Source organism: Dyadobacter beijingensis DSM 21582 (assembly GCF_000382205.1).
Classification (GTDB): domain Bacteria; phylum Bacteroidota; class Bacteroidia; order Cytophagales; family Spirosomataceae; genus Dyadobacter; species Dyadobacter beijingensis.
This window is the reverse complement of sequence record NZ_KB907786.1, coordinates 749,731-865,073: the sequence shown is the minus strand read 5'-3', so window position 1 is coordinate 865,073 and position 115,343 is coordinate 749,731. Positions and strand designations below refer to the sequence as shown.

Here is a 115,343-nt window from a genome sequence, read left to right as displayed (position 1 = left end):
TTCGGGCAGGAGCAGCAGCATATGCACTGCCACCATTCTGCCCCACCGGATGATCACCGGTACCGGCAGCGATCGGCCCCAGAGCCACACCTCGGCTTCCCACCGGTACAATTCGTAAGACAGGCCCACATTCAGCAGATAGGCCAGCGACATGCCCACGGCGGGCATCCGGATGTCGTATTCACCCGTGCTATAATAAAGCATCGTCCCGGCAGCGGCGAGCATGGTACCCAGTTTTCCCACCAGCAATGTAATGCCCCGCTCGCGGAGCAGCCATTCCACCGACCAGAAAAGCCACGAATGCGGTCGCCTGAATGGCCAGCGGACGACGCTGTTTCCCTTGACGGGCACATACAAAACCGGCGTTCGGATGCGCCATTCGGCCATTGCGGTCAATAGAAAAATTAGTATCAGGTAAAAAGGAATGACCGGCCACAACCTGCCCAACAGCTTATCCTGGATGGCTACAATGAGCAGGTAAGCGCCATAATAAAGTATCGGCTGTAAAAACCCGGTCGCCTGGCCTGCAAAGCGCCTCAGGCGCGTACCCGTGCCCCAGGTGCGTGCATGAAAGATGAAGGTGTATTCCGGCAGTTTCCAGGTATTGATCAGAAACTGGACGCATACCACGGTATAAATGAGCCAGAGGCCGAACAGCGTAAGCATTCCGTAGGTGCCCGTCAGGAAAAAGACGGCGAATGCATGGTGCTCATTGGCGCTCAGAAACCCAAAAAGCAGTCCGAGCAAAACGAGAAATGTACCGGCACGTTGCCGGAAAAATGCCGAAACGGTGGAAATCAGCAGCATTTTCATAGTGCATCGGCGGCAATGAGGGTCTTATCCTTCAAGCGGAAACTTTGCGAAACGTGCAGCCCTTCCTGTTCGAAAAGCTGGTGTGACGACAACAGAAACGTGACGCCCTTCCGGTGATAATCTTTGATTAGTCCAAAAAGCACCTCACGCGCCCCGCGGTCGATGGTAATGAGCGGCTCGTCAAGGATAATGAGCGAAGGGTTTCCCAAAAACGCCAGCAGCAGCGATACTTTCTTCACCATCCCGCTCGAACAGCTGCCGAACGGGTTTTCCAAATAGTTAATGCCGAACGCCTGGATCAGCATTTCGGCTTGCGCCGCGGGTGCTTGCTGCGCTTCCGCTACGAAGGCGATCAGGTCGGCCGGTGTCAGGAAGGAAGGATAGAGCGGTTCCGCTTCGCCCAGGTTCAGGCGCAGCCGGTACTCGACGGGGTGTTTTTTCAGATCATATTGGCCGTCGAGCAGCACCGTTCCTTCAAAAGGCAGCATGCCTGCCAATGTGCGGAAAAGCGTCGACTTACCGGCCCCGTTTTCACCCTGGACCCAGTAAATGCCTTTCTCAATGGCGAAAGAGGGGATCGACAGGATCTCGCGGTCGCCGTAACGCTGACTGAGCTGACTGATTTCCAGCACCATATGACAGGCAATATCAGGGTTGAACGCCGAACTCGTCTTTCAGCTGCTGCAAGGCAACCGACTCTTCATACCGGTATAAATCCTTGTTGAACAATGCATTATGCCCCGCATTCTGCAAGCTGATCCAGCTGTGGATCGCATAAGGATCGTAATCGAAATGCTTGAAGGTATGGCCCATGTTGTTCATATCGGCAAACCATTTTACGCCCACATCGAGCCGGTCGTACGAACCGAACGCCGTGCCTTTGCCCACCGGCGTGGTGTCATTGCGGGTCTTTTCGAGGTCGATCATGGCCACATATTCATTCAAACGGCATTCCGGCAACGGCCAGGGCGCCGCCGGATCGACGACGAGCTTGTACTCGCCCGTACGCGCCTGCGGGTAGGTGGCCGCGAGCTGCATCACCTCTTCGTAGCCCGGCTTGTATTCGGTATATTTCTCGGGGCCGCACAGGCCGGCTGTCATCGCGGGGCATACCCAGCATTGCCCGATCCGCCCGATGCCCGACGCCGACCCGATGCCATTGACATACTCTCCCACGAGGTCGCCTTTGAAATACACATCGTTATGGATCACGAGCAGGTAGCGCTGGTCGGACTTCTCCCACGCATATTGATAGCGCACCGCGTGGCGGTACCGCTTGAAATTCAGCAGGAAATCGAACTTGACATTTTTAGTCCACAACCACACATTGGGCTTGTAGTATACGATCTTGTCCCCGAAATGGTCGAAAATAAACTGGAAATTGGGCGGCTCCGGCTGTTTGGCCTCTTCTACGAAATAGATCTTGTTGATCCATTGGTGCGAATGCTTCATGAGCGTCAGCAGCGTCATGGCCGTCTGGTACGGCTTGCCATAAGCATTGATCGCCACATCCACACAAGCCTTGGGAGGTATCGTCATGGTGTATGTTCTTCGTTTTTCTGAAACAAGTAGCCAAAGGTTGCCATTTAATCAGAAACGACGCGTTATCAGAATGAAAAAATTAGTAAGTGTCACAAAGGTAAATGCGCCCCGCTATTGCCCTTATCTTTTTACAAATATTTCAAAACTAGGCACTTCACCGAACACATCGTACGAAATTTCATATTTTCATTGATCACAAATTCCGAGGAATGTATATTTGAAAAAATTTTAAATAACCCACGGAGATATTTTCAAAATTTTACAAAAGATCTATTCCTTTCGCCCACCACTCACCCGGACACCATGAACACCAACCGCCGTTCCTTCCTGCGCCTGTCGGCCTTCGCCCTCCCATTCACGCGCGTCAACCAGCTATTCGCCAAGCCGAAAGTCGCCCAGGGCCCCATCGTGATTTCGACCTGGGATAGTGGGCAGATTTCCAATGCGGCAGCATGGCCGGTGCTGGAAAAAGGCGGCAGGGCGCTCGACGCCGTTGAGCAGGCGGCGATTGCCATTGAAAACGACATCAACTGCTGCGTAGGCCTGGGCGGCAATCCCGACCGCGACGGCCATGTCACGCTCGATGCCTGCATTATGGATGAAAAGTCCAATTGCGGCGCCGTGGCGTTTCTCGAAAGGATCAAACACCCGGTGTCGGTAGCCCGGAAAATCATGGAAGAAACCCCGCACGTATTCCTGGCAGGCGCCGGTGCACAGCAGTTTGCATTAGCGAACGGCTTCAAACTGGAATCAGAAAAACTGTCGCCCGATGCGGAGAAAGAATATAAAAAATGGCTGAAAAAGGCCGAATACAAGCCTGTTATCAACATAGAACATAAGCAATCCAAAGGCCACGGGCCATTCGCCCCTGCCCGCCTCGACGACGGCTCGTTCAACCACGACACGATGGGGACCCTCGCACTGGACGCCAAAGGCGACCTTTCGGGCATGTGCACCACGAGCGGAATGGGGTTCAAAATGCGCGGCCGCGTCGGCGACTCGCCCATTATCGGGGCCGGGTTGTTCGTCGACAATGAGGTCGGGGCAGCCACATCTTCGGGCCAGGGCGAAGAGGTGATCCGCGTGAACGGAACGCACCTCGTTGTCGAATTCATGCGGAATGGCGCCACGCCGGAAGAAGCCTGTAAAAAGGCCGTCGAGCGCATTGTGAAGCGTGATCCCGAACGTGCCAGGACGTTTCAGGTCGGCTTCCTGGCCATCAACAAGCAGGGCGAGGTAGGCGCTTATTCGGTGCAGCCCGGCTTTATGTACACCATTACTTCCAAAGACGGTAAAGGCAAGGTGATCGATTCCAAAAGCCATTTTGCATAACCCGTTTCGAAACAGTATTTAATTAACCACTTAACCTATCCAATGAATCTCAGATCGACAGCTATGCTGCTCGCCGGGCTGCTCTTTGCATCCGGGGCATATGCGCAGCAGCATTCGGAGCAAAACCATTCCAAATATGTAGCACCCACCGACCCGCTGGTGCAGCAAAAGCTGGCCAAGTGGCAGGATATCAAATTCGGGTTACTGATGCACTGGGGCACGTACAGCCAATGGGGAATCGTGGAATCATGGTCGCTCTGCCCGGAAGACGAGGGCTGGTGCGAACGCCGCGGCCCGCATTCGCACGACTGGTACGAGTACAAAAAGGCGTACGAGGATATTGCGAAGGAATTTAATCCTGTCAAATTCAACCCCGAGCGCTGGGCAGCGGCGGCGAAAGGTGCGGGTATGAAATATGTCGTTTTCACGACGAAGCACCACGATGGGTTCTCGATGTTCGACTCGAAATACACTGATTACAAGATCACCAACACGCCATTCAAAAGCAATCCGAAGGCGAACGTGACCAAGGAAGTGCTGGCCGCATTCCGCAACCAGGGCTTCATGACCGGCACCTATTTCTCGAAACCCGACTGGCATACGGAATCCTACTGGTGGCCGTACTTCCCGCCGAAGGACCGCAACGTGTCGTATGACCCCAAAAAGCGCCCGGAGCTTTGGAACAAATTTAAAGACTTCACTTACAACCAGATCGAGGAACTGATGTCGGACTATGGCTCGGTGGACATTCTCTGGCTCGACGGCGGCTGGGTACGCCCCGCCAGCACGATCGATACGACGATCAGCTGGCAGAAAACAATACCGTACGACCAGGATATCGACATGGCGCGCATTGCCAAAATGGCCCGCTCGCACCAGCCGGGCCTGCTCGTGGTGGACCGCACCGTTACCGGCGAGTTTGAGAACTACGTAACGCCGGAGCAATCGATCCCGGATCATTATATGTCGATCCCCTGGGAATCCTGCATGACGATGGGCGACTCGTGGTCGTATATCCCGAAAGAGAACTTCAAATCGACCCAGAAACTGGTGCATACTTTGGTGGATATCGTTGCCAAAGGCGGTAACCTGCTCCTGAACGTAGCTCCCGGCCCCGACGGCGAATGGCACGAAGAGGCCTACACGCGGCTGGAAGAAATGGGTAAGTGGATGAATGTCAATGGCATCGGCATTTACGATACCAAACCGCAGGCGCCCTACCGCGCAGGCAAATGGGCTTACACCAAAAAGGGCAATACCACCTATGCCTTCTACCTCGCAGAAAACGGCGAAAAGCTGCCCGCAAGTTTAAAACCGGAAGGCCTTGACCTGGCTCCGAAAGCCAAAATTACATTCGCAGGCAATAAAAAGGCATTGAAAGTGAAGAACGGCGCCATCGAGCTCCCGGCCAAAACAGTAGCAGAAACAGGCACGCAGCCGGCTTATTTGTTTGTGATTAATTAAGCTTTCGGCACTAGTACATTCAACCGATTCAATGGTGACACGTGAGGAACATCGCCAAAAAATTTGTGAACTCTGTTAAAAGAACGATCTTCACTTTTCATTTGCTCACTACCGCGATAACCCCTGACTGTATCATCAGAAACACCTTTTCAAAATGATCAAACAAATAACCGGTCTCCTCTGCCTGACGGCGTCGATCGCTTTTGCACAAACACCTCCCAAACCATACGGAGCCCTGCCCGCACCCCGCCAGATCGCCTGGCATGAAACCGAAGTTTACGGTATCATGCACTTCACCCCGACCACCTTCGAAAACAAGGAATGGGGCTACGGAGACGCCGATCCGAAGACTTTCAACCCGTCCGATTTCAATGCCGACCAGATCGTGCAGGCCGCCAAAGCCGGCGGATTACGCGGTATCGTACTCGTAGCGAAGCACCACGACGGCTTTTGCCTCTGGCCGACCAAAACCACCGACTATAACATCACCAAAAGCCCCTTCCGGGAAGGAAAAGGCGATCTCGTACGCGAGGTGGCGGACGCCGCGCGCAAGCATGGACTCAAATTCGGGGTGTATTGCTCGCCCTGGGACCGCAACAATGCGAAATACGGCACGCCTGAATACATTAAGATCTATCGTGAACAGCTGCGGGAGTTGTATACCAATTACGGCGACCTGTTCATGTCGTGGCACGATGGCGCGAATGGCGGCGACGGCTACTACGGCGGCGCCCGCGAAAAACGCTCGATCGACAACACGACCTATTACCAATGGGATTCGACCTGGACCAACTACACCCGCAAACTGCAACCGAATGCTAACATTTTCAGCGACATCGGCTGGGATGTGCGCTGGGCAGGCAACGAAGACGGCAGCGTAAACCCGACATCATGGGCCACGCTCACGCCGAAACCTTCGGAGGGACAGAATGTAGCAGTGCCGGGCCAGGCCAATGCGACCGAGAACCCGGGCGGTACCCGCGGCGGGAAGTTCTGGATTCCGGCCGAATGCGACGTTCCGTTGCGCAAAGGCTGGTTTTACCATGCCAACGAGAAGCCCAAAACGCCTGAAAAGCTGTTTGACCTTTACCTCAAAAGCGTAGGACGCGGCGCAGCCCTCGACCTTGGCCTGGCGCCCGACACACGCGGACAGCTCCATAGCGACGACGTGGCGGCCCTCAAAACATTCGGCGACCACGTCAGGAACACCTTCGCGACCAACCTCATTGCCCGCGCCTCGTCGAAGGCCGTGAACGTGCGTGGTTATAACTCCATTTACAGCGCCAAAAACCTGCTCGACGGCAAGCCAGACACCTACTGGGCCACCGACGACGATTTCAAAACGCCGGAAGTGGTGATCGAGATGAACCAGCCGGTTATTTTCGATGTGATCAGCTTGCAGGAGTACATCAAGCTCGGACAGCGCATCGAAGAATTCGCGGTAGACGCCTGGATCGGCAACGAATGGAAGGAAATCTACAAAGGCACCAGCGTAGGTGCAAAACGTCTCGCGAAGCTGGATGTACCCATTACCTCGCAAAAAGTCCGCCTCCGCATCACCAAGTCGCCTGTAAGCATTGCCATCAGCGAATTTGGGGTTTATAAGGATACGGAATAGGAAAGTATAGATCATCAAAAAGCACCGGCTGAATTATCAGTCGGTGCTTTTGCATTATAATAGCATTTATATCACTACTTCGCCCCAAGCCTTTCCAGCCGGGCGTACATTTCCAGCATGGCACCCTGGTCTATCAGGGTTTTGACGGGTTTGCGGCCGAGGAGGCCCTTTTCGTCGCGTTCATCCTTCCATATGCGCTCGGCGTCGGCGATGAAAATGCGGAAATCGCCGGCTTGGGGATCGATTTTGTGAAGTTCTTCAAAGCCGCGAAGCAGCACCACGTTGAACCAGTAGTTGTCGGGCAGCCTGTTGTTGCGGTAAAAATACCTTTTGGAACCCTCGGCCAGTGCTTTGGCTTCATCGAGGTACTCCTTCTTGCCGGTAGCGTTATGCAGCAGCACAGCCGATTGCAACATCGTGCCGGTGTTATAGCTGTATTTGGCCGAATCGATTTTCAGGGACGGTATCTTGATGGCGTCATAGTAGGTACCATCGGCCGAGCGCAGGTTCTTTTTCGTCCAGTCGTACAAGCTGACGGCCGTTTTCAGGTATTCAGGATCTTTCTTGATCTGGTACAATTGCAATGCGACGAGGATACCGGGGCCGTTCGAGCAGGTATTTTTCGTGTTCTTTTCGTCTTCTTTCCAATATAGCCCGCCGCCGGCCTTGTCGTCGTAGCCGGTCATCATGAACTTGTAAATTTCTTCGGCCACCACCAGGTAATCCTTCTCGCCCGTACGGTTGTAGGCATCCAGGCACGCGATGGCGATCCATTGGTTGTCGTCGTAAAAACGTGAATCCTTTTGCTCATTCGTTACGTACGCCTGATAACCCGGAGCAGGAGCGCTGGTATTGTAGTATTGACGGATCGCGCCGAGGACGGGCTTCATGTATTGCTTGCCGGGGCTCACCGCTTCCGATTCCGTGGCGGCTTGGAGCAATGCGCACAGCGGCCAGAGGTAAGAATGCGGCTTCTCGTTCTTGCCGTTCGTTTCGATAAACAGGCCGGTGGACGATTCATAAAACACGCCTTCGATGTTGTGCAGGATCTGTCCCCGGCGCGATTTATAGTCGGGCGGAGATTGGGCTACGGCCGTATGCAGGCCCGAAATGCCGAGCAGGAGCAGCGCCGTTGTGTACATTCTTTTCATAAAATAGTTTCGATTTTTTTGAGTAGAAGCGCGGTCCGGCAGATTCTCTACTTGCAGGATCCTCTTCAAAATTGCCGCTTCCAAATCCGAAACAACGGCTTTCTGGTAAAATAGAGTAATAAAATTTGGTTATTCCAATAATATACAATAGAGTATTTTATATCCAAATCGCATTGCCTATTTTTGATTAATCCCCCCGTTAACCTGACTAACCTTCTTGACTGCATTTGGCCAACATACCGACGATGCCGTGCTTTGGAATGCGTTCCGTGGTGGGGACGAGCACGCATACACCGAACTCGCCCGGCGGCACTACCGGACGCTCTTTCAATACGGCCAAAGGTTCACCCAGAACGTACAGCTGACCGAAGATGTGATCCAGGACCTGCTCGTACACCTCTGGCTGCACCGCGCGACGATCAACGACACCGCGTCCGTCAAATTTTACCTCATCAAAGCATTCCGGCACCGGATGCTCAAAGCGATCAGGCCGCTTGCGGACGAAACGGAACTGACCGGCGAATGCGACGACCTGTATGCCGATTTCCCGCGGGAAGAGAGCTGGATCAGCCAGGAAAACGATCTGATGCTCAAACAGCAGGTCAGGACGGCCCTCGCGCGGCTTTCGGAGCGGCAGCAGGAGGTGATTTATCTTCGTTTTTTCCAGAATCTCATGCCCGAAGAGATCGGTAACCTGCTCTCGATCAATGCGCAGTCGGTAAGCAATATTATCCAGCGGGCATTGGCTAACCTGCGCGGGCTGTGGCAAACGCCACCTTCCATTTCTATTATGCTGTACTCCTTTTGCCAAATCTTCTCTTAGATTTCAATAAAAACAAAAAATTTTCAGGCAACACTGAGTATTCCGGCCGAATAAAGGGATAATGTATAAAAAACACATTCATTCCGCATGTTGCCCGAAAGATCCGATCATTTACTGCAATCGCTGCTGGAAAACCCTGCTTTCAGAAGCTGGGCGCAGGGACAATGTCCGGCGGATGATGCGGTATGGAAACAGTGGGCACTAGCGCACGAAAATGGCAGCGAAATCCTCCGGGAGGCAGCCGGGATTGCCCGTGCGGTACCGGTACGCGACGCCCATTTGACGGACGAATACATCAACCAACGCATCAGCGACGCATTGCAAATCGCCCGGCGGCAGGAACAGCGGCACGAAAACCGGAAGCGGGACGCATTCTTCCCCATGTTTCTTTCCCGCTGGAATGTGGCGGCCAGTCTGCTCATCGTCGCCGGCCTGTGCTTTGCCATTTTTCGCATTTACCACCATACCAAACCCCTCGCCACGGCACCGGGCATGGAAAACTCCCGTTCGCCATTCATCGAAGTTTCCAATATGGAACGGGCGTTCAAATATGTGCAGCTGCCCGACGGCAGCTCAGTGGTGCTGCACCGGAGCGGCACATTGAAATACCCGCAGGCCTTCAACGGCACCAAACGCGAGGTATACCTGACCGGCGAAGCATTTTTTGAAGTGACCAAGAATCCGGATCAGCCGTTCTTTGTGTACGCGGGTGAGGTCACGGCAAAAGTGCATGGTACCAGTTTCAGTATCAAGGCCATTGCCGACGAAAAAGAGATTACCGTCGCCGTCAAAACCGGGAAAGTCTCCGTTTTTACCGAAAAAGCCTCCCCTGCCCTCCTGCTTACCTGCAATCAGCAGGCCACCTTCGAGCGCGCACACGCGAAGCTTGTACGCTCGGCGCTCAAAAGCCCTGTATTGCTGAATATCCCTATTGAAAATCAAGAATTCACTTATTCCGAAACCCCGGCTGCGGAAGTTTTCGAGGCGCTGGGAAAGGCGTATGGCGTCAATATCGCGTTCGACCGGCCCAGCCTGGCGCATTGCAGCATTACCGCCACGCTGGGCGACGAGCCGCTCGAAAACAAGTTGAAATGGCTTTGTACCATCCTGGAAGCCAGGTATACCATCGCACAGGACAGCATTACCATTACCGGAAACCCATGTAACTGATTATCCACCCTAAAACCTGACCATTTGAGTAAAAACAACAAAAGGTGAACGATGCTACCAACATCATTCACCCAATTGAAATCCCCTCTTTCTGTGCTGGCGCTAAGAAGGTCCACCGACGAGAAGTCTGCGGGACACGGGAATTATTTTGCCGATTTTTTTTAAACCTACAAAACAGACAAAAGTATGAAAAAAACCTTTTACCGGCAGAGTTACCTGCTCAAAATTATGAGAATCAGCCTCATACAATTGTTCATCATCATACAGTTCTCCGGGCTCGCCGTCGCGTTTGACGGCTTCGGGCAGGAGGTGCTCAACCGCCGGTTGACGATCAATATCCGTGAGCAGAAAATCGGCGCGGCGTTGGAACAGATCGGCAAAATCTCCGGCGTGCATTTCATGTACAGTCCCGAGCTCATCCGCTCGCAACGCAAGGTTACTTTCAGCGCCAAGGAAGAAAAGCTGGAAGCGATCCTCGACAACTTCCTGACACCCCTGCAAGTGTCGTACGAAGTTTCCGGTAAACAGATATTACTGAAAAGAGCCGCTTCCAAACCGGCATTGCCGGAGGGTACCGGAACGTCCATCAAAACAATCCAGTCCATTGATTTTCAGATCAAAGGAAAAGTAAAAGATGCAACCGGCGGTGCCATTCCGGGCGCGACGATCGTCCTCAAAGGCAGCTCTTCCATCGGTACCACCACGGATGCCGACGGCGGCTTCTCCCTGAACGTGCCCGACGGCAGCGCCACGCTCGTGGTATCCACAATCGGCTTTCTGACGCAGGAAGTGGATATTGCCAACAAAACGATGGTGGAAGTGACGCTGCAATCGGACATTAAATCGCTGACCGAGGTGGTGGTAACGGGCTATTCGTCCCAATCAAAGCGCGACATTACCGGCGCGGTGTCGACCGTTGACGCTGCCGAATTGACCAAAGTGGCCGCTCCCAATGTGGCGCAGCAGTTGCAGGGACGCGTAGCGGGTGTGACGGTGACGTCCAACAACACCCCCGGCGGTGAAGCCACCGTCCGTATCCGCGGCTTCGGCACGATCAACAACAACGATCCGCTCTACATTATCGACGGCGTGCCTACCAAGGGCGGCTTGAACAGCATTAACCCGAACAACATCGAGTCGATGCAGGTACTGAAAGATGCCTCCTCGGCTTCCATTTACGGTTCACGCGCGGCGAACGGGGTAATCATCATTACGACTAAAAAAGGAAAAGTGGGCGCTCCGAGATTTACATTCAACTCGCGCGCAGGTTTGCAAACGGGTAAAGTCGACCTGGGTCTGATCAAAGACCCGCAGCAATTCGGCGACCTGCTCTGGACGCAGCGAAAGAATGCGGGCGTGCTCACGAACGGTAACCCGTCGCACCAGCAATATGGCAATGGCGCCAACGCCGTCGTGCCCGACTACATTCTGGCGGGATCCAGCTATGGCCTTTTTGAAGGCGATCCAAAGACAAATCCTTCGCTGTATAACTACAACCGCACCGGCTTCTATCAGATCGTAAAGGCCAACAAGGCCGGTACCGACTGGCACCAGGAGATCCTTCGCCCGGCTGCCATTCAGGAGTATAATATCGGCGCAAACGGCGGGACTGAAAACGGCCGCTATGCCATTGCATTAAACTATTTCAAACAGGACGGGGTATTGATCCATACTTCATTCGACCGCTATTCCATCCGTTCGAATACGGAATTCTCGTTCAAAAAACGCATTCGTCTCGGCGAGAACCTCGAAGTGAGTTACACCGAAAACAAGGGGTACTACAATGCCAACGGAACCGCCAGCAGCACCAACAACCAGGACGGCAACCCGATCGGTAACGGGTACCGCATCCCGTCGATCATCCCGGTCTACGACATCGCGGGCAACTTCGCGGCCACCCGCGCGGCGGGCCTCGGCCCTGCTACCAACCCTGTGGCGCAGCTCTGGCGCTCACGCAACAACCAGACCAACACGCTCCGCGCATTCGGTAACGCGTACCTGGAAGTGGATATTCTGAAAGACCTCACGGCAAAATCGAGCATCGGTATCGACTTCACCAATGCCAACCGGGTAGGTTACACCCTGCTCGACCTCGAAGAAGCGGAGATCGAAGCGGCCAACGCCATGACCAACGGCAATGCCTACGACGTGAACTGGACGTGGTCTAACACGCTGAACTACACCAAAAACTTCGGTACAGCCCACAAATTGAGCGTACTCGCCGGTACAGAGGCCATTAAAGGCACCGGCCGCGATTTCTCGGCGACCCGGACCACGTTCTTCTCGGAAGATCCTTTATATATGTACCTCAACTCCGGTACGGCAGGTATCGCCAACACCGGCGCGGGTTACGAATGGGCATTGTTCTCCGTATTTGGAAAAATCAACTACGCATTGAAGGACCGCTACCTGCTCGAAGCGACCGTACGCCGCGATGGCTCGTCGCGCTTCGGCCAGAACAACCGCTACGGTACATTCCCGGCGTTCAGTGCGGGGTGGCGCCTGTCGGAAGAAAGCTTCATGAAAAGCATTCCCTGGCTGGACGATATGAAACTGCGTGTAGGCTGGGGACAAACGGGCAACCAGGAAATCGGTAACTACAACGGTTTCAGCACCTACCGGTCGAGCCTGAGCCAGTCTTCTTACGCGATCGACGGTTCGAACAACGCCGTGCAGCCGGGCTTCGACACCGAGGCATTCGGTAACCAGAACGCGAAATGGGAAACGACGACGCAGACCAACGTCGGTATCGACGCGACATTCCTGAAAGGGATGTTCGGCCTCAACCTCGATTTGTACAACCGTACCACGTCCGACATGCTTTACCAGGTGGCATTGCCTGCTACCCAGGGTGTGGCTACGATCCCATTTGTGAATGTGGGCGAAATGAACAACAAGGGTATCGACCTCGGCATCGACTTCAATAACAAAGCATTGAACGGCGACCTTACCTACTCCGTGGGCGTGAATTTCTCTACCTACAAAAACGAGGTAAAAAAGCTGAACAGCAGCCCTACCGCCGTACTCCTCGGCCCGGCGATCCGCAGCTATACCTGGACGCGCTCGGTGGCCGGCATGCCACTCTACTCATTCTACGGCTTGCAGATCGACGGTATTTACCAAAACCAGGGTGAAGTGGATAACGGCCCGAAATACCCCGGCTATGCCGCGGTTGGTAAATACAAATACCACGATACCGACGGCGACGGCACCATTACCGACAACGACCGCAAGTTTATCGGCAACCCCCACCCGGATTTCACATACGGTATCAACCTGAATGTAGGTTACAAGAATTTCGACCTCTCGGCATTCTTCCAGGGCGTGCAGGGCAACCAGATCCTGAACATGGTGAAACGCTGGATCGACTTCAACAACCAGGCGGGTAACCGCAGCCTCCGCATGCTCAACGACTCGTGGACGCCGCAAAACCCCGACGCCGTACTCCCGATCCTCGACGCGAACGACAGCCGCAGCCAGCAGCCGTCCAGCTATTTCATCGAAGACGGTTCGTATTTCCGCATGAAAAACCTGACCCTCGGCTACACACTGCCATCCGGCATCCTGTCGAAAATCGGTTTCGAGAGCGCACGCGTGTATTTGCAGGCGCAAAACCTGTTCACCATCACCAAATACAGCGGTATCGATCCCGAGGTAACTTCGGTGGGTTCGACGCCGGGCAGCACCGTGTTCGGTGTGGATCAGGGTAATTATCCCAATTCGAAGATGTACCAGATCGGTATCAACTTCGGGTTCTGATTGATTTAACTAACATCTTAAACACGGTATCATAGCATTATCGATATGAAAAAGAGCGTATTAGCATTAACAGCAATGGTCTGCGTGGGTGTGCTCACCTCCTGCGGGGACAGTTTTCTCGAAACGACACCGCTCGGCGTGGGTAACGAAGCCATGCTTGCCAACAAAACCGGGATCAATGCCGTACTCATCGGCGCATACAGCTTGCTCGACGGCGTGGGGTCCGGGCCGGTGAACACCTCGTCGGTCAGTAACTGGATCTACGGTTCCGTCGCTTCCGACGATGCCTACAAAGGCAGCGACGTGGGCGACCAGGCGCAGATCACGACCATCGAACGGTATATTCCGCAGGCGGATATCGGTGCTTACAATGATAAATGGGTGGCCGTTTACGACGGTGTTTCGCGCTCCAACAACGTGATCAACCTCATTGCCAAAGCCACCGACATGACCGAGGCCGAAAAGGCGCAGGCATTGGGCGAAGCACGTTTCCTCCGCGCCTGGTACCATTTCGAGGCGAAAAAACTCTGGAATATGGTGCCTTACGTGGACGAAAAGGTGACCGATTTCATTAACCTGCCCAACGATAAGGATATCTGGCCGAACATCGAAGCCGATATCCAGTTCGCGATCGACAACATTTCCGCGACCAAGGCGCAGGTGGGCCGCGCCAGCAAATGGACAGCGAAAGCATTCCTCGCCAAAGTGCATATGTACCAGCAGGATTACCAGGCCGCCAAGCCGCTCCTCGACGACGTGATCAACAACGGCCCGTTCTCGCTCGTGAACAGCTTTCACGACAACTTCCGCATCACGACCGAAAACAATGCGGAATCGGTTTTTGAAGTGCAAATGTCGGTAGCCGATGGTGGTGCCGGACAGAACGGCAGCTGGGGAGATAACTATAACTTCCCTTACGGCTCGGCACCGGGCGGATGCTGCGGTTTTTACCAGCCGACCCAAAACCTCGTGAACGCATTCAAAACCGACGCGAACGGCCTGCCGCTGCTCGATACGTTCAATGATGTGGATGTGAAAAATGATGAAGGCCTTTCTTCGTCGGATGCATTTACCCCTTATGAGGGCACGCTCGATCCCCGTCTCGACTGGACAGTAGGACGCCGCGGACTACCGTTCCTGAACTGGGGCATTCACCCGGGTAAAAACTGGATCCGCGACCAGAGCTTCGGAGGCCCGTATACCTTCAAAAAATTCTTCGCATACAGCGGTGAAAATGCCGGAGCCGAATCGCCCCGCGCCAATGCAAACAACTACCGCGCCATCCGCTTCGCCGACGTGCTCCTGATGCGCGCCGAAGTGGCCGCCGAAGACAACGACCTTGCCACCGCATTGAAGCTCGTGAACCAGGTGCGTACCCGCGCGGGCAATGTAGTAGTGATGGATGCCGCCGGAAAACCGGCCGCCAACTACCTCGTGAAAACGTATCCTGCATTCGCCAGCCAGGAATATGCACGCAAAGCGGTCCGCTTCGAACGCCGCCTGGAACTCGCCATGGAGGGCCACCGCCATTTCGACCTCGTGCGCTGGGGCAATGCCGACGTGATCCTGAATGCCTACCTTTCCAAGGAAAGCAAAAAGCGTACATACCTTGCCGGGGCAACCTTTGTGAAGGGCAAAAGCGAGTACTTCCCGATCCCACAGGCGCAGATCGATATCATGGGCGCTGCCGTTTTGAAACAAAATCCATAAAAGTGACAAATTTTTAATATTATTATCCAAAATTTCACGCAATGGTACCTCACGAACAGGATCATACTTCACGGCGCGACTGGCTGAAAACCATCGCACTCGGCGGGGCGGCCGCCATGACCAGCCACGTAGCACAGGCAGCGCCTACGGCTCCGGCACCAGCGGCCCGCAGGATTCCCATCGCCGTTTCGACCTATTCCTACTGGCATTTCCAGGAGAAGAAATACCCGATCGAGAATGTGATCGAAGACGCAGCCCGGCTCGGCTTCGACGGCGTAGAAATTTTGCACCGCCAAATGGACAATGAGACTGTCCCCTACATGAACAAGCTGAAAAGGCTTGCATTCGACAACGGGCTGTCGCTTCCGCTACTCTCTATTCATCAGAGCTTTGTGCAGCCCAAGCCGGAAGATCGCAAAAAGGACATTGAACATACCCTAAAATGTATTAACCTTGCGACCCAAATGGGCATTCCGGCGATCCGTATGAACACCGGGAGCTGGCGTACGGTGAAGCGCGACGCCAACTATTACAAGGATGGCAAAGAGCCGCCGATCCAGGGCTTCACCGACCAGGACGCCATTAAATGGTGTATCGAATCGATGCAGGAATGTCTGGCGGCAGCCGAAAAGGCGGGCGTTGTGCTGGCGATCGAAAACCATTGGGGGCTGTCGTCGAACATCGATTACCTGCTTGAAATCTACAAACCGCTGGCCTCGTCGCCCGCTATGGGCATGAATGTGGATACAGGTAATTTCGTGGGCGACCCCTACCCGCAGTTCGAACGTCTGGCACCCTACGCGACCATCGTGCAGGCCAAGACTTATTACGGCGGCGGTCACTATTACGACCTCGATCTCGACTACAAACGGATCGCGGGCATTTTAAGAAAAGCGAATTTCAAAGGCTACGTCTCGCTGGAAATGGAAGGCAAAGAAGACCCGGCCACAGCGGTGCCGAAAAGCCTGAAAGTATTGAGGGAAGCACTGAGCTAACCCCTCATAAGAGTTTCATAATTATATTCTGTAGTTAATAAAGTGCAGCTTCTTTGGGGCCGCACTTTTTGTTTTTATTAGCCACGAATACACGAATAAGCACGAATAAATTCTTCGTGATAATTCGTGGCTTCGTGGCTTTAAAATTTCAATAATGGTATTTACATTGAGCGATGATAATGCAGCCATCGGCAACTTTGTAAACCAACCGATGTTCCTCGGTGATCCTCCGAGACCAGAAGCCTGAATAATTCGAGCGTAGCAATTCCGGCTTTCCCTTTCCTTCGAACGGGGTCCGCAAACATTCCCTGATCAATTCGTTGATTCGTTTTGCAATGTTCCGGTCGACCCGCTGCCATTCGACGTAATCCTCCCACGCATCAGGATGCCATGAGAGCATCACAGATCAGTAAGGTCGCGGGGAAAAATGTTGGTTCCGGATTCGATGTCCTGCATTGCTTTCAGCAAACGTGCTCTGTTTGCCGGGCTTTTCATCAGATATGCAGTCGTATCCATTTCCTGATCCGCATTCGAAGCATGATGGCGGTTCAGGAATTTGAAGATATTTAGAATGGATTGCCGCTTTTTCAATGGGAGAGCAAGTTTCATTACTTTTTTGTTTAGGTGTGTATGGGTAAAACTTCGTTTAAAATTAAGCCTTAAATACCTGTTATCCAAACCTACCTACACCGCCGAGACGACCCGCGCACGACCAACTCCGTACTCAAAACCTGCTTCTCGTTCACGATAATCTCCTCCGCATCCACAAGCTGCAATACCCACTCGGCCGTAGTACGCCCGATCTGGTTGGTGGGCTGGCGGACGGTCGTGAGGCCGGGGCCGATGTAGGCTGATTCGGCATTATCGCTGAAACCGACCACGCCGAGTTCGTCGGGGACCGAGATGCCCTTTTCACGCGCCATGAGCATGATTTCGATCGCCGACGAGTCGTTAACGGCAAAAATGGCGTCGGGGCGATTGGCGAGGTCGAGCAGGTACTGGCCGTAAATACGGGCCTTTTGCTGAGTGAGCATGCCCTGGATGATCATATGGTCGTCGATGGACTTGCCGTACTTCTCCATCGCTGCCTTGTACCCCCGCAAGCGCTCCTGGCTTACCTGCAACGTGAGCGGGCCCCCGAGGTGGGCAATGCGTTCGTAACCATTCAATATCAGATGTTCCACGGCCTGGAACGAGGCTTCGAAGTCGTTCACGACCACTTTCGGCACGTCGATCTGGTCGCAGACGCGGTTGAACTGGATGAGCGGAATGCCACGCTTGGCAAACAGGCTCAGGTGGTCGAAGTTATTCGTTTCCTGCGTGAGAGAAATAAGCAGGCCGTCGATGCGGTTGGCCAGCATGGCCTTCGTATTCGATATTTCTACCTGGTACGACTCGTTGCTTTGCATGATCGTGAGGTTGTAGCCGGCCTCGGTAAGTACCTCGTGCGCGCCGATGATCACGCTCGGGAAAAACTGGTTCTGGAATTCCGGAACGATCATTCCAATTGTGTTGGTCCTGCTTTTGACGAGACTGTAAGCAAGCTGATTTGGCTGGTAATCGAGCTGAGCGGCCTTATCGAGCACAGCCTGGCGCGTTTCGGGACTGATGTCCGCGTGCCCATGCAGTGCGCGCGAGACGGTAGAGTTGGACACGCCGAGCGATTTGGCGATGTCGATGATCGTCGTCTGGTGCCGCTTGCGCTTCACGAGCGATTCGACGGTATCATCGCGTTCGGCGTGCGTGAAATAGTAGTTGCACCATTTGCACAGGTACCGCTGCTTGTTCCGCACATAGCCGGCCTTCATGATACCATCCACCTGCGCGCATTTCACACATTGAATCATAATCCTTGTACTTTTTAAATATATAGCATTCCAAACCGCAATTCCTCCTAGGCAAACATCCCCACTCACAAAAATATAGAAATTTCCAATTAATCATCAGCAAAACCATATATCGGTAACGTCTCCGCAAACGTTACCGATACTTTTTGTTCGATTTCCGGAAATTTCTGGCTTAAAACTACATTGATGCCGCCTCTAAACGCAGCTATATTTAGGTTAATACCGCATTTCGCGACGGCTGGCCGGTTAGTCAGACAGCCCCGACATGTACCATTTCAACAAATTAAAATTGTACTATTTCAATTTTACCCTTTTTGATCAAACCCTAATATTTTACCCGCATGAAGAAAAAAATACGTGACTTGTTCCTGCTCGGCTTCCTGTGCCTGGGCATCACGCAGTCGCTACTCGCACAAAATGTGACTGTGAAAGGCAAAGTGACCGACGATAAAAATGAGGCGATCCCGGGTGTCAGCATTACCGTGCAGGGCACCCAAACCGGCACCCTCACCGACGCGGAAGGCCTGTATTCCATCGAAGCGGCCGGCAACGCCACACTCGTGTTTTCGTTTTTGGGTTACCTGAAAGAAGAGGTGGCGATCGGCAACCGGTCAAGCATTAATGTTTCCCTGAAAACGGACACCAAGGCGCTCGAAGAAGTAGTAGTGGTAGGTTACGGAACGCAGCGCAAGATCGAAACCACCGGCTCCATCGCCTCCGTGAAGGCGGCCGACCTCGTGCAAACACCCGTCGCGAACGTGGCGCAGGGCCTGCAATCGCGCATTGCGGGGGTGCAGATCAACCAGAATACCGGTTCGCCGGGGGGTAACGTGAGCGTCCGGATCAGGGGTACCAACTCGATCAACGGCTCGTCGGAACCGCTTTATGTCGTGGACGGCATCCAGATTTCGAATGGCGGCGGCATCAACGACGTGAGCCCGCTTTCGACCATCAATCCGAATGACATTGAGTCGGTGGAAGTACTGAAAGATGCGTCCGCATCGGCCATTTACGGTGCGCGCGCCGCGAACGGGGTAGTGCTCATCACGACCAAACGCGGTAAAAGCGGCGCTACCCGCGTGACGTACGATGGCTACTACGGTTCCCAGAAAGTGAATAGAATGCTGCCCGTGCTGAATGCCGCCGAATTTGCGCAGGTGGAGAACGAGGTTTTTAAAAATAACTACTACCCCGATCCTGCCTCGCTCGGCGAGGGCGTGAACTGGCAGAAGGTGATCTTCCGCAAAGCGCCGATCCAGAACCACCAGCTTTCGATCAATGGGGGGAATGAAAAGACGCAGCTGGCGCTTTCGCTCAACTATTTTGACCAGGATGGTACGCTGCGGGGCTCGGCATTTACCAGGTATTCTTTCCGCCTCAACCTCGACCATCAGATCAGCAAGCGTATCAAAGTGGGCACGAGCATCCTGAGCAGCTATTCAGTGGCCGACGGTATTCAAACGGGCAGCACCGATATCGGCAACGCCGGCGTGGTAACGGCCACAGTCCTCGGCGCGGCCATAGGCGCCCCGCCTACCCTGCAACCCTACCGCCCGGACGGTACCATTTTCCCCTTTGGCGAGCAGGCCGGCGGCCAGTACCGCGAGGTCGTGAACCCGCTTAATTTCATCGATATACTTAACAAAAGAGCCATCAAGCGGACGCTGGCCAACGTCTACGGCGATTTCAGTTTGTTCAAAGGGCTTACTTACCGGGCATCTTTCAATATTGACCAGAAAGGCGAGCTGTACGATTTCTATTCGCCGCGCTCGATCGTCAACAAAAGCGACCTGACCGACGCCTCCGGCAGCGGTACCAAGCAGAATGTCAACGGCCTCGCATTGCTGCACGAAAGCATCCTGACCTACGCAACCAATTTTGGTAAAAACCATTCATTCAAAGCCACAGCGGTATTCGGTACCCAGCTCGATCAGTACAACGATAATACATTGAGCGCTGCGGGCTTCCCGAACGACGCTACCCGCAACGAAGCGATGCAGCTTGCATTGACGCGCAATGTGAGCAGCTTCCGCAGCAGTCAGCGCCTCGACTCCTACCTGGCGCGTGTCAATTACGGTTTCAAGGATAAATTCTTCCTCGACCTGACGGCCCGCGTGGACGGATCGAGCAAATTCGGGGCGAACCACAAATATGGCGTGTTCCCCGCGGTGTCGGCGGCTTACCGCCTCATCGAGGAACCATTCATGAAGGACATCACCTGGCTTTCCGACCTGAAACTGCGCGGAAGCTACGGGATTACGGGTAATGCAGGCGGTATCGATCCGTATCAATCGCTGGCCGTCGTGGCCGCCAATGGCAGCAACTACATGCTCAACCACGGCTACGTGACGGGCATAGACCCGACGCGCATCGCGAACCCCGACCTGCGCTGGGAGCGTTCGCAGCAGACCAACTTCGGGATCGATCTGAGCCTGCTCAACAACCGGATCAGCGTCATCGCCGATGTGTACCACAAGAAAACCAACGACCTGCTGTACGTAAAAACATTGCCGCTCAGCTCGGGGTATAGCACCATCACGGGCAACTACGCCGGGTTGCAGAACAAAGGGCTCGAACTCGCCGTGAATGCACGCATTCTCGACGGCACGTTTAAATGGGATGTCTCGGCTAATACCACCATCAACCGCAATAAGGTCCTCGGCCTGGACGGCGGCGTGACGCAGGAACGTTTTATCACGACCTACACCGTCCTGAAAGTGGGCGAGCCGCTCGGAATATTCAAATCCTATGTTTTCGACGGCATTAACCAGACGGGCGAAACGATCTTGCCCGGCTACGACGGACGTGTGGGCGGCCACAAGGTGAAGGACGTCAACGGCGACGGCCAGATCACCTCCGCCGACCAGGTGATCACGGGCAACCCCAATCCGAAATTCATTTACGGGTTCTCTACCAACCTGTCGTACAAGGGATTTGACCTGGCGGCATTCCTCTCGGGCTCCCAGGGCAACGACATTTACAATGCCAGCCGCCTCTCTTTTGAAAACCCCCTCGGCCAGCGTAACCTGCTGAAAGGCGTCGTAGACCGCTGGTCGCCGACCAACCCCAGCAACCAGTATGTGAGCGGGTTCCAGGGCGGCCGCCTGCCCATTACCGATTACGTCGTGGAAGATGGCTCCTACCTGCGCTGCAAGAACATCACGCTCGGCTACACGGTCCCCCGCTTCAAAGGCGTGCAGGGCATCCGCGTGTACGTAAGCGCGAACAATCTGTTCACAATCACGAATTACAGCGGTTTTGATCCCGAAGTGAATACCTATGCAGGTTCCAACACGGCCATCGGTATCGACAACTTCGTGTATCCGCAAGCCAAGTCGTTCCTGGGCGGAATCCAGGTTACCTTCTAATTTTCCCTGAATCCTCTTATGAAAAAACTACTGAAAATCACGACATACCTGGGCATGGCCGGCACGGCGCTGATCGCACCTTCCTGCCAGCTCGACGAGACGATCTATTCGTCTATTTATACAGAAGATTTTTACAAAACCGCGGCAGACGCGGAAAAAGGGCTTATTTCTGTCTACGGCGCGCTGGGCGGCCTGGGCGGCGGGCCCGCATTGACGCTCATCGCCGATTTCAGCGACGACCAGACCTACCCGCGCGGCGTGGTGGGCCGGAACACGCTCACGCAGTTTACCTATGACGTCAACTACACGACGCAGAAAAGCAACTCGCGGCTTAACGAATCGCCGCAGCAGATCTGGCAGTCGTGCTACGCCGGCATCGAGAAGGCCAACTGGGTGATTGCCAAAGTACCGGGAGCGAATATGGACGAAACGCGCCGTAAGCAGATCCTCGGCGAAGCATACTTCCTGCGGGCATTCTATCACTGGTTTTTGAGTAAAAATTTTGGGGATATTCCCGTAAAAATCTCGCCGAGCTATTCGGAAGAAGATGCGGTAACGGCCAAAAGCCCGAAAGCAGACGTTTACAAGCAAATCTACGCCGACCTCGACCAGGCGCTGGCCTCCGGGCTGGTTTCCTACCCGGCCGTGGAAAAAGGACGGGTGGCGAAAGAGGTGGTGAATGCGTTGTATGCCAAAGCCGCATTGTACAACGAAGATTGGGCCAAAGCGCTCGAACAAGCCAAAGTCGTGATCGCTTCGGGCAAATACGCGCTCATGGAAGACGTCCGCGATGTGTACAAATATGACAAGGAAGACGCTGCGCGCATCGAAAATATGTGGGCATTCGAGGTAGACCCGGTATCTCCGGGACTTGGGCACCAGCTCACCGGCCTCTGCGGCCCTCCGGGAAGCGCGGGACCTGAATATGCCCGCACTTCTTACGGTTCGATGTTCGCCTACCAGGCGTTTTTCAGTTCATTCGACCCGACCGACAAGCGCCGCCTGCTGCTCGATACGACTTATATAGACAAAAGCGGCAAAACCGTCCCGCAACGGAGCATTACGCCCATTACCACGAAAGGCGTGCTGATCAAAAAGTACCAGGACCCGGTTTCGACGGTAGGTATGATCCCCAACATCCCGATTTTCCGCCTGCCCGACGTCTACCTGATCGCCGCCGAAGCGGAAGCGCGGTTGAATGGTGCCTCGGCCGCTGCCTATGACTTCGTAAACCCGGTGCGGAAACGGGCGGGACTCGCCAACCTGAAAACCGGCCTTACGAAGGATGCATTCATTGAAGCCGTTTTGCAGGAACGCGCATGGGAATTTTTCGCGGAAGGCGACCGCTGGTACGACCTCACCCGCACGGGCAAGTTCCTGACCGTGATCCCGAAAGCGGTGAACGAAGTGTACCCTACCCGCAACGTCACGGCCAAAAACAAGTATTTCCCGATCCCGCTCGACGAGATCAACGCGAATACGAAACTGGAACAGAACCCGGATTGGAAATAAAAGGGGCAACAGGAGGCTCCTCCGGAGCCGAAATGTGATTGAAACCAATGCTTTGCCAGAAACAGGAAGTCCCTCCGGGACGATCGCAGCGTGCAATGTCCCGGCGACCTTTCAATTTTCGCCCCGCCCCGGAGAGGCCACCTGTTTCCAGCAATCGCAGCATTCAGACGCAACGAGCCCCGGAGGGCTTCCATAATGACCGCTGAAAAAATTATACAATGATCCAATTACTGCTTTTGTACTCGCTATGCTGCACCCCTTACACCACGAGGGAGCGCGTCCGCGAGTTCAAAATCACCGAAAACGACACATTGACCTACACCCTGAAACTCGCGCTGGACGACAAAGGCCGGCCGCAGTATTTTTTCAGGAACATATTCACGCCGGTTTGCTATACCAATGAATGCAAACCGGTGTATGTCAATTTTTACTGGGATCTGCTGGGCAACTACGAGCGCTACGACCTGCCCGAAGGCAAAGTCCTCACCAAAGTCGATCACGACGAGTTCAAGGAAGCCGACTACCAGAAGTTGCAGGACATCCTCATTCAGCCCAATTCCATTTTTGCAGACCTCAAAATGGAAGACCTCATTACCAAAGGCACCGATAAGCTCACCGATTCCGTGGACGCGAAGGCCGGCGCGACTTTGAAAACCATTAAAAACCAGGTCATCGACGGCGCCGTGTACACCTGCTACACGCTGTGGCACATCGCATATGGAAAGGCCGTGCCCGAAATGCAGAAGATTATCGAAGCCTACTCGAACGATGGGTTGCTGCACACCTTTCTCGAAAGCAAAAACCACCATTACCAGTACTGGGCGATGGCCAGGGTGATGGATGCGGGCGGCACGGTTAAAAAGCCATTCGAGAAAGACATCGAGGCCATTATCGGGGGGAAAAACCTCTTCATTGCCAAATATGCCTTACAGCATACGGGTAATGATTTTTTCAAAACACAGGAAAGGCAAAGCTGGCTCTGGGAAACTTATCTGAAAACAGGCTATGCGATGCAAGTCGCGATTTTGAAAAAACTGAACGGCATCCCCCTTTTAAAATCCCTGACAGCCAACCTGCAAGCAAGCCTGCCCCATGCCAATGAAGAACAGACATTATTAATTCAAAAAATCCTGCAAAAACAATGAACATTCCCCAAATCCCCGGACTTCATTCCGGGGCAATAAGCGCTCAGATGCCTCTGGCAACTAAGCATGACAAAAAATCCCCTTGCCCCGGACCTAATTCAGGGGACTATCAGAAGTTGTTGGGGATTGTTGTTTTGATGATTTTGATGTTTCCTGTTCTGGGCCAGAATCATGTTTTGGTGGAGACAGAATCATTTGAAGACAAAGGCGGCTGGGTGATCGATCAGCAGTCTTTTGTGGTCATGAACTCGGCTTATATCATGGCACATGGAATGGGGCGGCCGGTGAAGAATGCCGCCACTTCGGTACAATTCCCGAAAACCGGCAAGTACCATTTGTGGGTGCGTACCAAAGACTGGGCGCCGTTCCCGAAAGGGCCTGGCAAGTTCCAGGTGATCATCGATGGCAAGTCTACCGGCCAGACATTCGGCGAAAGCGGGGCCGATGGATGGAAATGGTACGATGGCGGGGTGGTCGACATTAAAAATGCCACCACCAAACTGGCCCTGAAAGACCTCACCGGCTTCAACGGCCGCTGCGATGCCTTACTTTTCACCGACGACCTGAAATTCACCCCCCCGAACGAGCTGGAAGCACTGACGGCATTCCGCAGGAAACTGCTCAACCTCACCGACAAGCCGCAGGATGCCGGCCGCTACGACCTCGTGGTGGTAGGCGGAGGCATTGCGGGCACCTGCGCAGCCATTTCCGCGGCACGCATGGGCCTCACCGTCGCGCTCATCCAGGACCGGCCAGTGCTGGGCGGCAACAATAGCTCCGAAGTACGCGTGCATTTGATGGGCGACGTGGACAAAAACCACTATCCGAAACTCGGCCGCATTGTCCGCGAAATGGACAACGGCGACCCCGGCAATGGTAACCCCGACGCCAAAGAGTACGGCGATGCACGCAAAATCTCCATCGTGAAAGCCGAGAAAAACCTTTCGCTCTTCCTCAATACCCACGTTTTTAAGGTAGAAAAAGAGAACGACATTATCACTGCCGTGGTCGGCCGCGACATTGCTACCAACCAGGAACGGCGCTTTTCGGGCTCGTTCTTCTCGGATTGTACGGGCGATGGTACCGTTGGCTTCCTGGCCGGCGCGGAGTTCCGGATGGGCCGGGAAAGCAAAGCCGAAACCGGTGAATCGCTGGCGGCGGAAAAGAGCGACGATTTTACATTGGGTACTTCCAATTTGTGGGCTTCGGTGGACCGGGATACCGTTTCGTCGTTCCCCGAAACGCCCTGGGCCATGCAGTTTTCGGACGAGTACCATATCGACGAGCCGAAGTCCGACTGGCAATGGGAAACCGGGTTCGGGAATTTCAACACCATTACCCAGGCCGAGCAGATCCGCGACCATAACCTGCGGGCGATTTATGGCAACTGGTCCTATCTCAAAAAGAACAAAGCCGCTAAATACGGCAAAAAGGAGCTGGCGTGGGTGGCCTACATTGGCGGTAAACGCGAGTCGCGCCGGCTCATCGGCGATTATGTGCTGAACCAGATGGATATCCAGGAAGGCAAATTTTACCCCGACGGCTCTGTCACCGCCACATGGACGATCGACCTGCATTTCCCCGATGCCAAAAACAGCCAGTATTTTGAAGGACAGGAGTTTTTTGCCGGCACGAAGCACATCAAGGTAGCGCCCTACACAATCCCCTACCGCTGCCTGTATTCCAAAAACATCCGTAACCTGTTTATGGCCGGCCGGAATATCAGCACTACGCACGTCGCGTTCGGAAGCACGCGGGTGATGCGTACCTGCGGGATGATGGGCGAGGTCGTCGGCTTCGCGTCGTACCTCGCGGCCAAATACAAAACGAGCCCGCGCGGGGTGTACCAAGACCATTTACCGGAGCTGACAGGCATTCTGAAAGGCGAAACGCTCGCGCCACAACCCTGACTTACAATAACATACCATATGATAAGCATTGCCGGAGTAATATCCCCCCTCTTCCTGATCGTGCTGCCGTTGGCGACAATGGCGGCGCACGGGGAGGCCGTTGTCCCGGCGGATACGGCCCTGGTTTCCATCGACGGCGAGGCGCAGGGCACCACTTATCATATCCGCTATTTCGATGTGCAAAATCGCCATTTGAAGCATGAAATCGACTCCATCCTGACCGACTTCGACCGATGCCTTTCGCTTTACCGCCCCGATTCCGAGCTGACGGTATTCAATGCAACCGGGCGCCATACCTTCCGTTCGCCGTGGTTTTACGAGGTTTTAGGTAAATCAAAGGAAATATATGCGGCTACCGGCGGCGCGTTCGACCCGACCATTATGCCGCTTTCGGAGGCCTATGGTTTTGGGAATAAAAAGAACATCGACCCGGAACGCGTGAACGCGGATTCACTGCTGCAATTCATTGGTTTTAATCAGGTTGAATATAATCCCGAACAAATCACGGCCAGGCCCGGCGTCCGGCTCGACTTCAACGGCATCGCGCAAGGTTACTCGGTAGATATCATCGGTGCGTTTTTGAAAACGCAGAACATCGACCGGTTTATGGTGGAGATCGGCGGGGAAGTACTTTGCGCGGGCAGGAAAAACGGCGGTAGCGACTGGATAACGGGCATTGAAAATCCACTAAAACCGAATGCACTCGCAGCCACCGTGCGCCTTACCGGCCGCGCCATGACCACCGCGGGAAATTACCATAACCGCATTGTCCGCAACGGCATTACCTATAACCACATTATCGACCCGCGCACGGGGGCGATGGAACAGACGCCATTGCTCAGCGTTACCGTGTTCGCGAAGGACGCCATCACGGCCGACGGATACGACACCGCATTCTTTGTAATGGGTCCCGAAGCGACCAAAACCTTTTTGAAAAACCGGAAAGATATCGACGTGTACCTGCTTTACACCAATGAGGAGGGCGGACTCGCCTCCTTCATGACCGACGGTATCAAAGACCTAATCCAGGAAAAATGAAGCGAATAACCCTGTTACTACCTATTTTACTCAGCGTTCTCATCGTTGCGCAGGCCACTGCCCAGCGGACCGTTGTAAAATCATTAGCCAACAATGCCATCCGCGTCCAATGGCGCGAAAAGGATGGTGCATTGAAACTCGAAGAGGTTTCCGTGAACAGAAAAGGCCAATGGGCCAAAATGGCGGCTCCCTCCGGCGAATACACATTGCTCTATTCCGAAACCAAACCTTCAACGGAAGCGGCCGAACAGTTCGAAAAGATAACCGGCGGCAAATTCCCCGAAGACGCCTACCATTACCAGCAAACCCAATGGAAGGAAAGTACTACTGGCGTGGCGCTGAACACGGCGGGACAGGCATTTTATTTCTTCCCGAAAACCGGCACCGCGAAGGATAACGGGCTGGAATTCCAGTCGGAAACGGACGTAGCCACGGTGACCGCGCATTGGAAAATGGACCCGCGCTTCCCGAACGATATCCTCGTCACGATGACCCTGAATGCGAAAAAGAAGGGCTTTTTCTCCCTCGCTTCGCCTACCCTGGCCGCATTGCCGGTGGAGCAGATGAGCTGGGTGTCGGTGCCGGGCTATTTTCAGGGAAATTTTATGCAAAAAAATTTCGCGCTCGCCTACGCGTACGGGCACGGCGTCCCCACCCGCCCGGTGGTGTACCGCGAGCGGTGCGCATCCACGCTGAGCCCGCTGGTGAGCAACAAGGATGGCTTCACCCTGTCTGTTGTGCCTGAGCCCGGCCTTGCGCGCGACCCGTGGGCGAAGGACCAGATCACGCAGATCGACTGGCACCTGGGCCTGTCGCATATGAACCGTAAGGCACAGCTTTCGCCTACCTTATATTACCCGGTTTTGGGGGAAGATAAATCTGAAATGGAGGCCGGGCAGTCGGTTTCCTGGTCGTTCCGGTACAGCATAATCGACGGCGATTGGTTCCAGGCCACCAAACACGCGGCCGTAGACATCTACAAATTCCGCGAAACACTCGCATTGCGTCAGAGCAAGCAGGCATTGACCGATCGCATTGAAAAAATGCACCATTACCTCACCGATCCGAAGACTTCGTTGTGGAATATCGAGGAGTTCAAGGGCAAGCAGATCGGGGCACAGTCGTACCTCGGCGGCGTGGTGGGCTCGGATAAGGATGCGATGAAAAACTCGGATTACGGCGCAATGTGGATGCTCGCCAATGCCACGCAGGACCCCGAGCTGACCCGAAAAGTGCTGCCTCCGGCCGAAAACTTCAAGCTCGTGCAGCAGCAAACGGAGCCCGGTTTCTTTAAAGGTGCCGTGGAAGGCCAGTATTATTTAGCCAAGAAGAAAAAGTTCGTGGAAGAATGGGGCGAGGTGGTGGAACCGATCGCATTGACCTACTATGTAATGCTCGACGTGGGCAATATGCTGCTTTTCGAGCCGGATAATGCGGAATTGAAAGAACGGCTGCAACTGGGCGCCGAACGGCTGCTCAGCTGGCAGCGCGAAGACGGCAGCTTCGCCGTGGCTTACGACCGTAAAACAGAGCAGGAGACATTCAAGGACATTCAGGACGTACGGCCGACATTCTACGGATTGATCGTCGCGCACCGCATGCTGAAAGACGATAAATATTTGAAAGCTGCCGAAAAAGGCGCTGAATGGTTTATCCAAAACGCCGTGCAAACCGGTGCCTTCCTCGGCGTGTGCGGAGACGCGCGTTACGCCCCCGACTTCGCTACGGGCCAGTCGGCACAGGCATTGCTGGATTTGTTTGATTTAACCCAAAACAAAAAATACCAGGAGGCCGCCGTCACCTGCGCGAAAATTTACACCTCTTCCATTTACACCCACCCTATTGCCGATCACCGTTCTAAAACCGTGAATGGCGTAGCGAGAGAGGATTGGGAGATCAGCCAAACCGGCCTCAGCTTCGAGCATGGCGGTATTTTCGGGTCAGCCACCCGGCATGGGCCTATTCAGCTGGCGAGCCATGCGGGGCTGTTTATCCGCATTTACCAGCTGACGGGCGAACAGCTTTTCGCCGATATGGCACGGGCGGCGGCGATCGGCCGGGATGCGTTTGTAGACAGCAAAACGAGCGTGGCATCCTACTACTGGAATGCGATGAACCGCGGCGCCGGCCCCTACCCGCACCACGCCTGGTGGCAGATCGGCTGGATCACCGACTACCTGCTTTCCGAAGCGGCATTGCGCTCGAACGGCAAAGTGGTGTTCCCGCGCGGGTTTGTGACGCCCAAAGTAGGCCCGCACCAGACTTACGGCTTCGCGCCGGGCGACGTGTTCGGGGATAAGGCAAAACTGGTCATCACCGAAGGCTTCATAGCAGCCGACAGCCCGTCCATCGACCCTATTATTTCCAAATCTGAAACCAAAAACATTTACTACGTCACGCTGCTGAACAACAGCGCGCAGCCGACGGCATTCAACCTCAAAATCGACGGCAGCAAAGTGTCGCAAGCCACCGCCGCGGCGATGACATGGGCCGAAACGGGCCAGAAAGCAGCCATCAACAATATCAAACTGCCCGCATTCGGAAGCAGGACGTTGGTTATAAGCTATAAGCCGTAGGCAGTAAGCTTTAAGCAACCAAACAACAACCAAGCATACAGCTTACAGCTTACAGCATATAGCATCTGGCATTTTATGAACAACACCACCGACACCATTGTCATTCTCGTATTCTCCGCGTTCGTGATGGGCATTGGGATGCTTTTTGCCCGGACGGGGCGCAATTTGAAGTCATTTTTTGCCGGGGGCGAGGCAGTGCCGTGGTTTATCGGAGGGCTGTCGCTTTTTATGAGCTTTTTCTCGGCCGGCACCTTCGTGGCCTGGGGCTCGATCGCCTACAAACACGGCTGGGTGGCTGTTACCATTCAATGGACGATGTGCATCGGGGCGTTGGTGACGGCCCTCTATCTGGCACCGCGCTGGAAACGCACGGGCGCGCTCACCGCCGCCGAATTCATCCGCGAACGTCTCGGACTGCCTGTGCAAAAGACCTACATATTCATTTTCACGCTCGTTTCGGTGTTCATCAAAGGCTCCGTGCTGTACCCGGTGGCGAAACTGGTAAGCGCTTCGCTGGACCTGCCGCTCGTGCCGTGTACGATCGGTCTCGGACTTTTCATGATCGCCTACACGGCCGTAGGGGGGTTGTGGGCCGTGATGGTGACGGATATTTTGCAATTCGTCGTCCTATCCGCCGCCGTGTTCATCCTGCTGCCGCTATCGTTTGATAAAGTGGGCGGCTGGGAAGGGTTTACGAGCAACATCCCCGACGATTTTTTCAACCTGCTTAATGGCGAATATACGCTCGGCTTCGTGGCGGCATTTGTGATTTACCACATTTGCTACATCGGCGGCAACTGGACGATGGTACAGCGCTACACGAGCGTCGATAGCGAGAAATCCGCCAAAAAAGTGGCATTCCTCTTTGCCGGATTGTACCTGATCAGCCCGGTGATCTGGATGTTTCCGCCGATGATCTACAAGGCCATTAACCCGGCGTTGACGGGCCTGGACACCGAGAATGCCTACCTGATGATCTGTAAGCTGGTGCTCCCGCCCGGGCTGCTCGGCCTGATGCTCACGGGCATGTATTTCTCCACCTCCGCCAGCGCGAATACGGCATTGAACGTCGTGTCGGCGGTTTTCACCAACGACATTTACAAAGGCATGATCAACCCGGCAGCGTCCGACCGGCAGCTGATCCGCGTCGCGCGGGGCTCGTCGTGGTTTTTCGGGTTGGGGATGATCGGCATCGCATTGCTGGTACCTGCCGCGGGGGGGATTGTGGAGGTGGTGCTGAGCATTTCGGCCATTTCCGGTGGCCCGCTGCTGGCGCCGCCGCTCTGGGCATTGTTTTCCAAAAGATTGAATGGCCGCGCTACGCTGTGGATTACCTGTATCGGACTGGTTGTCAATTTGTTTTTCAAAACGCTCGCCCCATTGCTGCTGGATTTCAAACTCTCACGCGGAATGGAAACGATCGTGGGCGTGGGCCTGCCGCTGTTACTACTGCTCGCCTACGAGCTATGGGCACGGTCGAAGAGCCTCGTAGCGGATGAGTATACCATTTATATGCTTTCCAAAGACCAGCGCAGGCAGGAAGCGACAAAAATGGACGCGCAGGAGGCATTTGAAATTAAAAAACAAAACCGGTTCGGATTACAGGTAATCGCGGGGGCGTTGCTGTTTACGGCTGTGATGCTGTTCATCCTAAGCTTTTTAACAACCGACGGGACGCTGGTAACGGCCGGCGTGGCGGTAGTGGTTTTGATTTCGGCGGCGATACCGTTTTCGGCGGCGCGGAAGGTGGTACTGGTGCAGGAAGATGAAACGCGGGTCGTCGCGTAGGTTTGCGCTGGCGACGGGATTTTACTGGGAAAGTTCGATATGCCCACGGATCACATGACAGCAGCCAGTCCCGTTAGGGGCACAACAAAAATCAACCGCAAACAAAAACAAAGCACAACTGAAAGACATCACATAATGAAACGATTAAGCCTGTTAACCTTCTCGATTTTAGTTTCTTTAACCACCGCATGGGTAGCGGCCCAACCGAACGCGGCCCGTTACCATATCCGGCAGCCTGACGCGATCCCGCTGCATGGCGAGTGGTGGTTCCTGCTCGATCCGGCCGGGTTGGGCATAGCCAACCAGTGGTACCGCGATGGTATTGCGCAGGAAAGCCGCCAGGACAAGGTGACCGTCCCGCATTGCTTCTCGACCGATCCGCGCTATGAATTTTATACGGGCACAGCCTGGTACCGCAAGACTTTCGCCTGGAAACGCACGACCGGCAAGCGCGTCATCCTGCATTTCGATGCGGCCTATTACAAAACCAACGTGTGGCTGAACGGACAGGCTGTCGGCGAACATGAAGGGGGTTATACGCCGTTCAGCTTCGACGTGACCGACCAGCTGAAAGATGGGAACAACCTCTTGGTAGTGGCCGTCAATAACGATACCTGGAAAACGAATACGATCCCCGGCATTAAGGACGGCGGCAATGTGAACGACGGTTTTGTGGGTTGGGTCAACTATGGCGGTCTTATCCGGCCGGTTTACCTGACGATCGAGCCGGAGGTTTACACGGAAAATGTTAAAATCGAAACAATACCGGACCTGGCGAAGGGCTCGGCGGTAGTGAGAGCCAAAGTACGGGTGCGGAATGCTTCTGCTAATGCGATGTCGCCGAAACTGGATTTCGCCGTTGTGCAGGACAAAAAACCATTGGTATTAAAATGGAAAACCAAAACGGCCAGTATCCCGGCCGGGACAACGGCGATCCTGGAAACCGAAGCGGCTTTGACGCCCGCGCAGGTGAAACTTTGGGACCTGGACCAGCCGAATTTGTATGAAATGAAAACGATTGTCGGGGCAGATACGCTCGTATCGAATTTCGGGATCAGGAAAATCGAGGTCGGTAATGCGCAGCTGCTTTTGAATGGCAAACCGGTGAAGGTCGGCGGCGGCAACCGCGTGATCGACTACCCCGGCCTGGGCTCTGTGGAACCCGACTGGCTGATCGAACAGGATTTCAGGTTGATGAAAGAAGCGGGCATGGAATTCCAGCGTCTGACGCATTACACGCCTTCCGAATACTTCTACGACCTCGCCGACCGCTACGGCATGCTCATCATCACCGAAGCCGGTAACTGGCAGCTCACGCCGAAGCAAATGGACAACGACTCGATGCGCACGAAATTCCGCGCACAGTTCCGCGAAATGGCCGAACGCGACTGGAACCACCCGAGCGTGATCGCGTACAGCGTCGGCAACGAATACGGGTCGACGACACCCGGCGGCCAGCGTTGGACCAAGGACATGATCGCTTACGCCCGCGAGCTCGATCCCACGCGCCTGTACACATTCGCGAGCATGCTCCTGAACCAGTTACCCGCCAAACCGGAGGACGAGGCCAGCCAGTACGTCGATTTTGTTTCGACCAATACCTACGGCGGCCACGCGAAATCGCTGGACCACATTCATAAGCTGTACCCCGACAAGCCGGTGTTCATCAGCGAATGGGGGACCCGGTCGGATGGCAAGGGCGGCGAGGCCGGGCAAGCGCAGCATTTGAGCGATGTAATGGCTGAAATCCGCAAGCGGCCATTTGTGGCGGGCGCTTCGTGGTGGACTTACAACGACTACCGCAGCAAGCTGTTCGGCACGAATGTGAATGGCTTCCGCCCGTGGGGCATTGTGGGGCCGGACCGGTCGCCGCGGCTCGCCTACCCCGTGCATCAAAACGAACTTTCGCCCGTAACGATCGAAAAAGGCACCTATACGACCGGCGAACAGGGCATTCACCAGCTGGTGCTGAAAGTGACGGCCCGCGGCGATTTTCCGGCCCGGCCTTTGAAAGGGTATGTACTGAAAGCGGGTGACACCAGCATCGCATTGCCCGAGATCAACCCCGGCGAAACGAAGGATATTACCATTCCTGTGCGTGGTTTTGACAAACAAATCCACATTACCATTCTCAAACCGACCGGTTTTACCACCATCCAAGCCGACATCGACCTAAAATAATGCTGCGCCAGCGTGCCGGCAACCATGACATATTAAGACCTGACAAAAATGATAATCGGAGAATCGACACACAAAAGAGAACCAAAAACCATAGCGCTGCCGGCGGACCTGGTGATTGTAGGCGGCGGATTGACGGGTACCTGCGCGGCGATTACGGCGGCGCGGGCCGGCCTGAAAGTGATATTGGTACAAGACCGCCCGGTGCTGGGCGGCAACTGTTCGAGCGAGGTGCGGCTGTGGATACTGGGCGCGACCTCGCATATGGGCAACAACAACCGCTGGGCCCGCGAGGGCGGCGTGATCGACGAGATCATGCTTGAAAACGCCTATCGCAATCCCGATGGCAACCCGTTGATTTTTGATACCGTGCTGCTGGAAAAAGTGACGCAGGAAGGGAACATTACTTTGCTGCTCAACACGGCCGTGTATGATCTCGACAAGGCGCAAAATGGGGAGAAAATTGAAGCTGTACACGCATTTTGCAGCCAGAATAGTACCAGATATACCCTATCCGCACCACTGTTTTGCGATGCTTCCGGGGACGGCATCGTGGGCTTTCTGGCCGGGGCGGCATTCAGGATGGGGGCGGAATCGATGGAGGAATTCGGTGAAAAATTCGCGCCGGACAAGGCTTACGGTGAGCTTTTGGGACATTCTATGTATTTCTATTCCAAAGACATCGGTCGGCCGGTAAAGTTTGTACCGCCGTCGTTCGCATTGCAGGATATTACCGATATTCCGCGTTATAAAACATTCAATCCCAAGGATTTCGGGTGCCGGCTGTGGTGGCTTGAATATGGCGGCCGGATGGATACCGTGCATGACACGGAAAAGATCAAATGGGAGCTTTGGAAGGTCGTGTACGGGGCCTGGAATTATATTAAAAACTCCGGCGAGTTCCCCGAAGCGGAAAACATGACGCTCGAATGGGTGGGTGCTATCCCCGGCAAGCGCGAAAGCCGCCGTTTTGAAGGCGACTACCTGCTCCGGCAGCAGGATGTGGTGGAACAAAAAACCTTCCCCGACACCGTTGCATTCGGCGGCTGGAGCCTCGACCTGCATCCGGCCGACGGCGTTTATTCCGACCAGGCGGGCTGCAACCAGTGGCATAGCAAAGGCGTTTACAGCATTCCCTACCGCTGCTTTTACAGCAAAAACATTGAAAACCTCTTCATTGCGGGCCGCATTATCAGCGCTACGCACGTCGCATTCGCATCCACGCGTGTGATGGCCACGAGCGCAACGGGCGGGCAGGCTGTCGCGATAGCGGCGGCGGTGGCCAAAAGGCATCATTGCTCTCCAAGAGAAGTGGGCGAAAAGCACCTGGAAGAATTGCAGCTGGAACTGTGGCGTTCGGGCCAATATTTACCGCACACCGCCATTTCCGACCCGGAAAATCGGGTAAACGATGCGCAGATCACGGCTTCTTCAACGCTGGAACTGAAAGAATTGGCAGGCTCCGATCAATGGAACACGATCGGGCATTCCGTAGCGCAAATGCTGCCGGTTAACGGCGAAATGCCTTCGGTAACTGTTTGGGTGGAAGCTGCGCGGGACACCGAACTGTTTGTTGAACTCCGGAAAAGCAGCAAGGCGTTCAACCACACGCCGGACGTCACTTTGGAAAACAAAAGCTACCGTTTGATAGCCGGTAAGCATGCGTTAACGCTCGATTGGGACAGTTATTTCCCGGAGGAATGCTATGCATTTGTGTGCTTCCTGAAAAATGAGTCGGTCAAAATCCGGTACAGCGAGCAGCGCGTAACCGGATTGGTCACCGTTTTCAATGCGACCAACCCCGCCGTTTCGAACTATGGCAAACAGGAACCGACGGAAGACCTCGGCGTGGATACCTTCGAATTCTGGTGCCCGCAGCGCCGCCCGGCCGGTTTGAATCTGGCATTTACATTGAGCGAACCGATCCGTCTATTTGGCACGGAAAATCTGCGGAACGGGCTCCACCGCCCCATTGCCGGGCCCAATGCCTGGGTAGCCGCACCCGAAGACCGCACCCCCGAAATCGGCATTCGATGGAGTGAAAATCAATCCGTTTCCCAAATCGATTTCGTATTCGACACGGATTTCGACCACCCGATGGAGAACGTGATTTACGTGCATCCCGAGACGGTAATGCCTTTCTGCGCACAGGATATCGAAGTACTGGACGACGCGGGCACTGTCATCGGGACAATCAATGACAACCACCTGACCAAACGATCATTGGTTTTCAGCAAACCTGTGAACACGCAGTCGCTGAAAATCAGGCTGCAAAACAGCCATTCGCACGTGCCGGTATCGCTGATGGAAGTCCGTGTTTATTAACGCGGCTTCCGTTTTTATTCTTTGAAAACTAATAAATTGATCGTAAATTTGCCGTCCTGAAATAGCAAACGTTTGTTTGCTATTTTCTTGAAAGTTTACTCTATAATTATAGTATACTACATAGACTTTGAAGGAAGCGGCGGATTTAACACCCTCAACTGAAAGCAGCGAAAAGAATTGGGAATCCCTACAAGTGGCTTATATCGCAAGTGGTGATCCTGAGGAAGATCGGCGTTTGGCTGCGCTCGCCCGCGAGCAGGGGAAAGCCGTTTTTCTCCGCGATCTGCCCGAAGAGTCTGATGCGATCTTTCAGTCGGGTCCCGCAACGTCCGGAAACGCCGGACCGGAACAGCCGGTTTCCAGAAATAGTACAAAAACGCCGCTCACCTGGGAGACTATCCAGCAAAAGCTCTGGGCCGCAACCGTCCGCAAGCGTAGCCGCACCGAAGTGGCCGTTAACATCTTCTCCGCGATCGCTTTAATGGTTGTCGGACATTTGATTTTCACCTTTTTCACCTACGATCGCCTTACGCTGCTCTGGAATGAGCTGGAAGTGAGCGAAGGGTTTTTCTACTATGTGCTCGGCGGGTTCGTAGCCCAGATGATCGACGGCGCATTGGGTATGGCATACGGCGTCACCGCGTCGACATTCCTGCTTACGGTAGGCGTGCCGCCATCGGCTGTGAGCGCGAGCGTGCACACCTCGGAGATTTTCACGAGCGGGGTTTCGGGGTATATGCACCTGAAATTCGGTAATGTGAACAGCAAGTTGTTCAAAAAGATCCTTTTCCCCGGCGTACTCGGCGCGATTGTAGGCGCATACGCCCTGTCTTCCCTCGAAAAATACATTTACATTATCAAGCCGCTGGTGGCAATATATACGCTCATCCTGGGAATCCTTATTATCCAGAAAGCGTTAAAGAAACGAGTTGAAAAGAGGCCGATCAAGAAGATCGGCTGGCTGGCGATGGCAGGCGGAACCCTGGATTCCATCGGTGGAGGCGGCTGGGGGCCGATCGTTACATCCACGCTCATTGCGCGGGGAAGGCATCCCAAGTACACCATCGGTTCCGTAAACCTGGCGGAGTTTTTCGTGTCGCTGGCAAGCTCGGTTACATTCATCAGCATTATCGGATTTTCACACTGGCAAGTGGTGCTCGGCCTGATCCTCGGTGGTATGGTTTCCGCACCCATCGCCGCCACACTATCCCGGCGCCTGCCGATCAAAACCATGATGATCATGGTCGGCACGATCGTCATCATCGTCAGCCTGCGGATTATCTATATGGTTTTGAGTTCGCTTTAAGCAACAGGCTTTGAGCTATAAGCAGCAGGCCGTATGCGAAGGCCATCGAAAATTTGATAACAAAAAAATTGATTTACAATACATTACATCAAATACATATAGCTTAAAGCATATAGCCTAAAGCTTATAGAAGTTGACTTACAATTCATTATATAAAAGGCTTAAAGCCTAACGCTTACAGCCTAAAGCATATAGCTTCACATGAAAAAACAGACCAAAGCGATACGTACGCAAACCGCCAAAACCAAGTATCGCGAGCATTCGACTCCCCTCTTCCTGACGAGCAGCTTCACATTCGAGAGCGCCGAGCAGGGAAAAGCGCTTTTTGAGGAAACCGAAGAAGGCAACATTTACAGCCGTTTCTCGAACCCCAGCGTACAGGAGTTTGTGGATAAAGTATGTATTCTCGAAGGCCTGGAAGACGGCGTGGCCACCGCTACCGGTATGGCGGCCGTATTCGCTAGCATGGCGGCATTGCTGAAAACCGGCGACCACATTCTGGCTTGCCGCGCGTTGTTCGGCTCGGCACACCAGGTCATTACGCAGATTTTGAGCAAATGGGGCATTACCCACACTTACCTGGACGCTGACGCGAGCGAAGCGGATTGGGAAGCTGCCGTGCAGCCCAACACCCGGATGATCTACCTCGAAACGCCGTCCAACCCAGGCCTCGACCTGGTAGACCTCGCGATGATCGGCCGCATAGCCAGGAAACACAAGATCATTTTCAACGTAGATAACTGCTTTGCCTCGCCTGCATTGCAAACCCCGGCCGACTTCGGCGCCGACCTCGTCCTGCATTCCGCGACGAAGTTTATGGACGGACAAGGCCGCGTCCTCGGTGGTGTGGTTGTGGGTAAAAAGGAATACATCAAGGAGTTGCGCTTTTTCTGCCGCCAGACGGGACCGTCGATGTCGCCCTTCAATGCGTGGGTTTTGAGCAAAAGTCTTGAAACGCTGAACCTGAGAATGGAGAAGCATTCATCCAACGCATTGGCGCTGGCGAATGCTTTGGACAAGCACCCGGATGTCAAATCGGTGAAATACCCGTTCCTGGAATCGCATCCGCAGTACCATTTGGCCAAACAGCAAATGAAAGCCGGCGGCGCCATCGTGACGATTGAGCTCGAAGGCGGTTTCGAACGCGTAGCGGCATTTATGGATGCATTGGAGATTGCATCGCTGTCATCCAACCTGGGAGACACCCGCACGATCGTCACCAACCCGAACACGACGACCCACGCGAAATTGAAGCCGGAAGAAAAGGCCGCACTCGGCATTACCGAAGGTTTGATCCGCATTTCCGTCGGTTTGGAAGACATTGAAGACCTCATCGAGGATTTCACCCACGCGGTGGAAGTGTCGGTGAAAAGTGATATATTGGAATAGTAGAATAAGTACAAACTAATTTCGATATGAAAGCGCTGACCATCAATTTGCCGGAATCACTGGATTCAGAAGAATTCGAAATTAAAATGCTTCTGGCCGGTCAGCTTTATGAGCGTGGCAAGGTAAGTATTGGTCAGGCGGCTGAGATTGTCGGTATTAGTAAGCGGTCTTTTATCGAGATTATGGGAAGGTTCGGATTTTCCCTTTTTGGTGATTCAGTCGAAGATTTGAAAAACGATCTTGCCAATGCGTGATGCGCTTGTTATCGCAGATTCCAGTTGCCTCATTTTGTTAGCAAAAATCGAAGAACTGGAAATCCTGAGAAGTGTTTACAAGCGAATTTTTATCACAAAAGAAATTGCAGGAGAATTCGGCGGCGAACTTCCTGAGTGGATCGAAGTCAAAGAAATTGAAAACAAGACCCTGCAATCGCTATTTGAAGAAATACTGGATTGGGGAGAAGCATCGGCATTGAGCCTTGCATTTGAAATGCAGGACTGCACTGTAATCCTCGACGATCTGAAAGCCCGGAAAACAGCGGCTAAATTGAATATTAAAGTAACCGGTACGATCGGGGTGATTGTGAAAGCCAAAACGGAAAACAAGATACCATCGGCCACTGCGGTTTTTGAAAAAATACTGGAAACTGATTTTCGGATCAGCGACCGCATATTAAATGAGGCTATAAAACTAGCCGGAGAACAACCATGAACGAAACATTAGCATCTTTAAACGCTGCCATCGAGGGCAAAAGTGAAATCGAATCACTCTCGATTCTGGCGGACCTTTTCCCTGGTGAAGTCGTGTTTTCGACGAGCCTTGGGTATGAGGACCAGGTGATCAGCGACCTCATTTTAAAGAACAATATCAATATAGGCATCTTCACGCTCGATACCGGAAGGCTTTTCGCAGAGACCTATATGACCCTGCAAAAAACCAACAACCGCTACGACACCAAGATAAAGGTGTATTATCCCCAAACGGAAGCCGTAGAGAACATGGTGAGCACGAAAGGGCCGCTCAGTTTCTACGAATCCATTGAAAACCGCAAGGAATGCTGCTTTATCCGCAAGGTGGAGCCGCTGAACCGCGCATTGAAAGGTGCGAAAATATGGGTGACGGGTATCCGGGCAGAACAGTCGGGGAACCGTCATGATATGCCGAGGCTGGAATGGGACGAGGCGCACCAGCTTTTCAAGTTCCACCCCATCCTGGACTGGACTTTTGAAGAGGTAAAACAATATGTCAAATCGAACGGCATTCCCTATAACCCGTTGCACGACAAAGGCTTTGTCAGCATCGGCTGCGCGCCTTGCACCCGTGCGATCCAGGAAGGCGAGGATTTCCGCGCCGGAAGATGGTGGTGGGAAGACGAGTCGAAGAAAGAATGCGGGTTACATGCGAAGTAGTGAAATCGGCGGTCAGCGGTCAGTCGTCGGCTATCAAAAATGACCACTGACGGATGACCGCCGATTTCAAAGTGCGTAACCCATTAACATTTAAATCAATAACCAATAATATGTCAATTTCAGTGAACGAGGCCTCCGACATCCAACGGGAGATTAGTGAACGCAGCGCTCCGGATTACCTGGACCAGCTGGAAGCAGAGGCCATTTACATTATGCGTGAAGTAGCCGGCCAGTTTGAGCGCCCTGCCCTGTTGTTTTCAGGAGGTAAGGATTCGATCACATTGGTTCATTTGGCGAAAAAAGCATTTGCACCCGGCAAAATCCCCTTCCCGCTGGTGCACGTCGATACCGGTCATAACTTCATCGAGGCAATCGAGTACCGCGATGAGCTGGCTGAAAAGCTCAATGCGAAACTGATCGTTCGCTACGTGGAAGATACTATCAAAGCGAAAGGGTTGAAGGAGCAAACGGGCAAAAATGCAAGCCGTAACTGGCTGCAAACTTTCACGTTGCTGGATACCATCGAAGAATTTGAATTTGACGCATGTATTGGTGGCGCACGCCGCGACGAGGAAAAAGCACGCGCAAAAGAGCGTATCTTCTCTTTCCGCGACGAGTTTGGTCAATGGGACCCGAAACGCCAGCGCCCCGAGCTTTGGAATTTGTTCAACGGCCGCATTCAGAAAGGGGAAAACGTGCGCGTGTTCCCGATCTCGAACTGGACCGAGTTGGATGTTTGGGCTTACCTGAAAAGAGAAGGTATCGCATTGCCTTCGATCTACTTCGCACATGAACGCGAGCTCATCCTGCGCGACGGCAAACTGCTGAACAACACGCCGGTCATCGAGCCCGATCCGGAAGACCAGATCGTAACCCGTCAGGTGCGTTTCCGCACCGTGGGCGATATGACCTGTACGGCAGCAGTGGAATCCGCAGCAGCTACCCTGGACGAAGTAATCGCTGAAATCACGATCTCCCGCATCAGCGAACGCGGCGAAACCCGCATCGACGACCAGCAGACTGAGGCGGCGATGGAAGACCGTAAAAAGGGAGGTTATTTTTAAGGAGTTTAAAGTTCATGAGTTTATGAGTTCCATTAAGACAGCTCATAAACTGAACTCATAAACTCTAAACTCACAGACTTAAATTATTACCAGTGGATTTACTAAGATTTATAACAGCAGGCTCCGTCGATGACGGCAAAAGCACATTGATCGGGCGCTTGCTTTACGATACAAAAAATATCCTGGCCGATCAGATGGAGGCCATCGAGCGCGCCAGCAAAACGCGTAATGCCGGGGAAATCGACCTCGCATTGCTGACGGACGGCCTTCGTTCAGAGCGCGAGCAGGGCATTACCATCGACGTGGCCTACAAATACTTCCAGACGCCGAACCGCAAGTTTATCAGCATCGATGCGCCGGGGCACATTCAGTACACCCGTAACATGGTGACCGGTGCTTCCAATGCGGACCTGGCCATTATCCTCGTGGACGCGCGTCACGGCGTAGTGGAACAAACCCGCCGCCATTCACTCATCGCTTCCATGCTGGGAATACCGCACGTGATCGTGGCGGTGAACAAAATGGATTTGGTAGGCAATTCCGAAGATGCATTCCTCGAAATTGCCAAATCCTACAAGGAACTGGCTGAAAAATTGTCCATCAGAGACCTGACCATTATCCCGGTAAGCGCTTTGAATGGCGACAACATCGTGGACCGTTCGGAAAGCATGCCCTGGTACACCGGCGAAACATTGCTTTCTGTCCTGGAAACAGTCAATGTATTAAAAGACCAGAACCTGGAAGACGGCCGTTTTGCCGTACAATACGTAATCCGCCCTCAGACGGACGAACTGCACGATTACCGTGGCTATGCCGGCCGGGTGCAGAGCGGAAGCTTCAAAAAAGGCGACGCCATTAAAGTATTGCCTTCGGATAGAGAGTCTAAAATCGCTAAAATCGAATTTGGCGGAAACGAAATACCGGAGGCATCTGTTCTTGAATCTGTAACGATATTGCTGGAAGACGATATCGACATTAGCCGGGGTGACACGATTGTTTCAGTCAACAACTCCCCGATCGTGAGTCAGGACATCGAGGCGCTAGTATGCTGGATGGACGATAAAAAGACGTTGAAACCAGGTAATAAATATGTACTTCAACACGGCACGGCACGTTCACGCTGCTCGATCCGTGGCATCGAATACCAGATCGACATCAACTCTTATGAAAAACTGGATGAGGTAGAGGCCCTGAAACTGAACGACGTCGCAAGAATCGTTCTGCGGACCGCCCAGCCCATCGCATACGACCCCTATCAGAAAAACCGCGCAAACGGCGCAGCGATCCTGATCGACGAAACGTCCAACGTGACGGTTGGGGCTTGTATGATCGAGTAACGTTAGGGGCATGACCCTTCGACTTCGCTCAGGGTGACATTTCGTTTGTCAGGCTGAGCGAAGTCGAAGCCCGAGGCGATAACGGTACTAATATGTATCATCGCAACTTATCATCCCCAAACGTAACCGCACTATTGAATAAAAATATACTATCCCGATAGACGATTAGAATATCATCATGAGCGAATTAATCATTTCTGACAAAGTATCCGCCGTTGCGAAGCGCGATATCGTTGACCTGCAACAAAAAATCGGTGCATTCAACTCCGGCGAAACCCCGGAAGAGGCATTCCGTAAATTCCGCCTCACACGCGGGGTGTATGGGCAGCGTCAGCCCGGCGTGCAGATGATTCGTATCAAATTGCCGTACGGCCGCGTCACAGCCGATCAGCTGGTTCGTATTGCAGATACTTCCGACAAATTTGCAACCGGTAACCTGCACGCGACGACGCGCCAGGATATCCAGCTGCACTTTGTTAAGCTTTCGGATTCGCCCCAATTATGGGCCGACCTGGAAGACGCGGGCATCACGCTGAAAGAAGCTTGTGGTAACACCATCCGTAACGTTACGGCATCGTCTGTCGCGGGTATCGATCCGGATGAGCCGTTCGACGTGACGCCGATCACCCATTCGATCTTCTCCTATTTCCTGCGCAACCCGATCAATCAGGATATGGGCCGGAAGTTTAAAATCGCCGTCTCTTCTTCTGAAAAGGACAGCGCATTGGCATTCATCCACGACGTGGGCCTGATTGCGAAAATGGGCCAGAACGAGGCAGGCGAAACCGTCCGGGGTTTCAAAGTGCTCATCGGCGGCGGACTTGGCGCACAGCCATTCTCGGCGCAGACTGCATTCGAATTCCTCGAAGAAGACAAAGTCATTCCGTTTATTGAAGCATTGCTCCGCGTGTTCGACCGCTACGGCGAGCGCGTTCGTCGCCACAAGGCGCGTATGAAGTTCCTGCTCAACGACCTCGGCCTCGAAGGCATGATGGAGAAAGTGGAGGAAGAGCGCAGGGCAGTTAAAAACAAGATTTTCCAGATCCCGGAAGATTTGTTTGGAACAAAAGAATACGAGGCGGTCAACCACGCACCGCGCCCGTCATTGTCCGAAGCGGAAATCCTGAAAATAGCAGCGGAAAGTATCGATGCCGACAAGCTCGACATTTTCACCCGCTGGCTCCGAACCAATACATTTGAACAAAAACAAAAAGGCTGGTATGCCGTGCAGCTGCGCGTGTTGTTGGGCGACATGAGCTCCGACACGGCCCGTAGTCTGGCCGATGTGGTGCGTCAATATGCTGCCGACGATATCCGCGTTACCGTAAACCAGGGCTATATCCTGCGTTTCGTGAAAGGCGAAGACCTCGTGGCCATTTACCACGAACTCGCGAAACTGGGATTGGTTAACCCCGGCTTCGACAGCACGATGGACATTACTACCTGCCCCGGCACCGATACCTGTAACCTCGCGATTTCGAGCAGCTACGGCATTACCCGCGTGCTCGAAGACGTAATGCGTGACGAGTATCCGGAAATGATTTATAATCAGGACATTAAAATCAAGATCAGCGGCTGTATGAACGGTTGCGGCCAGCACAATGCGGCCAATATCGGCTTCCACGGCAGCTCGATCAAGAACGGCAAGCTGGTATTGCCCGCATTGCAGGTATTGCTCGGCGGTGGATTCTCCGGTGACGGCATCGGCCTGATAGGCGACAAAGTGATTAAAGTCCCTACCAAACGCGGACCGGAAGCATTGCGCCTGCTTTTCAATGATTATGAAGCCAATGCATTGGACGGCGAGTATTTCAACCAATACTACCTCCGCCAGACGAAAAATTACTTCTTCCAACTCCTGAAACCACTCGCGGACCTGACCACCGTACAGGACGACGATTACCGCGACTGGGACCACGATGAGTTGTTCAAAACGGAAATCGGGGTCGGTGAATGTGCTTCGGTACTCGTGGACCTTGTGGCGACTACCATTATTGAAGGACAGGAAAAATTGAACCTGGCGAAAGAAACATTCGCTTCGGGCGTTTGGGCGGATTCGATTTACCACGCTTACAACGTGTTCATCACCGGCGCGAAAGGTTTGCTGATGTCGAAAGACGTGACTACCAACACGCAATACGGCATTATCAACGATTTCGAAACGCATTTCGGGCAGGATTTCAAATATGACGTTCCTGCTGAATTCGCGGTGGAAAATCAAGCCGAAACACCATTCAAAGCATTGGTGTTCAGCATTAATAAGTTCGAACCAAGCGAAGCGTTCGCAACGTATTTCATCCATACCGCCGAAAGCTTCCTGAATTTCGTCCGCGAAACCCGCGAATCCCAATTGATCGAAACCGGAGAGCCTGCATTGCAAGAGCTTTCATTCGGAAAAGATAGTTAATAAACGGCATTCGGCGGTCAGCGGTCCGTGGTCGATTATTGACCGTTGACCGCTGGCCGCCGAAGTCTTATTCACCATGAAACTGACACTGATCGGTGCAGGTCCGGGCGATCCCGACCTGATCACCCTCAAAGGGATCAAGGCCCTGCAAAAAGCACGGGTCGTGTTATACGATTCCCTTGCCCATCCCTCATTACTGGATTACTGTCCCGAAGATTGCGTCAAAATCCTCGTCGGCAAGCGCTTTGGCAAAACCAGCTGCGGCCAGGACGAAATCAATGAGCTGATTGTCGACAAAGCCCGTCAATATGGCGAAGTGGTGCGCTTGAAAGGCGGCGACTCTTTCATATTCGGACGCGGTTATGAAGAAATCCTTTTCGCTTCCGAGCACGGCATTGAATCCGAAGTGGTCCCCGGCATTTCGAGCAGCTACGCGGCGCCTGCGCTGGCGGGCATCCCGCTCACGTCGCGCGGTGTGAGCGAAAGCTTCTGGGTCGTTACCGGCACTACCAAAGCACATGCGCTTTCAAATGACGTGCGCCTGGCCGCCCAATCCACGGCAACCGTGGTCATTCTCATGGGTTTGCACAAATTGCAGGAGATCGTCGCCATTTACTCCGAACTGGGCAAAACCGACGAGGCGATCTCGATCATTCAGAATGGCACATTGGAAGCGCAAAAGGTGGTAACCGGCAAAATAGGCAATATCGTACCCCTGTCGCAAATTGCGGAAATGGCGTCGCCGGCGATCATCGTGATCGGGAAAGTGGCGGCATTGCCCGACCTCTCCTATGACAAAGTTCGTGAGATGATGCAGCAATCGCAGCCGCTGGCAGATTAGAGCAGGCCCAGCAGCCAGTCGAGATTAATACTCCTTTCGTGTCCCCTGAATTCGAGGAAATAAATCAGCCCGGCCAGGATTACATAGCTGATAAAAAGCCACTTCTTTTTTATTTCAAACTGATCGCGGTGGTGAAAATAGTCGTACACCATCGATGCGCTGAACCCAAATATCATCAGCGCAAAACAGAGCATGCCGCAATCCTGCCGGTAATGCTTGTACGCGTGCAATGCGGGCGCGCCCAGGACGAGGTACATCAGCCACATGCCGAAGCCGGCGCGGTATAGATAAACGCCTAGTCTGCGATCATTCTTGATATCAAATAACCCTTCCAGCATAGCATTAATTCTACTGTTTGAACCAGTGAATATAAACAAAACGAAAATACAATCAAAGTGTTAACTTTGCGGCTTAATTACCGTTTTAGTACAATACGTTCCTTACATGAAAGCGTTCTCTACCCATTTGTTTTTGATGCTGCTTAATGCGGTCTCGAAGCTGTCCTGGGGAGTGCTCTACAAGCTTTCCGACATCGTTCGCTTCCTGATTTTCGACATTGGCCAGTACCGCAAAAAGGTGGTGCTCCAAAATATGCGGAACAGCTTCCCCGAGCTCAGCGATACGAAAATCCACGAGATCGCCGCGAAATTTTACCGCAACTTCACCGATATCATTTTCGAAACCATCAAACTCAAATCCATTTCCAGAGAAGATCTGTTGGACCGGATCGATCTTGACGTGTCCATTCTCGACGATTATTATCAGAAAAACCAAAACCTGGTCGTAGTTGCGGGGCACCTTGGAAACTGGGAAATGCTGAACCTTTTTGGCTCGGCCAGGCTGTCGCACCAGATGGTGGTGGTCTATCACGAGCTTCAAAACGATGCGTTTGAAGATTGGTTTAAAAATGTGAGGACGCGGTTCGGGACCGAAATGGTAACCATGAAGGAAGCCATTTCCAAAGCCATGCAACCACGCGACAGGCCATTTGTATTCATACTCATCAACGACCAATCACCCGTACCGGAAAAGGCATTCTGGACCAGATTCCTGAACCAGGACACCGGTGTATTTCGCGGTGTGGAGCTGATCGCACGGCGGCTTAATTCTCCGGTCCTCTATATGGCAATCTTGAAGAATGAAGCAAAAAGAGGATTTTACAGGGGATATTTCAAGCTGATCACCGAAACGCCAAAACAGGCACCTAATAACAGCATTTTACAGGCCCAGATTGACTTTTTGGAACAGGATATCGTCCATCAGCCCGATAACTGGCTTTGGACGCACAAGCGCTGGAAGCATCCGCGCCCGGCACATTTGAACCCGCTACAACTTTTACAGGAGATCCAAAGTGAATAAACCGGTCAAATTCCTCATTCTGCGCTTTTCCTCCATCGGCGATATCGTACTCACGACGCCCGTGGTGCGCTGCCTGAAAAAGCAGATGCCGGAGGCCGAAATCCATTACTTTACCAAAAGCAAATTCGAATTCCTGCTTCGGGACAATCCCTACATCGACAAGGTGTGGCTGCTCGAAAAAAGCAACGCAAAGGAACTGCACGCATTGCTGAAAAAGGAAAAGTTCGACTATGTCGTCGATCTCCACCGCAACATCCGCACGCTCCGCATCAAATGGACGCTTGGCGTGCCGGCATTCAGTTTCGAGAAATTGAATGTGCAGAAATGGCTCATGACGCAGTTCAAGATCGACCAACTGCCCCGCGTGCACATTGTGGACAGGTGTTTGGATACCTTAAAAACATTCAACATTGAGAATGACGGCTGCGGCCTCGATTATTTCATTCCCGGCAAAGACCAGGTAGAACTCGAATGGCTGCCCGGAACGCACCGGCACAGCTACGTCGCATACGCGATCGGCGGGCAGCATTTCACGAAAAAAATGCCGGTACCCCGCATGATCGAGCTATGCCGGAAGATCAACCATCCCGTCATTTTGCTGGGCGGCCCCGAGGATGCCGAAGCCGGCGAAGCGATCCGCACGGCATTAGGCGACGATCTGGTTTTGAATGCGTGCGGGAAATACAATTTCAACCAATCCGCGTCACTGATCCAAAAGGCATTGATCGTTTTCTCGCACGACACAGGGCTCATGCACGTGGCCGCGGCTTTCCGCAAGAAAACGTACTCGATCTGGGGCAACACCATTCCCGAATTCGGCATGTATCCTTACCAGACCGCATTTGAAAAGCTGGAAGTGAAGGGGCTGGGTTGTCGGCCATGCTCGAAGATCGGCCATAGCAAATGTCCGAAAGGCCATTTTAAATGTATGAATGATATTTCGTTCGATTTCCCGATCCCCGAACTCCCGCAGCATAATTAGTGTTGCATTTCCGACCATTATTCATCCACACAAACATCCCAAATGGCAAAAAAAGTAAACATTGGTCTGGTGCAGATGAGCTGCACTTCGGACGTTGATGCTAACTTTCAGAAGGCTACCGAAAAAATCCGCGAAGCCGCGCAACAAGGCGCGAATATTATCTGCCTGCAAGAGCTGTTCAAATCGCTCTATTTCTGCGACGTCGAAGACCATTCCAATTTCAGCCTCGCCGAGGCCATTCCCGGCCCGTCTACCGAATCGCTGGGTGCATTGGCGAAGGAACTGGGCGTGGTGATCATCGCTTCGCTGTTCGAAAAACGGGCGCATGGCTTGTACCATAATACCACCGCCGTGCTCGATGCCGATGGTGCCTACCTGGGCAAATACCGCAAAATGCACATTCCCGACGATCCGGGTTACTACGAAAAATTCTATTTTACGCCAGGCGACGCGCCGGTCGACGCTTCGCCCGTAAGTGAGCAGGGTACCGACGGCTACCGGATTTTCAATACCAGATTCGCCAAAATCGGTGTGCTCATCTGCTGGGACCAGTGGTACCCGGAAGCGGCACGCATTACCAGCCTCATGGGTGCGGAGATCCTCTTCTACCCGACCGCCATCGGCTGGGATGTGAATGAAACCGATCCGATTATTAATGAAGAGCAATATGGCGCGTGGCAAACCGTGCAGCGCGGCCATGCCGTAGCGAACGGCGTGTACGTCGTATCCGTGAACCGGGTGGGCCGCGAGGCCGACCAGCAGTTCTGGGGCGGGTCGTTCATCGCCAACCCGCAGGGAAGGCTGCTTTACCTCGCCCCGCACGAAGGCGAAGTGACGCATGTGGAAGAGCTGGACCTCGAAAAGCTCGATTTCTACCGTACTACCTGGCCGTTTTTACGCGATCGCCGCGTGGATTCCTACCGGCCCATTTTGAAGCGGTTTATCGACTAACACTAGTTTTAAAATATAACTATTTTAATATACCAAAAAAGAGCGCCACATACCAGTGGCGCTCTTTTTTATTTCAGCTGCCCGAAAGATGCTTCTGCCCGTCCGAATCGGCCTAGTAACCCAATGTTACAATTTTATAAGATTTAAAAATTCGTAAACAGCTATATTTTAGACAATTACAGGCAGAAAATTACATAATTAATCTACAAAACCGATAGGAGACACTAAAAATCGGATTAGTAAAATTATTTATCAAATTATTACAATAATAGTCTGTATTCATTTCAAACAGCCAATTTTTATTGCAAAAAACTTCAATTTTTAAATTTAATCTCTTGCATTATTTGACATTGTCAGTATATTTGAAAAGTCATTAAACGAATGACAGAACTTCTAAACCGAAGATATATTCCAGCCGCACATGAATATATCTGACCGTGTTGAGAGGGACTTACTGAGATCCGGACGGACCGCAGCACGGTCGCCGGGTAAGTTACGCTCCAACACAATATGATTTTTTTAATACAGGATTTCTTTGACACCGTGGACAAACACCCTGTCGACGTCTGGCTTTTTACAGCCTCACAGAAACTGTTCACCCTGTTTGTCCTCGATTAAAGAGGGTATTGCTTTCCGGAAAAGCAGTGTTGCAAGCTTATGGCTGTGTTGTTTTGTCCACGCGAAAGTGTGTGCGGCGCACGGCAGTGTGGACTCCACACAGCCATAACTTTTTTCTACTCCTACTACCACCGAATACCTAACAATTTAACCCTGATTCCCCATGCGTAAAGTTCTACTCTTTTTTATATGGGCTTGTCTGTGTTCTCCGGTCGCTTACGCACAAGTGCGTCAACTGGCCGGCAAGGTAACGGCAGCCGAAGATGGTCTCGGACTGGCTGGTGCATCAATCATTTACAAAGGCACCAATGTGGGTACAAACGCCGATGCTGACGGTAATTTCAGCTTTTCGGTTCCGGGTGATGGCACTCTTGTGATTTCATATGTGGGTTTTCTGATCAAAGAAATGCCGATCGGAAACCAATCCAAATTCGACATTAAGCTGGACGCCGACACGCGACAGCTCGCCGAGGTGGTCGTGACCGCATTCGGTATCGAGCGCGAGAAAAAGGCGTTGGGATATACAGTACAGGAAGTAAAAGGAAGCGCATTGACGGAGTCGCGTTCTACCAACGTGGCGAATGCACTTTCGGGTAAAATTGCAGGGGTGCGCGTACAATCGAACGGCGGGCCGGGCAGCGGCTCCACCATTCAGATCCGCGGTTCTTCGTCGGTTTCCGGCAACAACCAGCCCCTGATCGTCATCGACGGCGTGCCGATGGAACAAACCGCAAGCAAAACCTGGGGCGGTGGTATTTCAGAAATCAACCCCGACAATATCAAGGAAATGTCCGTGCTGAAAGGCCCGAACGCGGCTGCATTGTACGGCTCGCGCGCTGCCAACGGCGTTATCCTCATTACCACTAAAAACGGACAGGGCACGAAAGGCCTCGGTGTGGACATCAACTCCAACATCACTTTCGAACGTCCGTGGATCAAACCGAAATTCCAAAACACTTACGGAGGTGGTAATGGCTACCGCACCTGGTACAACGACGGGTGGAGCGGCAACATCACCGATCCGACAGAAATTGCGCAATACCGCGCCGTCTACGACGCAAGATATCCTCTCGTAGGATCAGAAGGTACAGATGAAAGCTGGGGAGCTCCAATGGACGGGCGTCTGGTGAGACAGTGGTGGACTGGTGACGATGTTGCACCACTGACTCCTCAGCCCAACAACTGGGAAGAGTACTGGAATACCGGCCGCACGATCACCAACAGCGTGGCGTTGAACGGCGGTAATGACAAAGGCTACTTCCGCCTCGGCCTGAGCCGCGTGGACCAGACGGGCATTATGTACTACAATGATTTTCATCGGAACAACTTCCGCATCAACTCGGGCTATAACCTGACCAAAAACCTGAGCATTACGCTTTCGGGAGAGTATATCAAATCGGGCTCGGACAACAAGAGCTACGGCAGCGGACAGGAATTCATCTGGTCGCACCGCCACGTGTCGTGGGCACAGCTGCGCGACTACGAGAGCTACATCGATGTGCACAACCAGCGCGGCAACGACACCGACCCGCCTAACTGGCAGCATACCTTCTTTACCAACCCGTATTTTTCGCAAAAAAGATTGCCTTCGAGCAACGAGAAGGACCGGTTGATGGGCAACATCGCATTGAACTATAAAATCCTGCCTTCACTGAGCCTGATGATCCGCTCGGGCACCGATTACTGGTCCGATACGCGCATTAACGTGTCCAACTTCCTCCGTGTCCGCAACGGCGTACGCACGCCGGGACGCTACTCCGAAGAAGTGCTCCGCAGCCAGGAAACGAATTCCGATTTCATGCTGACCTACAACAAGAACATCTCTCCTGATTTCGGATTGAATGTGCAGCTGGGCGGTATCAAACGGACGAATTATTACAAAAGAAACTACTTCTATGTAGGCGAACTCGTGGTAGACGGCCTTTACAACGCCGGAAACTCGGTGCCGAGCCAGAACACGATCGAATCGGAGATCCGCAAGTCGGAAACACAAAGCTTGTTCGGAACGGCTAATTTCTCCTGGAAAGACGCCTTGTTCCTCGACCTGACCGCCCGTAACGACTGGTCGAGCACGCTGCCTTCGAATGCGCGTTCGTATTTCTACCCGTCGGCCTCATTGAGTGCGGTATTGACGGAACTCTTCGATATCAAAGGCAACGTCTTCACATTCGGCAAGGTTCGCGCCAGCTATGCACAGGTGGGCAACGATGCGACACCATACCAATTGGCACAAACCTACCTGGCCAGCGGCTCCTGGAATGGTGCAGTGCCTAAATTCTCCGAAAACACGCAGATCGCGAACTCTGGCCTGAAACCGGAGATCACAACCGGCCTCGAACTCGGCGCCGACCTGCGCTTCCTGAAAGGAAAAATCGGCCTCGATGTGACTTACTACGACCAGACGACCAAAGACCAGATCCTGGGTGTGGAGATTTCCAAAGCGAGCGGCTACAATACCCGCATCCTCAATGCCGGAAAGATCACCAACAAAGGGGTTGAAATCGCGATCTCGGGAACGCCCGTGAAACTTCCGGGCGGATTCAGCTGGGATGTATCGCTGAACTGGGCGCGTAACCGCAACAAGGTGGTTGAACTCGCAGAAGGCCTCACCACCTACACGCTCGCAACGCAGCGCGGTATGTCGTCCGAAGCGCGGGTAGGCCAGCCTTACGGCACATTCTACGGCGTAGGTTTCCAGAAATACAACGGCCAGGTAGTATACGGCCCGAATGGCTTGCCGCTGACGGCCGCCGGACAAAAGCTGGGCAATATCCAGCCCGACTGGATCGGCGGTATGCTCAACACATTCAACTACAAAGGATGGTCGCTGAGCGCTTTGGTGGACGTTCGCATGGGTGGCGACATTTATGATGAAGGTACCGGTACCGCCCGCTGGACCGGCCAGTATGCAGAAACGGCATTGGGCCGCGAGGAAGGGGTGATCGGCCAGGGGGTACGCGAGGTAACAGCTGCGGATGGTTCCAAATCCTACGTTCCCAACGACATTATCGTAACGGCCAACCAGCTTTACGGCTATTCCAACCCGCGTAACTACCACGAGTCGGCGATTTTCGATGCGAGTTATGTGAAACTGCGCGAACTTTCATTGGGCTATTCTTTCAGCCCATCGCTTTTGAAAAAGGTAAAAATCCAGTCTGCCAAGATCTCGCTCGTAGGTCGGAACGTCTGGATGATCTTCAAAAACACGCCGCACATCGATCCGGAGATCGACGCGAAAGGCGGCAACCAGCAAGGATTCGGTTACGGCGAGCTGCCAAGCTCCCGCAGCATCGGTGCAAACCTCTCGCTGTCATTCTGATCCTGTCAAAACTATTTGAAGACCTAAAAGCATTACGAAATGAAAAGCATATTGACCCATAAAACCGTTTGGATGACAGCCCTGGCCGGCGCATTGAGCATCACCAGCTGCACCAAGGATTTCGACAGCATGAACGTGAGCCCGAACAGCCCCACGGCCATCGGACCGCAATACCTGCTCCCTACCGGCATCGAAACTTCCATTGACCGCTACTGGGGCCACCGCGACCGCTTCGAGCGCATTAATATCGACGCCGCGGAACTGTACGTGCAGCATTTGACCCGCAATATTTACAGCAACGAGGGCGACGACTATACGGTATCCCCTGCCCTGCTGGCGAATAACTGGAAAGGCTTTTTCAACGACGGCCTCCTGAATTTCCAGCGGATCATCAACCAGACCGGCGCCGGCTCGGCCACCCCTAATGCAAACTACGAGGGCGTTGCATTGGTGATGCGCACCTGGGTATTCTCGCTGCTCACTGACATGTACGGCTCGATCCCCTACACCGATGCCATCAAAGGCACGGCAGGCGAGCCGGTGTACACGCCGAAGTACGACTCGATGGAGACCATTTACGCAGGCTTGCTGAACGACCTGAAAACAGCCAACGAAAAACTGACGGTGGGCGGCCCGGCCATTGCGGGCGACATTCTGTATTCGGGTGATATTTTGAAATGGAAAAAGTTCGCCAACTCGCTCCGTCTGCGCCTTGCTAACCGCCAGGCCGCCAAAAAGCCGGCCGAGTCGAAAGCCATATTCACCGAAATTCTCGGAGATGCGGCGAAATTCCCGATTTTCACAAGCAACGCCGACAATGCATCCCTGAAATGCACGACGGTGCTTCCGAGCAACAACGAGTGGAACCAGATCCTGATCCAGGGCGGCCGTACCGACTGGAACATCAGCAAAACGCTGGCAGATAAAATGAATGCGCTGGGCGACACCCGCATTACCGTGTACGCCAACCCTAATAAGGACGGCCTCTACCAGGGACACGCCAACGGCCTCCCCGACGCGATCGCGACAGGGTACCTCGCTACCAGCTCCACGATCGGTAAGGCATTCACCGATGCGGCAGCGCCCGAAGTGATCATGACCTTTGCCGACCTGAATTTCGTGCTGGCCGAAGCCGCCGTCGACGGTGACATTACCGGCGATGCGAAAAAGTACTTCGAAGCGGGCATTACCGCCTCGTTTGCGCAGTATGGCCTCACGCCCCCTGCCGACTACATGACCAAAGCCGGCCCGGTAAGCAAGGAGAAAGTACTCGAACAGAAATGGATCTCGCTCTTCGGGCAAGGCGTAGAAGCCTGGATCGAATGGCGCAGAACGGGCTTCCCGGTGTTCCCCGCACCAGACCCGCGTGCGGTACTGAACAACGGCGGTATCCTTCCGACACGCTTCAACTACCCGGCTTCCGAATATTCGCTGAATGCGACGGCGGTAGGCGAAGGAACGAAGCTGAACGGCGGTGCCGACGACATGAAGACCAAACTGTGGTGGGCAGAGAAATAACGGTTTAATCCCAACTCCAAGACTTTGAAGATGATGAAAAATATCCAATCGCTTTTCCCTTCCGCGCTGGTGATGCTGGCACTCACATTCGGGTTTGTGTCCTGTAAAGAGGAAGATCCATTCCTCGACCGCGACGTGGCACCAGTGCTCGTAGACATCGTGGGCGCGCCTTTCGGGGCTCCCATTGCCAGCGAGCCGACCGTCACCTACTCGGCCACCGCGCAGAAACTGACGCTTTCGGCCCGGCTCCTGGAACTCGACAAGACCAACATTCTCGACCATACCAAAGGCATCGACTCCATTCCCGTACCGAATCTGTCGATCAAGATAACCCTACGTACCGGCGCCGTGCTTGGCGAGGTTACTTCGGATGCCCAAGGTGTGGTGAAACTCGAAAAAACCTGGGCCGACCTGGGTGTGGCCGCACCGAAAGCAGGAACGATCACGAAGATATCCTGGTCGGGCTCGCACAAGGGCATCGCATTCACGCGATTCTCGCAAGTACAGGCTAACTAATTGAAAAACAAGCCATATAGACTTAAAAGTCGGCTGGTTTATTTGTATATTGAATCAAGATTTTTACTCCTGAATATTAATCGTCACGTACTTAAACAATTGACCAATGAACCAAAAAATTGACCGTCGGAACCTGTTAAAATCCGGTTTAATGGCATTAGGCGGCATGGCCGTAGCCCCACACCTTACTGCCGGCGCATTCGAGAACACACCATTGTCACTGGACCCTGAGAACCGCATTTTCCGCAGTCCGATGGTGAGAGAGCATTTCCTGCCGAACGACTTCAAAGCGCCCAAGATCATTGCGAAATTAAGCTCTAACGAGAACCCTTACGGACCGCCGATGTCGGCCCAGAAAGCGGTGGCGGAATCTGTGAAAAATGGTAACCGCTACGCCTGGAAAGAAATGTACGACCTCATCGATAAGATTGCCAAAAAAGAAGGCGTTACCGCCGACCACATCATGATGGGCCCGGGCTCGTCCGATCTGCTGGAAAAAGTGGCATTGGTAACCTTCATGAAAGGCGGCAACATCGTTTCAGCCGATCCTTGCTACATGTCGCTCGTGAGCGTGGCGAAATCCGTAGGCGCTACCTGGAAGCCCGTTCCATGTACAGCCGACTGGTCGCACGACCTGAAAGCGATGGAAGCGGCGATCGACAAGGATACCAAACTCGTTTATGTTTGTAACCCCAACAATCCTACCGGCGCCATCACCAAAGGCCAGGACCTGCTCGACTTCTGCTCGCGTGTTTCCGAAAAAGTACCGGTATTCGTCGACGAAGCTTACATCGAACTCGCAGTAGGTGCCGATACGCAAAGCATGGTTTCGCTACTGGCACAAAAGAAAAACGTAATCATCGCCCGTACCTTCTCGAAAATCATGGGTATGGCCGGTATCCGCGTGGGTTACATTGCCGCGCAGCCTGAGTTCCTGGCCGGTATCAACAAGATCACCCGCGGTGGAATGGGCATTTCCTACACGTCGATCTTCGCGGCATCCGCCAGCCTCGACGACAAGGATTTCCAGGGCAATACCCGCAAACTGAACCACGAAGCGAAAACTTACCTGTACGAGAACCTCGACAAGATGGGTTACAAGTACATCCCGTCATACACCAACTTCGTGCTCTTCCCGATCAGCATTTCGGGCAAGGAACTGCTCACCAAAATGACCGCCAAAGGCATCGCCGTCCGCTCGTTCGACGTCCAGAACAAACCCTGGTGCCGCGTCAGCATCGGTACGATGGATGAAATGAAGGCGTTCGTAGGGGCGCTGGGGACACTCAGCTAAGGTGGTGTAATGTTACGGTCAAATATTTGCCCAAAATAGTAATTTGTAGTCAGGCGTTGTCACGAATAGTCAATTATTGAGAGGAGAAAACCCTTTTCATGACCATTCCTGACAATACCTGACCATCACCTGACAACACCTGACAACACCTGACAACAAAGATTTTCACTCCCGTTACTTTACTACAACCTCGTTACAACCTTCCGCGAAAGCAACACCCTCATTAATCTTCGATACACTCCTATTACATCTTAAATATTCCGGACTATGAGTGACGCATTGCAAAAAACCATTACGCTATTACTGTTAATTGCTTTGGGTTTGTTGCTCAAAAGCAAATTCAAGAACAAGGACCAAACCAACGGCATCAAGGAAATTATTCTCTCGGTGGCGCTGCCTTCGACGATATTTATCTCTTTAATGAAAATAGACATCGATTCCTCGATGTTCATCATTCCGCTCGTTACGCTCATCTTCAACTTCCTGATGTTCTTTTCGGCGCCGCTCGCATTCGCATTGTTCGGCATTGAAAAGAATAGTCCTACCGGCCGCACATTGATGATGCTCATTCCCTCGCTGGCGCCGGGCTTGTCGTGTTTCCCGTTTATCGCCGAGTTTTTGGGTGAAAAAAGCCTTGCTATCGCGGCGCTGGCCGACGTCGGTAACAAGTTTTTCGTACTGATCTCGCTCTACATCCTGGCGATGAACATGTTTTTGAAAAACAGCGACGACAAGGAGACTAAAATGGGCGGCAAGCTCAAAAGCCTCTTCGCGAGCATGTTCCAGGAGCCCATTAACCTGCTCATTTTCATCGCAATCATCCTGCTCAGCCTCGGTATCAACTACAATTCGTTGCCGCCGCTGGTGGTGGATATTTTTGATAAAACGAGCGCTATGATGACGCCCCTCGTGCTGCTCTTCATCGGCCTGGCCGTGCAACTGAAAGAGGGCAAAAAGCGTATCGTTGCCAGTATCCTGTTCTTCCGCGCCGGCATTACGATGCTCATCAGCGCGGGTATGATCTACGTCCTGAACATTACCGACCTGAACATGGTATTGCTGTCGATCGTGATCCCGCTGAGTGCCGCCAGCTTCTGGCCACTCGCCCACATTTCGGCATTCAACCTGCGCGAAGACGCGAAGGCCATGCCGAAAGAGAAGCGGACTTTCGACCTCGAACTGGCCGTGTTGCTATTGGCATTCTCATTACCATTCTCAACGATATTAATTTTAGCAATCCTGTCTTCCGGTACATTCTTCGCACATACTTCCACGCTCATCACGGCCGGGCTCGTCCTGATCTGCCTCGGCGCGGTGCCCAATGCATTGAGCAAAGTATTTGTAAAAATGTCCAAGGCATCGTCGTAACCTAACTTTTTATGAAGGTCCTGACCACCAGTATTTTTTCACTCCTTTCACTGACAGTTTTTGCCCAAGCCGAGATCGCCGCCGTCAGCAGCATTCAGTCGCAGGCGACGATCCGGATGGCGAAAAGTACCAAACGGTGCAAGTACTTTTCAGCCAGCGCGCCGGTTACCATGGCCGACGGCACCGTCAAATCCATCGCGGACGTACGGGTGGGCGAGCACGTAAAGACGTGCAAGGACGGCAAAACGGCGACCACGCAAGTAAGGCAGATCGACGTGTTCAACCAGCCGACGTCGCTGCTGACGGCCGTGTACCTGCGGCCGGTCGTAGACGAAGCTTCGGCAGACTCACCGATGGTACCCGCATTGCTGCTCGAAGCCACTCCGCACCACAAAGTGCAGACCAACCGCGGCCGGAAGCGTATGAAGAGGCTTTCGAAAAACGATATTCTGTACCATTACGAACCTTCAACGGGCATTGTGTCGTCGTGGAAAGTAGGCGCGGTGCAGCAGAATGCACGGCGCGTCAGCAAGGCTTACAACATTGAAACGGTGGATGGCACCTATCTGGTCGACAATGTGATGGTTGCCAACAACTGATTTTCTATTTGCTCAACTTCCGGTAAAGCCCCGCTCGCGGGGCTTTATTTTTTTGGTCTGCTTCGAAACCTTTTACGACCTTTGCACTTCATTTTTGAGCAGGACCAATACATTTAATATACTTTGACAGCAAATACCGCTTCATCGACCCCCCGCGAGCTGGGCTTCACGTTTCCCGCCGAATGGGCACCTCACCGCGCCACCTGGCTTACTTTCCCGCACAATGATGCGTCCTGGCAGGGCGATAAGCTTGCCCGGATGCGGCCGCAATACCTGGCATTCATCAAGGCGATCAGCGAGGGAGAAAATGTAGGCATTATCGCCAACGACGATGCATTGAAGACATTTATTACCGGCGAGCTGGTGAGGACAGGTGTGGATTTGAGTAAAATTGAATTGATTGTAAAACCCACCAACGACGCCTGGTGCCGCGACCACGGGCCTTCTTTTGTCGTCAATCCTGCAACCGGCGAGCGGATGATCGTCGACTGGGGGCACAATGCCTGGGGCGGCAAATATCCGCCTTACGACGACGACAACCGTACCCCGCGCGCCGTGGCCGAATACCTGAACCTGCCGGTCGTGAACCCGGGCATCATTATGGAAGGCGGCTCGGTGGAATTCAATGGTGCAGGCAGCCTGCTGACCAGCAAATCGTGCCTGCTGAATCCGAACCGCAACCCGCATTTAAACCAGGCACAAATCGAACAGAAATTATACGATTACTATGGCGTAGAGCAGGTGCTGTGGGTGGAAGACGGCATCGTAGGCGACGATACCGACGGGCATATCGACGATACGACCCGTTTTGTAAATGAAAATACCATCGTGGCCTGTGTAGAAAGCGACCGTTCCGACGAGAACTTCGCCGTTTTGAATACCAACCTGCAAATGCTGAAAGCCATGCGCCTGCTCAACGGCAAGCAGCCCGACATTATCGAGCTCCCGATGCCGAAGGCCGTCATCATAGACGGTTTCCGCACCCCGGGCTCCTACGCCAACTTCCTGATCTGCAATGCAGGGGTGATTGTACCGGTATTCAACAATCCGCACGACCAGGTTGCCATCGATATACTGGAAAAAGCTTTTAATGGAAGGAAGATCATTCCGCTTTTGGCTACGGAAATCATCTGGGGGCAAGGCAGCTTTCACTGCCTGAGCCAGCAGGAGCCGCTGGTTTAAATTGAAAAGCCGGGAAGCTTCATGACGGCGCTTTCCGGCTTTTTTCTACATCTCCGGCTTCTTCCGGGTAATCATCACCTCTTCCAGCACATACTTTCTCGTATCGGAAGCGCCATCGTCCCATCTGAAACTCAGCATCGGTCGCGCGGGATTCGCGTATGCAAGGATGTTGTCCAATAACACCGGGCGATCCGAAACGGTAATATTCCCGCCCGATTTCAACACCGTCAGATTGAATTTCCTTTCGCTCAGATTGAGCGTTACGAAAATGGTATGCTGGACGCCGGCGGGGATGTTGCCCAGCACCTGTTCGCCGCCCGTAAAATTCGTCATCATGCTCAACTGCCCCGAATCGGTGATAAACATCCGCGTGATCATCGCCGCCGAGCCGTCGGTAATGTCGATCGTTAACCGCTCACCCGAACCCGAGTGCGTGGCCACGAATATAAACCACATGGGTTGGGTAAAATCGGTCGAGATCCCCTTAAATGAAAGGAACTGATTGTGGGCGGTTAGTCCCGGCGTATTGATTTCACTAAACGTAACCGCTTTCTGGCCAGCAGTAGCCGAATTGGTCACTTTGATACGCGGTTGCAGTTCGGTGCTGTATTCAATGGCGTCGTCTGCCGGATCGCCGGGGATATTTTTTGCCGGCAGCGAGCCGACGGTTTCACTTTCAAACTTCGCAGTAAGGATAGCCGTTGTTTTGCAGGAGGTAAACAAAGAGACCGGCAACATTGCGAACAGGAGCAATCGAAAGGTTTTCATAGGTGCATTGAGTTTGGTGTAAACCAAAAGTAACACCTCTCTCATCTGGCTTTCAGCGTAGTTATACCTGCCTGATTATCCGGTTTTTACTACGCATCAACAGGTGAAATTACTTCGCATCAGCTAAATTTTCCCAATCGGTGCGCTCGTGCAGGAAGACATTATAATCCACAAACCCGCGGATGCCGTCCACCCAACCCTTTTCGCTGTGCTGCCAGAAAAGCACGTGCGCGTCGGAAGCGAGGTCGTTCAGGTGCGTGCGCGAGTAGCCCGCGAGCCAGAGCGGGTAATCGTCGAAATTACCGGCAATGTATTTTTTGTAATAATGCTCATTGACGTAAATAATGGGCTTCACACCGTAATGCGCTTCGATAAGCGTGAGCCAGTTACGGACACCTTTGATAATGATGTCATCGGGCTTGCCGCCATTCACTTCCAGGTCGAGCACGGGCGGAAGGTCACCCGCTTCCATGCGCACCTGGCCGATGAAGTTATCGACCTGGCGATCGGACATGACCCTCGGATTGTAGAAATGGTAAGCGCCGCGCTTCATCCCCACCCTTTTCGCTTCGGCCCAGTTGCGTTTGAACTGCCGGTCGAGGTGGGTGGCACCTTCGGTCGCTTTGATATACACGAAATCGATCCCGACATTCTCCGAGCGGGCACTTTTGAGCTTATCCCAATTGATTTTCGCATTATGATGGGAAACATCGATCCCGTGCACGGCATACCGCAGCGGCAGCTTGATACCGAACTTGCTGATGAATTCCCACTGGTTCTCGTCCGTCTTGTCGTTCCACCAGATGAGCCCGCCGATCACCACGACAATGGCCCCGATAATGGCCCAACCCTTCGCCGGGAGCGGTTTCAGATATTTTGCTTTAATTCCTGAGGAGCGGGGTTTCTTTTTTGCCATACCGTGCAAAATTAAAAAAGATCATTATTCCCGGCATACAGCCATTCATTTTCCATAGCTACCATTCATGTACTTTGCATTACATAGTACCTAGTATTGCACATATATTTGAATCAACAAAACGGAATTATTAGCCATCTTTAAAAGAACATAGCCATGAAACCTTCAATTAAATCCATCGCAATGACAATGGTAATCGCTGCTACCGTCGCTTTCAACTCTTTCGCAGACGATAAGGAAAGCAAAAAAGCAGCCGCATTCGGAACCGGTATTTTCGCTTCCAACACCGGCAAGATCCACGTGAACGTCGACAAGTACACCAGCGACAAGGCGGTAGTTTTGATCACCAACAAAAGCGGTGAAACCATGTACCGCGAAACGATCGGGCGTGGCACCGACAAGTTCAGAAGAGCTTTCAACGTGAACGAGTTACCTGCCGGAACTTACAGCATCGAAGTTTCCGCCAACGGACAGAAAACCTCGAAAAATTTCGAAGTGAGCGAAGTCAAAACCGAGCGCCAGATTGCCATCAAGTAACCTGCCCTACCAGAACAAAACGGCCAGATCGGATTACCGACCTGGCCGTTTTGTTTTTGTATTTCAACCGTCGGGTCAGATCACGACGTTGACAATGCGTTTCGGGACGACCACGACTTTCTTGGCCGGCTTGCCTTCCATCCATTTCTGAACGGTAGCGTCCGCCAGCACTTCCTTCTCGATTTCCGCCGGCGGCGTATCCAAAGCGAATGTCAGCGAAGCACGCACTTTGCCATTGATCTGCACGGGATATTCGAATACTGATTCCTGGACATATTTTGCTTCAAATACCGGGAATGCCGCTTTGGAAACAGTTCCTTTTTCGTGGCCCAGCGCATCCCAGAGTTCTTCCGAAATGTGCGGCGCGTACGGCGACAGCAGGATCACCAACTGTTCCAAAATCTCTTTGCTCTGGCATTTCTGGCTGCCCAACTCATTGACACACACCATAAATGCGCTCACGGCCGTGTTGAATGAGAAGTTCTCGATATCCTCGCCGATCTTTTTGATCGTTTTGTGCAAAGTTTTCAGTTCTTCCGGTTTCGCGGGAACGTCTTTCACCTGCCACTGACCCGTTTCGGTGTAAAACAGGCGCCAAAGCTTGCGGATGAAGCGGTAAGTACCGTCGATACCGTTCGTATTCCAAGGCTTTGCCTGGTCCAGCGGACCGAGGAACATTTCGTACAGACGCAGGGTATCGGCCCCGTAGCGCTCCACGATATCGTCCGGGTTCACGACGTTGAACTTCGATTTCGACATTTTCTCCACTTCCACGCCGCAAACGTATTTGCCGTCTTCGAGGATAAATGTCGCATTTTCGCCGGCGATGTCCGGGCGCGTCGCTTTGAACCTCTCTACATCCAGCACGTCGTTCTCGACAATATTCACATCGACATGCAATGCCGAAACCTCGTAATCCGATTTCAAACCGGCGCTTACGAATACCGGCTTGCTATAATCCTCGCCTTTGACCCGGTACACAAAGTTGCTGCGCCCCTGGATCATACCCTGGTTGATCAGCTTTTTGAAAGGCTCTTCCTCAGGCACGTAGCCGCGGTCCTTCATGAATTTGTTCCAGAAACGGCTGTACAGCAAATGGCCCGTCGCGTGCTCTGTTCCGCCTATGTACAGATCGACGTCTTTCCAATAGTCGATCGCTTCTTTGGATGCGAATTCGTCATTGTTTTTCGGGTCCATATAACGGTACCAGTACCAGCTGCTGCCGGCCCAGCCGGGCATGGTGCTCAGCTCGTAGCCATTGCCCGAGCCATGCGCCCAGTCCTGCGCACGACCCAGCGGCGGTTCTCCGTTTTCCGTCGGCAGGTATTTATCCACCTCCGGCAGGTTCAACGGCAGCTCGTTCAAGTCCAGCAAATAAGGTACAGGCTGGCCTTCGCTGTCATTTTTGTAATAAACAGGCACCGGCTCGCCCCAGTAACGCTGGCGGCTGAACACCGCATCGCGCAGGCGGTAGTTGATCTTGCCTTTACCTAAACCTTTTTCTTCCAGCACATTAATCAGCTTCTCGGTAGCCTCTTTGTAGCCCAATCCGTTGATCATGCCGGAGTTGATATATTTTCCTTCCTTGGTCGCGTCGGCTTGTGTTTCAGTCTCCTTCTGTGCGTCCAGGATCGGGATAATGGGCAGATTGAAATGCGTAGCGAAGTTCCAGTCGCGCTGGTCGCCGGATGGTACGGCCATGACCGCGCCCGTCCCGTAACCCGACAGCACGTAATCCGCAATGTAAACGGGCACTTTCTCGCCGCTGAACGGATTGACCACGTACGCACCCGTGAATGCGCCCGAAACGGTTTTCACATCCGACATCCGGTCGCGTTCCGATTTCTTTTGCGTCATCGCAATGTACGCGTCGATTTCCCCGCGCTGCTCCGGCGTCGTGATCACGTCCACCAACTCATGCTCCGGCGCGATCACCATGAAGGTTACGCCGTAAATAGTATCCACACGGGTGGTAAATACCTCTATATTAGCATCTTTACCATCCACTGCAAATTTCACCAAAGCACCCACCGACCGTCCGATCCAGTTGCGCTGCTGCTCTTTCAGCGACTCCGTCCAGTCCACCGTATCCAGGCCGTCGATCAAACGCTGTGCGTAGGCGGTGATGCGCATCATCCACTGGCGCATCAGTTTCTGTATTACGGGGAAGCCACCGCGCTCCGACACGCCGTCTTTCACTTCGTCGTTCGACAATACCGATCCCAGGCCGGGGCACCAGTTTACGGTCGCGTCGGCCACGTAGGTCAGGCGGTATTTCAGTGTCAGTTTATATTGCGCCTCTTCCGACCAGGAGTTCCATTCTTCCGCGGTAAATGCGGGGGTATCCTCATCGGCAGGGGCATTTACATGGGCATTACCCTCCTGTGCAAACTTTGCCGTCAGCGTTTCAATGGGCTCCGCCTGGTCGGTATCGTTGTTGTACCAGCTGTTGAAGAGTTCGGTGAAAATCCATTGCGTCCATTTATAATAGCTGGGGTCCGAGGTCCGCACTTCGCGGGTCCAGTCGTAGCTCAGGCCGAGGTTTTTCAGCTGCTCGATATAGCGGGTAATGTTCTGCTCGGTGGTAATGGCAGGGTGTTGGCCGGTCTGGATCGCATATTGCTCGGCCGGCAGCCCGAAGCTGTCGAAGCCCATCGGGTGCAGTACGTTAAAGCCTTTCAGCCTTTTGTAGCGGGAGTAGATGTCCGAGGCGATGTAGCCCAGCGGGTGCCCCACGTGCAGGCCCGCGCCCGAGGGGTAGGGAAACATGTCCAACACATAATATTTCGGCTGCTCCGACGCGTTCGACACGCTGAACGTGCCGTTGCTTTGCCAGAAGTCCTGCCATTTCTTTTCTATTTCCCGGTGACTGTACTCACTCATATCGTGTTAGTTGTTATGCTTTTCCCCGGACAAGCGGTGTGCACATTCGCCCGGAGTCCTGATTATCAGAAGGTAAAGCTTTTGTTCGTTTTCTGTTATTCCAAATAAACCGCAAAAATAGCGCTTTTTGGTCGCATTCGGGTTGTCCGTTTCATTATTACGTGGTATAGGCTGACGGCCGACCGACCGCCGGCCAGAGGCCTTCGGCCGACGATCGCCCATCGCCCATGGTCAGACGGCGCTAAGCCGTCGATGATCGGCGGTCGGCCGTCAGTCGCCGGCGGTCGTTTTTTTACCGTCCATGAACGCCGAATGCAAGGCTTATTTCTACTTTTGTGTTTCAATTGTTAAATTGCCTGTAAGCGAAATCGCACAAAATCAGGCCCATACCCCAGCGCAGTGGCAATCAACCAGGATAATGTAAGGCTCGTATTCGGACTCAAACTCAAACAGCTCCGGCTCGACAAGGGAATGTCGCTCAGCGAACTTTCCCAAAAATCGGGCTTATCGATTTCCTATATCAATGAGATCGAGAAAGGGAAAAAGTACCCGAAATCGGACAAAATCCTTGCATTGGCCGGTGCTATCGAAGTCGATTATGACACGCTGGTGTCGTTGAAACTGAGCAAACGGCTCGAACCGATTTCCGATCTGCTCAGCTCGAACGTACTTACCGAGCTCCCGCTCGAACTGTTCGGCATCGACCCCGCCAATCTCCTCGAAATCCTTTCCGACGCGCCCACGAAAATCAGTGCGTTCGTGGGTACGCTCATCGAGATCGCCCGCAACTATAATATGTCGATCGAGAAATTCTATTTCTCGGCATTGCGGACCTACCAGGAAATGCACGACAATTATTTCGAGGATATCGAGCTGGAAGCCGAACGTTTTCTCACCGAGCAAAACGTGCACGCCACCAGCCTGCTCGACGAAGCTTCCCTGGAAACAATACTCAAAGAACAGTACCATTACACGATCGAGCCGATCAACGAGCGCAATAATCCCGAATTTGCTACCGTTCGCTCACTTACCATTACGAATGCCTCCGGTACCCGGTTGCTTATCAATGCGCATTTGTCGTCCGTACAGCGCGCATTCATCTACGGGCGGGAGATCGGGTATTTGTATTTAAATCTGAAAAACCGGCTGCATACGACGGCACTCGTGGAGGCCGAGTCGTTCGAGCAGCTGCTGAACAACTTCAAGGCGTCGTATTTCGGCAGTGCGGTTATTATCAAGCGCAGCCTGCTGGTACCGGCGGTCGCCGATTTTTTTGCACAAAAAACCTGGCAGCCCGAAAAGCTGATCCAGCTCATTCACGATTTCAACACCACGCCGGAATCGTTCTGCTACCGGCTCAGCAATATCCTGCCGCGGTATTTCGGCATTAACCAGATATTTTTCTCGCGTTTCAACAACTTCGTCGGCCAGAATATCTTCCATATGACGAAGGAAATGCACATTTCCAGGAAGCATTACCCGCACACCGTGCGCGACGAGCATTACTGCCGCCGCTGGGTGGCGCTCACGATCCTGAACGACCTCGGCGAGATTATTCAAGCCAAACAACCGCCGCGCATCCTCTGCAAAGCGCAAAAATCGACCTATATCGATACCCGGGACCAATACCTCGTCGTGAGTTTCGCACAACCGATGTCGCCCACGCCCAACCTGAACGTGAGCGTCTCGATGGGCATTTACCTCGACGAGCAAACGCGTGAAAAACTGGCATTTCTGGAAGATCCCGCACTCACTTCGCGCGAGGTAAACCAGACCTGTGAGCGCTGCTCGCTGTTCGATTGCCGGGAGCGCATCGCGGCGCCGGTGATCCTGCAAAAAAAGCATAAGAATGAAGAATTGAGAAAAGCGCTGAGAAAAATGATTAACTAAACATTTTCAGATACTTATAATACCTGAAATCGTAAACCAGCGAAATTTTGACCCTTCGATAGGGGTATCCTGTAACACGAATGTCTGATCAGTAACCCCGGCGGTTTCCATTAAAAAGATATTAGAAATAAGCAGGTCAAAACTTACAGTTCGCTTCTCAGCTATCTTTGTTTTTTATTTGATTTAATTGCTATGCCCGGCACTTATGATTTTGAGGATCTCATTCTAAAACTGTCGACGCCATTTTATATCTGTCTGATCGGTCTTGAGATTTTCCTGACACACAAGACACACCGCGAGGACCTGGCCGAACGCCCGGCTTATTCCTTGAAAGATACCTTGATGAATGCGGCCCTGATGCTGCTGAACGGCGGTGTCGACCTGCTTTTCCGGGCTGCCTACGTGGGCGTACTGATCTGGTTCTACAATTTTTCGCTCGTCGGACCAATCACCAATCCTTACCTCTACTGGCTGGCGCTTTTCCTTGCCGAAGACCTGGCATTCTACACCCTGCATTATGTGGACCACCATTCCCGGCTGTTCTGGGCTGTGCACGTGACGCATCATTCGTCGGAGCATTTCAATCTCACGACGGGCTTCCGCTCGTCGGTATTCCAGCCGCTGTACCGTTTTGTGTACTTCATCCCGCTGGCGCTGGTAGGCTTCAACCCGGCCGATATTATTGTAATGTATTCAATTACACAAATTTACGGTATCATCGTCCATACCGAGTACGTGGGTAAACTCGGCTGGCTCGAATACATTTTCGTGACACCCTCGCACCACCGCGTGCACCACGCGAGCAATGTGCAATACCTCGATAAGAATATGGGCATGTGCCTTATCGTCTGGGACCGTCTTTTCGGCACGTTCCAGGAAGAACTGCCCGCCGAGCCGCCGCGCTATGGCCTCACCAAACCAATGGGGCAACAGGGCCTGACCGACACCGTTTTCCACGAATGGAAAGCCATTGGCGATGATTTCAAACAGCCCGTCGATTTTAAAACCAAGCTGAAATACCTTTTCAAAGCACCAGGCTGGTCACCCGATGGCTCGCGGGAAACGAGTAAGGATTTGCAGCGGAAGCTGGCGGTTGCGTCGCCGCCAACCGCCGACCACGGACCGTCGACAGCCGACTTCGGACAAGCAGTCGACAGGGAGTTTACAAGTTAGGAACGAATCGGCGGTGGGGCGTCAGCCACCGGCGGTCAGCAAACCCTACTTAAACGCAGAGATCCCCGTAATTTCCGCTCCGAGAATAAGCAAGTGAATGTCATGCGTGCCCTCGTAGGTAACCACCGATTCGAGGTTCATCATGTGGCGCATGATGGGATATTCGCCGGTAATGCCCATGGCGCCGAGGATTTGCCGCGCCTCGCGGGCGGTGTGCAGCGCCATATCTACATTATTTCTTTTGGCCATTGAAATCTGCACGGTGGTAGCCTTGCCGGCGTCCATCAGCTGGCCCAGGCGCCAGGCGAGCAGTTGTGCCTTGGTAATTTCCGTGAGCATTTCGGCCAGTTTTTTCTGTGTTAATTGAAATGCGCCGATCGGTTTATCGAACTGAATGCGTTCCGCTGCATATTTCACGGCCGTTTCGTAACAATCGATCGCCGCACCGATAGCACCCCAGGCGATGCCATACCGCGCTTTGTCGAGGCATTGCAATGCGGCTTTGAGCCCTACGTCGCCCCACAGGAGATTTCCCGCCGGAATGTATACATTGTCAAAGACCAGTTCGCCCGTCGCGCTGGCACGCAGCGACCATTTGTTGTGGATCTCAGGCGTCGTAAACCCATCCATCCCACGTTCCACGAGCACACCCTGCACCCTGCCCTCTTCGTTGCGCGCCCATACGACGGCCACATCCGCGAACGGCGCATTGGAAATCCACATTTTGGAGCCATTGAGCAGGTAACCGCCTGCTGTTTTCATCAAATGCGTCTTCATACCCCCCGGATTGGAGCCGTGGTCCGGCTCGGTGAGCCCGAAGCAGCCCAGCCATTCGCCGGTAGCGAGTTTGGGCAGATATTTGCGTTTCTGTTCCTCGGAACCGAATGCGTAAATCGGCCACATCACGAGCGAGCTCTGCACCGACACCGTCGACCGCATCCCCGAATCGCCCCGCTCGATCTCCTGGCACATCAGCCCGTAACTGGTATAATCCAGCCCGCCGCCGCCATATTCCACCGGAATAGTCGGACCGAAAACGCCCAGTTCACCAAATTTTGAAATAAGGTACCGCGGGAATTCCGCTTTCTGCGCGAGGTCTTCGATCACTGGCCTGATTTCCCGATCCGAAAAATCACGTACAGATTGCTGAACGAGGCGCTGCTCGTCGGTCAGCAAGTCGGAAATATTGAAAAAGTCAGTTTGGGTCATTGCAGGATTATGCGAACATGAGTTTGCCTTTGGCTTTCGGGATCTCGCGCCCCAATTCTTCGGCCGTCGCAATCCATTCATCGATCACTTTCTGCACATTAGCCAACGCCTCGCTTTGTGTTGCCCCGTCGGCCATGCAGCCCGGTAATTCAGAGACTTCAACAATAAAGGATTGATCCTCGTCGCTCCAATACATGATCAACTCGTATTTACTGTTCATAGCCGAATAGTTTGTATTTTAAGATAATAGCTCTGACCTGTTTCACCTGATAAGGCTTCGCTTTGCTACCGAGAGGCTGAATACTCACAATTTCTGAAATATTCTATTGATAAAAAATTCTGTGGCTCCCGCCGCCCGTTCTCTCATGAAAGCCTGGATTCAGCAAAATCAGCCTCAGCTCTTCAAAACTGAAATTGCTATCCGCAGAACCCGACAGCAATCGCATAACCAGTTTTTCAAATCTTCCCATTTAAACAGTGTGTCAGTATTTAGTAAAAATGATCTACTCAAACCCCAAAAACCTTCTTCACATACACCTGATCCTCCTTATGCGCCTTGATGGCGTCCATCGTTTTCGGGGAGGTTTTTTCAAGGCATTGTTCCAGAACCAAATGCGGCTTTACGCCCAGGCCTTCGAGCGTCCGGGCAAGCCGTGCGTAATCAATATCGCCTTCCGTAAATGTCTCCTGCCAGATACCACCCTTCGATTGCCGCAAATGCAGCTCGGCAATGCGCTTTCCGTACAATTTGACAATGTCGAACAACGCGACCTGCGAGTTGCCGGAACCGCGGTATACCCAATGCACATCCAGGCAAAGCGACACGTTTTTCGGGTCGGTGGCGAGCAGCATATGGTGAAACTCCCGCGCGGCGGCGCGCAGCTCCACGTCGTGCGTGTGGTACGCGAGGGCCATGCCCCGTTTTCTGAGTTCAGCACCCAGTTTGTCGAGATTTTGGGCCTGCTCAGCCAGCTGTTCGTCCGATTTATTTTTGTCGCTGCCCCATTGGATCGGGTTCGGATTGGTGACGATGATTTTCGTATCCGCCGGTTTGAGGGCGTCGGCGATGGCGAGCACCGAGGCAATGGAATGAGAAGCCTCGCCGGCCTCGTGCAGGGATGTATTCACATAAACCGAAGGCATGGCGAGCCGGTATTTTTTCAGCACGGGCAGCAACTTGGAAACCTCGTCGGCGGTGTTGAATGCCGGTTCGTAGGCTTTCAAACCGGTAGAAACAAACTCGGCCAGCGATGCGTCGGCGTCTTTCCCCCACTCCTTGCCGTCGCGGGCGTAGAATGTAATCCAGGAATACTGGTTGCACGATAATGGGTACGGCGCGGCATTTTGCCCGGCGCGGGCGGCTTCGGACAGCACAGCAGCTCCGGCTGAAACAGCCAGCGTGTTCAGGAATTGGCGTCGGTTTGAGGACATTTTGCCAGGCTTTTAAGGTGGTTTTGATGGGTCGGTATTGTATTCAAAAGAAACCGCGGCGCATTTGCTACCCAACGCGGCGTATGCGCCCTGGTCCTTGAAGACTTCGAAAGTCTGCGTACCTTTGCCGCATTAAAGGATAAATCCCTTTCCAATATCATGCACCAAACGCTCCAATTGACCCTGGCGCCCGAAATCGCGCTGGATGAAGATAATTTTCGCCGCTTCATCATTCAGAAGCTCCGGCTACGCGAAAGCGACAACCCGATTATCCGCAAAACGCGCCAGTCAATAGATGCCCGCAGCCGGCAGGTAAAAATTAATGTACAGGCAGAAATTTATGCAGGTGAAACGCCGCCAGCTTTGGCGGGGGCCCGCATTGTATACCCCGATGTAAGCAAAAAGCCGCAGGCGCTCATTGTAGGCTGCGGCCCCGCAGGCATGTTCGCTGCATTGCGCCTGATCGAGCTCGGCATTAAACCTGTCTTGTTCGAGCGGGGTAAAGACGTACGCACGCGCCGGCGCGATCTCGCTGCCATTAACAAAGAACACCAGGTCAATCCCGAATCCAACTACTGCTTCGGCGAAGGCGGTGCCGGGACTTACTCGGATGGCAAACTTTACACCCGTTCCAACAAGCGCGGCGACATTCGCCGGGTGCTCGAAATCTTCGTCGCCCACAGCGCCAGCGAGCAGATCCTGATCGACACCCATCCGCACATCGGTACCAACAAACTGCCCGTGGTGGTATCCGAAATGCGCGAAACGATCCTCAAAGCAGGGGGAGAGATCCATTTCGACACCAAGGTGACCGACTTCATCATCAGCGGTAACCGCATGACGGGTGTGGTCACCAACGAGAAGGACGAGCATACCGGAATCGGCGTGATCCTCGCTACCGGCCATTCGGCGCGGGACATTTACGAGCTCCTGCACGCAAAAAACGTGCTGATCGAAAGCAAGTCGTTCGCGATGGGCGTACGCATCGAACATCCGCAGAACACGATCGATAAAATCCAATACCACTGTGAGGTCGACCGCGGCCCCTATTTGCCCGCCGCATCGTACAGCCTGGTGACGCAAACCCGCTACAAAGGCGTACAGCGCGGTGTTTTCTCGTTCTGCATGTGCCCCGGCGGATTTATCGTACCGGCAGCGACGGCCTCCGGCGAAGTGGTGGTAAACGGCATGTCGCCCTCGCGCCGCGACTCGCCCTATGCCAACTCCGGCATGGTGGTCACCATCGAAGAAGCCGATCTGGCACCATATAAAGATTACGGCCCCATGGCCGGCCTCCAACTCCAGCGTGAACTGGAACAGGCCGCCTGCAAGCTAGCAGGCGCCACGCAAACCGCACCGGCGCAGCTGGCGACGGATTTTGTCAAAGGCAAAACCTCCGCACACCTGCGCGACACGTCCTATCAGCCCGGCCTGCAATCGGTAGACCTCTATGACGTGCTTCCCGGCCACATTGCATTCCCCCTGCGCGATGCATTGTCGGATTTTGGTCGTAAAATGCGGGGTTACCTCTCCGGCGACGCGCAGCTGATCGGCGTCGAAAGCCGCACGTCATCGCCCATCCGCATCCCCCGTGAACGCGAAAGCTGTGAACACCCGGAAGTCAAAGGGCTGTTCCCCTGCGGCGAAGGCGCCGGCTACGCAGGAGGCATCATGTCGGCGGCGATGGATGGCGAAAGGTGCGCGGAGCAGCTGGTGAGGCTGTATTCCCACGCTTAGTGGACGGCTAAAATGGTCGTGCGTAATTGTTATATTTGCGTATTATGCCTGAGATAATAGAATGTTCGGGATGAAGTTTTTCTTTTACAGCCTCGAACACCTGCCCATGTCCGACACCTAACTATCTTACTCATCCCGCCAAATGGCCGCACTGGAATCGTTTTCCGCTTTTACCGAACAGCTGACCAATCAATTAAAATCCCCGCTACCCGGTGAAACGGCCCACCGGGTCATGCAGTCGACCAGCAAGCTGCGACTTACTTTCAAACCCAATGCCCGCACGCGCAAGAGCGCGGTGCTCATCCTTTTTTACCCCTACCAGAATCACATTTACTTCCCGCTCATCCTGCGGCCTGCCTACGACGGCGTGCACAGCGGGCAGGTCGCATTTCCGGGCGGGCGTTACGAGCTGACCGACGAAAACCTCATCCGCACCGCACTACGCGAGGCCCAGGAGGAGATCGGGCTGCGGTTGACGGACGTCAAAATCCTGGGCGCGTTGACCGAGCTCTTCATTCCCGCGAGCAATTTTCACGTCCTGCCGGTTGTAGCGGCGATGCCCTACCGGCCCGACTTCTACCCGGATCCCCGCGAGGTCGAAGATATTTTCGAGATCAAACTCGAAGAGATTTCTGATGTTGATATTATCGGTTCGAGTGATATCCAAGTGCGTGGCGAACAGGTACATGCGCCGCATTATATGGTACAGGGTTATAAAATCTGGGGCGCTACCGCGATGATGATCAGCGAACTGCTGGCCGTCCTGAATGCATCCGGGCCCGGCGCCGAAAGCTGACTTTTATCGCTTATTTTGCTATATTAGCAGTTAATTCAACCCCATCTTCCGGTAAACTTCGCCCTGTTTCTATCTTTTTGGATTGAGCCAGCCCCCCAATGAAGTCCGGGAATAGCAAGGCTGATTAAATTTTTTCTGAATTCTTAAAACCTGGTTCCTCCTGCATTTATGGACGAAAACGGACCTGCGCCCGAAGTAGAAGATAGCGGATTGCATGATAAACTGCCCATTTCGGGCTTATACGAAAACTGGTTTCTCGACTATGCCTCTTATGTAATTCTGGAACGCGCCGTTCCGGCGGTCGAGGACGGGCTGAAACCCGTTCAGAGAAGGATCTTACATGCGCTCAACGAAATGGACGACGGCCGCTTCAACAAGGTGGCCAACGTTGTCGGCTCATCGATGCAGTACCACCCGCACGGCGACGCGTCCATCTACGACGCCATTGTCAATATCGGTCAGAAAGAGCTGCTTTTCGATACGCAGGGCAACTGGGGCGATATCCGTACCGGCGACGGCGCGGCGGCGGCGCGGTATATCGAGGTACGCCTGTCGCGCTTCGGCAAGGAGATCGTTTTCAACGACGATACCACCGAATGGCAGCTTTCGTACGACGGCCGTAAACGCGAACCGATCACTTTGCCGGTCAAATTCCCGCTGCTGCTTTCGCTGGGCGTGGAGGGGATCGCGGTGGGTTTGTCGACCAAAATCCTTCCGCACAATTTCTGCGAGCTCATCGAAGCGTCCATCAGCGTGCTGCAAGGCAAGGAAGTGAGCATTTACCCCGATTTCCTCACGGGCGGCCTTGTGGATGTTTCCAACTACAACGACGGCCAGCGCGGCGGCAAAGTCCGGGTACGTGCCAAAATCGAGGAGGAGGACAAAAAGATGCTCGTCATCCGCGACATTCCTTTTGGCACCACTACTACTTCCCTCATCGAATCGATCATCAAAGCGAACGACGCGGGTAAGATCAAGATCAAAAAAGTGGTGGACAATACGGCTGCCGACGTCGAAATCCAGGTGCATCTGGCGCCGGGCGTGTCGCCGGACATTACCATGGACGCGCTCTACGCATTCACCGAATGCGAGGTATCCATTTCACCGAATGCCTGTATCATTATTGCAGAAAAACCGCATTTCGTCGGCGTAACCGAAATTTTAAAATACAACACCCAGCAAACCGTCCATCTGTTGCAGCGCGAGCTGGAAATCAAACGGCTGGCTTTGCTGGAAAAAATCCTCTACGGCTCGCTCGAAAAGATATTTATCGAAAACCGCATTTACCGCGATATCGAGGAATGCGAAACGTTCGAGGCGGTGATCCGGACGATCGATAAAGGATTGGAGCCCTACAAAGCGCAATTCTACCGGGAGATTACCGACGACGATATCGTAGAACTGACCGAAATCCGCATCAAACGTATCTCCAAATACGACGGCTTCAAGGCCGACGAACTGATGCGGAAATGGCAGGAGGATTTGGCCGAAACCGAAGACAACCTCGCACACATTACCCGCTTCGCGATCGAGTATTTCCGGGAATTGCTGAAAAAATATGGTAAAGGCCGGGGCCGCAAAACCGAAATCCGCGCATTTAACCAGATCTCGGCCAATATCGTGGCGGCTAACAACCAGAAACTGTACGTCAACCGGGCGGAGGGTTTTATCGGTTATGGCCTCAAAAAAGACGAATACGTGATGGATTGCTCGGATATCGACGACATTATCGTGTTCCGGGGCGACGGCCGCTGCGTGGTGACCAAAGTGCAGGAAAAGGTATTTGTGGGCAAAGATATTATCCACTGCGCCGTGTTCCTCAAAAACGACGAGCGCAAGGTTTACAACCTGGTATACGTGGATGGTAAAACCGGTGTTTCTTACGCGAAACGCTTCCAGGTGACGGCCATCACGCGCGACCGCGAGTACGAGCTCACGCAGGGGACACCGAAATCGAAAATTACCTATTTCACGGCGAACGACAACGGCGAGGCCGAGATCATTACCGTGAACCTTACGGCGCAGAGCAAAGCGAAAGTCAAGCAGTTTGACTACAACTTTGCCGAATTGCTGATCAAAAACCGCAGCGCAATGGGCAACATTCTGACTAAATACCCGGTTAGAAAGCTCACATTGAAGCAGGCCGGCCGCTCGACACTCGGCGGTGTGGACATGTGGTTCGATCCGATCATCGGCCGCCTGAACCGCGACGAACGCGGCGAATACCTTGGTAATTTCGGACCTACCGACACCATTGCGGTCATTTATAAAGATGGCTCCTACGAGCTCACCAACTTCGACCTGACCAACCATTACGAGCCGCACGAGGTATTGCTCGTCAAGAAATTCGATTCCAAGCTGCCGATCACAGCCATTTATTTCGATGCCGGGCAGAAGCAGCACTTTATTAAAAGGTTCAATATCGAGACCTCGTCGCTCGACAAGAAATTCCTCTTTATCAGCGATGCCAAAAACAGCAAGCTGATCCTCGCGAGCACGGATACGCGCCCGCGCCTGGAAATCGTGTACCCCAAAACGGCCCAGAAGGAGCAAACCACCGAAGAATACCTCGTCGAAGACATGGTGGACATCCGCGGGTGGCGGGCGCAGGGTAACCGCATTCCCAATGACAAGTTCAAGGAAATCCGCTGGCTTGAACCGCTGGCCGTGCCTGTGGAAGAGCCTGTAACCGAAGAGGTTCCCGACGAAGACAATGGCGGCGACGAAACAGCGGAGGAGGCGACGAATGCTTTGGAGGAAAATACTGTTGTTCCCGAAGGCGGAGATACTGAAGAAACAGCAGCGGACGAGGACGCGGAAGAAGGCGAGTCCAAAGGGGATGCGAAGCCCAAAAAGGATTCCAAAAAAGGCTCGGATCCGAAAAGTCAGCTGGGATTGTTTGAATAGGCCCCGGATAACGCCAAATCCGACATACCGATAACAAAACGACCACCGACGGCGTACATCAATACGGATGTCCGCCGTCCGGCGGGATCGAATATCACAAGGCAACGCGTGTACAGGTGAAAAAATTGATCAAGATCATACTAGCCTTATTATTTGCCAGCATGGTTTTCATCCTGCTGTGCAATTTCTGGGTGGTCTACTGTACGCGCCAATACTCTTATTTTTCCATTGAAAACCTCCCGCCGAACGACGTGGCGCTCGTGCTCGGAACGAGTAAAAAGTCGGAAAAAGGGGCTGAAAACCTTTTTTTCAAATACCGCATGGAAGCTACCGCACGGCTTTTCAAGGAGGGAAAAATCAAGTATATTATCCTGAGCGGCAACAACGACTCCCAATACTACAATGAGCCGCAGGACATGCAGCGCGCCCTGCTGAACCTGGGCATTCCCGAAAACGTGATGACCCTCGACTACGCCGGTTTCCGCACATTCGATTCGATCGTGCGGTGCAAGCAGGTGTTCAACCAGGATAATTTCACGATCATTTCGCAGAATTTTCACAACGCCAGGGCACTATATATTGCTCATAACGAAGGCATTAATGCCATATCTTTCGCCGCTCAGGACGTACCCGACGGCTATTCACTCCGCACGCTCATACGCGAGTATCTCGCGCGTCCGAAAGCCGTGCTCGACGTTCACATCTTACGCCCGGCAGCGGACGTGACTTCCAATATCCGGATCGGGAAAAATGAGCATGACGAATGAGGCCGGGCCTGTACATAGCCATCCTCATCCTCTCCGCGGCCATCCGCCCGAATGCCTTTTCGCAAACTACCATTAAAGGCCGGGTAACCGATGCCAGCACGGGCGATCCCATTCCGTTCGCCAACGTCGGCATTCGTGGCCAGCCTGGCGGTACTACCACCAATTTCGACGGCATTTACACCATTTCTTTCGCGCAGCCCGCCGACTCCATCGCGGTGACCTACGTGGGTTATGCGACGCGCAGCAAGGCCATCCTGCCGAATTTGGTCGAGCAGGTGATCGATTTTCAGCTCGCACCGGGCACCACGCAGCTGCGCGAAGTGCGGATATCGGCAGGCGAAAACCCTGCCTATGCTATTCTGCGTAAAATTGTCGCCCGGAAAAAGGCCAATAATGCCGACGAGCTCCCGGCATACGAATACGAGGCGTATAACAAAATCCAGATCGACATCGATAACCTTTCGAAAGGGTTCCGGGACCGGAAGCCGGTGAAGAAGATGACCCATATTCTCGACCAATTCGATGAAGTGAAGGGAGAGAACGGCGAAACCATTATCCCGATATTCATTTCCGAATCGGTTTCGGATGTTTTTTACCGCCGCGATCCATTAAAGAAAAAGGAGGTGATCAACAAAACGAAGGTATCGGGCGTGGGGTTGACGGACGGCAGCGTCGTGTCGCAACTGATCGGGTCTACGTTTCAGCAATATAATTTTTACAATAACTGGCTGAATGTCCTGCAAAAAGATTTCGTCTCTCCCATTTCCGACAATTGGCGGCTGTACTACGAGTATTTTCTCGCCGACAGCGTTGCGAATGGCACTCGTTACGACTACCAGATCGATTTCGAGCCGCGGCAAAAGCAGGATCTGGCGTTTACCGGCTCGATGTGGATCGATGGGCATACCTTCGCATTGACGCAGATCGACGCCTCGGTAACCAGGCAAGCGAACCTGAACTACATCGACCGCATCAAAATCCAGCAATCCTACGAGCCCTCCGAAGACGGAAAAACCTGGCTGCCGCGCAAAACGCGCGTCCTGATCGACATCGACGAGCCAACGCCCCAAGCGGCCGGAATGCTCCTGAAATTTTATTCAGCCCAATCCAGATACAAAACCGGCCAGCCGCGCGAGCCCCGGTTCTACGACACGGCCATAGAGCTCAAAGACGACTACCGCGACCACGATTCGACATTCTGGATCAAAAGCCGCCCCGAAGACCTCAGCCCGACGGAGAAACTGACATTCGAGCTCATCGATTCGCTGAAAGCATTGCCGGTCGTGAAAACATACACGGAGCTGCTCAACATTTTTGTGAATGGCTACAAACGGATCGACAAATGGAACATCGACGTCGGGCCATACCTTTTTCTGTATGCCAACAACAAAGTGGAAGGCAATCGCTTCCGGCTCGGTTTCCGCACCGATCCGGGATTCAGTAAAAAGTGGATTTTCAGCGGTTATGCCGCCTATGGCACGCGTGACCGTGCTTTTAAGTACGGCGGCGGGGTAGATTACATTATCAGCCGCAAGCCGTGGACGATGGCGGGCATTGCCTATGCCAAAGACCTGGAACGCCTCGGCCTGACCGCCGAAACCATTGGCCCAAGCACCATTTTCGGGGCATTATCGCGCTTCGGGGCATTCAGGCGGCCGTATTGGCAGCAGGATTTTTCGGGGTATTTCAAAAGGGAAGTGGTTAAAGGGCTGACGGGCAGCGTGCAGGTTCGCCACCGGACGTTCGATCCGCTGTTTCCCTTCACCTACCGCACCGACCCGCGTGCCGGTGAGCGTTCACCGGTGAAAAGCGCATTCGACATTACAGAGGTAAACTTCGAGGCGCGGCTTGCCCAGCGGGAAACGTTCCTGCTCAATGATAATGAGCGCATTAGCATGGGTAACGGAAATTTCCCCGCCTTTACCCTGCGGTACACGCACGGTTTCAAGCATTTGCTGGGCGGTGATTTCGATTACAACAAGTTTTCGTTCAATATCCGCCAGAGCTTCCGCGCAGGCGTCATCGGGCGTACCTATTATTATGTAACGCTCGGCTATATCCCGTCGACACTGCCCTACCCACTCCTGTATACCCCACTAGGTAACGAATCGCTGTTTTATGTGGAGAACGCGTATAACCTCATGCGCTACTTCGAGTTTGTGAGCGACCGTTATTTCTCTTTGCGGATGGAACACAATTTCGAAGGATTTATCCTGAACCGCATTCCGGCTATCAAACGGCTGAAATTACGCATGCTGGCCACAGGCAGGTTGTTTTACGGCAGCCTCCGCGACAGCAACCAGTCGCTCACGACGACCACCGATGAATCGGGACAAAAGATACTCACATTCAGCCCACTGAACGGCAAGCCCTATATCGAACTCGGTTACGGCATCGACAACATTTTCAGGACGGGCCGCGTCGATTTCATCCACCGGCTCACCTATCTCGATAACCCGAGTGTGACGCCGTTCGCGGTGAAGATTTCCTTCTGGTTTAAATTGTAGGGAAAATCAAATGCTTTTGAGGTCTTTGGACGCATAAGTTAAATGCACCTCCTGCCCGATTGCGAGGTCGGGCTTGTTGCGGTAAAAGGATAAATGTTCCTTCCCCTTTACACAACGGATTTCCCAATGGTTGCCATGAAAGCGCACGGCTTCCACGTTGCCTACCCAACGGCTCTTGTCGGGATTGCGCGTCGGTTTGATCTTCTCGGGACGAATGTAAAATTGCTGCTTGTCGTGGTCGCCGGCGATCCAGTTGATATCGCCCGTCAGTTCGGCAACGTAGGCATTCACGGGGTTATTGTAAACTTCCTGCGGTGTTCCGATCTGGATAATTTGCCCGTCACGCAGCACAGCGATCCGGTCCGACCACGCCAACGCGTCCGCAGCCTCGTGGGTGACGAATATGCAGGCCATTTTCTCGCGCTTGCGCAGGCGCTCGATCGCGTCCGCGAGTACGCGGCGGTTATGGTTGTCCAGATGGGCGAACGGTTCGTCGAGCAGCAGCACATCGGGTAGCTCGGCAATGGCCTTGGCAATGGCGGTACGCTGTTTTTCACCACCGGAAAGCAATTTAGCCTTGCGGTCTTTCACGCTTTTCAAAGCGGTGGTTTCCAGCAGCTCCGCTACTTTTTCGGCACGATAATCGGGCTCATAGAAGCGTAGCGAATAGGCGATATTTTCTTCCACCGTCTGGTTCGGGAACAGTTCGAACTCCTGGTGAATGAGCCTGATGCCCTCGTGGCCGGGCATCAGTTCGCCCGCGACGGGTTTGAGCAGCTGCCCTTTAAAAAAAACATCACCTTGCTCCGCATCCAGGAAACGCCCCAGAATGCGCAGCAAGGTGCTTTTGCCCGATCCGCTTTCGCCCAGGATACCCAGCCATTCGCCCGGCGCGAGGTCGAGGTCTATGGCGGAAAGGACGGTGTCGTTACCGAATGTTTTGGTAAGCTGCTGTGCGCGGAGGGTCGGGCGGGACTGTTTCATGCTCAGGCCCAGGTGATTTTTTCCTGAATGGTGCTATTGCGGCGCGCAGGCATTTCCGGCGCATTGTGGTAGCCCAGGTAATACAGGCCGAGGCATTTCTGGCTTTCGGGCAGGCCCAGGTATTCGGCCAGTTCTTTCAGTACCGCCGGGCTGCTCCAATAGGAGCCGATGCCGTAAGCGGTGGCCGTAAGCCACATATTTTGTACCGCACAGGCTACCGCCGCCGTTTCCTCCCATTCAGGCAGGTCGTTGGGGTGAAGCTCGGCGTTGATCGCGATTACGACAGCCGATTTCAGGATTTTCTCGCCCGCAGCCTCGTAGCGCGCCTGCGAGAACGACTCCGCCGGCGTGTTGTTGCGGTAGCGCTCCATGAAGAAGTTCGCCAGGTGTTGCAGCTTTTCCTCGCCCCGGAACACCATGAACCGCCACGGCTCCGTACGCTTGTGTGTAGGCGCGTAGTTGGCGTTTTCAAGGATATTTTCAATGATTTCCTGGGGGATTTCCTTCTCGATATAGCTGGGTGGGAAAATGCTCCGGCGGGTCCGGATAATATGGTTGATGACGTCTACTGTTTGTTCCATTTCAAAAAAATTACGCATTCAAAATTACTCAAAGGGCAAAACTAACGATTATTAGCCCGTTTTCCGTCAAACGCGGCGAAGTACGGGGCAATTTTCAAATCATACCTAAAATTTACCTCGAACTTATGCTACTTTGCCACTAAACCATTATTTTCAGCGTCCTCTTTGGCAAATCCCTTAATTTGGCCCGTCAAAATCAACACCAATCAAACCTGAAATCGCATGCTTGTTACTACTACCCCGAACATCGAAGGTAAAAGAATCATTAAGTATATCGGACTGGTGAACGGTGAGGCCATTATCGGCGCCAATTTTGTAAAGGACTTCCTCGCCGGCATCCGCGACGTGGTAGGCGGCCGCTCAGGCTCCTACGAGCAGGGCCTCCGCGAAGCCAAGAGCATCGCCATTCGCGAAATGATGGAACAGGCGCAACGCCTCGGCGCCAATGCAGTCATCGGCGTCGATATCGACCTGGAAACGATCGGAAACGGCAGCTCCATGCTCATGGTTAGTGCCAACGGAACGGCGGTCTGCTACGAATAGCAGCGCTGTCTTGCATTAAAGTCTTTACATTAAAACACGCCGCGGGCGATCTGCGACACATTGTCGGACTTGCCCATCGTGTAAAAGTGCAGCACCGGCACGCCATAGGCCATCAACCCCTTGCTTTGCTGAATACCCCATTCGATGCCCACCTGCCGCACTTCCTTGTCCGTCGCGCATTTCTGTACCTCTTTCACGAGTTCCTCCGGGAATTCGAGGTGAAAAATATCCGCCAGGACGGTCAGCTGCTTTTTGGTTGAAAGCGGTTTCAGGCCGGGGATAATGGGTACGGTAATGCCTTCCGCGCGGCAGCGCTCCACAAAGCTGAAATATTTCTCATTATCGAAAAACATCTGCGTCACGATGTAATTGGCGCCAAGTTCTATTTTCTTTTTTAACGCGGCATAATCGGAATCGAACGAAGGCGCGTCGAAATGCTTTTCGGGGTAGCCGGCCACACCGATGCAGAAGTTGGTGGGCGACATTTCGGTTTCCGCATTGAGCAGGATTCCCTTATTCATATTATCCACCTGCGTCACCAGCTCGGAGGCGTAGGAATGCCCGCCCGGCTTCGGCTGGAAAACACCGGCCGACCTTTCGGCATCACCGCGCAGCACAAGCACGTTGTCGATACCCAGGTAATGCAGGTCGATGAGCACATCCTCGGTTTCGTCTTTGGTAAAACCACCGCAGATCACGTGCGGCACCGCGTCCACCTTGAAACGCTCCATCAATCGCGCGCAAATGCCCACCGTACCCGGACGCTTCCGAATGGGAATGCGTTCGATGGTGCCATCCGGCCCGACTCGGTCGATCAGCTCCTCCCGATGGTAAGTTACGTCCACAAACGGGGGCCTGAACTCCATCAAAGGCTCGATGGAATTCAGCAATTCGTTGATGTTCTGTCCTTTCAGTGGGGGGATGATCTCGATCGAAAATAGGGTTTTGCCTTCGGCGCGGCGAATGTACTCGGTTACTTTGGTCATGTAAAAATGCGCTGGTGTGTTCTAAAACAGTACAAATGAACACGATTTCGACCTGCTAACCAATCGGCGGGCACAAAAAAATGGCCTACCGCATTACAGTAGGCCATTCCACGTAAACCCTCCTCTATCAGTGTTCGTCAAAAATGTTAATTGGGTTGCTGACAGGGCGTCAGTCCCAAAGCAACAATTTGCTTGACTGAATACTAATAACTAAAATTCTGTGCCAAATTAGGAAAGAAAGAGTTCGCGAGCAATTTATATCAAACTTTTTTTATCGAAATGTAGATTAATTACTACGTTTTTCTCCTAAGATCCAGTTTTCGGCCTGTTTGAGTACCGTTTCATCCCCGTTTTAGCACATTTGCGGTTACATACAGTGTTTATTATTTCAACACTTTTGGGAATCGATTCCCCAAAAGGTTACACATTTTGTAGTATCCGCTAATTTGGGCGGGTCATTTCGATATGTTCGATGCCATCTTCAAGGTAAATGTCGCCCGATTGCCTGAAACCAAACGATTCATAAAACCTTTTCAAATACAGCTGCGCCCCGATACGGATCGCGACTTTGCCATACATTTCTTCGAGTTTCGCGATCGACACGTTGAGCAGTTCGATCCCGTAGCCGGAACCGCGCCCCAGCCCGGACACGACGATCCGCCCGATGGACGGGTATTCGTACGACAGGCCCGGCGGTACGATGCGTGCGTATGCCATCAGCTGCCCGTCGCGGTACCCAGCCGCGTGCAGGCATCGCTGGTCCTTGTTATCCATATCCAGAAAGCAGCATTTTTGCTCCAAAACGAAAATTTCGCTGCGCAGCCGGAGGATGCCGTAAAGCTCCGCATTAGTAAGTTCTTCGAAAGACTGAAATTGCCAGTCGAGCTGATGATTCATGAAAGTGTTAAGCGAAAGAATTTATTTTAACCTGATATTGACCGTTTTTATAAATTTGCGGCACAATTGACAATATTAAGGTACCAATATTAAAATAACCAATTATACATTATAAGTATGGGAAGGGCTTTTGAATACAGAAAGGCGCGGATGTTCAAACGGTGGGACAAAATGGCGAAGACATTCACCCGGATCGGGAAAGAGATTGTGCTCGCCGTGAAAAGCGGTACAGCCGACCCCGCCACCAACTCCAAACTCCGGGTTCTCCTGCAAAACGCAAAGGCAGTGAACATGCCGAAGGAAACCGTGGAAAGGGCGATCAAACGCGCTACGTCCAAGGATCAGGAAGATTATAAGGAAATGGTGTACGAAGGCTACGGCCCGCACGGCATCGCGATCCTCGTCGAAAGTACGACGGATAACCCAACCCGCACGGTGGCTAACGTAAGGAGCTACTTCAACAAACTGGGCGGCAGCCTGGGCACCATGGGCATGCTCGACTTTATTTTCGACCGCAAATGCATTTTCAAGGTCAAAAACACGGGTAAGGACCTCGAAGAACTCGAATTCGAACTGATCGACGCAGGCGGCGAAGAGGTATTCCTCGATGAAGAAACGAACCTGATCAACATTTACGGGGAGTTCCCGGCATTCGGTGCGTTGCAGCATTTCTTCGAAGAGAACGGCTACGAAATCGTGGAAGCAGATTTCGAACGCATTCCGAACGACACGAAGACTTTGAGCGACGAACAGATCGCGGAAGTGGAAAAGCTGATCGAGAAAATCGAGGAAGACGACGATGTGGTACGCGTGTTCCACAACATGGCTTAATGCAGCGCCACGATCCGGTGTTGTTTTTTCATAAACTCAAAAAAAGTCCCGGGCTCCTTTCCTAACAGCGAGGCACCCACGGGCGACGAAGATGAGACTGCTATCACGGTCTCATTTTCTATTTTAATGGCCCCCAGGCTCACGGCGATGAAGAACCAGCCCGCCGTGGTTTCGATCAGCGACCCTACCGCGCTGCGGGCCGGGGTATCGCCTTCCCCGATTTTTTCCAGGATCAGCCGTTCCTGACGCGCCTGCTCGTACTGGCGCGCGTGCATATTGCGGTCGAGCTGGCCCATCGAGCGCGACGTTTCGTACTTATCCCCCATCGAACTTTTCCCCTGATCGTTAGCCGATTCCTGCGCGGCTTCCATGGCGTCCCACGCCACCTGCATCCGTTCGTCGAGCAGTGATTTCAAATGGGTGATCAGCGTTTGTTTGTCCATGGTCAGGATTATGGTCGGTCTGGTTTATTAAAAGGTAGCAAATATAAGCAACGCGATCCATTTCAAGGGAGCGACGTACGCGCACCCCGCTTCTACGAGGGGCATTAATCTTACCTACATGGCTATACCAAGTATTTCTTACGGTTTCGCATTGAAAAACAGAAATAATGCAATGGTTTCAGAACTATTTCAGGGGCGCCCCCGCACTTCATTTAACCGGAAGTCAACTTCCTGAAAACTAGTACACTATACGTCAAATTAGCCGAAAATAGGTTACGAATTATTAGCATTTAAGCTGCAAAAAATTTACTTTATATCAGAAATATCCCCCTCTATCATCATGAAATATTTATACTACATACTATCGGTGGCAGCATGCCTCCCGTGCATGATCTGCCAAGGCCAGTCCATCAAGATCAATGAATTGATGGCATCTAACTCGACTTCCTACCTGGATGAAACCGGCTCGGATGAGGATTGGATCGAGTTGTACAATGCCGGCGTAACGGCCGTCGACCTGAGCGGGTACTACGTTTCCGACGACGCGGGCGAACTGAAAAAATTTCAGCTGCCATCGAACGCCGGCCGCCTGACGATCCAGCCCGGCTCTTTTCTGATTCTCTGGGCAAGCGGCCTGCCCTCGCGCGGCCCGCGGCACATCGGTTTCGGGCTGAGCGGTGACGGCGAGCAGTTTATTCTCACGGCCCCTAACGAGGCCATTATCGACCAGGTGAGTTTTACCAAACAGCGAACGGACGTGTCATACGGCCGCCTCACCAATGGCGCTGCCGACTGGGTGTACTTTTCGCCCTCCTCACCCAATGCGAACAACGCAGCGGCGAATGCTTACGCGGGTTTCTCCTCTCCGCCGGTGATGAGCACGGAAAGCGGTTTCTTCCAAAGCAATTTTACATTGACAATCTCCGCGGCCTCGCCGGGTGCAGAGATCTTTTACACGACCGACGGCTCCGAGCCCGACAAAAACAATATCACCGCGCCGGGCAAGGCATACCAATACAAAAACCAGTACCCGAAAGATCCGGGACAAACGGCCGGGCCGACATTTACCAACTATTTCCTGACACTCAAACAGAACTCGCCGGTAGATATCCCGATCACCGACAAATCGTTGCAGCCGGATGTGTACGCGTCCATTTCCGCCACCAATGATTTTGTACCTACCTATAATGCGGTTCCCGTGAAGCCGGTATACAAAGGCACGGTGGTCCGCGCGAAGGTGTACGAAACGGGCAAACTGCCGAGCGAAACCGTGTCGCGCTCGTACTGGTTCACGGCCGACGGGCAGCCTAAATCGCAACTGGCCGTGTTCTCCGTCAAGGTGGACCCGGACGATATGTTTGATTACGAGGACGGTATCGGCGTCGCGGGAAAGGATTTCGTGGACTGGCGCAATGCAAATCCGGGCGCCGGGTCGTTCGGGACGCCTGTCGGCAACTACCACCGAGGCACCGAAATTCCTGCGAATGTGGAAATCCTGATCAATGGTGCTGCCGTTGCGAACCAGGAGCTGGGCCTGCGCATCCACGGGCAGGGCTCGCGCACGCACGACAAAAAAAGTTTCAGGCTCTACTCCACCGGCCCGAACGCCTCCCAGAGCGAGATCGATTACCCGCTGTTTCCGGCATTGCCATTCCATACATTCAAAAGGGTGATCCTCCGCAATTCGGGCAACGACTACGAACGCACACTGATGAAGGATTCCTACATTCACCAGATCGCAAAGGGGCTGAACATGGAGTTGCAGGATTACCGCCCCGTCACCACTTACCTGAATGGAGAATACTGGGGCATTCACGACCTCCGCGAGCGCCAGGACGAGTATTACTATGCAAGCCATTACGCCCTGGAACCCGAAAACATCGAGTTTTTCGCCGATCCGCAAATCGAGAACAATTCGGGGCATTATGCCGATCTGTCCAATTATATCAAATCCCACAACATGGCCGACGCCGGCAATTACAACTATGCATTGCAGCGCATGGACATGGACAATTTCATCGATTACTGCATTCTGGAACTCTACGCGGCCAATTGGGACTGGCCGTACGGGAACATCACCTACTGGCGCCATAAGGTGCCTTACAATCCGTCGGCCGGAAAGGGCAAGGACGGCCGGTGGCGCTGGGCGTTGTTCGATGTGGATTTGAGTTTCGAAGAAGTGGACGCCAACCAGTTTGCCAAGGCATTGGGTGCACCCGATTTCCTGCTAAGTTACCTGCTGCCTAATACGACGTTCCGCAATAAATTCATCAACCGCTACGCCGACCTGATCAATACCCATTTCCAGCCGCAGCGGTTGCTGGATCAAATTAATGTTTGTAAAAATCTGATTTACAACGAAATGTCGGAGAATATCAAACGCTGGAACCGGCCTTCGAGCTTCGCTACCTGGGAATCGAATGTGAACCTGATGGTCAATTTTGCGAATAACAGGCCCGGTGTCGCACGTAGCCATATTCAAAGCCAGTTCAATCTGAGCCAGGGCACACGGCAAATCACAGTCAATGTTTCGAACGCCGCACACGGTTACGTCCGGGTGAATACGATCGACATTATCCCGACGACCCTCGGCGTTTCGGCCAATCCGTATCCGTGGGTGGGTACCTATTATAAGGATGTCAATATCACATTGACGGCCGTTCCGAAACCGGGTTTCAAATTCCTGCAATGGGAAAATCTGTCGAATGGCGCCGTTCTGAACACGCCAACCATTGAATTCGCCCCCTCGTCGCTCTCCAACTATCGGGCGGTATTCGCCACCGACGTCGCCCCCGTGCAGGTGCCAGCGCCCCTGGACGCGGGCGCTTGCGTGTACAACTTCAATGCATGGCTTGCTACCGCGGCTTCCGGCACATTCCCGGACAATATGCGGTTCGTGTACATGGAAAACGACGACCCCGGCCTCACATCGAACGTCGTGGGCTTCACAAGCGGCGTTTACAACCTCACCAGCCGCACACGTATCAACGGAATGGGCGACGCCGGCATTTCGTTTATCAATACCGGCAATGCGGCTGGCAACCCCGGCTACCCCGGCATGAAGCTTGGCGGCGCCATTCTGGCTTTGAATACCGAGGGAAAAACGATCGTGAGCGTGAAATGGACGGGCGGCACGGTTACGCCTAATCCACGGCCTTACGCGATACGCCTCCAATACCGCCTGTCGGAGAGCGGCCCGTTCACGGATGTGCTCAATACGGCCAAACAGCCGGTAGAATATGTACGGTCGGCCATGGCGGGCCACGAACAGCTGATGGATTGGGTAGCGCTGCCGCCAGAGGCATTGAACCAGCCCTACGTGCAGCTGCTATGGCGCTATTACTGCACCGATCCCGCATCCGCCGGTGCCCGCGACGAGCTGCGACTGGACGACATTTCGGTACAAACCTGCTCCAACCCGCTGCCGGTAACATTGCTGAGTTTCAATGCAAGAGCAGCAGAAGAAAAAGTGGTGCTCACCTGGGCCACGGCCGAGGAACGCAACAGCGAGTATTTCGATGTGGAACGCTCCCGCGACGCCCGCTCCTGGGCCGCCGTCGGCCGCCTGAGCGCAAAAGGAACTACCCACACATTCACCGAGTACCGCCTGGAAGATGCCGACCCATTTGCCGGAACGAGCTACTACCGCCTGCGGCAGGTGGACACCGACCAGTCTTTCACGTACTCGCACATTGCGACGGTGCAGCGGCCGGGTTTTGTGGCGAGCGTGTTCCCGAGTCCGGCTGACCATATTTTGTATATCAAACTCCCCGGACAGAAGGACCGTTTCAGCTACATCATTTCCGATGCTGCGGGCAACATCCGGCAGCGGAACTACGTCCCGCAGGGGAGATCGTCCATTCCGGTTGGCAATCTTACCACGGGTCTGTACGTGATCCGGATTCAACACAATGACGGGACATTCACTTCCCTGAAATTTATCAAGCAGTAAATGCCCCGTCCGCTTTGGCCTTGCCGGATAACCGGCGAGGTCAGAGCTTGGTAATGCGCTTGCGGACTACCTCGCCGCCCGCTTTGAACTCGATGATGTATTCCCCGCGGTGCAGCCCCGATACATCGAGCTCGCTGCCCGCAGGCTTCTCCATCATGGTTTTGCCATTCAGATCCAGCACTTTCAGGCCACTCACGACAGAGCCGTCGCTGGTAGCCACTTCGATCACGTGCTGCGACGGGTTGGGATAAACGGCCGTTTCCCGCGCGACCTGGGTGCTTCTTACGGCAATAATGCGCGACAATGTGGCTGTTCCGTCATAATCGACCTGGTTGAGGCGGTAATAGGTCGTATTCGTTGCGGGCGATTCGTCCGTGAAATGGTAGCGGTTCGTCTCGCGGCTGTCGCCCACGCCCTTCACGTTGCCTACCGTCGTAAAGCGCACGGCATCGGTACTTTTCTGGATTTCGAAGAAGTCGTTGTTCGTTTCGGAGGTCGTCACCCATTCCAGTTCGTTAAAACCGCCGGCGGCTTTCCGGCCGTTGAAACTCACGAGCGTAACCGGCAGGGGCGGCGGCGGAAGGGCCGGCATCGTGGCCATCCACGATTTCGCATTACCCAGCACATTCTCAGCGGGGTTCATGATGGCGTCGCGCCAGAACCCGGCCGCCATTTTTTGACCTAATTCATTAAAATGCAGGTTATCATAGCGCCCCTCGTTGCCGATCGCATTCAGGTTCGCACCGCGGAAAGTGTTAGGATCGTCGTTGATCAATGCATTTTGCGCATCGGTGATCTCCTGCCGGATGCCGTTATTATAGCAGGATGTCGCCACGAGCCACGCCAGGTCCTGGTAATTGGCATCGTTCCGGCTTTTCTCCACCACTTTCTGGCTCCTGAAATAGAAACCGGCACCCGTCGTATCGCCGTCGTTGATCCCATGCGCCGACAAAATCGCCCGCAGCCCGGTGCGGGGCGCATACTTCGTGAGTGTATTCCTGATGTTTACATAAGGCATGCGGATATTGTAATTGATAAATCCGTGGCTGAATGGAATGTTATATGCGGCTTTGTAGAAATGCCCCATATTACTCCCGCCAAATGCCGCACTGTAAAACAAAATGGGCACATTCAGCGCTTTCACGAGCGAATCGCCCAGCTTCGACCAGAACCACGGCTGGTCGGCCATCGGCGCAATGCCGCAGCTTTGGCATAAATGCGTCGGTTCGAGCGGCGGGAGGTTATCCGCGCTGCCCGTTTGAAGGTACAGGTTACGCAGTCCCGGATTGGCGTTCGGGTTAATGGAGTTGACGAGATCGCTTGCCGAGCCGGTCATCGGGCCCTCCGCAGCGGCCGCATTGGAATGCCCTACAATTAGAAACACCTCCCCTACACCTACTTTCTCGATCGTGGTCACATTACCGACCTGCTGATTTCCGGGGTTCATCCCGCGTACTTCGAGGTCGAAACGCCCGCCCGTTGCGTTAAGAAATCCGCCGAAATTACCGCCGGTAAGTCCCGACGCGATCGTAGTCCAGCCCACCGCATTGCCCGGCTCGCCGGCACGGGTCTTCAACCGCGCCTCGATGTGGTTGATCTGATTGCCCGTGTAGGTACCCGTCACAAACACCTTTGAATTCCCCGATTGGTCTCTCTGAAAAACGATCCTGGCGGATGGAAAATTGACGTTGACCTGCGCCCGGACCATCGGGAAGCTGAACAGGCAAACGAAAAATAAATAAAGCTTTACGCGCATAGGAAGATGGTTAAATGATGAAAAACTGAAAACGAACGAGTGTAGATGCTCTCAAACGGGGGTGCTCTTCCATCCAGCCCTGCGGCGCGGATATAACTACAATCAAAAGGTTTGCTTTCAGCCTCGACCATACCTTTCCCATGAAGCCCGTACGACATAGTAATGTCATAGGACCATCAGTCCTTTTTGAATTGAAACTTGTTGTAATGTGTTGATATTCAAGAAATAGGGAGGAATAAACCTTCTTGAAGCAGGATATTACAAGTCGGCCGTTAACAAAAATAGCAAACAGAAAAGAAGAAATATGTGGAAATATTCAAATAAATTATTCGAGTAGAAATAAACTTATTCTACGGTATTAATTGAAATATATTCAAAGTTTATCTCTACAAAAATGGGATGGGCTTGGCATCCGCATCGGAGCGGGAAACCCGGTGAGAATGAGCGGCAGAATGCTATCGGCCTCAAAATGTCGTGAAATGGGATGGCTGAAAATCGCGCCGGGATTTTCTCATTGACGGGTTCCTTCTTATCTTTGCCAAACTTTCTTGAATACCAGCAATGACACAACTTTCGGTCCGGCACTTACTTGGAATCAAAAACCTGAACGAGAATGACATTCAAACGATCTTAGATACGGCGACCCAGTTCAAGGAAGTCATCAACCGCCCTATCAAGAAAGTTCCTTCCCTTCGGGACATTACCATTGCCAACGTTTTCTTCGAAAATTCCACCCGCACCAGGTTATCCTTCGAACTCGCGGAAAAGCGCCTTTCGGCCGATGTAGTTAACTTTTCGGCTTCCGGCAGTTCGGTAAAAAAGGGGGAGACACTGCTCGACACGGTCAACAATATCCTCGCCATGAAAGTGGATATGATCGTGATGCGCCACAGCAGCCCCGGCGCCCCGCATTACCTCTCCACACGCATCCCCGCGAATGTGGTAAATGCAGGCGACGGCACGCACGAACACCCTACCCAGGCATTGCTCGACGCGTTTTCCATGCGTGAAAAGCTGGGCGACCTCGCCGGTAAAAAAATCGCGATCATCGGCGACATTACGCATTCACGCGTAGCATTGTCCAATATATTTTGTCTGCAAAAACTCGGCGCCGAAGTGATGGTATGCGGGCCGTCCACACTCATTCCCAAACATTTGGGCGAGCTCGGCGTAAAAATCGGGCATAATGTCAAGGAAGCGCTGCAATGGTGCGACGTCGCCAACGTACTGCGTATACAGCTGGAACGGCAGCAGATCAAGTATTTCCCTTCGCTGCGGGAGTACTCGTTGTATTACGGTATCAACAAGGCCATGCTCGACGAGCTGGATAAGGAAATCGTGCTGATGCACCCGGGACCGATCAATCGCGGGGTCGAATTGTCATCGGACGCGGCGGATTCGCAGCACTCCATTATCCTCAACCAGGTCGAAAACGGGGTGGCGGTGCGGATGGCCGTATTGTACCTGCTTGCACAGCAATAGGCTGCCGATCAACACCTTACTTCTTTGCGCTTTCTTCCTAAAAGGGCTTTATCCCATACTTTTTGGATGTAGTCGGGCGGGTAAGGCACTTTGCAATCGGTATCGCCCATATACACCCGGACTTTCCCGATCCTTTTGCCAACTTCCATCGCTTTTTCTGCCAATGGCGGGTAATACGAGCCTACGGCGATCACGAAGCCGTTCATGACATAGCGTACCTGATTGGGCGCCCCGTGTATTTCGCGCTCCACGCGGTCGAGCAGCTGATCGATCTCCGCTTTATCGAGCTGGTCGTCGGGCGTCAATGCGAGGATGCCGCTCCATGTCGCCCAGCCCGCGTCGGCCGTCAGTTCATCATCCGATTCGATCCATTTACGGGCCATTTCAAACTTATACGGACTTTCGGCAGCATTCCAGGCAACGGTATATTCGCTGATCATATGCCACGATGCGCCTTTCAGCCATTCATCGAGCACCTCCGGCGTCATCAATGCAGGTTCCGACATTAGCCCTGCCAGGTACATCGCATCCGAATTACCGGTTTTGAACAGTTCCAATGCCAGCTGGTGGTCGTTTTTATGCTTTTTGAGGATCGGCTTCATGTCCCCGATCTTCACGCCGTAAATGGGTTCCACCGCGCCATGCCGCCGCATGGTTTTCAGCGTTTGCTCAGTACCCAGCGCCGCCAGCTGGTTCATAATATCCTTCACCTGCTCCATTTCCGGATGATTTGTTTTACATTGAAAATATAATGTTTTTGAGGTAAAATTCATCTTTCATCCACGCTAAAACACTTCCGTCATGACCTACACCGAAGGAATGCTCCGCGACGGCGCACTGGAAAACAAAACGATCATCGTAACCGGCGGCGGCACCGGGCTCGGCAAATCCATGGCCGCCTACTTTCTCCGGCTCGGTGCCAATGTGGTCATTTGCAGCCGCAAAGCCGAAGTACTGGAACAAACTGCGACAGAACTCGCCACCAGCACCGGCGGGAAAATCATCTACGTGGAATGCGATGTACGGAAAACCGATCAAATCGAAAATGTCATCGCCAAAACCATTGAAACATTCGGCCGGGTCGATGGCCTGGTAAATAATTCCGCGGGCAATTTCATCAGCCCTACCGAGCGGCTTTCCTATAAAGCCGTGGACACCGTGGTCGACATTGTGCTCCGCGGCACCTACTATTTTACATTGGCTTTGGGTAAATACTGGATTGAACACGACATCCGGGGCACGGTATTGAACATCGTAACTACCTATGCCACAACGGGCTCCGGCTGGGTGGTACCGTCTGCGATGGCCAAATCGGGCGTGCTGACGATGACCAAATCCCTCGCATTCGAGTGGGCGCGGCACGGGATACGGCTCAATGCGATCGCGCCGGGGCCATTCCCGACCAAAGGCGCCTGGGACCGGCTGTTTCCCGCAGAACTGGCGCAGAAATTCTCGTTTGAAAACCGCATTCCCCTCCATCGCACCGGCGATCATCAGGAGCTGGCCAACCTGGCCGCCTACCTGATCTCCGACTTTTCGGCCTACATGACGGGCGAAGTGATCACCCTCGACGGCGGTGAAGTACTGGCCGGCGGGCAATTCAATTTCCTGAGTGAAGTAACTGACGGTCAATGGGATGCCATCGAAGAGCAGATCAAATCCGCGACGCGCGGCGGCAAGAGTCCTGAATAAAAATTTTATTACCGTTTTATTGGGTAATTTTGCCCGTTACTTCGTTATTTGACAAACGATGACGACACGTACATGAGAACAAATTTTCGCGCTTGCATCTATATAATGTCTGTTTTGGTGATGGCCGGGTGTGCCTCATCCAATAAACCCATGAAGCAGATTCCCGAGGCGCAGGTGCGGCCTACGGAGCAGCAGCAGCAGCAAATGTCGGCGGCACCGGTGAACGAGGAACTTTCTCTCGTCGCCATTCAGAGCAAATACCTGCTGAAAGACACGACGCAAACGCAGGTGTTCTTATATGTAGATGCATTCAAAGGCAAAAACCCGATCGAAGCAGCGGATTTTGTCAAATTGTATAATCTCAACTACGTCATCTACTCCGACTACGGCACCCGCGAGCGCCTCGGCTACGGCAACGTGAAACTCGACTCGACGAACGTGACCCGCATGGGCGACAAAATCGTCATTTCCTACGACCTGAAAAGCCCGAATAAGGATTACGGTGTTTTGCTGAGTGAAATCAGTCAGACCGGCACCCTCAAAAAGGTATTGAACGACCTCACGATCCGGTTCAAGAAACTGGCCGTCAACCAGATGTACGGCGTTTATACGGGGAATTCCACCCAGCCTCTGCAGCGGCATTATGTGACTACCAACGAGCAGGTGACAATCAAAAAGGCGGGCGACAATACCGATCAGCTGCATGTGTACTACTATAACCACGATTTCGAACCTGCCGGCTCGCCGATGAACATCGCGCCGAAGAATGTGAGCAAATCCCTGGAAGTGGACAGCACATTTATGATCAGCGCCAATCAGCCGATGCAGTTTACCAAAGAAGGGCTTTACAACGTATTCGCGGACACCACGCAGTCGGAAGGACTGGGGATATTGGTGGTAAACGAGCGTTTCCCGAAAGTGACGCGCCCGCAATTGCTGCTCGGCCCGCTGCTTTACATGAGCACGAATAACGAGATCAACGAAATCAAGAAGGCCGAAGATTATAAAAAGGCTTTGGACAAATACTGGCTGACGCTCATGAACGGCAATGCGCCGCTCGCTCAGCAATCGATCCGCTCGTTCTACGGCCGGGTCGAAGAGGCCAACCAGCTTTTCACGACCTACAAAGAAGGCTGGAAAACGGATAAAGGAATGATTTACATCGTATTAGGCCCACCCGACAAGGTGCAGCGCAGCAAAGACCGCGAGGTATGGACGTACGATCATAAAGGCAACGCTCAAAACGTCAATTTTACATTTAACAGAAGAAACAATCAATTTGTGGATGATCATTATGAACTGGTTCGCTATGCCGAATACCAGCCGATTTGGTATCCAGTAGTAGAAGCATGGAGAAACGGAAGTATACGGTAAGAAAACCAGCCCCCAGACAGTCCCAGGCCGATATGGTTTTTGGTACGCAGTCGGTACTCGAAACCCTTCGTTCGGGGAAAGAAATCGAACGTCTGTTCATTCAGCGCGAGCTCGGGCTTGCGGAAATTGAAAAACTCGCCAAGGAATTGGGCGTCCCCTACCAGCGCGTACCGGTTGAAAAACTGAACCGGGTGACCCGCAAAAACCACCAGGGCGTCATCGCATTTGTATCGCAGATCCAGTATATGCCGCTGCACAACGTGCTCACGCAGGTGTACGAAGACGGCAAAACCCCGCTCCTGCTCCTGCTCGACCGCGTGACGGACGTGCGCAACTTCGGCGCGATCGCACGTACGGCCGAATGCGCAGGGGTGCAAGCCATCATCGTGCCTACGAAAGGCGGCGCGCAGATCAATGCAGATGCGATGAAAACCTCATCCGGCGCATTGAACTTCCTGCCCGTATGCCGCGAGCCGAACCTCTGGGAAACACTCATGTACCTTAGAAACAGCGGCCTGCAAATCATCGCCTGTACCGAAAAAACCGATAAATCCCTCTACGACATCGACTTCACTATCCCGACGGTCATCATTATGGGTTCGGAAGAAGACGGTATTTCCAAAGAATTCATCGACCTCTCCGACAGCGGCGCCAGAATCCCGCTGAACGGGCAAGTGGAATCACTGAACGTATCCGTAGCGAGCTCGATTGTGCTGTACGAGGCTGTGCGGCAGCGGATTAAATAGAATAGGAATTTAGGAGAATCTTCTTAAATTTAAAAAACACCCGAACCGGCATTGGATTGCAACTCCTCTAAGCACCTCGGGTGTTTTTCTTTTATGGTTCCTGCCGGAAGCTCTTCATGATCCAGCCGCCGCCTACTACGTCGTCACCTTCATAGAACACCGCAGCCTGTCCCGGAGCGATACCGTTGACGCCGTCGTGGAAACGGGCCACGATCTGGTCAGGGCCGGTTTGTTCGATGATCGCCGGGGTGCCGTCGTGCTTGTAACGCACTTTGGTGACGGTTTCGAGCGGTTGGTCGATGGATGCGTATTTTTGCAGGTTCAGCTTGCTGACATTCATGCCGTCGCGGAAGAGATCGGGCATGTCGCCGAGCACTACTTCGTTGGTGTCCTTCCGGATTTCCGTCACGAAAACGGGGCGGCCTAATGCAATCCCCAGTCCTTTACGCTGACCGACTGTGTAGAACGGATAACCTTCATGGGTGCCGACAACCGTTCCATCGGCGTAGATAAAGTTCCCGCCTGCCACTTCCGCTTCCAGGCCCGGAATGCGGCGTTTCAGGAAGCCCCGGTAGTCGTTGTCCGGCACAAAGCATATTTCGTAGCTTTCCGATTTGTTTACGAGATCGATAAAACCTCTTTGCCGCGCCATTTCACGGATTTCCGTTTTGTGCAAATAACCCAGCGGCAGCTTCGTGCGCGCGAGGCTTTCCTGCGAAACACCCCACAGCACATAACTTTGGTCCTTCCAGGCGTCAATGCCTTTGGAAACATAATGCCGGCCGTTGTTGAACTGCATATTCGCATAGTGCCCGGTAGCGATGAATTCGCAATCCAGGCGGTCGGCGCGACGCAGGAGCGCGTCCCATTTGATGTGGGTATTGCAGAGCACGCACGGGTTCGGCGTGCGGCCTTCCAGGTATTCGCCGGTGAAATGGTCGATCACGTAATCGCCGAATTCGGCCCGGATGTCCAGTATATAATGCGGAAAACCGAGTTCGACGGCGATATTGCGCGCGTCGTTAATGGAGTCGAGCGAGCAGCAGCCCGTTTCTTTCTTAGTGCCGCCGCTGCTGGCGTAGTCCCAGGTTTTCATCGTCATCCCGATGACCTCGTAACCTTGTTCGTGGAGAAGGACAGCCGCGAGCGAGCTGTCGATGCCGCCGCTCATGGCGACCAGAATGCGTCCGTGTTTACTCATGGTAATAATCTGCCGAAGGTTGAATGCCTTCCGATTTTGGGTTGATTTGAATAGCTGTAACAGCGTAAAACCGCGCCACAGTTCCGCAAAGGTACGGATAAAGGCCGTCAGTTTTGCACGGCTACCTTAAAGACTTCCTTTCCGACCGTAATCAGATAGGTCCCATTCCGAAGCGAACTTGTGTCCAGTGGCCTGGATGGCAAGACAGACGATTCCATGACCGAAAAGCCCTGAACGTTTCTGATATTAGTGCTCCGCAGGTACGAGCAAATGCTTTTGACTGAACAATCCGACAACAACGGCGAATCCAGTATCATTACCTGTGTCATGGTAGACGTGTTAATATTGTCGAGACCCGACAGGCTTTCCAACTTTGCATTTTGACGAACGTCCAGATTCCTTCCCACCGATTTGAGCCCGCTCAGGGCGCTTAGATTTTGCAAATTAGCGTGATTGGAGATCGTTACATCCCGCCCCACCGACGACAGTTTTTCTAATCCCGTCAAATTGGTTACCGCGTTACCCCAGCAGTAAAAATCGCTCCCTACCTGGGTAAGTGAACCTAGTCCTGCGAAGTTTGCGCCTTTGAAATTGGCCAGGTACAACGTGCCGCCAACACTGGTGACATTGTTGAGCCCGTTCAACGAGTTGAGTACATTGTTATAGGCAATAAGCAGGGTTCCATTGACATTAGTCAGATTTGAAAGTGCCGAAATATCGCTCAAAGCCGGGTTGTCTGAAACATAGAGTCTGTTTACGGAAGTCAGTGCGCCTAGTCCGTTCAAAGAAGTAAGTGAAGGATTTTCGGATAGGTAGATCTCATCGATAGAATAGCCTGATATGCCCGTCATACCCGTTAGATTGGCAAAATTGGGGTTATTGATGATTTCCAACAGGCGGACTTTATCCAGTTTCGGCAGCCCGGTCAGATTTGTCAGGGCCGCGTTATTATCAATGAGATATTCTTATCAACGTATTTCAACGAGCTTAGGCCGGTCAGACTGGTCAGATTGGGGTTCTGCCAAATCTGAAGGTCGCCCATAATGTCCGTCACCTGCGACAGCCCATTCAGGTTCGTAATGTCGTTTCCAGCGATAAAAACGTAGCCTTGGACAACAATGCACCCCGGATAATTAGCCGCGAAATTATCGATATTCGCCTGGCTGGTCAGCGGGATGCCGTTTGACCCGCAGTACTGCGCGCGCACGATCGAATGAGACGAAACATAAATCAGAATGATGAGTAGTAATGCTTTCATAAGGGATAGTTAACTATTTGACTGTTAGCGTCTCACACAGTTACAATCTACTCAGTATACTCAAATATCCCAATACAATATCGGTTATTTCATATTATGCATTTATCCAACGGCTACGCAACTTCCAATCTTTTCACTACGCGATAATCTGCCGGATCACATTCTTGATATTCAGCTCGATCAGCTCAGTCATGGTTTCGCATTTGTAGTAATGTGAATCGCCGTAATGCGCGGCGAGGCCTTCGCGGAGCTGGTGGATGTTTTCCTCCGTCGAAATTTTGTCTTTAATACAAACATCCCGCATGTCGCGCAGGCGGTAGCGCTCGGCTTTGGCCTGGTACATGATCGAAGATTGCTCCTCCTGCTGGTATTGCACGACGGTTTTATCGGTCAAATGCTCCATCGCGAGCTGGACGTATGGGAGGTTTTCCTTGAAAAACTGGGGCATATATACTTTCACATTCCCCTCATAAAACTGCTGGTCGAAGTCGATCGCGCGGAGGCGGAACTGGAAATCGTCGAAATCCGGGGTGATCTGCATCACGAAGTTGTAGGACCGCATGTCCCCGAGCAACGTGATTTTGCAGCGCTCGTTGAATTTCACGAACTCCTTGGCAATGCGTGTCGGGTTATAATCGGGGTCGCGCATGCGGGTGCGTGCGAACTCGTCTCCGGGAATGCCGGCAATGTGTTCCTCTATCAGCGTTTCGCCGTCAACAATGTAGTTAACCTGGTTAGGCGAGAAAATTTCTTCCAGTTCGAGCCCGTAAATGCGCGAGGCGTCAGCTTTCTTGACGTAGAAATAATCGTAAATATCGTTCAGCCGGTTCACGATCCGGATGCGAAAGGGGTTGGAGTTGCCGAATTTGCAATAGTCGATGCGATCGATGTATTTATGCTCCACAATGCGCAGGTTACCATTCGCTTTGAGCATGGCATACACCTTTTTGAGGCCGGCGTGCAGCCTGTCCAGTTCGTGCGGCGGGTAAAGCGGGCTCTCCCACAGCGTGTCCTTCCCGTTCTTGTCACTCAGCGGAAACGACTCGTAGAAATTCAGCAGATCGTGGTAAGCCACCGGGAGGCGCGCGTCGCGCTGGTAAAAACGCAGGTATTTCCGCAGCTCCGGGCTCACCGGATAGATCGGCTTTTTCTTTAATATTGTTACATCCCCCATTTCCATACAAGGAAGTTACGCATATTTGACCGATTAAAACCATCGACCTTGCATTATGAGCTTATACGGACTGGTGATCTGCGGCGGCGAAAGCACGCGAATGGGAACGGACAAAAGCTTACTCGTTTACCATCAAAAACCACAGTACGAGCACGTTGGCGACCTGCTCGCGCCCCTGTGCGAGCGCGTGATCCTGGGATGCAATGCGCAGCAGGCACAAACGTTCCATACCACCTACGAAAAACTCACCGACCTGCCTGCATTCGCCGGTGCCGGCCCGATGACGGCATTACTCACCGCATTTGCAACCCATCCCGGCAACGATTTCCTCGTGGCAGGCTGCGATTACCCCAACCTCACGACCGGCGAGCTGGCCAATTTTCTGCATTCCGTTGAGAAGGATTCGACGGCCGCGGCCTTTTATAATGCGGAAGGTTTTTACGAGCCGCTGCTCGGATGGTATTCCAAATCGGCGGGCACGGTATTGAAAGAGGGATTTAAGACCGGCCAGCGGGCATTACAGCGTTTTCTGCAAACTGAAAATGCCGGAAAATACCAGCCGGCATCTGCCGAAACGATGACCAGCGTAGATACACCGGAGGCTTTCAGGGCAGCAAAACGGGCGCTGGACCTGCATAACGATATTTGAAATGGAAACCAGTTCGATTACATACCACAAAATCATCCGCGTCGGTGCCGATGGTGCCAAGGAGGTTGAAGACTGCCTGGCGATTGAAGAACCGCTCGAAATACAACTGGCATTCATGGCTTCCGGCAAGCGGCAAGGCAAGAGCATTTCGGTGACGATGCGCACGCCGGGCAACGATCCCGAACTGGCCGCCGGCTTTCTGTTTACCGAAGGCATTATCCGTTCCAAAAGCGAGATCGCGGGCATCCGGCATTCGGTTTTGGACGAAAACCGGGTATTGGTAACCTGCGCCGACGGTTTCGAGCCTTTGCTCGGCTCGCTGGAAAGGAATTTTTATACCACTTCCAGCTGCGGCGTTTGTGGAAAAGCGAGTATCGACGCAATCCGGACGCGCTCTGCATTTACGGCCGGGGAAGATCAATTGGTTGTTGAAAAAAGCATTGTACAACAACTCGCAGACCAGATCGGCCGGCATCAGCAGGTATTTGAAAGCACCGGAGGCTTGCATGCGTCAGCGCTTTTCGACCTGAACGGGCATTTCCTCATGCTCCGGGAGGACGTAGGCAGGCATAATGCTTTGGACAAGCTGATCGGCGCCGCACTGCTCGCGGATAACCTACCGCTCAGCCAGCATGTCCTGCTGCTTAGCGGTAGGGCCAGTTTTGAGTTGATCCAGAAGGCGGCGATGGCCGGAATCCGGATCGTGGCTGCCATTGGCGCACCGTCGAGCCTGGCGGTACAGCTGGCCGGAGAAAGCGGCATTACGCTGGCAGGTTTTGTAAAAAAGGACAAATTCAACATATACACCGGTCAACACCGGATACGATCCATATGAAAATCCGCATTCACGGGAACTCCGTACGGTTCCGTCTTTCGAAGCCCGAGGTGGCGAAACTCGAACAGGAAGGTTACCTGGAAGAAACGACCGATTTCGGAGCATCGCAATTTGACTATGCGGTCCGAAAAACGGTTAACAACGCATTGAATGCCGTGTTTGAGCAAAGTAAAATCACCCTGCATGTGCCGGAAAGCCTGCTTACCGGCTGGACGGAGAATAGTACTGTCGGTTTTGAAGAAAATATGCCGCTCGGCAACGGCAGTTCGTTATACCTGTTGATTGAAAAGGATTTCAAATGCCTGGACAACACCCACGAGGACCAGTCCGACAACTACGATAACCCTAACCAAACCTGCTGAGCCATGTCCGAGAACCCGCTTCCGATACCCGGCGCCGAAAACCCGGAAAAGCTGACCGGCCTGAAAAAGGGCGACATCAAAAAAGCCGCCGCCGGCATTCCTGCGGTGGTATCCGCATTGGAAATGGCCATCGGCGAGGCGGGTTTCCAGCGCGGTATGAAGGCGCTTTTCAACCTCAACAAAAAAGGCGGCTTCGACTGCCCCAGCTGCGCCTGGCCCGATCCGGACGACGAACGCTCGGGCATTGCCGAATACTGCGAAAACGGCGCAAGGGCCGTAGCCGAAGAAGCGACCGCCAAAAAACTGACCCCTGATTTTTTCTCCGAAAACTCCGTACAGGAGCTAGGCCTGCTCAGCGACTACGAAATCGGTGGAAAGGGCCGCATTGCGCAGCCGATGTTCCTGCCGGCGGGCGGCACGCATTACCAGCCCATTACCTGGGAAGCCGCATTCGATAAAATCGGAACGGAGCTGAACAGGCTTGGCTCGCCCCATGAGGCGGTATTTTACACTTCGGGCCGAACAAGCAACGAGGCGGCGTTCCTCTACCAGCTTTTTGTACGCGAATTCGGCACGAATAACCTGCCCGATTGCAGCAATATGTGCCACGAGAGCAGCGGGACGGCACTTGGCGAATCGCTGGGGATCGGCAAGGGCTCGGTGACGCTGAATGATTTCTACCAGGCCGAAGTGATCATGATCCTTGGGCAAAACCCCGGCACGAACCACCCGCGTATGCTCACGGCATTGCAAAAAGCCAAGGCCAATGGCGCAACGATCATTTCCATTAACCCATTGCCCGAAACCGGCCTGATGGGCTTCAATAACCCGCAGACCGTGGCGGGTGTGCTGGGCTATAAACCCGCATTGACCGATATTTTCCTGCCCGTGAAGATCAACGGCGACATGGCATTGCTGAAAGCGATCGAGCTGCTGCTGTTGCAGGAGGAAGAAAAGCACCCCGGTACTGTTTTTGACCAAAAATTCATCGCCGGGAACACCCAGGGCTACACCGATTTTATCCAAGACCTCAGACCTTACGATGCCGGACAGCTCGCCGCGCAGGCTGGGGTTCCGTACGCCCAGGTGCAGGAAGTGGCGCGCGTACTGGCGGGTAAGACCAAAATCATCGCCTGCTGGGCCATGGGACTTACGCAGCACAAAAATGCCGTGGCGACGATCAAGGAAATCGTGAATTTGCTCCTGCTCAAAGGCAGTATCGGCAAGCCCGGCGCGGGCACCTGTCCCGTGCGCGGGCATAGCAATGTGCAGGGCGACCGCACGATGGGCATTTTCGAACGCCCGACGGACAAGCTGCTCGATGCGATTGAAAAGAACTTCCATTTCGCGCCGCCGCGGGAGCACGGTTATGATGTGGTAGAATGCATCAAGGCGATGCACGCGGGCGAAGCGAAGGTTTTCTTCGCGATGGGCGGTAACTTTCTTTCGGCCACGCCGGACACCCGCTTTACCGCCGAAGCTTTGCAGAAATGCCGCCTTACCGTCCACGTGTCGACGAAACTCAATCGCAGCCACCTCGTGCATGGCGAAGAAGCGTTGATACTTCCCTGCCTCGGCCGCAGCGACCAGGACATGCGCGATGGTGAAAACCGCTTTGTGTCGTGTGAGAATTCTATGGGCGTGGTACAGTTATCCCGTGGCGTGCTGGAACCAGTGTCGGAACATTTACTGAGCGAGCCGGAGATCGTTTGCAGGCTCGCCCAAGCGACATTAGGCACGCGCAGCAAGGTTTACTGGGACCGATATGCCGCGGACTATGACCTGATCAGAAGCGATATTGAGCGCACCATTCCCGGTTTTGCCGACTACAATGAGCGGGTCAGGCAGCCGGGCGGCTTCTATTTGCCCAATTGCAACCGCGCCGGCAACTTCGATACGCCTAGCCGGAAGGCGCATTTTCACATTGACTCGCCCGAAATGCCGGTATTGCGCGCAGATGAGCTGATGATGATGACCATCCGTAGCCACGACCAGTTCAATACCACCGTGTACGGCCTGAACGACCGCTACCGGGGTATTTATAACGAACGGCGGGTGATTTTGATGAATAAAAAGGACATCCGCGACCGCGGCCTTCAAAACGGCGACCTTGTGGATCTGCACAACCATCACGGAGGCGTGGAGCGGGTTGCGCACAAATTTGTCGTAGTGGAATACCCGATCCCCGAGCAGTGTACAGCCACCTATTTCCCAGAAACCAACGTGCTGGTACCCATTACGAGCGTGGCAGAGAAGAGCAACACGCCCACATCGAAAATGGTGATCCTGACCGTGAAGCGGCATGAGGAATTTTAGGATAACTTAATATTGACCTAACAAACGCCGCACGAACTTGCCGTAATTTCGCCCCAGTTTTGCCGGAAAGGGGTAAAATATGTCGAAAACGGTCTTTTTAGAGGAAGTTTAAATTGAATACAATGAAAAAAGGATTTTTAATGCTTGCAATCGGGCTGATGAGCCTGGTGTCGATGGATGGTATGTCTCAAAAGAAAAACAAGGTGATCGCGCACCGCGGCGCCTGGAAAAATACCGGTGCTACCGAAAACTCGATCGGCGCATTGGAACACGCGATCAAGCTGGGTTGCTATGGCAGCGAGTTCGACGTGCATATGTCGGCCGACTCGGTGTTGTATGTTTTGCACGACCATTCGATCCAGGGAACGGATATCGAAACGACCAATTCGGCCGAGCTTTCGAAGATTAAACTCGCTAACGGCGAGTCGCTGCCGACTTTGGAGGCTTACCTGAAAGCGGGTTCGAAACAGAAGAAAACCCGTCTGATCCTCGAAATCAAAACTTCGAAAATCAGCAAGGAGCGCTCATTGGCATTGGCAACCAAATGCGTGGAACTGGTGAAGAAAATGAAGGTGGAAAAAATCACGGACTACATCGCATTCAGCTGGGACGTTTGCCTGAAAGTGAAAGAACTTGCTCCAAAGGCACACGTGGAATACCTGAACGGCGATAAAACGCCCGACGAGATCCAGGCAGCCGGCCTCGACGGTATCGACTACCATTTCAGTGTTTTGAAGAAACATGAGGATTACATTCCCGCCATGCGCCAGAAAAAACTGACTACCAATGTGTGGACGGTGAACACCGAAGCCGATTTGAAATACTTTCTCGAAAAGGATGCGGATTACATCACTACCAACGAGCCTGAACTGCTGCTGAGCCTTTCAAAGTGATTTTCGTAATACCTATAAAAAGCGAAACTCCCGATCGGTTGCCGGTCGGGAGTTTCGCTTTTTTGCACGAATATATCATGTACTGAAATCCTGAATGCGCTATCGAATACGCGCCATTTGCAGCTGCCCGTTCGTTTCCTGCCACGCGCGGATGACCTGCGTAAGCTGCTTATATTCAATCAAAAACCCGTCATGACCGTACAGCGAATCGATTTCCTGGAATGCGGCGTCGGGAATATGGCGAGCCAGGAACTGCTGCTCCGACAGCGGGAACAGCAGGTCGGATTTAATGCCCAGCACCAGCGTTTTTGCCTTCACGAGCCCGAGCGCATGCACGATACCGCCGCGGTTACGGCCGACATTGTGCGAGTCCATAATCTTCGATAACGCCCAGTAAGAGAATGCATTGAAGCGTTTTACAAACTTGTCGCCCTGGTACTGCTGGTATGAAGAGGCGCGGAAATCGTCGATCTGATCGGGATTGTCGCGGGCCTGGGTAAAGTTGTAAGTATCGTAATTCCGGTAAGAAAGCAATGCAATCGACCTCGCCGCACGCATACCCATGGCTCCCGCTTCATCATGCGCATCCTTGTAAGTAGGGTCTGCTTCGATAGACATCCGCTGCGATTCGTTGAATGCAATGCCCCACGGAGAATGCAGTGCGTTGGAAGCGATCAGGATCAGCTCTTCGAACAGATCGGGCTTTTCCACGGCCCATTCCAGCGCCTGCTGCCCGCCGAGCGAACCGCCGATGCAGATTTTGATCCGGCTGATCGCCAGCTCCTGCCGCAGCAGGTCCAGCGTCCCTACCACATCCCGGACGGTGAGGGTCGGGAAAGTATGGTAATAGGGCTTGTTGGTCCTGGGATTTACGGAAAGCGGCCCGGTAGAGCCATACGCCGACCCCAGTACATTCACGCAGATAATGAAATGCTGCGAAGGGTTGAAATACTTGTCATCGCCTACGAGGCCGTCCCACCAGTCGTGGGCATTAGAGCTACCGGTGAGTGCGTGGCAAATCCATACGATGTTCGTATCGCTGGCATTCCGTTCTCCGTAAGTAGTGTATGCGAGTTCAAATCCCGGTAATTCGCCGCCCATTTCGAGCGCATAGGGATAAGGGTACTTAAATGTCTTCTGTTCCGCTTGCATAGAGCCACAGCAGGTGGTTAAATTCAACACATGGTAAAGTCGGCGACCGAAATTTTCGGTTGCAGCTGCGAGACTAAAGCCAATCGGCTTACGGAAATTTCTAACTGTAAGAGCACACGAATTGATTTTATATCTCCTAATAACTTAGGTGGGAATTAGCACCTTTCTCCGTCGCGGTAGCAGGTTGCCAGAGGTTCATTGAGCCCATTCTCTCGCCTCTTCTTTATAAATCAACCGCCGTTCAGGGAAGCAATTGATTGATGGTGCAATATTAAGCCGGGATGCCTGAAAATACAAATAAATGCAAAAATTCTGTCCGCTGCCGGGCCCTGCCGGAATGCTGGGGCGTATCTTTGCCTCTTAACTATTTTTAATGTAATGAGAATCTTTTTTCACAGTCTGCTGCTCGTTTTGGGCGCTGTGCAGGCATTTGGACAATCCGTCACGCCTTCTCCGGAAAACATCCGCAAACACATCGCCTACCTCGCGTCCGACAAAATGAAAGGCCGCGGCACGGGCAGCAAGGAAAATGAAAAAGCCGCGAAATATGTGGTGAAACAATTCAAAAAGTACCACCTTTTACCCAAAGGAACCGACGGCTACTACCAGCCTTTTACGGCGAAAATCAGACGGATAGTAGTCCCCGACAGTATTCGCGAGGCGCGGAACGTGATCGGTTTTCTCGACAACGGGGCGCAGTATACCATCGTCATAGGCGCTCATTTCGACCACCTTGGCCTCGGCCGCCAGGGCAGTTCGAAAGCCGATAAGCCCGAAGGCCAGATCCACAACGGCGCCGACGACAATGCCTCCGGCGTGGCCGGGTTGCTCGAACTGGCGCGGTATTTTAGCGGAAATGACAAAAAGGAGCACTATAATTTCCTTTTCATCGCTTTCGGCGCGGAAGAACTGGGGCTCGTCGGCTCGCGTTATTTTGTTAACAACCCGACATTGCCGCTCGCCGATATCAACTTCATGTCGAATATGGATATGATCGGCCGCTATGATCCCAACCGGGGCGTAGGCATTGGCGGGTATGGTACCAGCGCGGAATGGCCGCTCATTTTCAAGGATGTAAAAAGCGATACGAAGTTTTTTACCGATCATGCAGGAAGCGGCGGCTCGGACCACGGTTCGTTTTACGCCAGGCAGATACCTGTACTGTTTTTCCATACCGGCGGGCATGACGATTACCACAAGCCCACCGACGATGCGGAAAAAATCGATGCGAATGCAGAGGCAGGTATTCTCGGCATTCAGATCCGGTTGATCGAAAATGCGATGTCATTGCCTAAACTTAAATTTACAGAAGTCAAATAGCTTAACGTTCATTCGGAAAACCCTTTAAAGTCAGTTTGTTTTGTACGGTTTTGTTGCTCCATCCTTTACTTACGGCCAGCCTCACATCTCTCCCGAGGAGTTGTACGGATCATTATTCCGTGATGTGCAATGCAGCCACATTTTTTCCGATTCCAAAACATTTGCCGACGCCATTCCGCTGGAAGACCCGGTGCTGATCATCGAAAGGTACCACCGCGAGAAAGACGACGAAGGCTTTGATATGGAAGCATTTGTGCGCGGGCATTTCAGGATACCCGCGCAGATAGCCTCCGAATTTCAATCCGACAAACCCGACACCGTTTCGGAATATGTAGGTAAGCTATGGTCGGTGCTCACCCGCCAGCCCGAAAACCAGGAGCGCGGCGGTTCGCTGATCCCGCTCCCTCATCCTTACGTGGTGCCAGGCGGGCGTTTCCGGGAGATTTACTATTGGGACAGCTATTTTACCATGTTGGGCCTGAAAGAGTCGGGGCGTGCGGAGCTCATCGAGCATATGCTCAATAACTTCGCCTACCTGATTGACACATTGGGTTTTATTCCTACCGCCAACCGTACCTACTACCTGAGCCGCTCACAGCCGCCTTTCTTTTCGCTCATGGTGCGGCTGTTCAGCGAAATGGAAGGGAAAAAGGTTTTGAAAAAATACCTGCCCCAGATGCAGAAGGAATACGATTACTGGATGGACGGCTGCCTGGAACCCCGTGCGCCTTTCACGGCCCACCGCCGCCTGGTATACCTGCCCGACGGCGCTATGCTGAACCGCTTTTGGGACGATAAGGCCACGCCACGCCCCGAATCGTACAGCGAGGATACCGAACTGGCAAAGGAGGTTTCCGAGAAATACGGCACGGCGCCCGACGAGCTTTACCGCCATATCCGCGCGGCGGCGGAATCGGGCTGGGATTTCAGCAGCAGGTGGTTCGGCGAAGAAACCGATTTCGCATCGATCCACACGACGGACATCCTGCCGATCGACCTCAATTGCCTCATGCATCACCTGGAAAAGACATTGGCCGAGGCATATCTGCTCTGCGATAACCGGCGCATGCATTTATTATACGAAGAAAAGGCGCGGCAGCGGAACAGGGCCATTCAGACCTACTTCTGGGACGAATCGAAGCATTATTATATGGACTACGATTTCCGGAAGCAGGATTTTACGAAGGCCGTTACCATTGCGGGTGCTTTTCCGCTATTTTTCAAGCTGGCGCCCAAGCCGCATTCGCATTATGTACGTGCCTATATCCGCCTGAACTTTCTGAAATCGGGCGGGCTGCTGACGACCATGGTGCGGACCGGTCAGCAATGGGATGCGCCCAACGGCTGGGCACCGCTGCAATGGATTGTCTACAAAGGATTGCGTAACTACAATTTCCACCGCACGGCCAACGAGCTGAGCGACGAATGGCTGGGGCTGATCGAGAAGGAGTACCGGCATTCGGGTAAAATGCTCGAAAAATACAATGTGTCGGACACCAACCTCATCGCCGGTGGCGGGGAATATGAAATCCAGGAAGGCTTCGGCTGGACCAATGGCGTTTATCTTCGTATGAAGAACCGGAAACGCTGACAATTTCCGGCAGCCGTCCGTTTGATTTATTATCTATTTCCAATAAATTATATTAAAAATTAATAAGAAAATCTTCCCTAAGCGGATATTTTTGATACCTTGCCATCACCAAGCCCATTTGACTTCATGAAACTTCCCATATACCAGATCGACGCTTTTACGAACAAGCTGTTTGGTGGAAACCCTGCTGCGGTAGTGCCGTTGGAACAATGGCTCCCCGAGGAAACCATGCTCGCCGTGGCCGCCGAAAACAACCTGGCAGAAACCGCATTCTACGTTCCGACTGACAACGGCTTCCATATCCGCTGGTTCACACCATCGGTCGAGGTTGACCTGTGCGGGCATGCTACGCTCGCAGCAGCCTATGTGATTTTCAATATCCAGAACTACGAGGGCCAGTCGATCAGCTTCGAGTCGAGAAGCGGTGTACTGACCGTGGATTGCAAGGAAGACTGGCTGACACTGAATTTCCCCGTTGATCAATACCACATTGCCGTACCGCCTCCGGGCCTCGTGGAAAGCTTGAAAAACACGACGCTGCTGGAAGTGTACAAAGGCAAAACGGATTATATGGTTGTGCTGGAATCCGAAGATGTCGTCAAAAACCTCGATTTCGATATTATCATCCTTTCTACTATTCCCGCACGCGGCGTGATCGTCACGGCTGCCGGCGATGATGTAGATTTTGTGTCCCGCTTTTTTGCACCGCAATCCGGCGTAGACGAAGATCCCGTAACCGGCTCCGCGCACACCACGCTGATCCCCTACTGGGCCGAAAGGTTCGAGAAAACCAAGCTCACGGCCCGCCAGCTCTCGCGCCGCGGCGGCTACCTGAAATGCGAACTGGACGGAGAGCGGGTATTCATCGGCGGACAAGCCAAATTATATCTCAAAGGAGAGATCCTGGTAGACTAACCATTTTTACTTCCTGAAAACTTGGTCCGTTGCCCGGCGTACAGCCCGGCCACGACGAACAGCGTGCCCAAAATGGTGTACATCGTCACGGGCTCGCCCATGAGCCACCATGCGAAGAAGAATCCGAAAAGCGGGCAAAGAAAAAGCCAGAGCGATGCTTTCACGGTATCGATCCTGAGCAGGTAAAACCAGCAGATCAACCCGGCAATGGACACTGCCAGGCTCAGCCACAGCACCGAACCCCAGAAAACCGGGTCCCATTTGCTGGTACTGAAATCGGCCAGCGACAATGTGAAAGGCAGCAAAAAAACGCCGCCCAGAAATACCTGCCAGCCATTGATGAGCAGATTGGGCAATTCCCATTTCACCGTGGCGTAGTACACGCTCGCCGCCGAAACGGCGATCATGCTGATCAGCAGCAATGTAATGCCGCCAATTGTCGTATAGCTATCGGCCAGCAACGGATACGTGGCCAGGCCTACACCGCCCATACCCAGGATAATGCCCGTCCATTCTTCCGCTTTGGGCTTCCGTTTCAGCCACCACGACGACAGCAGCACGATAATCAGCGGGTTGGTCGACACCGCGAGGCTTCCGATCCCGGCCGCGGTATACTTCATCGCATACACGTACAGGCCCAGGTAGAGCGTTGTATTCAGGAAACCGAACAGCGCCAGCTGCCGCCATTCCTTTTTCGTGGGCAGCCGATACGACTTATCTTTGGCGAACAGGTATGAAAATGATAACAGTAAAATACCGGCAATAAAAAAACGAACATTTGCCAGAATCAGCGGGGCCACAGATTGTACCCCGAATTTGGTGGCGACAGATGCCGACGACCAGAGAATGGAAAAGAGAAGACCGATACCGATGTTTTTCACACGCAAAAAGAATAACGATCCAAAATTACAAGTTGTACCTCGGCTTCCGCCCCCACTTTTTATATTTTTGGGTATGATTAACAAAAAAAATGCGCTGCGGGCGATGCTGAGCATGCTCCTTGCAACCCCTGCGCTGCATGCCCAGAACCAGTGGACCTACGATTTCAACAATGGTTTCGCCCCGATCGAAAGCGGCGGTCCCTCGTTGAAACCACTCGGGCAACCCGGAGAGATTATCAAGGAACAAATTCCCGGTTCAGATTACCTTTCGCGCTCCATTTACGTGTTTGAAAAAAACAGCGGACTGCAATTCAACAATGCAGAAACGAAAGGTTTCCTCAGCAAATCCTTCACGGTCGAGATATACTTTAAAATGACGGAGCTCGATAGCTGGAAGCGTGTGCTCGATTTCAAAAACCGCAAAAGCGACTACGGGACCTACATTTACAACGGCAAACTCAATTTCTACGACTTTGCGGTGAGCGAGAAGGCACCCGTGCGCGCCAACCAGTACGTGCATTACGTGTACTCGCGCGACCACGAGACGAAAACCATTAAAATGTATATCAATGGGCTCTCCAAAGTGGAGTTCAAAGATCCGGGGACGGAAGGTATCCTTGATGTAGACCAGGTATTGAACATATTCCAGGACGATCTCATTGCCGGCAACGAATCCAGCGGGGGAACGGTGGCGCTGATCCGCCTCTACGACCGCGTGATGACGCCCGTTTTCGTCCGGCGCAGCTACCAGACGATCGCCAGGACCTTCAAGGAACCTGTCGCTAAAAAAGAAGAACCGGCAGAAGCACCCAAACCCGCGGAGGAAAGCCTGGAACCGGCACGGAACAAAAACCTGGCTATGGTAACCGGCCGTGTGTACGATGGCCGCAACCTCAGACCCGTCAACGACGCGGAAGTCCATGTCCGCAAATCGGCCAACGACTCGCTCGTGGCGCATACGAAGACGGTCGACGGCGTGTACAACGTAGAACTTCCGCCCCACGAAACCTACCGCATTACCGCCCAGGCCGACGGTTTTCAATCCCGGAATGTCACTGTGCGGACAAATAACCGATTCGAAGAAATCAAAGCGCTGATGAACATGTCGCCGGAAACGCATTCTACGCCGCTGTCGACGCTGTATTTCAGCCAGGGAACAGAAGTATTGGAAGACAGCGCCCTCACCGACCTCGATTCGATCGTCAGTTATTTCCAGAAACGGCAGGATTTGCGGATTGTGCTCAAAGGCCACACCGACAACACGGGTAGCTTCGAGAAAAACCTGGAATTATCTAATAAACGGGTGGAAACAATCAAGGCCTACCTGATTGGCAAGGGCATTATCGCGGACCGTATCGAGGGTTCGGGGTACGGCTCGGCGCAGCCAAGGCGCATGAACCAGTCGGAAGCGATGAAGAAGTCGAACAGAAGAGTGGAAGTTTGGGCGGAGCCGGTAAAAAGATAAAGCCATCTCATGGAGATGGCTTTATACTGACTATTCCTAAACCCTTAACCTTTTCTTATCTTTTATATCTTTAAGCTTTTCAGCTGTTTTCTCTTTTTCTATTAACGTTTCAGGCGGTCTGATCGGTTCATTCAATTGTAAAGTAAGAATACTATCAATAATACTTTAATTTTTCTTCTTTACAAAACTCGGAGAACTTAATCAATATACGCTGTTATTTATTCTCCAGATCTGACGAAATCCTGATCAACTCATCCATTTTAACGATTTCGGACTGTTAGTGTTAGCCCCTTTTCGCCTTGAAATCCTGTTTCAATACAAAGATAACAGTATTTCAATTTTGCGTCATGGATTTATTCAATTTTTCTTCCGCCTTATGACACTACAAATGTCTGAATTAATTTTGAAATTACAAATTGTTCAAAAACGCGACTTCAAAATATTCTTTGGAATTTTATGGCAAAAACGGCAGTTTAAAACTTATTTTCTATTAGTAATCAGCAAATAGCTTTTATTAAATTTCAAGAATTAAGCACAAAGCCAAATAAATACAATTCTTGAAATATTTATATTTTCTTTAAAAAGTACAATCATTGGTTATAATTGTTCATTGTCGATTGTATTCCCAAAGTACAAAACGATGTAACCATATCCCCCGCTTTGTCCAAAATGATCGGCAGCTCCGTCATTTCCTCATTGGAAAAAGGTTTTAGGACATAATCTACTTGCCTGCCCCGCGGAAAATTATTTCCGATCCCGAAACGCAATCTGGGGTATTCCGACGTGCCAAGTAATTCCTCAATATTCTTCAAACCGTTGTGACCGCCGTGGCTGCCTTTCGGCTTGATCCGCAGCGCTCCGAAAGGCAATTGCAGTTCGTCAACAATCACAAGCGTATTTTCGGCCGTCACTTTGTACTGGTCCATATAATACCGTATCGCCTTACCGCTCAGGTTCATATAGGTAGTAGGTTTGATAAAATAAATGTGCCTGCCTTTATACTTCCACTCTGCCACGAATGCCAGTTTTTCAAAAGAGAACTTGAAATCGTGCTGCGCAGCCAGGCGGTCGAGCACCATGAAGCCTGCATTATGTCGGGTAAAAGCGTACTCCGGACCAATATTTCCCAGCCCGGCAATCAGATATTTCATTGAATAAAAGTTTTAATTTCGTCTAAGAGCACTTTAATTTAGGCTAAAATTCAGGGAAATTTCATGATACCCCAAAAACGATTAGTACTCAGCAGCCCCCTTCTGGAAATAATGATCAGCCGGCTTTGTCAGCAACTGATTGAAAATCACCAGGATTTCTCGAACACGGTCGTCATGGGCTTGCAGCCCAGGGGAATCCACTTTGCCGAACGCATTGTGAAAGAACTTCGCGAGATAACCGGCCAGAACATCCTGCTGGGGCATCTGGATGCTACGTTTTACCGCGACGATTTTCGCCGCCGCGAAACCCCGCTCGTTCCCAACAAAACCAATGTACCCTTCATCATCGAGGGTAAGAAAGTGATCCTGATCGACGACGTCCTCGCCAGCGGCCGCATGGTACGCGCCGCGCTCGACGCCATGACAGCCTTCGGACGCCCGAAAGTGGTGGAATTGCTTGTCCTGATCGACCGCCGCTACAACCGCGAGCTGCCCATCGACCCCGACTATGTGGGCATGCAGGTCAGCACCGTCGAATCACAGCGCGTGCAGGTGGAATGGAAGGAACAGGGCTTCGAAGCCGATCACATCTGGCTGGTAGATTAACGCATTTTATGGCTGCTGGCGCGGCCGCGATGCTTCTTCCTTCTCGGCTTTGCCGATTTCGTCCGTTTTGTATGTAAGCTTGTTCACGTAAAACACCTCGCGTCCCTGCCCGATCGCCGATGTGCCGAGCCGCTGCATGCCGTACGCAAGGAAATACTGCCCGTACCACGGCGACAGGTAGCCGTCCTCATTGTTCAGCACCTTTTCCTTCTCCGATTTAGGGTTGATTTTGAATTTCTCGGTTTCTACCACCACTTTGTTGCGGCTGATCACCTCGGTATGGATTTCCCCTTCCTGAGGATATGCGAGGACAAAATAATCATCCACCGGCGTCACCTGCACCATTTCCTGTAAATCGAAGCTCGTGAGGTCTTTAATGGTAATGGTGTTATCCCAAATGAACTTTCCGCTGCGGTCGAAGCCGCAAACGATCGCATGCGTATACCGGTAGCCTTCGAGCGCGCGCGCTACGTACGGGCGTGAGATGCCGCCGGAAATAATGGGGCTCGAAGAACGCTGGTTGGGATAATATACCTCGGCCACCAGCACGATCTCCTTCTCCGTCTGTATCAGCTGGTGAACGAGCAGCCGGTACCGGAACCGGTTTTCCTTACCGAGGCTTTTCCGCTTACCGATCTTTTCGAGTACGCGGGCGCGCCGCTTGGGTTTCATATAATTGAAGAAGTTCTGCAACTCGGAAAATTCGATAAACTGCGGCTCCTCCGGCGTATCGTCCGAAATATGCGTGACGTAGAGGCCCTGCGAATACTGCGTGCATCCTACCGAATAGTTGCCGATCAGATAGGAATCGTCCGGGTTGAGCGGCACAATCTGCCCGGAAATAAAACTGTAACGCGGGTCGCTCAGGGTCGTCCGTTTGAGCAGCTTTCCGTCGTAGTTATAAGTTTTTATTTCAAAAACACAATTTTTTTTGCGGTAAGCATAAGTGATCACATTGATATATCCGTCGATCTCATTGATGTCCACGTTATTCAGCTCGGTATTCTTCTCAAACAGGCCGGGCAGCACGCGCGTGGTATGGTCGAAAAACGAATGGACGATCACGATGGGCCGCGAACGGTAATAGCCCGACACCAATGCCTTGCTACCGATAACTTTGAAATGCTGCACGTCCACACCCGAAAGGAGGTTCCCTTTATACGTATCGATGGAGCCGTCCTGAAAATTCAGTTGCAGGAAGAGAAATTTATCGGTATCCGGTTCGGCGAAAAGCCAGTAACCGCTCTCCTCGGCCTTGTAGGCCATTACAGGAATGTACCGGAAGTCGAGCTTGAAGGATGTGCGCCAGACTGCTTTCAGCGTGGTATCGTATTTCACAAACTCCCATTGCTCGTTGCGGTTGGAAAACTCGTTACCCCTGATCACCGACAATATACCCTGCTCCCCCAGGCTGAAAACCTCGAATTCCTCGGAAGAAGAAGAGCTGGTCGGGATTTCGAGGCGGTCGGATTGCTGCAACTGCGCCCACGCACCGCACAAGGGCACGAAGACCAGTAACAGCATTAATAGCAACCCGGAATAATTTATAAAACGGTTATGCATAACTTCTTCCTTCTGGGGTGTAACTCACATCAATAATTAGCCTAATTTTGCATGCTGCAAGGCTCACATTGCTATTAATATTAGAAATAATTTCACTTAAATAAAAACTTGCGGGAGGTAATCCCCGATTTTTCATGACCATTGAAGCAATACTCAAAGCGGATATTCAAAAAGCAGTCCAAAAACACTTTCAGCTGGACAACCAGGACATTATCCTGCAACCCACCAAAAAGGAATTCGAGGGATTTTACACGTTTGTGACCTTTTCGCTGACCAAAGCCGCGCGTAAGGCGCCGGCAGAAATCGGTCAGTTGATCGGTGAAGAACTTGTTGCGTCTTCATCCGTGGTTGCGGGCTTCAATGTCGTACAGGGCTTTCTGAATATCAGCCTCAAAGACAGCACCTGGCTCGAACTTTTCGGAAAAATCGCGACCGACGAGGCATTCGGCACATTGCCTTCGAACGGAAAATCGGTGATGGTGGAATTTTCTTCGCCCAATACCAACAAACCGCTTCACCTCGGCCATTTGCGCAACAACTTCCTCGGCGATTCGCTGGCGAAAGTCCTGAAAGCGAGCGGCTATGAGGTGATCAAAACGTGCCTGGTCAACGACCGCGGTATCCACATTTGCAAATCCATGCTGGCCTACCGCGAGCTGGGCAATGGCGAAACACCGGAAACGAGCGGCATCAAGGGCGA

At 53.0% G+C, this 115,343-nt stretch carries 92 protein-coding genes and 1 riboswitch (2 of these 93 only partly in view); of the genes, 62 read left to right on the top strand and 30 right to left on the bottom strand.

What is annotated here, in order from left to right; translation table 11 throughout:
* The 3 genes in view from H144_RS0103650 to H144_RS0103640 are tightly spaced (at most 13 nt apart) and all read right to left on the bottom strand, a layout consistent with a single transcriptional unit that may run on beyond the window.
* A protein-coding gene (locus H144_RS0103650) for a hypothetical protein (RefSeq protein ID WP_019940678.1) crosses the window boundary here: on the bottom strand, positions 1–813 show its 5' portion. Its footprint begins 258 nt before the window's first position; the window shows 813 of its 1,071 coding nt (coding positions 1–813); it begins with the start codon at positions 811–813; its stop codon lies beyond the left edge, outside the window.
* Positions 810–1,448 carry an ABC transporter ATP-binding protein gene (locus H144_RS0103645; RefSeq protein WP_019940677.1) on the bottom strand — a complete coding sequence of 213 codons (639 nt, stop codon included), beginning with the start codon at positions 1,446–1,448 and terminating at the stop codon, positions 810–812. The genes H144_RS0103650 and H144_RS0103645 overlap by 4 nt, the downstream gene beginning before the upstream one ends.
* A gap of 13 nt (positions 1,449–1,461) precedes the next feature.
* On the bottom strand, positions 1,462–2,352 hold the full coding sequence (locus tag H144_RS0103640; protein WP_019940676.1) for a hypothetical protein: 891 nt from the start codon (positions 2,350–2,352) through the stop codon (positions 1,462–1,464).
* Positions 2,353–2,658: 306 nt separating this feature from the next.
* Here H144_RS0103640 and H144_RS0103635 point away from each other — a divergent pair, with 306 nt between their 5' ends.
* From H144_RS0103635 to H144_RS0103625, 3 genes are all read left to right on the top strand, one after another.
* On the top strand, positions 2,659–3,687 hold the full coding sequence (locus H144_RS0103635) for an isoaspartyl peptidase/L-asparaginase family protein (RefSeq protein WP_019940675.1): 1,029 nt from the start codon (positions 2,659–2,661) through the stop codon (positions 3,685–3,687).
* Positions 3,688–3,729: 42 nt separating this feature from the next.
* Complete coding sequence (locus tag H144_RS0103630; RefSeq protein WP_019940674.1) at positions 3,730–5,151, top strand: alpha-L-fucosidase; 1,422 nt, start codon at positions 3,730–3,732, stop codon at positions 5,149–5,151.
* 154 nt (positions 5,152–5,305) lie between these two features.
* Positions 5,306–6,769 carry an alpha-L-fucosidase gene (locus tag H144_RS0103625; protein WP_019940673.1) on the top strand — a complete coding sequence of 488 codons (1,464 nt, stop codon included), beginning with the start codon at positions 5,306–5,308 and terminating at the stop codon, positions 6,767–6,769.
* 74 nt (positions 6,770–6,843) lie between these two features.
* Here H144_RS0103625 and H144_RS0103620 read toward each other — a convergent pair whose 3' ends face one another.
* Positions 6,844–7,920, bottom strand: coding sequence for a glycoside hydrolase family 76 protein (locus H144_RS0103620; protein WP_157504423.1), 1,077 nt, complete (start codon positions 7,918–7,920; stop codon positions 6,844–6,846).
* A gap of 217 nt (positions 7,921–8,137) precedes the next feature.
* On the opposite strand from H144_RS0103620, the gene H144_RS0103615 reads away from it, so the two are divergent.
* From H144_RS0103615 to H144_RS0103595, 5 genes are all read left to right on the top strand, one after another.
* Positions 8,138–8,743, top strand: a complete 606-nt coding sequence (locus tag H144_RS0103615) for an RNA polymerase sigma factor (RefSeq protein WP_019940671.1) — start codon at positions 8,138–8,140, stop codon at positions 8,741–8,743.
* An 87-nt stretch (positions 8,744–8,830) separates the two neighbouring features.
* The gene (locus tag H144_RS0103610; RefSeq protein ID WP_019940670.1) at positions 8,831–9,913 is read left to right on the top strand and encodes a FecR family protein; all 1,083 of its coding nucleotides are present in this window, start codon (positions 8,831–8,833) and stop codon (positions 9,911–9,913) included.
* Positions 9,914–10,099: 186 nt separating this feature from the next.
* Entirely contained in the window at positions 10,100–13,672 is a 3,573-nt protein-coding gene (locus H144_RS0103605; RefSeq protein ID WP_019940669.1) for a TonB-dependent receptor, read from the top strand.
* 45 nt (positions 13,673–13,717) lie between these two features.
* Positions 13,718–15,382: a RagB/SusD family nutrient uptake outer membrane protein gene (locus H144_RS0103600; RefSeq protein ID WP_026350388.1), complete on the top strand. Its 1,665-nt coding sequence runs from the start codon at positions 13,718–13,720 to the stop codon at positions 15,380–15,382.
* Positions 15,383–15,423: 41 nt separating this feature from the next.
* On the top strand, positions 15,424–16,377 hold the full coding sequence (locus tag H144_RS0103595; RefSeq protein WP_019940667.1) for a sugar phosphate isomerase/epimerase family protein: 954 nt from the start codon (positions 15,424–15,426) through the stop codon (positions 16,375–16,377).
* Positions 16,378–16,525: 148 nt separating this feature from the next.
* Here H144_RS0103595 and H144_RS0103590 read toward each other — a convergent pair whose 3' ends face one another.
* The 3 genes from H144_RS0103590 to H144_RS0103580 form a co-directional block, all read right to left on the bottom strand.
* Entirely contained in the window at positions 16,526–16,777 is a 252-nt protein-coding gene (locus H144_RS0103590; protein WP_019940666.1) for a Txe/YoeB family addiction module toxin, read from the bottom strand.
* A complete protein-coding gene (locus H144_RS0103585) occupies positions 16,777–16,986 on the bottom strand; it encodes a type II toxin-antitoxin system Phd/YefM family antitoxin (protein WP_019940665.1) in 210 nt (69 codons plus the stop codon). Before H144_RS0103585 ends, H144_RS0103590 begins: the two co-directional genes overlap by 1 nt.
* 71 nt (positions 16,987–17,057) lie before the next feature.
* Positions 17,058–18,224, bottom strand: a complete 1,167-nt coding sequence (locus H144_RS0103580; protein WP_019940664.1) for a LacI family DNA-binding transcriptional regulator — start codon at positions 18,222–18,224, stop codon at positions 17,058–17,060.
* A 341-nt stretch (positions 18,225–18,565) separates the two neighbouring features.
* On the opposite strand from H144_RS0103580, the gene H144_RS0103570 reads away from it, so the two are divergent.
* The 18 genes from H144_RS0103570 (at position 18,566) to cobA (ending at position 45,817) form a co-directional block, all read left to right on the top strand.
* Positions 18,566–21,592: a SusC/RagA family TonB-linked outer membrane protein gene (locus tag H144_RS0103570; protein ID WP_019940662.1), complete on the top strand. Its 3,027-nt coding sequence runs from the start codon at positions 18,566–18,568 to the stop codon at positions 21,590–21,592.
* A gap of 18 nt (positions 21,593–21,610) precedes the next feature.
* The gene (locus H144_RS0103565; RefSeq protein WP_019940661.1) at positions 21,611–23,104 is read left to right on the top strand and encodes a RagB/SusD family nutrient uptake outer membrane protein; all 1,494 of its coding nucleotides are present in this window, start codon (positions 21,611–21,613) and stop codon (positions 23,102–23,104) included.
* Positions 23,105–23,322: 218 nt separating this feature from the next.
* Positions 23,323–24,249 carry a hypothetical protein gene (locus tag H144_RS0103560; RefSeq protein ID WP_019940660.1) on the top strand — a complete coding sequence of 309 codons (927 nt, stop codon included), beginning with the start codon at positions 23,323–23,325 and terminating at the stop codon, positions 24,247–24,249.
* Between the two features lie 137 nt (positions 24,250–24,386).
* Positions 24,387–26,159, top strand: coding sequence for an FAD-dependent oxidoreductase (locus H144_RS0103555; RefSeq protein WP_019940659.1), 1,773 nt, complete (start codon positions 24,387–24,389; stop codon positions 26,157–26,159).
* Between the two features lie 18 nt (positions 26,160–26,177).
* Complete coding sequence (locus H144_RS0103550; protein ID WP_229207833.1) at positions 26,178–27,197, top strand: FAD:protein FMN transferase; 1,020 nt, start codon at positions 26,178–26,180, stop codon at positions 27,195–27,197.
* On the top strand, positions 27,194–29,773 hold the full coding sequence (locus tag H144_RS0103545; RefSeq protein WP_019940657.1) for a hypothetical protein: 2,580 nt from the start codon (positions 27,194–27,196) through the stop codon (positions 29,771–29,773). The genes H144_RS0103550 and H144_RS0103545 overlap by 4 nt, the downstream gene beginning before the upstream one ends.
* Before the next feature lie 75 nt (positions 29,774–29,848).
* On the top strand, positions 29,849–31,561 hold the full coding sequence (locus H144_RS0103540; RefSeq protein ID WP_019940656.1) for a sodium:solute symporter family protein: 1,713 nt from the start codon (positions 29,849–29,851) through the stop codon (positions 31,559–31,561).
* Positions 31,562–31,696: 135 nt separating this feature from the next.
* On the top strand, positions 31,697–33,742 hold the full coding sequence (locus H144_RS0103535; protein WP_019940655.1) for a glycoside hydrolase family 2 protein: 2,046 nt from the start codon (positions 31,697–31,699) through the stop codon (positions 33,740–33,742).
* A 48-nt stretch (positions 33,743–33,790) separates the two neighbouring features.
* Positions 33,791–36,064: an FAD-dependent oxidoreductase gene (locus tag H144_RS0103530; protein ID WP_019940654.1), complete on the top strand. Its 2,274-nt coding sequence runs from the start codon at positions 33,791–33,793 to the stop codon at positions 36,062–36,064.
* Between the two features lie 193 nt (positions 36,065–36,257).
* On the top strand, positions 36,258–37,370 hold the full coding sequence (locus tag H144_RS0103525) for a TSUP family transporter (RefSeq protein ID WP_374754576.1): 1,113 nt from the start codon (positions 36,258–36,260) through the stop codon (positions 37,368–37,370).
* Between the two features lie 201 nt (positions 37,371–37,571).
* Entirely contained in the window at positions 37,572–38,759 is a 1,188-nt protein-coding gene (locus H144_RS0103520; RefSeq protein WP_019940652.1) for a trans-sulfuration enzyme family protein, read from the top strand.
* A gap of 26 nt (positions 38,760–38,785) precedes the next feature.
* Positions 38,786–39,013 carry a UPF0175 family protein gene (locus H144_RS0103515; protein WP_019940651.1) on the top strand — a complete coding sequence of 76 codons (228 nt, stop codon included), beginning with the start codon at positions 38,786–38,788 and terminating at the stop codon, positions 39,011–39,013.
* A complete protein-coding gene (locus H144_RS0103510; protein ID WP_019940650.1) occupies positions 39,006–39,470 on the top strand; it encodes a PIN domain-containing protein in 465 nt (154 codons plus the stop codon). The genes H144_RS0103515 and H144_RS0103510 overlap by 8 nt, the downstream gene beginning before the upstream one ends.
* Complete coding sequence (locus H144_RS0103505; RefSeq protein ID WP_019940649.1) at positions 39,467–40,168, top strand: phosphoadenylyl-sulfate reductase; 702 nt, start codon at positions 39,467–39,469, stop codon at positions 40,166–40,168. Before H144_RS0103510 ends, H144_RS0103505 begins: the two co-directional genes overlap by 4 nt.
* A 110-nt stretch (positions 40,169–40,278) precedes the next feature.
* Positions 40,279–41,232: a sulfate adenylyltransferase subunit CysD gene (gene cysD / locus H144_RS0103500; protein WP_019940648.1), complete on the top strand. Its 954-nt coding sequence runs from the start codon at positions 40,279–40,281 to the stop codon at positions 41,230–41,232.
* 92 nt (positions 41,233–41,324) lie between these two features.
* On the top strand, positions 41,325–42,569 hold the full coding sequence (locus tag H144_RS0103495; protein ID WP_026350382.1) for a sulfate adenylyltransferase subunit 1: 1,245 nt from the start codon (positions 41,325–41,327) through the stop codon (positions 42,567–42,569).
* A gap of 178 nt (positions 42,570–42,747) precedes the next feature.
* Positions 42,748–44,976, top strand: a complete 2,229-nt coding sequence (locus H144_RS0103490; RefSeq protein ID WP_019940646.1) for a ferredoxin-like domain-containing protein — start codon at positions 42,748–42,750, stop codon at positions 44,974–44,976.
* A gap of 76 nt (positions 44,977–45,052) precedes the next feature.
* Positions 45,053–45,817, top strand: a complete 765-nt coding sequence (cobA, locus tag H144_RS0103485; protein WP_019940645.1) for a uroporphyrinogen-III C-methyltransferase — start codon at positions 45,053–45,055, stop codon at positions 45,815–45,817.
* Here the strand turns inward: cobA and H144_RS0103480 are convergent.
* Positions 45,814–46,155 (bottom strand): hypothetical protein, encoded by a 342-nt coding sequence (locus H144_RS0103480; RefSeq protein ID WP_019940644.1) that lies wholly within the window; start codon positions 46,153–46,155, stop codon positions 45,814–45,816. The two genes, cobA and H144_RS0103480, sit on opposite strands and share 4 nt — an antisense overlap.
* 106 nt (positions 46,156–46,261) lie before the next feature.
* Between H144_RS0103480 and H144_RS0103475 the strand changes: the two genes are divergently transcribed.
* The 10 genes from H144_RS0103475 to H144_RS0103430 all read left to right on the top strand — a co-directional run bounded on the left by H144_RS0103475 (position 46,262) and on the right by H144_RS0103430 (position 59,523).
* On the top strand, positions 46,262–47,176 hold the full coding sequence (locus tag H144_RS0103475; protein WP_019940643.1) for a lysophospholipid acyltransferase family protein: 915 nt from the start codon (positions 46,262–46,264) through the stop codon (positions 47,174–47,176).
* The gene (locus tag H144_RS0103470) at positions 47,169–48,158 is read left to right on the top strand and encodes a glycosyltransferase family 9 protein (RefSeq protein ID WP_019940642.1); all 990 of its coding nucleotides are present in this window, start codon (positions 47,169–47,171) and stop codon (positions 48,156–48,158) included. Before H144_RS0103475 ends, H144_RS0103470 begins: the two co-directional genes overlap by 8 nt.
* Positions 48,159–48,200: 42 nt before the next feature.
* Positions 48,201–49,109: a carbon-nitrogen hydrolase gene (locus tag H144_RS0103465; RefSeq protein WP_019940641.1), complete on the top strand. Its 909-nt coding sequence runs from the start codon at positions 48,201–48,203 to the stop codon at positions 49,107–49,109.
* Positions 49,110–49,890: 781 nt separating this feature from the next.
* Positions 49,891–53,046, top strand: a complete 3,156-nt coding sequence (locus H144_RS0103460) for a SusC/RagA family TonB-linked outer membrane protein (RefSeq protein WP_026350381.1) — start codon at positions 49,891–49,893, stop codon at positions 53,044–53,046.
* A 39-nt stretch (positions 53,047–53,085) separates the two neighbouring features.
* Complete coding sequence (locus H144_RS0103455; protein WP_019940639.1) at positions 53,086–54,564, top strand: SusD/RagB family nutrient-binding outer membrane lipoprotein; 1,479 nt, start codon at positions 53,086–53,088, stop codon at positions 54,562–54,564.
* Between the two features lie 30 nt (positions 54,565–54,594).
* Positions 54,595–55,080, top strand: coding sequence for a hypothetical protein (locus H144_RS0103450; protein WP_019940638.1), 486 nt, complete (start codon positions 54,595–54,597; stop codon positions 55,078–55,080).
* A gap of 106 nt (positions 55,081–55,186) precedes the next feature.
* Positions 55,187–56,374 (top strand): pyridoxal phosphate-dependent aminotransferase, encoded by a 1,188-nt coding sequence (locus H144_RS0103445; RefSeq protein WP_019940637.1) that lies wholly within the window; start codon positions 55,187–55,189, stop codon positions 56,372–56,374.
* A 267-nt stretch (positions 56,375–56,641) separates the two neighbouring features.
* Positions 56,642–57,742, top strand: coding sequence for an AEC family transporter (locus H144_RS0103440; protein WP_019940636.1), 1,101 nt, complete (start codon positions 56,642–56,644; stop codon positions 57,740–57,742).
* Positions 57,743–57,753: 11 nt separating this feature from the next.
* Complete coding sequence (locus H144_RS0103435) at positions 57,754–58,341, top strand: hypothetical protein (RefSeq protein WP_019940635.1); 588 nt, start codon at positions 57,754–57,756, stop codon at positions 58,339–58,341.
* A 123-nt stretch (positions 58,342–58,464) separates the two neighbouring features.
* Complete coding sequence (locus H144_RS0103430) at positions 58,465–59,523, top strand: agmatine deiminase family protein (RefSeq protein WP_019940634.1); 1,059 nt, start codon at positions 58,465–58,467, stop codon at positions 59,521–59,523.
* A 45-nt stretch (positions 59,524–59,568) separates the two neighbouring features.
* Here H144_RS0103430 and H144_RS0103425 read toward each other — a convergent pair whose 3' ends face one another.
* On the bottom strand, positions 59,569–60,291 hold the full coding sequence (locus tag H144_RS0103425; protein ID WP_019940633.1) for a hypothetical protein: 723 nt from the start codon (positions 60,289–60,291) through the stop codon (positions 59,569–59,571).
* A gap of 109 nt (positions 60,292–60,400) precedes the next feature.
* Positions 60,401–61,207 (bottom strand): glycoside hydrolase family 25 protein, encoded by an 807-nt coding sequence (locus tag H144_RS0103420; protein WP_019940632.1) that lies wholly within the window; start codon positions 61,205–61,207, stop codon positions 60,401–60,403.
* Between the two features lie 156 nt (positions 61,208–61,363).
* Here H144_RS0103420 and H144_RS0103415 point away from each other — a divergent pair, with 156 nt between their 5' ends.
* Entirely contained in the window at positions 61,364–61,744 is a 381-nt protein-coding gene (locus H144_RS0103415) for a T9SS type A sorting domain-containing protein (protein ID WP_033402355.1), read from the top strand.
* 75 nt (positions 61,745–61,819) lie between these two features.
* On the opposite strand, the gene leuS is transcribed toward H144_RS0103415, so the two are convergent.
* Positions 61,820–64,627 (bottom strand): leucine--tRNA ligase, encoded by a 2,808-nt coding sequence (gene leuS / locus H144_RS0103410; RefSeq protein WP_019940630.1) that lies wholly within the window; start codon positions 64,625–64,627, stop codon positions 61,820–61,822.
* 399 nt (positions 64,628–65,026) lie between these two features.
* Between leuS and H144_RS0103405 the strand changes: the two genes are divergently transcribed.
* Together H144_RS0103405 and H144_RS0103400 are read left to right on the top strand one after the other, a co-directional pair.
* Positions 65,027–66,517, top strand: coding sequence for a helix-turn-helix domain-containing protein (locus H144_RS0103405; protein WP_019940629.1), 1,491 nt, complete (start codon positions 65,027–65,029; stop codon positions 66,515–66,517).
* 192 nt (positions 66,518–66,709) lie between these two features.
* The gene (locus H144_RS0103400; RefSeq protein ID WP_019940628.1) at positions 66,710–67,690 is read left to right on the top strand and encodes a sterol desaturase family protein; all 981 of its coding nucleotides are present in this window, start codon (positions 66,710–66,712) and stop codon (positions 67,688–67,690) included.
* 45 nt (positions 67,691–67,735) lie between these two features.
* Here H144_RS0103400 and H144_RS0103395 read toward each other — a convergent pair whose 3' ends face one another.
* The 3 genes from H144_RS0103395 to H144_RS0103380 all read right to left on the bottom strand — a co-directional run bounded on the left by H144_RS0103395 (position 67,736) and on the right by H144_RS0103380 (position 70,330).
* On the bottom strand, positions 67,736–68,899 hold the full coding sequence (locus H144_RS0103395; RefSeq protein WP_019940627.1) for an acyl-CoA dehydrogenase family protein: 1,164 nt from the start codon (positions 68,897–68,899) through the stop codon (positions 67,736–67,738).
* A gap of 7 nt (positions 68,900–68,906) precedes the next feature.
* Complete coding sequence (locus tag H144_RS0103390) at positions 68,907–69,119, bottom strand: type II toxin-antitoxin system HicB family antitoxin (RefSeq protein WP_019940626.1); 213 nt, start codon at positions 69,117–69,119, stop codon at positions 68,907–68,909.
* 287 nt (positions 69,120–69,406) lie between these two features.
* The gene (locus H144_RS0103380; protein WP_019940624.1) at positions 69,407–70,330 is read right to left on the bottom strand and encodes a sugar phosphate isomerase/epimerase family protein; all 924 of its coding nucleotides are present in this window, start codon (positions 70,328–70,330) and stop codon (positions 69,407–69,409) included.
* Between the two features lie 159 nt (positions 70,331–70,489).
* Between H144_RS0103380 and H144_RS0103375 the strand changes: the two genes are divergently transcribed.
* The 5 genes from H144_RS0103375 to H144_RS0103350 all read left to right on the top strand — a co-directional run bounded on the left by H144_RS0103375 (position 70,490) and on the right by H144_RS0103350 (position 79,044).
* The gene (locus H144_RS0103375; RefSeq protein WP_019940623.1) at positions 70,490–72,067 is read left to right on the top strand and encodes an NAD(P)/FAD-dependent oxidoreductase; all 1,578 of its coding nucleotides are present in this window, start codon (positions 70,490–70,492) and stop codon (positions 72,065–72,067) included.
* 142 nt (positions 72,068–72,209) lie between these two features.
* Positions 72,210–72,863 (top strand): NUDIX hydrolase, encoded by a 654-nt coding sequence (locus H144_RS0103370; RefSeq protein ID WP_019940622.1) that lies wholly within the window; start codon positions 72,210–72,212, stop codon positions 72,861–72,863.
* Positions 72,864–73,031: 168 nt separating this feature from the next.
* Positions 73,032–75,770: a DNA gyrase/topoisomerase IV subunit A gene (locus H144_RS31345; protein WP_019940621.1), complete on the top strand. Its 2,739-nt coding sequence runs from the start codon at positions 73,032–73,034 to the stop codon at positions 75,768–75,770.
* Between the two features lie 161 nt (positions 75,771–75,931).
* Positions 75,932–76,537 carry a SanA/YdcF family protein gene (locus H144_RS0103355; RefSeq protein ID WP_019940620.1) on the top strand — a complete coding sequence of 202 codons (606 nt, stop codon included), beginning with the start codon at positions 75,932–75,934 and terminating at the stop codon, positions 76,535–76,537.
* Positions 76,534–79,044 (top strand): DUF5686 and carboxypeptidase-like regulatory domain-containing protein, encoded by a 2,511-nt coding sequence (locus H144_RS0103350; RefSeq protein ID WP_019940619.1) that lies wholly within the window; start codon positions 76,534–76,536, stop codon positions 79,042–79,044. Before H144_RS0103355 ends, H144_RS0103350 begins: the two co-directional genes overlap by 4 nt.
* Before the next feature lie 6 nt (positions 79,045–79,050).
* Here the strand turns inward: H144_RS0103350 and H144_RS0103345 are convergent, their stop codons facing one another.
* A complete protein-coding gene (locus tag H144_RS0103345) occupies positions 79,051–80,028 on the bottom strand; it encodes an ABC transporter ATP-binding protein (protein WP_019940618.1) in 978 nt (325 codons plus the stop codon).
* A 2-nt stretch (positions 80,029–80,030) separates the two neighbouring features.
* Positions 80,031–80,609 carry a nitroreductase family protein gene (locus H144_RS0103340; RefSeq protein WP_033402407.1) on the bottom strand — a complete coding sequence of 193 codons (579 nt, stop codon included), beginning with the start codon at positions 80,607–80,609 and terminating at the stop codon, positions 80,031–80,033.
* A gap of 222 nt (positions 80,610–80,831) precedes the next feature.
* Here H144_RS0103340 and H144_RS0103335 point away from each other — a divergent pair, with 222 nt between their 5' ends.
* Positions 80,832–81,152 carry a heavy metal-binding domain-containing protein gene (locus tag H144_RS0103335; RefSeq protein ID WP_019940616.1) on the top strand — a complete coding sequence of 107 codons (321 nt, stop codon included), beginning with the start codon at positions 80,832–80,834 and terminating at the stop codon, positions 81,150–81,152.
* Between the two features lie 29 nt (positions 81,153–81,181).
* On the opposite strand, the gene metF is transcribed toward H144_RS0103335, so the two are convergent.
* Together metF and H144_RS0103325 are read right to left on the bottom strand one after the other, a co-directional pair.
* Positions 81,182–82,138, bottom strand: coding sequence for a methylenetetrahydrofolate reductase [NAD(P)H] (gene metF, locus H144_RS0103330; protein ID WP_019940615.1), 957 nt, complete (start codon positions 82,136–82,138; stop codon positions 81,182–81,184).
* Between the two features lie 441 nt (positions 82,139–82,579).
* Positions 82,580–83,035: a GNAT family N-acetyltransferase gene (locus tag H144_RS0103325; protein WP_019940614.1), complete on the bottom strand. Its 456-nt coding sequence runs from the start codon at positions 83,033–83,035 to the stop codon at positions 82,580–82,582.
* A 117-nt stretch (positions 83,036–83,152) separates the two neighbouring features.
* Between H144_RS0103325 and H144_RS0103320 the strand changes: the two genes are divergently transcribed.
* Positions 83,153–83,866 (top strand): YebC/PmpR family DNA-binding transcriptional regulator, encoded by a 714-nt coding sequence (locus H144_RS0103320; RefSeq protein WP_026350378.1) that lies wholly within the window; start codon positions 83,153–83,155, stop codon positions 83,864–83,866.
* On the opposite strand, the gene H144_RS0103315 is transcribed toward H144_RS0103320, so the two are convergent.
* On the bottom strand, positions 83,863–84,309 hold the full coding sequence (locus H144_RS0103315) for a hypothetical protein (protein ID WP_019940612.1): 447 nt from the start codon (positions 84,307–84,309) through the stop codon (positions 83,863–83,865). The two genes, H144_RS0103320 and H144_RS0103315, sit on opposite strands and share 4 nt — an antisense overlap.
* A gap of 340 nt (positions 84,310–84,649) precedes the next feature.
* On the opposite strand from H144_RS0103315, the gene H144_RS0103310 reads away from it, so the two are divergent.
* On the top strand, positions 84,650–88,261 hold the full coding sequence (locus H144_RS0103310) for a CotH kinase family protein (RefSeq protein ID WP_019940611.1): 3,612 nt from the start codon (positions 84,650–84,652) through the stop codon (positions 88,259–88,261).
* A gap of 40 nt (positions 88,262–88,301) precedes the next feature.
* On the opposite strand, the gene H144_RS0103305 is transcribed toward H144_RS0103310, so the two are convergent.
* Both H144_RS0103305 and H144_RS34545 read right to left on the bottom strand, forming a co-directional pair.
* Positions 88,302–90,017 carry a T9SS type A sorting domain-containing protein gene (locus H144_RS0103305; RefSeq protein ID WP_019940610.1) on the bottom strand — a complete coding sequence of 572 codons (1,716 nt, stop codon included), beginning with the start codon at positions 90,015–90,017 and terminating at the stop codon, positions 88,302–88,304.
* Positions 90,018–90,027: 10 nt separating this feature from the next.
* Positions 90,028–90,186: a hypothetical protein gene (locus tag H144_RS34545; protein ID WP_169409362.1), complete on the bottom strand. Its 159-nt coding sequence runs from the start codon at positions 90,184–90,186 to the stop codon at positions 90,028–90,030.
* Between the two features lie 392 nt (positions 90,187–90,578).
* On the opposite strand from H144_RS34545, the gene H144_RS0103300 reads away from it, so the two are divergent.
* Positions 90,579–91,499, top strand: coding sequence for an aspartate carbamoyltransferase catalytic subunit (locus H144_RS0103300; RefSeq protein ID WP_019940609.1), 921 nt, complete (start codon positions 90,579–90,581; stop codon positions 91,497–91,499).
* Between the two features lie 8 nt (positions 91,500–91,507).
* Here H144_RS0103300 and H144_RS0103295 read toward each other — a convergent pair whose 3' ends face one another.
* Positions 91,508–92,218 (bottom strand): DNA alkylation repair protein, encoded by a 711-nt coding sequence (locus H144_RS0103295; protein WP_019940608.1) that lies wholly within the window; start codon positions 92,216–92,218, stop codon positions 91,508–91,510.
* Positions 92,219–92,300: 82 nt separating this feature from the next.
* On the opposite strand from H144_RS0103295, the gene H144_RS0103290 reads away from it, so the two are divergent.
* The 3 genes from H144_RS0103290 to rlmB all read left to right on the top strand — a co-directional run bounded on the left by H144_RS0103290 (position 92,301) and on the right by rlmB (position 95,311).
* Positions 92,301–93,191 (top strand): SDR family oxidoreductase, encoded by an 891-nt coding sequence (locus H144_RS0103290; RefSeq protein WP_019940607.1) that lies wholly within the window; start codon positions 92,301–92,303, stop codon positions 93,189–93,191.
* A gap of 150 nt (positions 93,192–93,341) precedes the next feature.
* Positions 93,342–94,565, top strand: coding sequence for a GWxTD domain-containing protein (locus H144_RS0103285; RefSeq protein WP_019940606.1), 1,224 nt, complete (start codon positions 93,342–93,344; stop codon positions 94,563–94,565).
* Entirely contained in the window at positions 94,541–95,311 is a 771-nt protein-coding gene (rlmB, locus tag H144_RS0103280) for a 23S rRNA (guanosine(2251)-2'-O)-methyltransferase RlmB (RefSeq protein ID WP_019940605.1), read from the top strand. The genes H144_RS0103285 and rlmB overlap by 25 nt, the downstream gene beginning before the upstream one ends.
* Positions 95,312–95,402: 91 nt before the next feature.
* On the opposite strand, the gene mnmA is transcribed toward rlmB, so the two are convergent.
* From mnmA to H144_RS0103260, 4 genes are all read right to left on the bottom strand, one after another.
* Complete coding sequence (gene mnmA, locus H144_RS0103275) at positions 95,403–96,512, bottom strand: tRNA 2-thiouridine(34) synthase MnmA (protein WP_019940604.1); 1,110 nt, start codon at positions 96,510–96,512, stop codon at positions 95,403–95,405.
* Positions 96,513–96,619: 107 nt separating this feature from the next.
* Positions 96,620–97,363: a hypothetical protein gene (locus H144_RS0103270; RefSeq protein ID WP_019940603.1), complete on the bottom strand. Its 744-nt coding sequence runs from the start codon at positions 97,361–97,363 to the stop codon at positions 96,620–96,622.
* Positions 97,364–97,446: 83 nt separating this feature from the next.
* A complete protein-coding gene (locus H144_RS0103265) occupies positions 97,447–97,770 on the bottom strand; it encodes a hypothetical protein (RefSeq protein WP_019940602.1) in 324 nt (107 codons plus the stop codon).
* 136 nt (positions 97,771–97,906) lie between these two features.
* Positions 97,907–98,950, bottom strand: coding sequence for a hypothetical protein (locus H144_RS0103260; protein WP_019940601.1), 1,044 nt, complete (start codon positions 98,948–98,950; stop codon positions 97,907–97,909).
* Positions 98,951–98,999: 49 nt separating this feature from the next.
* On the opposite strand from H144_RS0103260, the gene mobA reads away from it, so the two are divergent.
* The 5 genes from mobA to H144_RS0103235 all read left to right on the top strand — a co-directional run bounded on the left by mobA (position 99,000) and on the right by H144_RS0103235 (position 103,999).
* Positions 99,000–99,593, top strand: coding sequence for a molybdenum cofactor guanylyltransferase (mobA, locus tag H144_RS0103255; protein WP_019940600.1), 594 nt, complete (start codon positions 99,000–99,002; stop codon positions 99,591–99,593).
* A gap of 1 nt (position 99,594) precedes the next feature.
* Positions 99,595–100,428, top strand: a complete 834-nt coding sequence (gene fdhD, locus H144_RS0103250) for a formate dehydrogenase accessory sulfurtransferase FdhD (RefSeq protein ID WP_019940599.1) — start codon at positions 99,595–99,597, stop codon at positions 100,426–100,428.
* Positions 100,425–100,790, top strand: coding sequence for a DUF7009 family protein (locus H144_RS0103245; protein ID WP_019940598.1), 366 nt, complete (start codon positions 100,425–100,427; stop codon positions 100,788–100,790). The genes fdhD and H144_RS0103245 overlap by 4 nt, the downstream gene beginning before the upstream one ends.
* Positions 100,791–100,793: 3 nt before the next feature.
* Positions 100,794–103,106, top strand: coding sequence for an FdhF/YdeP family oxidoreductase (locus H144_RS0103240; RefSeq protein WP_019940597.1), 2,313 nt, complete (start codon positions 100,794–100,796; stop codon positions 103,104–103,106).
* A gap of 122 nt (positions 103,107–103,228) precedes the next feature.
* Positions 103,229–103,999 carry a glycerophosphodiester phosphodiesterase gene (locus H144_RS0103235; RefSeq protein WP_019940596.1) on the top strand — a complete coding sequence of 257 codons (771 nt, stop codon included), beginning with the start codon at positions 103,229–103,231 and terminating at the stop codon, positions 103,997–103,999.
* 99 nt (positions 104,000–104,098) lie between these two features.
* Here H144_RS0103235 and H144_RS0103230 read toward each other — a convergent pair whose 3' ends face one another.
* Entirely contained in the window at positions 104,099–105,151 is a 1,053-nt protein-coding gene (locus H144_RS0103230) for a homoserine O-acetyltransferase family protein (RefSeq protein WP_019940595.1), read from the bottom strand.
* 124 nt (positions 105,152–105,275) lie between these two features.
* Positions 105,276–105,383, bottom strand: a riboswitch (SAM riboswitch).
* 146 nt (positions 105,384–105,529) lie between these two features.
* On the opposite strand from H144_RS0103230, the gene H144_RS0103225 reads away from it, so the two are divergent.
* The 3 genes from H144_RS0103225 (at position 105,530) to H144_RS0103215 (ending at position 108,977) form a co-directional block, all read left to right on the top strand.
* Positions 105,530–106,471, top strand: a complete 942-nt coding sequence (locus tag H144_RS0103225; protein ID WP_019940594.1) for a M20/M25/M40 family metallo-hydrolase — start codon at positions 105,530–105,532, stop codon at positions 106,469–106,471.
* A gap of 40 nt (positions 106,472–106,511) precedes the next feature.
* Complete coding sequence (gene treA / locus H144_RS0103220) at positions 106,512–108,062, top strand: alpha,alpha-trehalase TreA (RefSeq protein ID WP_026350377.1); 1,551 nt, start codon at positions 106,512–106,514, stop codon at positions 108,060–108,062.
* 126 nt (positions 108,063–108,188) lie between these two features.
* Positions 108,189–108,977, top strand: coding sequence for a PhzF family protein (locus H144_RS0103215; protein ID WP_019940592.1), 789 nt, complete (start codon positions 108,189–108,191; stop codon positions 108,975–108,977).
* On the opposite strand, the gene H144_RS0103210 is transcribed toward H144_RS0103215, so the two are convergent.
* Positions 108,974–109,858 (bottom strand): DMT family transporter, encoded by an 885-nt coding sequence (locus H144_RS0103210; RefSeq protein WP_019940591.1) that lies wholly within the window; start codon positions 109,856–109,858, stop codon positions 108,974–108,976. The two genes, H144_RS0103215 and H144_RS0103210, sit on opposite strands and share 4 nt — an antisense overlap.
* A gap of 73 nt (positions 109,859–109,931) precedes the next feature.
* Here H144_RS0103210 and H144_RS0103205 point away from each other — a divergent pair, with 73 nt between their 5' ends.
* Positions 109,932–111,323: an OmpA family protein gene (locus H144_RS0103205; RefSeq protein WP_019940590.1), complete on the top strand. Its 1,392-nt coding sequence runs from the start codon at positions 109,932–109,934 to the stop codon at positions 111,321–111,323.
* A gap of 590 nt (positions 111,324–111,913) precedes the next feature.
* Here the strand turns inward: H144_RS0103205 and pth are convergent.
* Positions 111,914–112,474 carry an aminoacyl-tRNA hydrolase gene (gene pth / locus H144_RS0103195; RefSeq protein WP_019940588.1) on the bottom strand — a complete coding sequence of 187 codons (561 nt, stop codon included), beginning with the start codon at positions 112,472–112,474 and terminating at the stop codon, positions 111,914–111,916.
* A 63-nt stretch (positions 112,475–112,537) separates the two neighbouring features.
* Between pth and pyrR the strand changes: the two genes are divergently transcribed.
* Positions 112,538–113,080: a bifunctional pyr operon transcriptional regulator/uracil phosphoribosyltransferase PyrR gene (pyrR, locus tag H144_RS0103190; protein ID WP_374754574.1), complete on the top strand. Its 543-nt coding sequence runs from the start codon at positions 112,538–112,540 to the stop codon at positions 113,078–113,080.
* A 6-nt stretch (positions 113,081–113,086) separates the two neighbouring features.
* Here pyrR and H144_RS0103185 read toward each other — a convergent pair whose 3' ends face one another.
* Complete coding sequence (locus H144_RS0103185) at positions 113,087–114,604, bottom strand: hypothetical protein (protein WP_019940586.1); 1,518 nt, start codon at positions 114,602–114,604, stop codon at positions 113,087–113,089.
* Between the two features lie 173 nt (positions 114,605–114,777).
* On the opposite strand from H144_RS0103185, the gene argS reads away from it, so the two are divergent.
* Positions 114,778–115,343: the start of an arginine--tRNA ligase gene (gene argS, locus H144_RS0103180; RefSeq protein ID WP_019940585.1), read on the top strand. It continues 1,213 nt past the right edge of the window; 566 of the gene's 1,779 nt are visible here — the first part of the coding sequence; its start codon is at positions 114,778–114,780; its stop codon lies beyond the right edge, outside the window.

Bases quoted from the DNA above. Each gene is read 5' to 3' on its own strand.
- H144_RS0103630 (WP_019940674.1), top strand. From the start codon at position 3,730: ATGAATCTCAGATCGACAGCTATGCTGCTCGCCGGGCTGCTCTTTGCA.
- cysD (WP_019940648.1), top strand. From the start codon at position 40,279: ATGTCAATTTCAGTGAACGAGGCCTCCGACATCCAACGGGAGATTAGT.
- H144_RS0103555 (WP_019940659.1), top strand. From the start codon at position 24,387: ATGATTTTGATGTTTCCTGTTCTGGGCCAGAATCATGTTTTGGTGGAG.
- H144_RS0103565 (WP_019940661.1), top strand. From the start codon at position 21,611: ATGAAAAAACTACTGAAAATCACGACATACCTGGGCATGGCCGGCACG.
- H144_RS0103590 (WP_019940666.1), bottom strand. From the start codon at position 16,777: ATGCTCTCATGGCATCCTGATGCGTGGGAGGATTACGTCGAATGGCAG.
- cobA (WP_019940645.1), top strand. From the start codon at position 45,053: ATGAAACTGACACTGATCGGTGCAGGTCCGGGCGATCCCGACCTGATC.
- mnmA (WP_019940604.1), bottom strand. From the start codon at position 96,512: ATGAGTAAACACGGACGCATTCTGGTCGCCATGAGCGGCGGCATCGAC.
- H144_RS0103605 (WP_019940669.1), top strand. From the start codon at position 10,100: ATGAAAAAAACCTTTTACCGGCAGAGTTACCTGCTCAAAATTATGAGA.
- H144_RS0103240 (WP_019940597.1), top strand. From the start codon at position 100,794: ATGTCCGAGAACCCGCTTCCGATACCCGGCGCCGAAAACCCGGAAAAG.
- H144_RS0103640 (WP_019940676.1), bottom strand. From the start codon at position 2,352: ATGACGATACCTCCCAAGGCTTGTGTGGATGTGGCGATCAATGCTTAT.
- H144_RS0103475 (WP_019940643.1), top strand. From the start codon at position 46,262: ATGAAAGCGTTCTCTACCCATTTGTTTTTGATGCTGCTTAATGCGGTC.
- H144_RS0103535 (WP_019940655.1), top strand. From the start codon at position 31,697: ATGAAACGATTAAGCCTGTTAACCTTCTCGATTTTAGTTTCTTTAACC.
- H144_RS0103420 (WP_019940632.1), bottom strand. From the start codon at position 61,207: ATGGCAAAAAAGAAACCCCGCTCCTCAGGAATTAAAGCAAAATATCTG.
- H144_RS0103435 (WP_019940635.1), top strand. From the start codon at position 57,754: ATGAAGGTCCTGACCACCAGTATTTTTTCACTCCTTTCACTGACAGTT.
- H144_RS0103620 (WP_157504423.1), bottom strand. From the start codon at position 7,920: ATGAAAAGAATGTACACAACGGCGCTGCTCCTGCTCGGCATTTCGGGC.
- H144_RS0103400 (WP_019940628.1), top strand. From the start codon at position 66,710: ATGCCCGGCACTTATGATTTTGAGGATCTCATTCTAAAACTGTCGACG.
- H144_RS0103320 (WP_026350378.1), top strand. From the start codon at position 83,153: ATGGGAAGGGCTTTTGAATACAGAAAGGCGCGGATGTTCAAACGGTGG.
- H144_RS0103390 (WP_019940626.1), bottom strand. From the start codon at position 69,119: ATGAACAGTAAATACGAGTTGATCATGTATTGGAGCGACGAGGATCAA.
- H144_RS0103465 (WP_019940641.1), top strand. From the start codon at position 48,201: ATGGCAAAAAAAGTAAACATTGGTCTGGTGCAGATGAGCTGCACTTCG.
- H144_RS0103440 (WP_019940636.1), top strand. From the start codon at position 56,642: ATGAGTGACGCATTGCAAAAAACCATTACGCTATTACTGTTAATTGCT.
- H144_RS0103610 (WP_019940670.1), top strand. From the start codon at position 8,831: ATGTTGCCCGAAAGATCCGATCATTTACTGCAATCGCTGCTGGAAAAC.
- H144_RS0103585 (WP_019940665.1), bottom strand. From the start codon at position 16,986: ATGAAACTTGCTCTCCCATTGAAAAAGCGGCAATCCATTCTAAATATC.
- H144_RS0103235 (WP_019940596.1), top strand. From the start codon at position 103,229: ATGAAAAAAGGATTTTTAATGCTTGCAATCGGGCTGATGAGCCTGGTG.
- H144_RS0103310 (WP_019940611.1), top strand. From the start codon at position 84,650: ATGAAATATTTATACTACATACTATCGGTGGCAGCATGCCTCCCGTGC.
- H144_RS0103340 (WP_033402407.1), bottom strand. From the start codon at position 80,609: ATGGAACAAACAGTAGACGTCATCAACCATATTATCCGGACCCGCCGG.
- H144_RS0103375 (WP_019940623.1), top strand. From the start codon at position 70,490: ATGCACCAAACGCTCCAATTGACCCTGGCGCCCGAAATCGCGCTGGAT.
- H144_RS31345 (WP_019940621.1), top strand. From the start codon at position 73,032: ATGGACGAAAACGGACCTGCGCCCGAAGTAGAAGATAGCGGATTGCAT.
- fdhD (WP_019940599.1), top strand. From the start codon at position 99,595: ATGGAAACCAGTTCGATTACATACCACAAAATCATCCGCGTCGGTGCC.
- H144_RS0103285 (WP_019940606.1), top strand. From the start codon at position 93,342: ATGAAGCAGATTCCCGAGGCGCAGGTGCGGCCTACGGAGCAGCAGCAG.
- H144_RS0103600 (WP_026350388.1), top strand. From the start codon at position 13,718: ATGAAAAAGAGCGTATTAGCATTAACAGCAATGGTCTGCGTGGGTGTG.
- H144_RS0103355 (WP_019940620.1), top strand. From the start codon at position 75,932: ATGGTTTTCATCCTGCTGTGCAATTTCTGGGTGGTCTACTGTACGCGC.
- H144_RS0103570 (WP_019940662.1), top strand. From the start codon at position 18,566: ATGAAGAAAAAAATACGTGACTTGTTCCTGCTCGGCTTCCTGTGCCTG.
- H144_RS0103540 (WP_019940656.1), top strand. From the start codon at position 29,849: ATGAACAACACCACCGACACCATTGTCATTCTCGTATTCTCCGCGTTC.
- H144_RS0103520 (WP_019940652.1), top strand. From the start codon at position 37,572: ATGAAAAAACAGACCAAAGCGATACGTACGCAAACCGCCAAAACCAAG.
- H144_RS0103445 (WP_019940637.1), top strand. From the start codon at position 55,187: ATGAACCAAAAAATTGACCGTCGGAACCTGTTAAAATCCGGTTTAATG.
- H144_RS0103460 (WP_026350381.1), top strand. From the start codon at position 49,891: ATGCGTAAAGTTCTACTCTTTTTTATATGGGCTTGTCTGTGTTCTCCG.
- H144_RS0103625 (WP_019940673.1), top strand. From the start codon at position 5,306: ATGATCAAACAAATAACCGGTCTCCTCTGCCTGACGGCGTCGATCGCT.
- H144_RS0103545 (WP_019940657.1), top strand. From the start codon at position 27,194: ATGAAGCGAATAACCCTGTTACTACCTATTTTACTCAGCGTTCTCATC.
- H144_RS0103515 (WP_019940651.1), top strand. From the start codon at position 38,786: ATGAAAGCGCTGACCATCAATTTGCCGGAATCACTGGATTCAGAAGAA.
- rlmB (WP_019940605.1), top strand. From the start codon at position 94,541: ATGGAGAAACGGAAGTATACGGTAAGAAAACCAGCCCCCAGACAGTCC.
- H144_RS0103395 (WP_019940627.1), bottom strand. From the start codon at position 68,899: ATGACCCAAACTGACTTTTTCAATATTTCCGACTTGCTGACCGACGAG.
- H144_RS0103185 (WP_019940586.1), bottom strand. From the start codon at position 114,604: ATGCTGTTACTGGTCTTCGTGCCCTTGTGCGGTGCGTGGGCGCAGTTG.
- H144_RS0103265 (WP_019940602.1), bottom strand. From the start codon at position 97,770: ATGAAAGCATTACTACTCATCATTCTGATTTATGTTTCGTCTCATTCG.
- H144_RS0103300 (WP_019940609.1), top strand. From the start codon at position 90,579: ATGACACAACTTTCGGTCCGGCACTTACTTGGAATCAAAAACCTGAAC.
- H144_RS0103350 (WP_019940619.1), top strand. From the start codon at position 76,534: ATGAGGCCGGGCCTGTACATAGCCATCCTCATCCTCTCCGCGGCCATC.
- H144_RS0103380 (WP_019940624.1), bottom strand. From the start codon at position 70,330: ATGTCCTCAAACCGACGCCAATTCCTGAACACGCTGGCTGTTTCAGCC.
- pyrR (WP_374754574.1), top strand. From the start codon at position 112,538: ATGATACCCCAAAAACGATTAGTACTCAGCAGCCCCCTTCTGGAAATA.
- H144_RS0103635 (WP_019940675.1), top strand. From the start codon at position 2,659: ATGAACACCAACCGCCGTTCCTTCCTGCGCCTGTCGGCCTTCGCCCTC.
- metF (WP_019940615.1), bottom strand. From the start codon at position 82,138: ATGACCAAAGTAACCGAGTACATTCGCCGCGCCGAAGGCAAAACCCTA.
- H144_RS0103335 (WP_019940616.1), top strand. From the start codon at position 80,832: ATGCTTGTTACTACTACCCCGAACATCGAAGGTAAAAGAATCATTAAG.
- H144_RS0103530 (WP_019940654.1), top strand. From the start codon at position 33,791: ATGATAATCGGAGAATCGACACACAAAAGAGAACCAAAAACCATAGCG.
- H144_RS0103315 (WP_019940612.1), bottom strand. From the start codon at position 84,309: ATGGACAAACAAACGCTGATCACCCATTTGAAATCACTGCTCGACGAA.
- H144_RS0103510 (WP_019940650.1), top strand. From the start codon at position 39,006: ATGCGTGATGCGCTTGTTATCGCAGATTCCAGTTGCCTCATTTTGTTA.
- H144_RS0103260 (WP_019940601.1), bottom strand. From the start codon at position 98,950: ATGGAAATGGGGGATGTAACAATATTAAAGAAAAAGCCGATCTATCCG.
- H144_RS0103580 (WP_019940664.1), bottom strand. From the start codon at position 18,224: ATGATTCAATGTGTGAAATGCGCGCAGGTGGATGGTATCATGAAGGCC.
- H144_RS0103290 (WP_019940607.1), top strand. From the start codon at position 92,301: ATGACCTACACCGAAGGAATGCTCCGCGACGGCGCACTGGAAAACAAA.
- H144_RS0103415 (WP_033402355.1), top strand. From the start codon at position 61,364: ATGAAACCTTCAATTAAATCCATCGCAATGACAATGGTAATCGCTGCT.
- pth (WP_019940588.1), bottom strand. From the start codon at position 112,474: ATGAAATATCTGATTGCCGGGCTGGGAAATATTGGTCCGGAGTACGCT.
- H144_RS0103450 (WP_019940638.1), top strand. From the start codon at position 54,595: ATGATGAAAAATATCCAATCGCTTTTCCCTTCCGCGCTGGTGATGCTG.
- H144_RS0103645 (WP_019940677.1), bottom strand. From the start codon at position 1,448: ATGGTGCTGGAAATCAGTCAGCTCAGTCAGCGTTACGGCGACCGCGAG.
- mobA (WP_019940600.1), top strand. From the start codon at position 99,000: ATGAGCTTATACGGACTGGTGATCTGCGGCGGCGAAAGCACGCGAATG.
- H144_RS0103295 (WP_019940608.1), bottom strand. From the start codon at position 92,218: ATGGAGCAGGTGAAGGATATTATGAACCAGCTGGCGGCGCTGGGTACT.
- H144_RS0103205 (WP_019940590.1), top strand. From the start codon at position 109,932: ATGATTAACAAAAAAAATGCGCTGCGGGCGATGCTGAGCATGCTCCTT.
- H144_RS0103215 (WP_019940592.1), top strand. From the start codon at position 108,189: ATGAAACTTCCCATATACCAGATCGACGCTTTTACGAACAAGCTGTTT.
- leuS (WP_019940630.1), bottom strand. From the start codon at position 64,627: ATGAGTGAGTACAGTCACCGGGAAATAGAAAAGAAATGGCAGGACTTC.
- H144_RS0103305 (WP_019940610.1), bottom strand. From the start codon at position 90,017: ATGCGCGTAAAGCTTTATTTATTTTTCGTTTGCCTGTTCAGCTTCCCG.
- H144_RS0103345 (WP_019940618.1), bottom strand. From the start codon at position 80,028: ATGAAACAGTCCCGCCCGACCCTCCGCGCACAGCAGCTTACCAAAACA.
- H144_RS0103225 (WP_019940594.1), top strand. From the start codon at position 105,530: ATGAGAATCTTTTTTCACAGTCTGCTGCTCGTTTTGGGCGCTGTGCAG.
- H144_RS34545 (WP_169409362.1), bottom strand. From the start codon at position 90,186: ATGACATTACTATGTCGTACGGGCTTCATGGGAAAGGTATGGTCGAGG.
- H144_RS0103245 (WP_019940598.1), top strand. From the start codon at position 100,425: ATGAAAATCCGCATTCACGGGAACTCCGTACGGTTCCGTCTTTCGAAG.
- H144_RS0103595 (WP_019940667.1), top strand. From the start codon at position 15,424: ATGGTACCTCACGAACAGGATCATACTTCACGGCGCGACTGGCTGAAA.
- H144_RS0103455 (WP_019940639.1), top strand. From the start codon at position 53,086: ATGAAAAGCATATTGACCCATAAAACCGTTTGGATGACAGCCCTGGCC.
- H144_RS0103425 (WP_019940633.1), bottom strand. From the start codon at position 60,291: ATGAAAACCTTTCGATTGCTCCTGTTCGCAATGTTGCCGGTCTCTTTG.
- H144_RS0103490 (WP_019940646.1), top strand. From the start codon at position 42,748: ATGAGCGAATTAATCATTTCTGACAAAGTATCCGCCGTTGCGAAGCGC.
- H144_RS0103480 (WP_019940644.1), bottom strand. From the start codon at position 46,155: ATGCTGGAAGGGTTATTTGATATCAAGAATGATCGCAGACTAGGCGTT.
- H144_RS0103550 (WP_229207833.1), top strand. From the start codon at position 26,178: ATGATAAGCATTGCCGGAGTAATATCCCCCCTCTTCCTGATCGTGCTG.
- H144_RS0103325 (WP_019940614.1), bottom strand. From the start codon at position 83,035: ATGAATCATCAGCTCGACTGGCAATTTCAGTCTTTCGAAGAACTTACT.
- H144_RS0103505 (WP_019940649.1), top strand. From the start codon at position 39,467: ATGAACGAAACATTAGCATCTTTAAACGCTGCCATCGAGGGCAAAAGT.
- H144_RS0103560 (WP_019940660.1), top strand. From the start codon at position 23,323: ATGATCCAATTACTGCTTTTGTACTCGCTATGCTGCACCCCTTACACC.
- H144_RS0103370 (WP_019940622.1), top strand. From the start codon at position 72,210: ATGGCCGCACTGGAATCGTTTTCCGCTTTTACCGAACAGCTGACCAAT.
- H144_RS0103270 (WP_019940603.1), bottom strand. From the start codon at position 97,363: ATGACGGGCATATCAGGCTATTCTATCGATGAGATCTACCTATCCGAA.
- H144_RS0103230 (WP_019940595.1), bottom strand. From the start codon at position 105,151: ATGCAAGCGGAACAGAAGACATTTAAGTACCCTTATCCCTATGCGCTC.